124 protein-coding genes and 2 tRNA genes (1 of these 126 running past the window's edge) are annotated in these 114,412 nt (G+C 35.7%); 51 read left to right on the forward strand and 75 right to left on the reverse strand.

Annotated features, from left to right (window positions below; translation table 11 throughout):
- The 8 genes from trpS to thrS form a co-directional block, all read right to left on the reverse strand.
- On the reverse strand, positions 1 to 687 hold the 5' portion of the coding sequence (gene trpS, locus CCZ01_RS01270; protein WP_112051424.1) for a tryptophan--tRNA ligase. 300 nt of this gene lie to the left of the window's left edge; only the first 687 of its 987 coding nucleotides appear in the window; the start codon lies at positions 685 to 687; the stop codon falls past the left edge of the window.
- A gap of 11 nt (positions 688 to 698) precedes the next feature.
- Positions 699 to 1,679 (reverse strand): DUF475 domain-containing protein, encoded by a 981-nt coding sequence (locus CCZ01_RS01275; RefSeq protein WP_112051425.1) that lies wholly within the window; start codon positions 1,677 to 1,679, stop codon positions 699 to 701.
- Positions 1,680 to 1,734: 55 nt separating this feature from the next.
- Positions 1,735 to 3,318, reverse strand: coding sequence for a phosphoglycerate dehydrogenase (serA, locus tag CCZ01_RS01280; protein WP_112051426.1), 1,584 nt, complete (start codon positions 3,316 to 3,318; stop codon positions 1,735 to 1,737).
- Positions 3,319 to 3,327: 9 nt separating this feature from the next.
- Positions 3,328 to 3,831: a hypothetical protein gene (locus tag CCZ01_RS01285; RefSeq protein ID WP_112051427.1), complete on the reverse strand. Its 504-nt coding sequence runs from the start codon at positions 3,829 to 3,831 to the stop codon at positions 3,328 to 3,330.
- A gap of 20 nt (positions 3,832 to 3,851) precedes the next feature.
- The gene (locus tag CCZ01_RS01290; RefSeq protein ID WP_112051428.1) at positions 3,852 to 5,522 is read right to left on the reverse strand and encodes a 30S ribosomal protein S1; all 1,671 of its coding nucleotides are present in this window, start codon (positions 5,520 to 5,522) and stop codon (positions 3,852 to 3,854) included.
- Positions 5,523 to 5,595: 73 nt separating this feature from the next.
- A complete protein-coding gene (locus CCZ01_RS01295; protein WP_112051429.1) occupies positions 5,596 to 6,429 on the reverse strand; it encodes a 4-hydroxy-3-methylbut-2-enyl diphosphate reductase in 834 nt (277 codons plus the stop codon).
- Positions 6,430 to 6,972: 543 nt separating this feature from the next.
- Positions 6,973 to 7,500: a translation initiation factor IF-3 gene (gene infC / locus CCZ01_RS01300; protein ID WP_112051430.1), complete on the reverse strand. Its 528-nt coding sequence runs from the start codon at positions 7,498 to 7,500 to the stop codon at positions 6,973 to 6,975.
- Positions 7,497 to 9,305 (reverse strand): threonine--tRNA ligase, encoded by a 1,809-nt coding sequence (gene thrS, locus CCZ01_RS01305; RefSeq protein ID WP_458692852.1) that lies wholly within the window; start codon positions 9,303 to 9,305, stop codon positions 7,497 to 7,499. The genes infC and thrS overlap by 4 nt, the downstream gene beginning before the upstream one ends.
- A 192-nt stretch (positions 9,306 to 9,497) precedes the next feature.
- Between thrS and CCZ01_RS01310 the strand changes: the two genes are divergently transcribed.
- Genes CCZ01_RS01310 through CCZ01_RS01330 form a run of 5 tightly spaced genes read left to right on the forward strand, consistent with a single transcriptional unit; the run spans position 9,498 to position 13,632 of the window.
- Positions 9,498 to 10,397: a branched-chain amino acid ABC transporter permease gene (locus CCZ01_RS01310; RefSeq protein ID WP_112051432.1), complete on the forward strand. Its 900-nt coding sequence runs from the start codon at positions 9,498 to 9,500 to the stop codon at positions 10,395 to 10,397.
- Complete coding sequence (locus CCZ01_RS01315; protein WP_112051433.1) at positions 10,397 to 11,431, forward strand: branched-chain amino acid ABC transporter permease; 1,035 nt, start codon at positions 10,397 to 10,399, stop codon at positions 11,429 to 11,431. The genes CCZ01_RS01310 and CCZ01_RS01315 overlap by 1 nt, the downstream gene beginning before the upstream one ends.
- Entirely contained in the window at positions 11,428 to 12,216 is a 789-nt protein-coding gene (locus CCZ01_RS01320) for an ABC transporter ATP-binding protein (protein WP_112051434.1), read from the forward strand. Before CCZ01_RS01315 ends, CCZ01_RS01320 begins: the two co-directional genes overlap by 4 nt.
- The gene (locus tag CCZ01_RS01325) at positions 12,209 to 12,904 is read left to right on the forward strand and encodes an ABC transporter ATP-binding protein (RefSeq protein WP_112051435.1); all 696 of its coding nucleotides are present in this window, start codon (positions 12,209 to 12,211) and stop codon (positions 12,902 to 12,904) included. The genes CCZ01_RS01320 and CCZ01_RS01325 overlap by 8 nt, the downstream gene beginning before the upstream one ends.
- Before the next feature lie 2 nt (positions 12,905 to 12,906).
- The gene (locus tag CCZ01_RS01330; protein WP_112051436.1) at positions 12,907 to 13,632 is read left to right on the forward strand and encodes an NYN domain-containing protein; all 726 of its coding nucleotides are present in this window, start codon (positions 12,907 to 12,909) and stop codon (positions 13,630 to 13,632) included.
- A gap of 50 nt (positions 13,633 to 13,682) precedes the next feature.
- Here the strand turns inward: CCZ01_RS01330 and CCZ01_RS01335 are convergent, their stop codons facing one another.
- Together CCZ01_RS01335 and CCZ01_RS01340 are read right to left on the reverse strand one after the other, a co-directional pair.
- Complete coding sequence (locus tag CCZ01_RS01335; RefSeq protein WP_112051437.1) at positions 13,683 to 14,207, reverse strand: LPP20 family lipoprotein; 525 nt, start codon at positions 14,205 to 14,207, stop codon at positions 13,683 to 13,685.
- Between the two features lie 96 nt (positions 14,208 to 14,303).
- Complete coding sequence (locus CCZ01_RS01340; protein WP_112051438.1) at positions 14,304 to 14,819, reverse strand: hypothetical protein; 516 nt, start codon at positions 14,817 to 14,819, stop codon at positions 14,304 to 14,306.
- A gap of 101 nt (positions 14,820 to 14,920) precedes the next feature.
- Here CCZ01_RS01340 and CCZ01_RS01345 point away from each other — a divergent pair, with 101 nt between their 5' ends.
- The 14 genes from CCZ01_RS01345 (at position 14,921) to rplT (ending at position 25,607) form a co-directional block, all read left to right on the forward strand.
- Positions 14,921 to 16,738, forward strand: coding sequence for a menaquinone biosynthesis decarboxylase (locus tag CCZ01_RS01345; RefSeq protein ID WP_112051439.1), 1,818 nt, complete (start codon positions 14,921 to 14,923; stop codon positions 16,736 to 16,738).
- Positions 16,739 to 16,769: 31 nt separating this feature from the next.
- Positions 16,770 to 17,540 carry a TatD family hydrolase gene (locus tag CCZ01_RS01350; RefSeq protein WP_181566273.1) on the forward strand — a complete coding sequence of 257 codons (771 nt, stop codon included), beginning with the start codon at positions 16,770 to 16,772 and terminating at the stop codon, positions 17,538 to 17,540.
- 86 nt (positions 17,541 to 17,626) lie between these two features.
- The gene (locus tag CCZ01_RS01355) at positions 17,627 to 18,565 is read left to right on the forward strand and encodes a lytic transglycosylase domain-containing protein (protein WP_112051441.1); all 939 of its coding nucleotides are present in this window, start codon (positions 17,627 to 17,629) and stop codon (positions 18,563 to 18,565) included.
- 29 nt (positions 18,566 to 18,594) lie between these two features.
- Positions 18,595 to 19,410, forward strand: coding sequence for a septal ring lytic transglycosylase RlpA family protein (locus tag CCZ01_RS01360; RefSeq protein WP_112051442.1), 816 nt, complete (start codon positions 18,595 to 18,597; stop codon positions 19,408 to 19,410).
- Positions 19,411 to 19,414: 4 nt separating this feature from the next.
- On the forward strand, positions 19,415 to 19,984 hold the full coding sequence (gene hisB / locus CCZ01_RS01365) for an imidazoleglycerol-phosphate dehydratase HisB (protein ID WP_112051539.1): 570 nt from the start codon (positions 19,415 to 19,417) through the stop codon (positions 19,982 to 19,984).
- Positions 19,981 to 20,475, forward strand: a complete 495-nt coding sequence (locus CCZ01_RS01370; protein WP_112051443.1) for a KdsC family phosphatase — start codon at positions 19,981 to 19,983, stop codon at positions 20,473 to 20,475. The genes hisB and CCZ01_RS01370 overlap by 4 nt, the downstream gene beginning before the upstream one ends.
- Positions 20,450 to 21,001, forward strand: coding sequence for a hypothetical protein (locus CCZ01_RS01375; protein WP_112051444.1), 552 nt, complete (start codon positions 20,450 to 20,452; stop codon positions 20,999 to 21,001). Before CCZ01_RS01370 ends, CCZ01_RS01375 begins: the two co-directional genes overlap by 26 nt.
- On the forward strand, positions 20,998 to 21,480 hold the full coding sequence (gene lptA / locus CCZ01_RS01380; RefSeq protein WP_112051445.1) for a lipopolysaccharide transport periplasmic protein LptA: 483 nt from the start codon (positions 20,998 to 21,000) through the stop codon (positions 21,478 to 21,480). Before CCZ01_RS01375 ends, lptA begins: the two co-directional genes overlap by 4 nt.
- A gap of 2 nt (positions 21,481 to 21,482) precedes the next feature.
- Positions 21,483 to 22,130: a ribosome biogenesis GTP-binding protein YihA/YsxC gene (yihA, locus tag CCZ01_RS01385; RefSeq protein WP_112051446.1), complete on the forward strand. Its 648-nt coding sequence runs from the start codon at positions 21,483 to 21,485 to the stop codon at positions 22,128 to 22,130.
- Entirely contained in the window at positions 22,117 to 22,572 is a 456-nt protein-coding gene (locus CCZ01_RS01390; protein ID WP_112051447.1) for an N-acetyltransferase, read from the forward strand. Before yihA ends, CCZ01_RS01390 begins: the two co-directional genes overlap by 14 nt.
- Positions 22,521 to 22,994 (forward strand): hypothetical protein, encoded by a 474-nt coding sequence (locus tag CCZ01_RS01395; RefSeq protein WP_181566269.1) that lies wholly within the window; start codon positions 22,521 to 22,523, stop codon positions 22,992 to 22,994. The genes CCZ01_RS01390 and CCZ01_RS01395 overlap by 52 nt, the downstream gene beginning before the upstream one ends.
- Positions 22,991 to 24,802 carry a penicillin-binding protein 2 gene (gene mrdA, locus CCZ01_RS01400; protein WP_112051449.1) on the forward strand — a complete coding sequence of 604 codons (1,812 nt, stop codon included), beginning with the start codon at positions 22,991 to 22,993 and terminating at the stop codon, positions 24,800 to 24,802. The genes CCZ01_RS01395 and mrdA overlap by 4 nt, the downstream gene beginning before the upstream one ends.
- A gap of 172 nt (positions 24,803 to 24,974) precedes the next feature.
- Positions 24,975 to 25,169: a 50S ribosomal protein L35 gene (rpmI, locus tag CCZ01_RS01405; RefSeq protein ID WP_112051450.1), complete on the forward strand. Its 195-nt coding sequence runs from the start codon at positions 24,975 to 24,977 to the stop codon at positions 25,167 to 25,169.
- Between the two features lie 81 nt (positions 25,170 to 25,250).
- On the forward strand, positions 25,251 to 25,607 hold the full coding sequence (gene rplT, locus CCZ01_RS01410; protein WP_112051451.1) for a 50S ribosomal protein L20: 357 nt from the start codon (positions 25,251 to 25,253) through the stop codon (positions 25,605 to 25,607).
- A 286-nt stretch (positions 25,608 to 25,893) separates the two neighbouring features.
- Here the strand turns inward: rplT and CCZ01_RS01415 are convergent, their stop codons facing one another.
- From CCZ01_RS01415 to CCZ01_RS01450, 8 genes are all read right to left on the reverse strand, one after another.
- Positions 25,894 to 27,021: a glycosyltransferase gene (locus CCZ01_RS01415; RefSeq protein ID WP_112051452.1), complete on the reverse strand. Its 1,128-nt coding sequence runs from the start codon at positions 27,019 to 27,021 to the stop codon at positions 25,894 to 25,896.
- Positions 27,018 to 28,055, reverse strand: a complete 1,038-nt coding sequence (gene gmd / locus CCZ01_RS01420; protein WP_112051453.1) for a GDP-mannose 4,6-dehydratase — start codon at positions 28,053 to 28,055, stop codon at positions 27,018 to 27,020. Before gmd ends, CCZ01_RS01415 begins: the two co-directional genes overlap by 4 nt.
- A gap of 18 nt (positions 28,056 to 28,073) precedes the next feature.
- A complete protein-coding gene (locus CCZ01_RS01425) occupies positions 28,074 to 28,907 on the reverse strand; it encodes a shikimate dehydrogenase (protein WP_112051454.1) in 834 nt (277 codons plus the stop codon).
- A complete protein-coding gene (locus CCZ01_RS01430) occupies positions 28,907 to 29,722 on the reverse strand; it encodes an SH3 domain-containing protein (protein ID WP_112051455.1) in 816 nt (271 codons plus the stop codon). Before CCZ01_RS01430 ends, CCZ01_RS01425 begins: the two co-directional genes overlap by 1 nt.
- 28 nt (positions 29,723 to 29,750) lie before the next feature.
- Positions 29,751 to 30,743 carry a phosphoribosylformylglycinamidine cyclo-ligase gene (gene purM / locus CCZ01_RS01435; protein WP_112051456.1) on the reverse strand — a complete coding sequence of 331 codons (993 nt, stop codon included), beginning with the start codon at positions 30,741 to 30,743 and terminating at the stop codon, positions 29,751 to 29,753.
- Between the two features lie 25 nt (positions 30,744 to 30,768).
- Positions 30,769 to 31,464 (reverse strand): uracil-DNA glycosylase, encoded by a 696-nt coding sequence (ung, locus tag CCZ01_RS01440; RefSeq protein ID WP_112051457.1) that lies wholly within the window; start codon positions 31,462 to 31,464, stop codon positions 30,769 to 30,771.
- A gap of 2 nt (positions 31,465 to 31,466) precedes the next feature.
- Complete coding sequence (gatC, locus tag CCZ01_RS01445; protein WP_112051458.1) at positions 31,467 to 31,748, reverse strand: Asp-tRNA(Asn)/Glu-tRNA(Gln) amidotransferase subunit GatC; 282 nt, start codon at positions 31,746 to 31,748, stop codon at positions 31,467 to 31,469.
- A 144-nt stretch (positions 31,749 to 31,892) separates the two neighbouring features.
- Positions 31,893 to 31,967: transfer RNA gene (locus CCZ01_RS01450), tRNA-Asn, on the reverse strand.
- 310 nt (positions 31,968 to 32,277) lie between these two features.
- On the opposite strand from CCZ01_RS01450, the gene CCZ01_RS01455 reads away from it, so the two are divergent.
- The 6 genes from CCZ01_RS01455 (at position 32,278) to CCZ01_RS01480 (ending at position 38,117) form a co-directional block, all read left to right on the forward strand.
- Positions 32,278 to 32,640, forward strand: a complete 363-nt coding sequence (locus tag CCZ01_RS01455; RefSeq protein ID WP_112051459.1) for a DUF485 domain-containing protein — start codon at positions 32,278 to 32,280, stop codon at positions 32,638 to 32,640.
- Positions 32,637 to 34,283: a cation acetate symporter gene (locus CCZ01_RS01460; protein WP_112051460.1), complete on the forward strand. Its 1,647-nt coding sequence runs from the start codon at positions 32,637 to 32,639 to the stop codon at positions 34,281 to 34,283. The genes CCZ01_RS01455 and CCZ01_RS01460 overlap by 4 nt, the downstream gene beginning before the upstream one ends.
- Before the next feature lie 134 nt (positions 34,284 to 34,417).
- Positions 34,418 to 35,413, forward strand: coding sequence for a UDP-N-acetylglucosamine 4,6-dehydratase (inverting) (gene pseB / locus CCZ01_RS01465; protein WP_112051461.1), 996 nt, complete (start codon positions 34,418 to 34,420; stop codon positions 35,411 to 35,413).
- On the forward strand, positions 35,413 to 36,651 hold the full coding sequence (gene coaBC / locus CCZ01_RS01470) for a bifunctional phosphopantothenoylcysteine decarboxylase/phosphopantothenate--cysteine ligase CoaBC (RefSeq protein WP_112051462.1): 1,239 nt from the start codon (positions 35,413 to 35,415) through the stop codon (positions 36,649 to 36,651). Before pseB ends, coaBC begins: the two co-directional genes overlap by 1 nt.
- Complete coding sequence (locus CCZ01_RS01475; RefSeq protein WP_112051463.1) at positions 36,644 to 37,414, forward strand: hypothetical protein; 771 nt, start codon at positions 36,644 to 36,646, stop codon at positions 37,412 to 37,414. Before coaBC ends, CCZ01_RS01475 begins: the two co-directional genes overlap by 8 nt.
- 1 nt (position 37,415) lies before the next feature.
- Positions 37,416 to 38,117, forward strand: coding sequence for a di-trans,poly-cis-decaprenylcistransferase (locus CCZ01_RS01480; RefSeq protein ID WP_112051464.1), 702 nt, complete (start codon positions 37,416 to 37,418; stop codon positions 38,115 to 38,117).
- Positions 38,118 to 38,232: 115 nt separating this feature from the next.
- Here the strand turns inward: CCZ01_RS01480 and CCZ01_RS01485 are convergent, their stop codons facing one another.
- Together CCZ01_RS01485 and CCZ01_RS01490 are read right to left on the reverse strand one after the other, a co-directional pair.
- On the reverse strand, positions 38,233 to 39,498 hold the full coding sequence (locus CCZ01_RS01485) for a 3-isopropylmalate dehydratase large subunit (RefSeq protein WP_112051465.1): 1,266 nt from the start codon (positions 39,496 to 39,498) through the stop codon (positions 38,233 to 38,235).
- A gap of 280 nt (positions 39,499 to 39,778) precedes the next feature.
- Positions 39,779 to 40,207 carry a GNAT family N-acetyltransferase gene (locus CCZ01_RS01490; RefSeq protein WP_258436302.1) on the reverse strand — a complete coding sequence of 143 codons (429 nt, stop codon included), beginning with the start codon at positions 40,205 to 40,207 and terminating at the stop codon, positions 39,779 to 39,781.
- A gap of 303 nt (positions 40,208 to 40,510) precedes the next feature.
- Here CCZ01_RS01490 and CCZ01_RS01495 point away from each other — a divergent pair, with 303 nt between their 5' ends.
- The 4 genes from CCZ01_RS01495 to CCZ01_RS10980 all read left to right on the forward strand — a co-directional run bounded on the left by CCZ01_RS01495 (position 40,511) and on the right by CCZ01_RS10980 (position 44,780).
- A complete protein-coding gene (locus CCZ01_RS01495) occupies positions 40,511 to 41,932 on the forward strand; it encodes a DNA adenine methylase (RefSeq protein ID WP_258436304.1) in 1,422 nt (473 codons plus the stop codon).
- Positions 41,929 to 42,873, forward strand: coding sequence for a DNA adenine methylase (locus CCZ01_RS01500; protein ID WP_112051466.1), 945 nt, complete (start codon positions 41,929 to 41,931; stop codon positions 42,871 to 42,873). Before CCZ01_RS01495 ends, CCZ01_RS01500 begins: the two co-directional genes overlap by 4 nt.
- Positions 42,860 to 44,425, forward strand: a complete 1,566-nt coding sequence (locus CCZ01_RS01505) for an AlwI family type II restriction endonuclease (protein ID WP_112051467.1) — start codon at positions 42,860 to 42,862, stop codon at positions 44,423 to 44,425. The genes CCZ01_RS01500 and CCZ01_RS01505 overlap by 14 nt, the downstream gene beginning before the upstream one ends.
- A gap of 97 nt (positions 44,426 to 44,522) precedes the next feature.
- The gene (locus CCZ01_RS10980) at positions 44,523 to 44,780 is read left to right on the forward strand and encodes a PDDEXK family nuclease (RefSeq protein ID WP_181566274.1); all 258 of its coding nucleotides are present in this window, start codon (positions 44,523 to 44,525) and stop codon (positions 44,778 to 44,780) included.
- Positions 44,781 to 45,269: 489 nt separating this feature from the next.
- Here CCZ01_RS10980 and CCZ01_RS01515 read toward each other — a convergent pair whose 3' ends face one another.
- The 5 genes from CCZ01_RS01515 to hisS all read right to left on the reverse strand — a co-directional run bounded on the left by CCZ01_RS01515 (position 45,270) and on the right by hisS (position 48,372).
- Positions 45,270 to 45,590, reverse strand: a complete 321-nt coding sequence (locus tag CCZ01_RS01515; RefSeq protein ID WP_112051468.1) for a DMT family transporter — start codon at positions 45,588 to 45,590, stop codon at positions 45,270 to 45,272.
- Between the two features lie 14 nt (positions 45,591 to 45,604).
- A complete protein-coding gene (locus tag CCZ01_RS01520) occupies positions 45,605 to 45,973 on the reverse strand; it encodes a DMT family transporter (protein WP_112051469.1) in 369 nt (122 codons plus the stop codon).
- A 16-nt stretch (positions 45,974 to 45,989) separates the two neighbouring features.
- Positions 45,990 to 46,313: a DMT family transporter gene (locus CCZ01_RS01525; RefSeq protein WP_112051470.1), complete on the reverse strand. Its 324-nt coding sequence runs from the start codon at positions 46,311 to 46,313 to the stop codon at positions 45,990 to 45,992.
- Positions 46,310 to 46,948: a TetR/AcrR family transcriptional regulator gene (locus CCZ01_RS01530; protein WP_112051471.1), complete on the reverse strand. Its 639-nt coding sequence runs from the start codon at positions 46,946 to 46,948 to the stop codon at positions 46,310 to 46,312. The genes CCZ01_RS01525 and CCZ01_RS01530 overlap by 4 nt, the downstream gene beginning before the upstream one ends.
- 137 nt (positions 46,949 to 47,085) lie before the next feature.
- A complete protein-coding gene (gene hisS, locus CCZ01_RS01535) occupies positions 47,086 to 48,372 on the reverse strand; it encodes a histidine--tRNA ligase (RefSeq protein WP_112051472.1) in 1,287 nt (428 codons plus the stop codon).
- 93 nt (positions 48,373 to 48,465) lie between these two features.
- On the opposite strand from hisS, the gene waaF reads away from it, so the two are divergent.
- Positions 48,466 to 49,443, forward strand: coding sequence for a lipopolysaccharide heptosyltransferase II (waaF, locus tag CCZ01_RS01540; RefSeq protein ID WP_112051473.1), 978 nt, complete (start codon positions 48,466 to 48,468; stop codon positions 49,441 to 49,443).
- 5 nt (positions 49,444 to 49,448) lie between these two features.
- On the opposite strand, the gene CCZ01_RS01545 is transcribed toward waaF, so the two are convergent.
- The 5 genes from CCZ01_RS01545 to nth form a co-directional block, all read right to left on the reverse strand.
- Complete coding sequence (locus tag CCZ01_RS01545) at positions 49,449 to 50,087, reverse strand: energy transducer TonB (protein ID WP_181566270.1); 639 nt, start codon at positions 50,085 to 50,087, stop codon at positions 49,449 to 49,451.
- A 105-nt stretch (positions 50,088 to 50,192) separates the two neighbouring features.
- Positions 50,193 to 51,020 carry a flagellar biosynthetic protein FliO gene (locus CCZ01_RS01550; RefSeq protein ID WP_112051475.1) on the reverse strand — a complete coding sequence of 276 codons (828 nt, stop codon included), beginning with the start codon at positions 51,018 to 51,020 and terminating at the stop codon, positions 50,193 to 50,195.
- Entirely contained in the window at positions 51,020 to 51,382 is a 363-nt protein-coding gene (gene fliN, locus CCZ01_RS01555; RefSeq protein WP_112051476.1) for a flagellar motor switch protein FliN, read from the reverse strand. The genes CCZ01_RS01550 and fliN overlap by 1 nt, the downstream gene beginning before the upstream one ends.
- A 12-nt stretch (positions 51,383 to 51,394) precedes the next feature.
- Positions 51,395 to 51,796, reverse strand: coding sequence for a chemotaxis protein CheX (locus CCZ01_RS01560; RefSeq protein ID WP_112051477.1), 402 nt, complete (start codon positions 51,794 to 51,796; stop codon positions 51,395 to 51,397).
- A gap of 52 nt (positions 51,797 to 51,848) precedes the next feature.
- Positions 51,849 to 52,520, reverse strand: a complete 672-nt coding sequence (gene nth / locus CCZ01_RS01565) for an endonuclease III (RefSeq protein ID WP_112051478.1) — start codon at positions 52,518 to 52,520, stop codon at positions 51,849 to 51,851.
- A gap of 158 nt (positions 52,521 to 52,678) precedes the next feature.
- Between nth and CCZ01_RS01570 the strand changes: the two genes are divergently transcribed.
- Positions 52,679 to 53,794, forward strand: coding sequence for a Cj0069 family protein (locus CCZ01_RS01570; protein ID WP_112051479.1), 1,116 nt, complete (start codon positions 52,679 to 52,681; stop codon positions 53,792 to 53,794).
- Between the two features lie 243 nt (positions 53,795 to 54,037).
- Here CCZ01_RS01570 and CCZ01_RS01575 read toward each other — a convergent pair whose 3' ends face one another.
- From CCZ01_RS01575 to CCZ01_RS01590, 4 genes are read right to left on the reverse strand one after another with little or no spacing between them, the layout of a single operon-like run.
- Positions 54,038 to 54,529 (reverse strand): CiaD-like domain-containing protein, encoded by a 492-nt coding sequence (locus CCZ01_RS01575; protein WP_112051480.1) that lies wholly within the window; start codon positions 54,527 to 54,529, stop codon positions 54,038 to 54,040.
- The gene (locus CCZ01_RS01580) at positions 54,520 to 54,777 is read right to left on the reverse strand and encodes a hypothetical protein (RefSeq protein WP_112051481.1); all 258 of its coding nucleotides are present in this window, start codon (positions 54,775 to 54,777) and stop codon (positions 54,520 to 54,522) included. Before CCZ01_RS01580 ends, CCZ01_RS01575 begins: the two co-directional genes overlap by 10 nt.
- A 2-nt stretch (positions 54,778 to 54,779) precedes the next feature.
- Positions 54,780 to 55,850, reverse strand: coding sequence for a 3-isopropylmalate dehydrogenase (gene leuB / locus CCZ01_RS01585; RefSeq protein WP_112051482.1), 1,071 nt, complete (start codon positions 55,848 to 55,850; stop codon positions 54,780 to 54,782).
- The gene (locus CCZ01_RS01590; RefSeq protein WP_275542664.1) at positions 55,850 to 56,341 is read right to left on the reverse strand and encodes a 3-isopropylmalate dehydratase small subunit; all 492 of its coding nucleotides are present in this window, start codon (positions 56,339 to 56,341) and stop codon (positions 55,850 to 55,852) included. The genes leuB and CCZ01_RS01590 overlap by 1 nt, the downstream gene beginning before the upstream one ends.
- Positions 56,342 to 56,517: 176 nt before the next feature.
- Here CCZ01_RS01590 and CCZ01_RS01595 point away from each other — a divergent pair, with 176 nt between their 5' ends.
- Genes CCZ01_RS01595 through CCZ01_RS01605 form a run of 3 tightly spaced genes read left to right on the forward strand, consistent with a single transcriptional unit; the run spans position 56,518 to position 58,359 of the window.
- Positions 56,518 to 57,123, forward strand: coding sequence for a DUF4214 domain-containing protein (locus CCZ01_RS01595; protein ID WP_112051484.1), 606 nt, complete (start codon positions 56,518 to 56,520; stop codon positions 57,121 to 57,123).
- A 12-nt stretch (positions 57,124 to 57,135) separates the two neighbouring features.
- On the forward strand, positions 57,136 to 57,519 hold the full coding sequence (locus CCZ01_RS01600) for a DUF1090 family protein (RefSeq protein WP_112051485.1): 384 nt from the start codon (positions 57,136 to 57,138) through the stop codon (positions 57,517 to 57,519).
- A 3-nt stretch (positions 57,520 to 57,522) separates the two neighbouring features.
- The gene (locus CCZ01_RS01605) at positions 57,523 to 58,359 is read left to right on the forward strand and encodes a ferritin-like domain-containing protein (RefSeq protein WP_112051486.1); all 837 of its coding nucleotides are present in this window, start codon (positions 57,523 to 57,525) and stop codon (positions 58,357 to 58,359) included.
- Positions 58,360 to 58,362: 3 nt separating this feature from the next.
- Here the strand turns inward: CCZ01_RS01605 and CCZ01_RS01610 are convergent, their stop codons facing one another.
- Positions 58,363 to 59,244, reverse strand: a complete 882-nt coding sequence (locus tag CCZ01_RS01610) for an aspartate carbamoyltransferase catalytic subunit (RefSeq protein ID WP_112051487.1) — start codon at positions 59,242 to 59,244, stop codon at positions 58,363 to 58,365.
- Between the two features lie 66 nt (positions 59,245 to 59,310).
- Positions 59,311 to 60,138: a prephenate dehydrogenase gene (locus CCZ01_RS01615; protein WP_112051488.1), complete on the reverse strand. Its 828-nt coding sequence runs from the start codon at positions 60,136 to 60,138 to the stop codon at positions 59,311 to 59,313.
- 132 nt (positions 60,139 to 60,270) lie between these two features.
- Here CCZ01_RS01615 and bamA point away from each other — a divergent pair, with 132 nt between their 5' ends.
- Genes bamA through CCZ01_RS01630 form a run of 3 tightly spaced genes read left to right on the forward strand, consistent with a single transcriptional unit; the run spans position 60,271 to position 64,896 of the window.
- Positions 60,271 to 62,523, forward strand: coding sequence for an outer membrane protein assembly factor BamA (gene bamA, locus CCZ01_RS01620; protein WP_112051489.1), 2,253 nt, complete (start codon positions 60,271 to 60,273; stop codon positions 62,521 to 62,523).
- On the forward strand, positions 62,495 to 63,586 hold the full coding sequence (locus tag CCZ01_RS01625; protein ID WP_458692853.1) for a dehypoxanthine futalosine cyclase: 1,092 nt from the start codon (positions 62,495 to 62,497) through the stop codon (positions 63,584 to 63,586). The genes bamA and CCZ01_RS01625 overlap by 29 nt, the downstream gene beginning before the upstream one ends.
- A gap of 59 nt (positions 63,587 to 63,645) precedes the next feature.
- The gene (locus CCZ01_RS01630) at positions 63,646 to 64,896 is read left to right on the forward strand and encodes a M16 family metallopeptidase (RefSeq protein WP_112051542.1); all 1,251 of its coding nucleotides are present in this window, start codon (positions 63,646 to 63,648) and stop codon (positions 64,894 to 64,896) included.
- A gap of 44 nt (positions 64,897 to 64,940) precedes the next feature.
- Here the strand turns inward: CCZ01_RS01630 and CCZ01_RS01635 are convergent, their stop codons facing one another.
- Genes CCZ01_RS01635 through CCZ01_RS01645 form a run of 3 tightly spaced genes read right to left on the reverse strand, consistent with a single transcriptional unit; the run spans position 64,941 to position 68,238 of the window.
- Positions 64,941 to 65,948, reverse strand: coding sequence for a Cj0069 family protein (locus CCZ01_RS01635; RefSeq protein ID WP_112051491.1), 1,008 nt, complete (start codon positions 65,946 to 65,948; stop codon positions 64,941 to 64,943).
- Positions 65,948 to 66,628 (reverse strand): metallophosphoesterase, encoded by a 681-nt coding sequence (locus CCZ01_RS01640; protein WP_181566271.1) that lies wholly within the window; start codon positions 66,626 to 66,628, stop codon positions 65,948 to 65,950. Before CCZ01_RS01640 ends, CCZ01_RS01635 begins: the two co-directional genes overlap by 1 nt.
- Entirely contained in the window at positions 66,625 to 68,238 is a 1,614-nt protein-coding gene (locus CCZ01_RS01645; RefSeq protein WP_112051493.1) for a sensor histidine kinase, read from the reverse strand. Before CCZ01_RS01645 ends, CCZ01_RS01640 begins: the two co-directional genes overlap by 4 nt.
- A gap of 321 nt (positions 68,239 to 68,559) precedes the next feature.
- On the opposite strand from CCZ01_RS01645, the gene CCZ01_RS01650 reads away from it, so the two are divergent.
- The 10 genes from CCZ01_RS01650 (at position 68,560) to CCZ01_RS01695 (ending at position 79,250) form a co-directional block, all read left to right on the forward strand.
- Positions 68,560 to 70,224, forward strand: a complete 1,665-nt coding sequence (locus CCZ01_RS01650; protein ID WP_112051494.1) for an inorganic phosphate transporter — start codon at positions 68,560 to 68,562, stop codon at positions 70,222 to 70,224.
- A gap of 546 nt (positions 70,225 to 70,770) precedes the next feature.
- Complete coding sequence (locus tag CCZ01_RS01655; protein WP_112051495.1) at positions 70,771 to 71,460, forward strand: response regulator transcription factor; 690 nt, start codon at positions 70,771 to 70,773, stop codon at positions 71,458 to 71,460.
- Between the two features lie 16 nt (positions 71,461 to 71,476).
- Positions 71,477 to 72,733, forward strand: coding sequence for an ArsS family sensor histidine kinase (locus tag CCZ01_RS01660; RefSeq protein WP_181566272.1), 1,257 nt, complete (start codon positions 71,477 to 71,479; stop codon positions 72,731 to 72,733).
- 2 nt (positions 72,734 to 72,735) lie between these two features.
- Positions 72,736 to 73,710, forward strand: a complete 975-nt coding sequence (gene hemB, locus CCZ01_RS01665) for a porphobilinogen synthase (RefSeq protein ID WP_112051496.1) — start codon at positions 72,736 to 72,738, stop codon at positions 73,708 to 73,710.
- Between the two features lie 65 nt (positions 73,711 to 73,775).
- The gene (locus CCZ01_RS01670; protein ID WP_112051497.1) at positions 73,776 to 74,873 is read left to right on the forward strand and encodes an aminotransferase class V-fold PLP-dependent enzyme; all 1,098 of its coding nucleotides are present in this window, start codon (positions 73,776 to 73,778) and stop codon (positions 74,871 to 74,873) included.
- Positions 74,870 to 76,711 (forward strand): polysaccharide biosynthesis protein, encoded by a 1,842-nt coding sequence (locus CCZ01_RS01675; protein ID WP_112051498.1) that lies wholly within the window; start codon positions 74,870 to 74,872, stop codon positions 76,709 to 76,711. Before CCZ01_RS01670 ends, CCZ01_RS01675 begins: the two co-directional genes overlap by 4 nt.
- Positions 76,704 to 77,351 carry an FAD-dependent thymidylate synthase gene (gene thyX / locus CCZ01_RS01680; RefSeq protein ID WP_112051499.1) on the forward strand — a complete coding sequence of 216 codons (648 nt, stop codon included), beginning with the start codon at positions 76,704 to 76,706 and terminating at the stop codon, positions 77,349 to 77,351. The genes CCZ01_RS01675 and thyX overlap by 8 nt, the downstream gene beginning before the upstream one ends.
- A complete protein-coding gene (glmM, locus tag CCZ01_RS01685) occupies positions 77,348 to 78,688 on the forward strand; it encodes a phosphoglucosamine mutase (RefSeq protein ID WP_112051500.1) in 1,341 nt (446 codons plus the stop codon). The genes thyX and glmM overlap by 4 nt, the downstream gene beginning before the upstream one ends.
- Positions 78,688 to 79,137, forward strand: a complete 450-nt coding sequence (gene lspA / locus CCZ01_RS01690; RefSeq protein WP_458692854.1) for a signal peptidase II — start codon at positions 78,688 to 78,690, stop codon at positions 79,135 to 79,137. Before glmM ends, lspA begins: the two co-directional genes overlap by 1 nt.
- A 37-nt stretch (positions 79,138 to 79,174) precedes the next feature.
- Positions 79,175 to 79,250: transfer RNA gene (locus CCZ01_RS01695), tRNA-Val, on the forward strand.
- Positions 79,251 to 79,304: 54 nt separating this feature from the next.
- Here CCZ01_RS01695 and flhB read toward each other — a convergent pair.
- Together flhB and mobA are read right to left on the reverse strand one after the other, a co-directional pair.
- Positions 79,305 to 80,378 (reverse strand): flagellar biosynthesis protein FlhB, encoded by a 1,074-nt coding sequence (flhB, locus tag CCZ01_RS01700; protein WP_112051501.1) that lies wholly within the window; start codon positions 80,376 to 80,378, stop codon positions 79,305 to 79,307.
- 1 nt (position 80,379) lies between these two features.
- Complete coding sequence (gene mobA / locus CCZ01_RS01705; protein ID WP_112051502.1) at positions 80,380 to 80,958, reverse strand: molybdenum cofactor guanylyltransferase; 579 nt, start codon at positions 80,956 to 80,958, stop codon at positions 80,380 to 80,382.
- A 98-nt stretch (positions 80,959 to 81,056) separates the two neighbouring features.
- Here mobA and moaA point away from each other — a divergent pair, with 98 nt between their 5' ends.
- Positions 81,057 to 82,022 (forward strand): GTP 3',8-cyclase MoaA, encoded by a 966-nt coding sequence (gene moaA / locus CCZ01_RS01710; RefSeq protein WP_112051503.1) that lies wholly within the window; start codon positions 81,057 to 81,059, stop codon positions 82,020 to 82,022.
- An 8-nt stretch (positions 82,023 to 82,030) separates the two neighbouring features.
- Here moaA and CCZ01_RS01715 read toward each other — a convergent pair whose 3' ends face one another.
- From CCZ01_RS01715 to CCZ01_RS10735, 4 genes are all read right to left on the reverse strand, one after another.
- Entirely contained in the window at positions 82,031 to 82,639 is a 609-nt protein-coding gene (locus CCZ01_RS01715; protein ID WP_112051504.1) for a hypothetical protein, read from the reverse strand.
- Positions 82,640 to 82,648: 9 nt separating this feature from the next.
- A complete protein-coding gene (locus tag CCZ01_RS01720) occupies positions 82,649 to 83,869 on the reverse strand; it encodes an NAD(P)/FAD-dependent oxidoreductase (RefSeq protein WP_112051505.1) in 1,221 nt (406 codons plus the stop codon).
- A 541-nt stretch (positions 83,870 to 84,410) separates the two neighbouring features.
- Positions 84,411 to 84,590 carry a GNAT family N-acetyltransferase gene (locus tag CCZ01_RS10985; protein WP_220106529.1) on the reverse strand — a complete coding sequence of 60 codons (180 nt, stop codon included), beginning with the start codon at positions 84,588 to 84,590 and terminating at the stop codon, positions 84,411 to 84,413.
- The gene (locus tag CCZ01_RS10735; protein ID WP_220106525.1) at positions 84,548 to 84,748 is read right to left on the reverse strand and encodes a hypothetical protein; all 201 of its coding nucleotides are present in this window, start codon (positions 84,746 to 84,748) and stop codon (positions 84,548 to 84,550) included. The genes CCZ01_RS10985 and CCZ01_RS10735 overlap by 43 nt, the downstream gene beginning before the upstream one ends.
- A gap of 480 nt (positions 84,749 to 85,228) precedes the next feature.
- On the opposite strand from CCZ01_RS10735, the gene CCZ01_RS01730 reads away from it, so the two are divergent.
- Positions 85,229 to 85,594 carry a hypothetical protein gene (locus tag CCZ01_RS01730; protein WP_112051506.1) on the forward strand — a complete coding sequence of 122 codons (366 nt, stop codon included), beginning with the start codon at positions 85,229 to 85,231 and terminating at the stop codon, positions 85,592 to 85,594.
- 121 nt (positions 85,595 to 85,715) lie between these two features.
- Here CCZ01_RS01730 and CCZ01_RS01735 read toward each other — a convergent pair whose 3' ends face one another.
- From CCZ01_RS01735 to argB, 26 genes are all read right to left on the reverse strand, one after another.
- Positions 85,716 to 86,921 carry a site-specific integrase gene (locus CCZ01_RS01735; protein ID WP_112051507.1) on the reverse strand — a complete coding sequence of 402 codons (1,206 nt, stop codon included), beginning with the start codon at positions 86,919 to 86,921 and terminating at the stop codon, positions 85,716 to 85,718.
- A 29-nt stretch (positions 86,922 to 86,950) separates the two neighbouring features.
- Entirely contained in the window at positions 86,951 to 88,501 is a 1,551-nt protein-coding gene (locus CCZ01_RS01740) for an EAL domain-containing protein (RefSeq protein ID WP_112051508.1), read from the reverse strand.
- A complete protein-coding gene (locus CCZ01_RS01745) occupies positions 88,502 to 88,879 on the reverse strand; it encodes a hypothetical protein (RefSeq protein ID WP_112051509.1) in 378 nt (125 codons plus the stop codon).
- 9 nt (positions 88,880 to 88,888) lie between these two features.
- The gene (gene hisG, locus CCZ01_RS01750) at positions 88,889 to 89,497 is read right to left on the reverse strand and encodes an ATP phosphoribosyltransferase (protein WP_112051545.1); all 609 of its coding nucleotides are present in this window, start codon (positions 89,495 to 89,497) and stop codon (positions 88,889 to 88,891) included.
- An 11-nt stretch (positions 89,498 to 89,508) separates the two neighbouring features.
- Positions 89,509 to 90,174, reverse strand: a complete 666-nt coding sequence (locus CCZ01_RS01755) for a type III pantothenate kinase (RefSeq protein ID WP_112051510.1) — start codon at positions 90,172 to 90,174, stop codon at positions 89,509 to 89,511.
- Positions 90,175 to 90,184: 10 nt separating this feature from the next.
- The gene (locus CCZ01_RS01760) at positions 90,185 to 91,201 is read right to left on the reverse strand and encodes a hypothetical protein (protein ID WP_112051511.1); all 1,017 of its coding nucleotides are present in this window, start codon (positions 91,199 to 91,201) and stop codon (positions 90,185 to 90,187) included.
- Positions 91,191 to 91,901, reverse strand: a complete 711-nt coding sequence (locus CCZ01_RS01765; protein ID WP_112051512.1) for a YfgM family protein — start codon at positions 91,899 to 91,901, stop codon at positions 91,191 to 91,193. The genes CCZ01_RS01760 and CCZ01_RS01765 overlap by 11 nt, the downstream gene beginning before the upstream one ends.
- A 26-nt stretch (positions 91,902 to 91,927) precedes the next feature.
- On the reverse strand, positions 91,928 to 92,353 hold the full coding sequence (dut, locus tag CCZ01_RS01770) for a dUTP diphosphatase (protein WP_112051513.1): 426 nt from the start codon (positions 92,351 to 92,353) through the stop codon (positions 91,928 to 91,930).
- Between the two features lie 6 nt (positions 92,354 to 92,359).
- A complete protein-coding gene (gene greA / locus CCZ01_RS01775) occupies positions 92,360 to 92,848 on the reverse strand; it encodes a transcription elongation factor GreA (protein WP_112051514.1) in 489 nt (162 codons plus the stop codon).
- Between the two features lie 59 nt (positions 92,849 to 92,907).
- A complete protein-coding gene (gene lpxB, locus CCZ01_RS01780; RefSeq protein WP_112051515.1) occupies positions 92,908 to 93,963 on the reverse strand; it encodes a lipid-A-disaccharide synthase in 1,056 nt (351 codons plus the stop codon).
- Entirely contained in the window at positions 93,960 to 95,078 is a 1,119-nt protein-coding gene (locus CCZ01_RS01785) for a hypothetical protein (protein ID WP_112051516.1), read from the reverse strand. Before CCZ01_RS01785 ends, lpxB begins: the two co-directional genes overlap by 4 nt.
- A 9-nt stretch (positions 95,079 to 95,087) precedes the next feature.
- Positions 95,088 to 95,444, reverse strand: a complete 357-nt coding sequence (gene hypA, locus CCZ01_RS01790) for a hydrogenase/urease nickel incorporation protein HypA (RefSeq protein WP_112051517.1) — start codon at positions 95,442 to 95,444, stop codon at positions 95,088 to 95,090.
- A gap of 8 nt (positions 95,445 to 95,452) precedes the next feature.
- A complete protein-coding gene (gene hypE / locus CCZ01_RS01795) occupies positions 95,453 to 96,457 on the reverse strand; it encodes a hydrogenase expression/formation protein HypE (protein WP_112051518.1) in 1,005 nt (334 codons plus the stop codon).
- On the reverse strand, positions 96,439 to 98,148 hold the full coding sequence (locus tag CCZ01_RS01800) for an AAA domain-containing protein (RefSeq protein ID WP_112051519.1): 1,710 nt from the start codon (positions 98,146 to 98,148) through the stop codon (positions 96,439 to 96,441). The genes hypE and CCZ01_RS01800 overlap by 19 nt, the downstream gene beginning before the upstream one ends.
- The gene (gene hypD / locus CCZ01_RS01805) at positions 98,149 to 99,255 is read right to left on the reverse strand and encodes a hydrogenase formation protein HypD (RefSeq protein WP_112051546.1); all 1,107 of its coding nucleotides are present in this window, start codon (positions 99,253 to 99,255) and stop codon (positions 98,149 to 98,151) included. It abuts the gene before it with no gap.
- A 5-nt stretch (positions 99,256 to 99,260) separates the two neighbouring features.
- The gene (locus CCZ01_RS01810) at positions 99,261 to 99,506 is read right to left on the reverse strand and encodes a HypC/HybG/HupF family hydrogenase formation chaperone (protein ID WP_112051520.1); all 246 of its coding nucleotides are present in this window, start codon (positions 99,504 to 99,506) and stop codon (positions 99,261 to 99,263) included.
- Complete coding sequence (gene hypB, locus CCZ01_RS01815) at positions 99,484 to 100,155, reverse strand: hydrogenase nickel incorporation protein HypB (protein WP_112051521.1); 672 nt, start codon at positions 100,153 to 100,155, stop codon at positions 99,484 to 99,486. Before hypB ends, CCZ01_RS01810 begins: the two co-directional genes overlap by 23 nt.
- Positions 100,156 to 100,206: 51 nt before the next feature.
- Complete coding sequence (locus CCZ01_RS01820) at positions 100,207 to 101,013, reverse strand: HesA/MoeB/ThiF family protein (RefSeq protein WP_112051522.1); 807 nt, start codon at positions 101,011 to 101,013, stop codon at positions 100,207 to 100,209.
- Positions 101,010 to 101,930 carry an LPP20 family lipoprotein gene (locus CCZ01_RS01825; RefSeq protein WP_112051523.1) on the reverse strand — a complete coding sequence of 307 codons (921 nt, stop codon included), beginning with the start codon at positions 101,928 to 101,930 and terminating at the stop codon, positions 101,010 to 101,012. Before CCZ01_RS01825 ends, CCZ01_RS01820 begins: the two co-directional genes overlap by 4 nt.
- On the reverse strand, positions 101,930 to 102,532 hold the full coding sequence (gene lpoB / locus CCZ01_RS01830; protein WP_112051524.1) for a penicillin-binding protein activator LpoB: 603 nt from the start codon (positions 102,530 to 102,532) through the stop codon (positions 101,930 to 101,932). The genes CCZ01_RS01825 and lpoB overlap by 1 nt, the downstream gene beginning before the upstream one ends.
- Complete coding sequence (locus CCZ01_RS01835; protein ID WP_112051525.1) at positions 102,529 to 103,962, reverse strand: hypothetical protein; 1,434 nt, start codon at positions 103,960 to 103,962, stop codon at positions 102,529 to 102,531. Before CCZ01_RS01835 ends, lpoB begins: the two co-directional genes overlap by 4 nt.
- Before the next feature lies 1 nt (position 103,963).
- A complete protein-coding gene (radA, locus tag CCZ01_RS01840) occupies positions 103,964 to 105,307 on the reverse strand; it encodes a DNA repair protein RadA (RefSeq protein WP_112051526.1) in 1,344 nt (447 codons plus the stop codon).
- A complete protein-coding gene (ftsY, locus tag CCZ01_RS01845; RefSeq protein ID WP_112051527.1) occupies positions 105,307 to 106,194 on the reverse strand; it encodes a signal recognition particle-docking protein FtsY in 888 nt (295 codons plus the stop codon). The genes radA and ftsY overlap by 1 nt, the downstream gene beginning before the upstream one ends.
- A complete protein-coding gene (locus tag CCZ01_RS01850) occupies positions 106,194 to 106,835 on the reverse strand; it encodes a TlpA family protein disulfide reductase (protein ID WP_112051528.1) in 642 nt (213 codons plus the stop codon). The genes ftsY and CCZ01_RS01850 overlap by 1 nt, the downstream gene beginning before the upstream one ends.
- 9 nt (positions 106,836 to 106,844) lie before the next feature.
- Positions 106,845 to 107,246, reverse strand: a complete 402-nt coding sequence (locus CCZ01_RS01855) for a hypothetical protein (protein WP_258436344.1) — start codon at positions 107,244 to 107,246, stop codon at positions 106,845 to 106,847.
- A gap of 77 nt (positions 107,247 to 107,323) precedes the next feature.
- Entirely contained in the window at positions 107,324 to 108,184 is an 861-nt protein-coding gene (gene argB / locus CCZ01_RS01860) for an acetylglutamate kinase (protein WP_112051530.1), read from the reverse strand.
- Positions 108,185 to 108,326: 142 nt separating this feature from the next.
- Here argB and CCZ01_RS01865 point away from each other — a divergent pair, with 142 nt between their 5' ends.
- Positions 108,327 to 109,250: a D-2-hydroxyacid dehydrogenase gene (locus CCZ01_RS01865; RefSeq protein WP_112051531.1), complete on the forward strand. Its 924-nt coding sequence runs from the start codon at positions 108,327 to 108,329 to the stop codon at positions 109,248 to 109,250.
- Positions 109,251 to 109,464: 214 nt separating this feature from the next.
- Here CCZ01_RS01865 and tsaD read toward each other — a convergent pair whose 3' ends face one another.
- Positions 109,465 to 110,463 (reverse strand): tRNA (adenosine(37)-N6)-threonylcarbamoyltransferase complex transferase subunit TsaD, encoded by a 999-nt coding sequence (tsaD, locus tag CCZ01_RS01870; RefSeq protein WP_112051532.1) that lies wholly within the window; start codon positions 110,461 to 110,463, stop codon positions 109,465 to 109,467.
- A 15-nt stretch (positions 110,464 to 110,478) separates the two neighbouring features.
- Positions 110,479 to 111,135: a hydrogenase-4 component G gene (locus CCZ01_RS01875; RefSeq protein ID WP_112051533.1), complete on the reverse strand. Its 657-nt coding sequence runs from the start codon at positions 111,133 to 111,135 to the stop codon at positions 110,479 to 110,481.
- A gap of 110 nt (positions 111,136 to 111,245) precedes the next feature.
- Here CCZ01_RS01875 and CCZ01_RS01880 point away from each other — a divergent pair, with 110 nt between their 5' ends.
- Positions 111,246 to 112,262, forward strand: coding sequence for an agmatine deiminase family protein (locus CCZ01_RS01880; protein WP_112051534.1), 1,017 nt, complete (start codon positions 111,246 to 111,248; stop codon positions 112,260 to 112,262).
- Here CCZ01_RS01880 and CCZ01_RS01885 read toward each other — a convergent pair.
- Both CCZ01_RS01885 and wecB read right to left on the reverse strand, forming a co-directional pair.
- Positions 112,259 to 113,212, reverse strand: coding sequence for a Gfo/Idh/MocA family oxidoreductase (locus tag CCZ01_RS01885; protein WP_112051535.1), 954 nt, complete (start codon positions 113,210 to 113,212; stop codon positions 112,259 to 112,261). The two genes, CCZ01_RS01880 and CCZ01_RS01885, sit on opposite strands and share 4 nt — an antisense overlap.
- A complete protein-coding gene (wecB, locus tag CCZ01_RS01890) occupies positions 113,212 to 114,282 on the reverse strand; it encodes a non-hydrolyzing UDP-N-acetylglucosamine 2-epimerase (protein WP_112051536.1) in 1,071 nt (356 codons plus the stop codon). Before wecB ends, CCZ01_RS01885 begins: the two co-directional genes overlap by 1 nt.
- Between the last annotated feature and the right edge of the window lie 130 nt (positions 114,283 to 114,412).

Here is a 114,412-nt window from a genome sequence, read left to right on the forward strand (position 1 = left end):
TCCTAAAGAATCTGTTGTCGCCCTTTTAATTTTCGCTAAAATATCTTTCGGACTATCTAACAAAGCGATTGTACCTTGTGGCGAAGCATCACTTTTGCTCATTTTTTTTGTTGGCGTACTCAAACTCATAATTCTAGCACCAACATCAGGGATTATCGATTCTGGTATCTTGAAAGTTTCACCATACTCGTAATTAAAACGTTGGGCAACATCACGCGTTAATTCAATATGCTGACGCTGGTCATCTCCAACGGGAACAAAATCAACATCATAGAGTAAAATATCTGCTGCCATCAAAGCAGGATAATTAAACAAGCCAACATTAATATTTTTTGCATTCTGGCTACTCTTATCCTTAAATTGCGTCATACGACTCATATCTCCCATTGGAATATAACAATCAAGAATCCAAGCAAGTGCGGTGTGTTCATTCACTTGAGATTGTACAAATAGGATAGACTTCTCTGCATCAATCCCACATGCAAGAAGCATAGCCATTAATTCATAAGTTTTCTCTTTTAATATTTTAGAGTCTTGTTTGACAGTGATAGCGTGAGAATTGACAATACAAAAAATATTTTCAAATTGCTCTTGAGAATTAACCCAATTCTTCACCGCACCTAAATAATTCCCCAGATGGATATTTCCGGTTGGTTGAATACCTGAAAATATTCTTTTTTTACTCATAAATCCCTTTCCTACTTACGATTTGCTTTACTATGAATCACTGAATGCACAAAAGCAATAACGATAATAATCATACCAACGCTACCCACAATCACTTCCGGAATGTGGTGAAAAATCTGTACAAACATCAATGTTGCAAGGAATAAAATCGCATATCTTGCTCCATGTTCTAAAAAGATAAATTCTGAAAGCACTTTTTTTTCAACAAAATAAATTGTTAAAGAGCGAACGAAGAATGCACCAATTGCCAGACCAATCATAATAATAAAAACATTATTGCTTAAAGCAAATGCACCAATCACACCGTCAAGTGAAAAACTTGCATCAAGAACTTCCAAATACAAAAACCCAATTACCCCACTTTTTGCACCCGTTTTCGCAAGTGCATTATCAATACCCCTAATCAAAGCATATAATGCTAAACCAATAAAATAAGCAATACCAATAGAAATATCTTGACTAATACCCAAAAGAATAATACCAACCACAGAAGCAACAAATAATTCAATAAAGTTAATCTTACTAATTTTTACAACAAATGCATTCTGCTCTAAGCCCTTAATCCAAGAAATTTCCTTCCCTTCATCAAAGAAAAATTCCAGAAACACCATCAATAAAAATGCTCCACCGAAAGCATAAATCGTCCCCATCACTTCAGAAAGTAATGCAGCATAGGCTGCAGCGTCATTTAAAGCCAGTTGCGTAATTTCAACAAACCCTTTAGAGCTAGCAAGAGCAACGATAACAATGGGCAAAATAAAACGAACACCAAAAACGGCAATAGGAATCCCATAAGTAATAAATCGAAAACGCCATTTTTCATCCATTGTATTGAGAACTTTTGCATTAATCACAGCATTATCAAATGAAATAGAAACTTCCAATAACGCAAGTAAAAAGACAATATAGGCAGCATTCACACCACCCAAAAAAATAAACGCAACCACTAAACCCGCCAGGGCAAAAAAAGAGGAAAACGCAAAATATTTCATAAAGGTCCTTGCGATGGGCAATACACCCCATCATAAACATGATTACAAAAAGAAATTAAATTACTGCATATGCAATATTTAAACAAGCCTTAATATTGCGCAATTCTTGAAGTGTAGCCTGATTCACTTCATCATCAACAATAATAACCGCTAAAGCTTCATTGTGTGCGTTGCGCCCCAAGCGAAAATCAGCGATATTAATTTGGTGATTAGCAAGAATTGTCCCAATAGCACCAATGACACCCGGAACATCTGTATTTCTAAAAAAAATCATTCTTCCTTTAGGTTTAATGTCCAAATAAAAGCCATTTACCTCAACAATGCGTTGAATACTGCCATCAAAAACGCTTCCACTAAGAGTAATTGTCTCTGTTTCACTTGTTAACTTAATAGAAACAACATTTTGATAGGCACCATGTGCTTCCTTACAATCCACCTTGCACTTAATCCCTCTTTCTTCAGAAACAAATGGGGCGTTAACGTAGTTAATGGCATCACCCAAACTTGCTTTCAAGGCACCAACAAGTAAAGAAGTTTGTAAAGGAGCAGAATAACTCCTCAGTTCCCCTTCCAATGTAAGTTGAATGGAGTGAATCGGGTTTTTATTGATTTGTGTTGCTAAAAACCCCATCTTCTGAATCAACTCTAAAAAAGGCTTTAACGAAGAGGGTAGCTCATTTTCTTTAATAGGAAGATTTAAGGCATTTGGAAAGCTTGAGCCCCTTGCAGCTTCAATTGCTGCCTCTGCAGCCTCAATTGCAATCCTCTCTTGAGACTCAAGAGTATTCGCACCAATATGAGGAGTAACATAAAGATTAGGGACATCAAGTAGTGGATTTTGTATTGCTGGTTCTTTATTAAAAACATCAACTCCAGCCCAACGAATCTTTTTAGACTTCAAGCCTTCTAGTAAAGCTTCCTCATTATATAATCCACCCCTTGCACAATTAATTAGAATTACGCCATCTTTCATCTTTTCTATTTGTTCTTTATTTATCATATTAATTGTTTCACGATTTTTTGGAGTATGTATCGTAATAATATCACACTCTAAAATAGCATTAAAATCTGTCACATAACCTACACCCAAGTCTGTTGCTTTAGCAGGTTTAATATACGGATCATAGGTAATGACTTCCATCTCAAACGCTTTGGCACGCAAGCCCACACGACTACCGATATTACCAAAACCAATAATGCCTAATTTCTTACCTTTTAGTTCTGTACCATACCAATCTTCACGTTTCCAAATACGATCATTTTTTAATTGGTGATTCGCACCTGGAAAATTTCGCACTGCATTCAATAAATGTGCCATTGTTAATTCTACAGCCGCAATCGTATTTGCAGTTGGAACATTCATCACAACTACGCCACTGCGAGAACAAGCATCAATATCAACATTATCTACACCTACACCCGCTCTTACAATAGCTTTAATACCAGTTGCAGCAGCTAAAAACGCTGAATCAACATCAGTGGAACTACGTGTAATAGCAACATCAGCGCCAGACAACACTTCAGCCAAACGATCTTTTGGGTGATCTGCTACTTCAATTAGATCAACCTCACTACTTTTTTTTAAAATATCCAAACCATGTGCATGAATATGGTCACATACAACAATCTTATAAGGCATAAACTCTCCTTAAGTTCTTTGTAGCTGATACTGAATTTCGTATTGCTTAAGTTGCTCTAAAACAGACTTCAAATACTGCTCACTTCTTGCATTAATCATTAGCTGAATTCTGCCTCCATTTTTATAGTAGGCATAATTGATGCCATTACTATTTAAAACATAATTCAGACAAAAAAACCGATAAGCATCAAGTTGTTCCACCATCACTAAAAATCGTTGCTCACCTGCCTCAGGAGGCGTAACATCAAAGTTAATACTTAACTCCAAAGCAGGATAAACAAAAGAACCGCGTTTACCGCTTGAAAGCCCATCAGCCCAAGAGGTTACCTCCTCCGTTGCCTGTTCCATTAGGGTTTTTTGATTAGAAATTCCGGTTTTATCATCACTTAAAGACAGATTGCTTCGTTCAGCAAGCTCATCTTCAAATCCAGAAAGCTTGAGATAGCTAAAAGTAACCACGCCCGCTAAGGCAATGACAATTAAACCAAACAACGCAACCGCAAATTTCGACATTCAAATACCGCCCGCCTCTGCTATGAATTTAATTCTTTCAAAACATCGCCTAATGTCATTTTTTCATCACCATTAAAAGCTTTAATATGTTCTTTCTCTTTCTTGCGCTCCAAACGTTTAACTGAAACACGAATGCGATTATTATCTCTATCAATTAAAGAAATCACACCTTCAATTTCATCGCCAACTTGAAGATTCTCTTTTTTTAGTGGTGCTAAATCTTCTACACGAATGAGAGCATCAATGCCATCTTCAAGATTAATAAAAACACCAAAATCCTTAATGTCACGAATCTTACCAATTACTTTATCATCAACTTGATGCTTCTTGCTAAAACTATCTGCAGGAGATGATAAAAGATGTTTGCGACTTAAAGAAATCCTCTCCTTTTCCGAGTCAATTTTGATAATTTTTACTTCAACTTTATCGCCCTCCTTCATCTGCTCTTTACAACGCAAATTCTTCTCCCAAAAGGCGTCCTCATTATGCAACAAGCCATCAATGCCCCCAATCTTGATAAATGCACCAAAATCAGTCAAAGTTGCAATTTCACCTGTTAAAATATCACCCTCTTTGTGTGTTTTGCAAAAATTTTCAAAAGGACGCTCTAGCATTCTTTTGCAAGAAACACGTAATCTCCTTGACTGGACATTAATTTCAATAACCTCAACAGTAATTTCCTGCCCACTCTTAAGATGCTCACCCGGATGTTTAATATTTTTGTCCCAAGAAATCTCTGAGATATGCAAGAATCCTTCAATATCATTACCCAAATCAACAAATGCACCATAGGGCTCAACATTACTTACAACCACTTTAATTGCATCGCCAACCTCTAACTCATCTTCAATTTCTTTCCATGGATCTTCAGCAGTCGCCTTAATCGATAGGGAGAGTCGCTTTTTCTCCTCGTCATAACCAATTGCCTTGACACTAACTTTTTCACCTTCTTTAAATGTTTTGGAAGGATTTACCGGACCCTTGTAGCTAATCTCCGTATAGTGCACTAACCCCTCAATGCCTTCAACCTCAACAAACATTCCAAAAGCAGTAATCTTCTTAATGATGCCTACAAGAGGTTCTGTTGCACCCAAAAGCTTCTGCACACCCTCTTTTTTTATCTTATTGTTGATATCAAAAAACCGCTTACGAGAAACAACAATCGTATCTTCGTCAGGCTTGACATTAATAATGCACACCTTAATTCTTTTATTAAGATGTTTACCATCATCTTTAAGTGCTGACATCTTACGTGGCATAAAATATTCCACACCCTCATCATCCTCAAGCGTATAGCCACCATGATTTTTATGAACAATCTTTGCCTCAACGACAACATCTTTATGTTGATCGCCCAAAGCAATAATCTTTTCCTGCACCTTATGATATTTTAAAGCCTTAACGTGAGATACAGATGGCTTTTCGCTATGTTCATTTGTAACAATGACATCAATCTTATCGCCTTTTTTAAACTTCAGCTCCCCATTCTCTGTAATTTCCGCAACACTAATTCTACCCTCATTTTTACCACCTACATCAACTAAGACAATGCCCTCATTTTCGTTAATGCTAACAATTGTCCCTACAGTGATTTTACCACTTCTACTTTTCGCATCAAATTGGTCCAATATCGCACCAAAATCCTCACCCTCATCTTCCCCAAAAGAGGCACACTTACTACTTTCAGCCATTTACAACCTTTATAAAAAACTCAACCTTAGTGGTTACTTTTAGTTATTGTAACATATTTTTGTTTAAAAACTGCTATATTGGAGTAATTGCCTCAATTTTTGCAACAACATTTTGAATAATCCAATCTGGAGTTGATGCACCTGCAGTTACCCCACAAATTTTTTTATGCAAAAACCACTCTTCTTGTAATTCATTTTCATCTTCAATCAAATAGGAATCATCACAATGCTCCTGGCAAATAGACAATAATTGCTTGGTGTTTGAAGAATTTTTACCCCCCACAATAATCATCACCTCTACTTCACAGCTTAATTCTCTGGCTGCTTCTTGATTATCAAAAGTTGCATTACAAATCGTATTAAAAATACGCACTTCTGTACATTCTCGCACAAGATAATCCGCAATATTTAAAAATTCACTAATTTTTTTTGTTGTTTGAGATACTAAAGCAATCTTTTCAGACAGAGACTTTTTTTTTAGTTCTTCCAAATTACCAACAACAAGCACTGGCGTCATAGAATAGCTCATTACTCCCTTCACTTCTGGGTGAGATTCATCACCAAAAATAATTACTTGATAACCCTCTTTGCTCATTTGCTCACAGATTTGTTGAGGTTTAGTTACAAACGGACAAGTTGCATCGGTAATTTGGTTGCTTTTAAGACGTAATTTCTCTAAGTCTTTCTTAGGAATTCCATGCGTACGAATAATAACCTCTGAATGATTAGGAATCTCTGCAACACTTTCACATACACTTACGCCATAATCACTTTTTAAGCGATTAATTTCTTTTGGATTGTGAATTAATGACCCAAGTGTAATACCGCCCGGCTTAGATTCAGCTAGACGAATAGCCCTCTTCACACCAAAACAAAAACCTAGATTCTTCGCTTTTTTTACAATCATTTCTCGCCTTGTTTTAATAATATTAAATCAACCCAATCTTACAAATTTTTCTTTAATCCATCCTAAAATAACAAAAAATTTATACTATTTCTGTTACTGCAACAAATAATATATTCCCTTATTGCAATCAAATTATATTCTACTTTATCCCAAGCAATATTTGTCTTTTATTGATATTTCTACAGCAACGCCGAGTAATATCGATAAAATTCACACATTTTTAATTGTACTAACTCTGTAGTTACACAATCTGTGAAAATTCCCTAGTTACTTCCTCAAGCTACCCCACATGCTAGCTCATACGCTCACTATAAACACACTGATTCACAAAACATTCAAGATTATTTGCAAAAAATTATGGCAATGCCTTTTCTAAACCATTTTTTTAGCTACTGTATAATTCTTCCATAGAGAAAATACGACTTAAAGCCTTAACAACATAAAATCATGTTCATCTAAAAATTCTGTAATTACCTGCTCCACAACACCATCTCTATCATTGTACATCTTTTCAAAAAAACTCCAACTAAAAATGTGGCACCTCTATTTTGCCCCTTTTGGTTTTGGAATCACTGTCATATTCACATAACGTCCCTCTACTTTTGCCTCCTTATCAATCACCGCAATATCCTCAACCAATGCCCAAACACGTTCTAAAACTTCAATTCCAGCTTGAGGGGTACTCACCTCACGCCCTTTGAGAAAAACACGAAATCTAACATGCTTATTATCCTCTAAGAATTCTCTTGCATGCTTCACCTTATAGTTAATATCATTACTCGCAATCTTAACGGAAAGCTTAATTTCCTTAATCTCAATTTGTTTCTGCTTTTTTTTAGCCTCTTTTTGCTTTTTTTCTTGCTGATAGCGAAACTTATTATAATCCATTACTTTACAAACAGGGGGGGTTGCATTAGGTGCAATCAAAACTAAATCCAATCCTTCCCTTTGTGCAATTTTCAAGGCTTCACCAGAAGACATTACCCCATATTGCTCACCATCATCACCCAAACACCTAACTTCTTTTAATCGAATATCCTCATTTAAGAGTATCTCTTCATTCTTACTCAAAAGCTAACCTCACTCATTTTTTCCTTTATTAAATTGATAAATTCATCTTTATTTATCTCGTATTGAGACTTCAAACGGCGATCCCTAACCGCTACACTAAACTCCTGCACCTCTTTTTCGCCCAAAATTAAAATCAATGGCACACGTTCCTTTTCAGCATTACGAATCCTCTTATTCAGTGTCTCATTCTTATGATTAATCTCCGCATAAGCACCAACCTCTCTCAGCTCCTTTTGGATGTTTAACGCATAGTCATACTGCTTATCTGAAATAGGAATAATAATAACCTGTGTCGGTGCAATAAACAAAGGAAATTCACCGCCAAAATGCTCCGTCAAAATCGCAATAAATCGCTCAAAAGAACCTAAAATTGCCCGATGTAACATCACAGGACGCTTTTGATTGTTATCTTCATCAATATAACTCAAATCAAAACGTTCTGGCAAATTCATATCTACCTGAATCGTTCCACACTGCCACTTTCGCCCAATCGCATCTGTAATTTTAATATCAATCTTTGGTCCATAAAATGCACCACCACCTTCATCAATACTATACTTCAAGTTTCTTCTTTCCAAAGCATCTTTTAGGGCTTGAGTCGCTTTCTCCCAAATCTCATCTTCACCAATGGATTTCTCTGGACGTGTAGAAAGCTCCAATTCATACTCAAAACCAAAAGAAGACATGATCTTATCCACAAAAGCAATAATGTCAATTACTTCATCACGAATCTGGCTAGGTTGGCAAAAAATATGCGCATCATCTTGTGTAAATTCACGCACCCTCAAAAGCCCATGCAAAACACCACTCTTTTCATGCCGATGTACCACACCATACTCATAAAATCGCAGGGGTAAATCACGATAACTATGAATATTGTGCATATATACTTTAATATGCCCAACACAATTCATCGGCTTTATCCCATATTCTAATTCATCAATATGTGTAAAATACATATTTTCACCATAATTCTGATAATGCCCACTTGTTCTCCATAAGTCACTTCTAAGAATCTCTGGACCCCGTACAGGCTCATAAGCACGGCGAACATGGGCTTCCGTCATCAAGGATTCTAATCTTCTACGCAACCTCGCACCAGCGGGCAACCAAATGGGTAATCCAGCACCCACCGCCTCATCAAAGGTGAAGAGTTGCATTTCTGCACCTACCTTACGATGGTCACGTTTCTTAGCTTCCTCAAGTTGATGCAAATAGGTTGATAAACTTTCTTTATCTGCAAAAGCAATTCCATAAATGCGTGTAAGCATTTCACTATCTTCACTTCCACCCAAATATGCACCCGCAATTTTTGTAAGCTTAAATGCTCTTAAGAAAGAAATATTAGGCAAATGCGGTCCACGACAAAGATCCTCAAACTCACCCTGTTTGTAGATAGAAAGATTTTCATCAGGAATTCTTGAAATGACCGCTTGTTTTAAGTCATCATTCTTAAACTTCTGAATTACCTCTTGTTTAGGCATAAAATATTTTTGAATCTCTGCCCCTTTTTTAGCAATTTCCTTCATTCGTTTTTCTATCTTAACTAAATCTTCCTCGCCAATTTTTTCTTTTACACGAAAATCATAATAAAAACCTTCCTGCACAACAGGCCCAACAAAGAATTGTGCATCCTTGTAGATATCCTTAATTGCCTGTGCCATCAAATGGGCACAAGAATGGCGGATAATTGACAAAGATTCTGGAGAATTATCAAAAAAAATCTCCTCACCTTCAATGCCACGCTCTTTAGCAGTCTGCATATCATAAATTTCGTTATTATATTTTACTCCAATTACTTCCATTATGAGTGATTCTTCCCATCTTTATGCTTTAAGTTATAAGCAAAATTATAACACAAACAAACTTGATGATTTGCTTAAAAACTCTCAACACAGTCTGGATATAAGTTTTAAGCTTAAATTTGATAGAATTGTAGGCTTTTTACACTATCACTTTAAGGATGTGGTATTTTAAAATTAAGGTAACGAATTTTAATGGACTTTGCAACTCTTTTTCAACAAATTGTCAATGGCATTAGCTTAGGCGGTATGTACGCCTTGATTGCGATTGGCTACACAATGGTTTATGGCGTGTTACGACTAATTAATTTTGCCCACGCCGATATTATGATGGTAGGAGCATTCCTTTGTTTTTTTGCTATGCAATATTTTGGCTTACCTTTTTGGGCAGCTTGCATTGTATCTGTTATCTTTTCTGCTCTTTTAGGCACATTTGTGGATAGAGTTGCCTATAGACCCTTGCGTTTCGCACCCCGAATTTCTATGTTAATTACCGCTATTGGGGTTAGCTTTTTTTTAGAAAATAGCTTTAATGTTTTCTTTGGTAGTTCTGCCCAATCCTTTTCTTCGCCAGAATTTCTTTCACAAACAATCTTGATTAATGAGATTTCTATCACACTCATTACTCTCGTTGTCCCTGCCCTAACACTTATCTTACTCCTAATGCTCCTTTATTTACTCTATCGCACAAAGCAAGGAATGGCGATTCGTGCTGTTGCTTTTGATGTTAGCACTGTTTCGCTAATGGGCATTAACGCAAATAAAATCATTTCATTAGTCTTTATTATTGGTAGCTCACTTGCTTCTGTTGGTGGGATTTGCTATGCTGTTTCTTACCCTACTATTGACCCTTTTATGGGCGTAATGGTCGGTTTAAAAGCCTTTGCTGCAGCTGTTTTAGGTGGAATTGGGAGTGTCGGGGGTGCTGTTTTAGGTGGCTTTATTTTAGGATTCACGGAAGTAATGGCGGTTATGTTTCTTCCAGAATTAAGTGGCTACCAAGATGCCTTTGCATTCTTACTCTTGATTCTCGTGCTTTTATTTAGACCTGTTGGAATCATGGGCGATGAACGTCTAGAAAGGAGTAGATTCTAATGAAGATTTCTCCCCTTACCACTCCACAAACAAGCTTTCAAGTCATCATATTCCATATATGTTTATACCTTATTATGTTTGCTTTTTTATACTTTTCTAAATTATTTTTTGAAGATTATGGGGTGATGATTCTTAACCAAATTTTTATTTATACAATCCTTGCTGTCAGTTATAATCTCATTAATGGTGTAACAGGGCAACTCTCTTTAGGTCCAAATGGATTCATTGCTATTGGTGCTTACATTACAGCTATTATGCTTTTGAGTGAAGAAAACAAAATGGATATGTATCAGCTAGGAATCTCTGATATAACCCTTTTATTCAATGACTCTTCACTAATGGTTGCCTTACTTGTTAGTGGGTTTGTGTCAGCACTTGCAGCTATTATACTTGCAATCCCTGTTTTTCGTGTACGTGGGGACTATCTCGCAATCGTTACATTAGGCTTTGGGCTTATCATTAAAATCGTCATTGAACAAGAAAGAACCCTCACAAATGGTGCAACTGGGTTAAATGATATTCCAGAGTACGCAAATATCTATTGGTGTGGCTTTATTGCTTTAATGGCGACAATCCTTATCTTGCAAATTATTTATTCTAAATATGGGCGAGCAATGAAAGCTATTCGCGACGACGAAGATGCCGCCCTTGCTATGGGTATTGATACCTTTAAAATTAAGCTCTATGCCCTAAGCACTTCCGCATTCTTACAAGGTGTAGGTGGTGGACTTTTAGCCGCACTTTTAACAACAATTGTTGCAAAAGATTTTGGATTTGAACTCACATTCAAACTCCTTATCATTATCGTGCTAGGAGGGCTTGGAAGTACAACGGGTGCAATTATTGGCACAATTCTAGTTATTGGTGGCGGAGAATGGCTAAGATTCTTAGATGATGATTTAAGCTTTATTGGTATTGATGGTAGCTATCCTGGCTTAAGAATGGTTATATTTTCTTTAATTCTATTGTTTGTGATGATTTTTGCAAGAGAGGGCATTTTAGGCAAAAAAGAAATATGGGAGTTTAAAAAATGAAAGCTTTGGAAGTCTGTAATGTCACCAAACAATTTGGTGGACTCAAAGCGATTGATTCAGTCTCCTTTGAAATCATGCAGGGTGAAATTTTTGGCTTAATTGGACCAAATGGTGCAGGAAAAACAACAATGTTTAACCTCATTACTGCCAATATTCCCGCTACAAATGGGCATATTTTACTTGGAAATGAAGAAATTACACATTGCAAACCTAATCAAATCGTCACAAAAGGTATTGCAAGAACATTCCAAAATATCCGCCTTTTTGAATCTATGAATGTTCTTGAAAATGTCCTTATCGGTTTACACACTTCAACGCAGTATAGCTTTTTAGAGGCTGCATTTCGTTGCGGAAGATTCTTCTCGCAAGAAAAACAAGCTAAACAAAAAGCTTTGGAAATTTTAGAGTATATCGGTATTGTAGAATTTGCACAACACAATGCAAAAGCCCTTAGTTATGGTAACCAGCGCAAGGTAGAAATTGCTAGAGCATTAAGCACACAACCCAAACTTTTATTGCTTGATGAACCTGCTGCTGGTATGAACCCAAAAGAAACAGAGGATTTAGCCTCTCTCATATTTAAAATGCGTAAAGATTTTACACTGAGCGTTTTATTAATTGAACATGATATGCCTTTTGTTAATCATCTGTGCGACCGCGTTCTGGTGTTAGATTACGGAAAAATGCTTTTCAGCGGGACACCAAAAGAAGCTATTAATCACGAAAGTGTAATCGCTGCCTATCTAGGAGATTTAACAAAAATTCAAGGGGTGAATGATGCTTAATGTCAAGAATTTGAATGTCTATTATGGCTTAATTCATGCTTTGAAAAATATTAACTTTCACATTGAAGAGCACGAAATTGTTACACTTATTGGAAGTAATGGTGCTGGAAAAACCTCTACATTAAACGCTATTGTGAATAGCGTTAAATCTAAAGGACAAATTGAATTCTTTGGTGTAAATATTGCAAAAATCCCTACGCACAAAATTATTCACAGAGGAATCGCACTTGTCCCAGAGGGCAGAAGAGTTTTTACAAATCTAAGTATTGACGAAAACCTTAGAATGGGTGCGTACCATAATGATGAGAATTTTGAACGTTTGCGTTTAAAAATGTATGAGATTTTTCCGCGCCTCAAAGAACGAGCAAATCAGATGGCAGGAACAATGAGCGGGGGTGAACAGCAAATGCTTGCCATTGCAAGGGCATTAATGGGCGAACCCAAACTCCTTATGCTTGATGAACCGAGTTTAGGCCTTGCACCTAAAGTAATTGGAGAGCTGTTTGATGTCATTAAAAATCTTAAAAATGAAGGCATTACCGTTTTACTTGTTGAGCAAAATGCCTTCTTAGCATTAGGCATTGCAAATCGTGCTTATGTACTTGAAAATGGGCAGATTACTTTAGAAGATGAAGCAAATGCCCTATTAGGAAATGTAGAGATAAAAAAGCGATATTTGGGAGGATGATAATGAAAATGGAGGAATTATACGAAGATAAGTTAGCTGTTTTGATTGATATTGAAAATGCACAATATCACCTTATTAAGGAAGTTTTAGATGAAATAGCCAAATATGGAACAACAATCATTAAACGTGCTTACGGGGATTGGACATCAGAAACAGCAAAAAACTGGAAAGAAAAATTGATTGATTATGCAATTACCCCCATTCAGCAGTTTAGCTATACACAACGCAAAAATTCAAGCGATATTGCCCTTGTTATCGATGCTATGGATCTCTTACACACAGCAGAACTAGATGGTTTTTGCCTTATTTCTTCAGATAGCGATTTCACGCATTTAGCTAAACGTATTCGCGAAAGTGGCTTAAAAGTTTATGGCTTTGGAGAACAAAAAACACCCCTTGCACTACAGAAAGCATGCGATCGTTTTATTTTTGTTGAAATTCTACGCAATGACAACCAAAAACGATTAATGCAAAAAAATGACCAAGAACTAGAAGAAATTTTTACCTCCGCACTCAAGGGAACAATGCAAGACGACGGCTATAGCCATCTGGGTGCTGTTGGGATTTACATTCGCCACAACCGCCCGTCGTTTGACCCTCGAAATTATGGTTACGACAAAATGGGAGACCTTGTCCGCAATTTGACTTTTTTAAAGATTCAAAGACGCGAAGACGATAAAGGCGGAAGTAATATTTTTATTACACACAATCAAAATGGGAGTTACTAACTCCCCCACAAACCTAAACATAATAAACTAAAAATCTACTGCTTTGCAGATCATTCCCCATCAATGATCGCATCAACAGCCTTGGATAATTCCAACGCCGCAGCTTTATCTACTCCTGCAACTTGCATAAGGTTATTTTGGAGAAGTTTTGTATCTAGCTTATCAACCTTCACTAAAACCCACAATGTCGACCCATCTTTACTTACCCACTGATTCACAATTCTTGAACCTGCCAATGTTTTATTCACACTATTACGAATAGCTTGCACAGTTTCTTGATTTACACTTGTTGCATCACTTGTTGCTAATTCTTTATACTTACTCTCAACTTGCACAGAAAGCTGGTTAGCAATCTCAACTCTAGCAGCATTTGAAGCTTGTGTCTTTGCAAAGTTAATATTATTGCTTTTAATGGGTGCACTCCCAACAGCACTCAACATCTCACTTGATTCTAACACCCAAGCAGGTGCACCATCTAGTGCTGCATTCACTGCCTCATTTTCTAATTTGGAGCTACAACCTCCAATAAGAAGCAAACAACCCAAACCAAGACTTAAAAAAATTTTTTGATTCATTCTTTCTTTACCTCATTTTATTTGATATTTACAAAGCTTAGTATCTCTAAAAAATACTTTGATACTCATTAAAATCTTTTTTACCATAAGGAAAATTTAATGTACCGCCTTACTTACCAATAAATACAAAGGCGGATTTATAAAAATTTGTATTGATTGATAATAACAGCTTTCCAAATACTCCTCAGCTTGCTCAATACGCGTTCCATAACTAAAAACTGCTGGGGTTTTATGTGGATATGGACTCTGTTGTGTTGGAGAAAATTCAATAATCCCACAACTCCCATCTATATCAAGTAAGGGGATTAAAGAACGTACTAAATCATACGGATTGGGCGTGCGATGAAGAATTTGATTTAAACATAAAAAACCTATTGGTTCTGTAGGCTTGAATGTCTGTGCCACGACTTCAGCTAAACAGACTGCTTGATAAAGCATTTTTTTTGGGAGTTGTAAATGTGATTCAACATTTGACTTTTCGTCCTCTACATAGATTTCTACAAACAAACGCGAAGAGGTTTGAGAGATTGCTAAACTCTTTTCAATCTGTCTTGAAAGTTCTGTATAGCATTCCTGTAAATCCGGACGCAAAGAGGGTACATATAAAGGCATAAAACTCCTTGAATGATAAAATTCAGGTAGGATTCTAACATTATTTGGCTTTAAAAATATACAAGTTTGCATTCGCTATAATTCCACAAAAAAGAGGAAAAATGCGTCAATTTGTTGATTTACTAAAAGAAAAAAATCTCATTAAAATCATCGATGAACCCGTTGATATTGAATTAGAAATGGCACATATTGCCTATGTTGAAGTTAAAAAACAAGATTCAAAAGCCATCTTATTTACTCAACCTATCTGCAAAAGAACAAATCAACATTTCAATATGCCTGTGTTAATGAATTTATTTGGAAACCACTCTCTTGTGGAACTCATTTTGGGTGATGTCGAAAAAATTGCCACTAGCGTAGAAGAAATTATCAAATTCAAGCCCCCAAAATCGTTTCAAGAAGCCTTAGAATGGTTACCTAAACTTTGGCATTTAAACAAGGCATTTCCCAAACGCACAAAGCAAAGGGGTTTGTGCCAAGAGATGATCCATCAAGGAGATGCCATCAACCTCTATTCGCTACCCATTCTTAAAACTTGGGAAAAGGATGCAGCAGCATTTATAACAATGGGACAACTTTACACGCAAAGCTTAGATGGCGGTATTCAAAATCTAGGAATGTATCGTCTACAAGTTTTTAATAAAAAAGAATTAGGTTTGCATTGGCAGATCCATAAAGATTCTATGCACCTATTCGAGGAATATCGCAAAAATGGACAAAAAATGCCTGTTTCTGTGGCGATTGGTGGTGATCCACTCTACACTTGGTGTGCAACCGCTCCTCTACCCTATGGACTTTTTGAATTACTTCTTTATGGCTATATCCGCAAACAAAAAGCAAAGCTTGTCCCTTGCATCAGTAACCCCTTGTATGTGCCTTTTGATGCAGATATTGTGATTGAAGGTTTTGTTGATGTTAATCGCTTAGAAAATGAAGGTCCTTTTGGTGACCATACAGGATTCTATACGCCTATAGAACCTTATCCAGTGCTAGAAGTGAGTACCATTACACACAAGCAAAATCCTATTTATCTTGCCACTGTTGTCGGAAAACCGCCTCTAGAGGATAAATATTTGGGTTATCCTACAGAACGTATATTTTTACCTCTTTTACGCACGACAGCTCCACAATTAATTGATTATTATATGCCTGAAAATGGTGTTTTTCACAATTTGATTCTTGCAAAAATTGCACCGCACTATCCAAGTCATGCCCAACAAATTATGCACGCACTTTGGGGTGTTGGGCAGATGAGTTTTGTTAAGCACGCTTTATTTGTGGGTGAAAACGCACCAGATTTGCGCGATGCAAAGGCTATTACCACATACATTCTTAAACGACTTTCAACACAGAATCTACTAATTAGCGAGGGCATTTGTGACGCACTTGACCACGCTAGTGAACATTTTGCAAAAGGTGGTAAATTAGGCGTAGATTGCACAGGTGATGAAGTTCTTAATGATGTTGAAATTTTAAGTGATGGAGAATTGCTAAATAAGCTTACGATACTTATGCCAGAAGCAGTTAAATTACATCAAATCTTTACAGATACGCCCAACCCCATCACTCTTATAGGCGTACAAAAGAAAGATCAACCCATTACGGAATGTTTTAAAGCATTAGAGCCTCTTAAACAATATTTGCGCGTAGTCGTCTGTTTAGATTATTCTAAACTTGACGCAGAAAACTTTTATATGACACTTTGGAGAGTCGTTAACAGTATAGATGCAAAAAGAGATATACGCATTCTTGAAAAAATGATATGTATTGATTCTACAGACAAAGGAAAACTAGAAGGCTATACAAGACAATGGCCACTTGAAACAAATTGCAATGCTGAAGTGATTGCAGATTTAAGAGCAAGAAAGCTGATTGATATTGATGATGCATTTTTGGACTATTTTCAGATTCTTAAATAAGAATATAAATTTACTTTAAAAAAGGAATAAAATAATGTACGACACACATTGTCATCTAGATGCAGAATGCTTCTTTGCAGATTTACCTGAAGTAATTGAAAATTCTATTCGCGTAGGCGTGGATCGCTTTATTATTCCTGGTGCAGATTTACGTGATTTACAAAGAGCACAAGAAATAAGCCAAAAATATACTGAAGTATACTTTGCAGCAGGCATTCACCCTTATCATATCGATGATTATGATGAAGACACTTTAGAGTCTTTCATTCAAGATAAAAAATGTATCGCTATTGGTGAATGTGGCTTGGATTATTTCCGACTAGAAAAAGGGAAAGAGGAAGAAATAAAAGAGGCACAGAAACGGGTTTTTCTTGCTCAAATTTCCCTTGCTTTAAAATACAAAAAACCCATCATCTTGCATATACGTGATTCTTCAAATGATGCTTATGAGATTTTAAAGCCCTACATGCAAGAGCTAAAAGGTGTTTTACATTGCTATAACGCAGACTCTATTTTGCTGAATTTAGCACAAAATTTTTATTATGGAATTGGCGGTGTTTTAACTTTCAAGAATGCAAAAAGACTTGTAGAAATTCTTCCTAAAATCCCTATTCATCGTATTCTTTTAGAAACAGATGCTCCATACTTAACGCCAGAACCTCATCGTGGAAAAAGAAATAGTCCAGAATTTATCCCTATTATTGCACAAAAAATTGCTGACCTGTGTCAAAAAACTCAAGAGGAAATAGAAATAATCACCAATCAAAATGCAGATACACTTTTTTGGCAGACAAATCATTAATTTTCCGATAAAAGGGAAATTTTTAAGTTGCTTTTAGATATAATTCGCCTTTATTTTTGAAAATTCGTTATTGCAAGAGGTTTGCTGTGAAAATTTTTTATAGCCTTATATTGCTTTTTCTTATCTCCCCATTATCTGCTGCTTTTGATACCGCCTATCGCGGAAATGTTGGTGTGGTCTTTGAAAAATTTGATGTCAATCCCTCATTCGTCAATAGTGAAGATTTCATTACATTCCAAACTAACATGGACGAAAAATTACGAGCACGCAATTTTCTCAAAGGATTTGAGGGCGGTGAACGCTTTATTCCTTTACTAAAACAAAAAATAAAAGAAGCCGGCATCCCACAGGAATTCCTTTATCTTGCTTTAGTAGAATCTAATTTTTCACCTAAGTCAAAATCTCCAAAAAAGGCAACAGGTATTTGGCAGTTTATGCCTAAAACAGCAAAAATGGTAGGCTTAAGGGTAGATTCACAAATTGATGAGCGACTTGATCCTGTGCGGTCAACAGAAGGGGCTATTGCTTACCTTAAATATCTCCACGATACATTTGGCAAGTGGTATCTTGCAGCCATTGCTTATAATTGTGGTGATGGACGCTTAATGCGTGCGATTGAGCAAGCAGGAACAGACGAACTAGAGGTTTTACTTGATTCAGAGGAAGCATATATTCCACAGGAAAGTCGCAACTATATCCGTAAAATCCTCTATGTCTCCTTACTTCTAAGCGATGTTGACGCACTCAAGGAACAAGGATATGAATACCTCTTGAATCGTGGAATTGGAGGGCCTAGTATTTCTTCTATTCGTGTGAGTGCCTCTCCACTAGTAGATATTGCAAAACAAGCTGGAATGAGTGTAAGCGAGCTAAAAAAATATAACCACCACATCAAAAAAGGGAGACTCCCAAAGGGTGGAGTTTATAATCTTTACATCCCCTATGAAAGCTTAAGCACTTACCGCAGTAATGAGTTTAGTTCACGCCAAAAGCAACGTTTTGCCTTAGCAAATAAACATCGATAAAATCTTAACAGTCTTAAAAGGAGTGATTTATGGTAAGATTCAAACGCATTCTAGGAAGTATCGGAGTTTGCTTTTTGCTCATCTTAGCTGGTTGTGCCGACCCGGATACTCCCATTGATTATCCTACAGAAGTAGGAAATATTCCTGAAAATGCACAAAGCGGACCTGGGACTATGAAACCATACCAAATCAATGGTATTTGGTATTATCCAAGTCAAGTTGCGGTAGGTGCAGAGGAATCTGGGCTGGCAAGTTGGTATGGGCCAAACTTTCACGGAAGAAAAACCTCTAACGGTGAAACTTATAGCATGTATGCAAAAACAGCAGCACACAAAACTTACCCTATGAACACTATTGTGAAAGTAACTAATAAAAATAATAATCTTAGTACCGTTGTGCGAATTAACGATAGGGGACCTTTTGTTGCAGGAAGGATTATCGATCTTTCACAATCTGCGGCACAAGAAATTGATATGATAAAAACTGGAACTGCCCCTGTTAGCATTGAAGTTCTAGGTTTTAATGGTATCATCTCAAGCGATTCTGATGCTCTTCCCCAAGTCTCTGTCGACTCTCAAGAATTCCCTGTAGGTAAAATTGAAACCACCGTTTCATTAAGTCGCTTCTTAGTGCAAATTGGAGCATTTAGAAAAAAATCTGGTGCAGAATATTACAAAAAAGAACATAGCAATATGCGAGGTTATACTGCTGTCGTGCGTGAATTTCAGCTTGATGGTGCACCTATTTATCGCGTAATGCTTTCTGGCTTCAAAAGCGAGAATGAGGCAAGAGATTTCATCTCTAATGAGCCAAGCTTACGTGGTGCATTCATTATCACAGAGTAAAAAGATGCCAATAACACGCAGCACCAAAGAAACACACATCACAGCAAATTGTGATATCTATGGAACAGGACAAGCCAAAATTTCCACTGGCATAGGCTACTTTGACCATATGTTAGAGAGTTTTTCTAAGCATTCCTTGATTGATATAGAACTTGAATGTAAGGGCGATTTGCATGTTGATGACCACCATAGCGTTGAAGATTGTGGAATTGTTTTGGGTGAACTTTTTAAGGAAAAATTCTATCCACTAAAAGGTGTAGAACGGTTTGGTAACGCATCTATTGTGATGGATGAAGCATGCGTTGAATGTGATTTAGACCTCTGCAATCGCCCCTTTTTTGTTTGTGATTTACAGGTAAGTGGAAAAGTTGGAACTTTTGATTGTGAATTAGCAGAAGAATTCTTTAAGGCAGTTGCCTTCAATGCAGGAATTGCACTGCATATTATTCAAAAACGTGGTAAAAATCAACACCATATTATTGAGGCTGCTTTCAAAGCATTTGCTGTGGCACTCAGACGTGCACTAACGCATAATCAACGCATTCATATTCCAAGCACAAAGGGTATTTTATGATTAAACTTATTTTACTAGATGTTGATGGAACACTCAATGATGGTAAAATCACTTATGACTCTAATGGAAATGAAATTAAAAGTTTTAATGTTAAAGATGGTTTAGCTATTGTTTGTTGGTTAAAATTAGGCAGACATATCGCCATCATCACAGGCAGGAAATCGCATGTTGTTGAAATGCGAGCAAAGGAACTTGGCATTTCTTTACTATTTCAGGGTATTGAAGACAAAGGGCATATTGTTCGAAAAATTCGAGAAGAATACGGCTTTAAAAAGAAAGAAATTGCCGCCATCGGCGATGATTTAAATGATATAAAAATGTTCAAAGAATCATCTTTAAATTTTGCACCTCAGGATTGTTCTTGGCTTGTTATGCCTCACATTGACCACCATTTAAAAAATAATGGAGGTTGTGGTGCAGTTAGAGAAATGGTTGAAACAATTCTTTTAAGAGAGGGGCGTTTGGATGAATTTTTGGCGCTATGGAAATAGTTTATATTTATTCTTTTTTACTCTTATTGCTATTTCTTTAGTTTTTGTATTTTTAATGATACAAAATCGCTCCCAAAACTCTACAGTGGCTAACTCTTATCTACCCTTAGAATTGATTAAATTTACCTACTATCAAATCAATGGCGAAGAAGGTGTAAAACTCAAAGCAGAAGGAACACATGCCTACCAAACAACTGAAAATAATCAAACAACAGAATTCATTAGAGATTTATCTCTCATACAAGATATAGACCACCACAAAAGCTCCTTAATGACCTCATTCGCCATCAGAAAAGGTGATCAAATTTTTTTCGATGAAGGTGTTTATTTTTCACGCGATGACTCCTTATTTTTCTGGAGTCAGAAGGGCACTTATTTTATTGAATCAAGAGTTTTTAATGGTGAAGGTGATTTTTTTATGAACGATACAAGTGGTTCAACAATGCAGGGTAAAAACATCTTTTACGACTATTATTCCTCCATTTCCATTGCACAAGCTATTCGCATTCTAGCGGAGAGAAAATGAAACATTTAAGGCTTTTTCTGCTGTTGCTCATTTTTGCCTATGCCAAAAATGAGCCCATTGAAGTGGTTGCAGAAAATATTATCACCGACCAAAATAAAGGTACAAGCATTATCAGCGGTAATGTCACCGTAAAGCAAGGCAAAGACAAACTTAACACCAATGAACTTACCCTCTACTTTAACACAACAACAAGACGTCCTACTTCATACCACGCAAAAGGAAATGTGCATTTTGAAATCACTCTTGAAGATGGACGCGTTATTCAAGGTGGGGGCAACGAAGTATTTTTTATTGTTGATGAAGAAAAATATGAATTACTAGGAAATGCCTATGTACAAGAAGCTGGACAACCAAATCGTGTACGTGGAAATAAAATTGCAGTCAGTCGCAAAAATGGTTACCTTAATGTACAAGGTAGCAAAAATGCACCCGCAAAAGTCATATTCAAGCTTGACGAAAACCCTTCCAAAAAGGATTAAAAATGGAATCAATCTTTAAGGAAGGGGCAATTTCCATCCTACAAACACATTTTATCACCTCAACACCAACAATCCATAAAGCACCGCCAAATTCTATCAGTGAAATTGTTTTTCTTGGCAGGAGTAATGTTGGTAAAAGTACCCTTATTAACCTCTTGCTTGGGCAAAAAGGATTGGCAAAAAGTTCAAGTACACCCGGAAAAACACAATTAATAAATTATTTTAAAACAAAGTGGAATGTAAATAATGAAATTGTAGAGTTTTATTTTGTTGATTTACCTGGTTTTGGTTATGCAAAAGTCAGCAAAGCCATCAAAGAACAATGGATAAAAAACCTTAAAGAATTCCTACAAAAACGAGATAGCATTAAGCTTTTTTTACAACTTATAGATTCGCGACACCCCGCCTTAGATATTGATAAACAAGCCTCCACATTTTTACAAAAATTACTCAGAAATGATCAAAAAGTCATACAAATTTTCACAAAATGTGATAAACTTAACAAGAATGATTTTAGACAATTACAATGCAAATTTCCTGAATCACTTTTTACGCATTCTAAAATGACAAAAAATGAGGTGCAGGCCATTTTGCAGAATATTTATATTCACACACTAGGCATACAAGGAGGAATCTATGCAAGTTCTTAAACCCGTCTTAGCAGATATTCCACAAATGCAGCAGCTCGTTCTACCAGAAATTCAAGCGGGTTTAATTTTGGAAAGAAGTGATGACGAAGTTGCAACAGCTATTCGGTCATATCATATTATCAAGGAGAATCAAACCATCATTGGCTTTTGTGCTTTACATATCTATTCTTCCGTTTTAGCTGAAGTACGTTCTCTGGTTGTTAAAGAAGAATTTCGCGGGAGAGGGCTTTCAAAACAGCTTATAGAAGCCATTTCAAAAGAGGCAGCTGAACTTGGCATTAAAGAAATTCTTTCTTTAACCTATCGTAAAAGTCTTTTTGAGTCTCTAGGTTTTGTAGAGATTCAAAAAACAGAAATTCCTAATCATAAAATATGGGCGGATTGTATTAAATGCAAACATTTTCCAATATGCGACGAAATCGCTTTAGTAAAGAAGCTATAAAAACAACATTACTCCTCCTTGCAATTTTGGCATACGGAGCATTAAGTGATATTCTTTATTGGCTACCACCACTTTTAGGTGTTGCTTTTATTCTGTTCTGTGAATTTATGGATAAAGGCAAAGTGCATTATGCTGTTCCACTCCTCGTATATCTCCTTTTCTTTGAAGCAAGTAAAGGCTTCCCGTTTCTAAGCACGATTATATTCTTTTTTATTGTTTACTTTCTTATTATTCCACATATTCGTTATTTAGTCCATTCTGGAAAATATCTATTGCCATTCTATGCTTTATTTATTTACTATAGCTACTTTTTATTTTGTTATTTTTTAGGTAGCTTTATGGGTATTGATGTGCCGGAAATGTCTTGGATATTGATTCTTTTTAGTGTCATTGAAGCAATTATTTTGGTGTTAATCATATGAGTGGACGTTTTAAAATTTTTATCGGAATTTTACTGGTTGTTTGGGCAGTTCTTTCATGGCGTGTGTATTATATTGCTATTGAATCACGCACAAAATATAGCGATCTTGCAAATAGCAATATCAATAAAGAAAGCATTATTGCACCCATTCGGGGGTATATTTTTGACCGACACGGTAAACCCTTAGCGGTTAATGATACAGGCTTTGCTCTCTCTATTGCACCCCATCTTAATTCCAATGATAAAACCTTTGAAATGAAGCTTGAACAAATTGCCTCGCTATTACCCATAACAAAAGAGGAAATTATCAAGCAATATGAAGACAAGGATTCACCTTATAATCACGATTTTATCCCTACGGTGGATTTTATTACTTACGAGCTTGCACATCGACTCTTTCCTATCATAGAACAAAATCGTGATATTTTTGAACTTCTACCCACCAGCCGTAGACGCTATCCTAATGGTTCAACTGCTGCCCATATTATCGGCTATATCGGTAAAGCAAACACAAATGATATTGAAAAAAACCCTATTTCAAAATACACAGGTGTTATAGGAAAAGAGGGGCTAGAGAGACAATATAATGACTTTTTACAAGGAGAATTAGGAAGGCGCAAGACAAAAGTTACCGCCTTTAATGAGGAAGTTGAAGTGCTTGAAGAAGTACAACCCACATATAACAACCATATTCAAACGAGCCTAGATTTAAGCTTGCAAAAAACATTAGATGCTGCCTTTAAGGGACAAAATGGAGCAGCTATTGTTATTGATGTTGAAAATGGCGAAATTATTGCTGCTGGAAGCTATCCTGAATACGATATCAATGAATTTCCAAGTGGCATTTCTATTGAAAAATGGGAAGCTTTACAAGAAGATCCACATAAACCACTTTACAATAAAATGATATATGGAGCATACCCACCTGGCTCTGTCATAAAAATGGGTATCGGGCTTGCATTCTTGCAATTTGCTGGAATTGATGAACATACAGTTATTCCTACCCCTGAATCTATTGAGGTTGGTAGTCGTAAATTTCGTGATTGGAAAACCGGAGGTCATGGAAGTGCAGACTTTTTTAAATCAATTAAACGCAGTGTTGATGTATACTACTATAAACTATCCCTACAAGTAGGCATAGACAATATTGCAAACACCTTAAAGCTCTTTGGCATTGGGCAAAAAAGTGGCATTGATCTTCCCGCAGAAGGTGCAGGAATTCTCCCAACACCAGAATGGAAGAAAAAACGTTACAATCTAAAATGGCATATTGGTGATACCATTAACTCTTCCATTGGGCAAGGTTATATGCTTACAACCCCCTTACAGATTGCCCGATATACTGCAGCAATAGCAAGCGGAAAACTTGTAACCCCCCACCTAGTTACACAAAAAGGAGATGAACAGATTATGGTGGAGACGCAAGATGTCTTTACTCCCTTCCAAAAAAGCAAATTGAAAGCGGCAAGAATCGGAATGTATCAGGTCTGTAACGAAGAGGGCGGAACAGGCTATTTTAGAGCATTAAAATCTAAAGTACGTTTAGCTTGCAAAACAGGAACGGCACAAGTTACGGGTATTCCTCAAGCTGATAAAGCAAGAATCAGGGAAGAAGATATGGAATACTTCCACCGCTCTCATGCTTGGTTTACAGCTTTTGTTCCATACGAGCAACCAAAATATGCCATTACCGTCCTCATCGAACATGGAATGCACGGTTCTTGGGCAGGTGATACTGTTGTTGTCTTAGCAAATGCCCTTGTAGATTTAGGCTATATTGACGAAAAATTCAAAAAGAAGAGAAAATAATAAATAAAAATCTGTTGTATGCCTATTAACAATATAAGTATATAGTAAATTTATCGTGGTATAATCATAGAATTCCTGTTGCCATTCTTCCACAGAAAACTATCTTTCAGCAAATATACAACAATTTTTTGGTAGAATATCCGCTTTAAATTTTAGAAAAGGAGGAAGCACAATGCCCAAGATGAAAACGAGTCGTGGTGCGGCTAAAAGATTTAAGCTGAAAAAAAATCTGATTAAACGCAAGTCTGCTTTTAAGAGCCATATTCTCACAAAAAAATCTCCTAAGCAGAAACGTCGATTAAATGCACCTCAATATGTTCATTCAACAAATGTTGAGCAAGTTAAAAAGTTACTTTGTTTGGCGTAAGCCTCATCTTAATGCCCCTTAATTCAGGGAAAGTGAGCTAAAAAGCTTCACCTTAAAAATTTCAAAGGTAAAGGAAAATAGATGTCAAGAGTAAAAACCGGTGTTGTCAGACGCCAAAGACACAAAAAGATTCTAAAATTAGCACGTGGGTTCTATAGTGGTCGTCGTAAGCATTTCAGAAAGGCAAAAGAGCAACTCGAAAGAAGTCTTTGCTATGCATTCCGTGATAGAAAGCAGAAAAAACGCGATTTTAGACGATTATGGATTACAAGAATCAACGCCGCTTGTCGTATTCATCAAATGAGTTATTCAAGATTCATGTATGGGCTAAAACTTGCAAATATTGAATTAGACAGGAAGATTCTTGCTGACTTAGCAATGAATGAACCAGAAAATTTTGCAAAAATTGTCGCTTCTGCTAAACAAGCAATTAAATAAATTTTTCTATTTTAGCTGTGCTTAGCATGGCTAAAATTTTACCACTATATCATAAAAACAAGATATGTTTTACCCCCAAACTAATTTTACGCCAGTTATTGTACAAGTGATTAGTGGATATTTACATTCATAATAATTTTAGTATTTTGCATTAGCTTTATTTAAAACGTGGAGTATTTTCATATCAATCTCAAACAGATTTTTTGCAAAAAAACATAGAATCCATTGAATAAGCAAGAAGATAATGAATTTAAAAAGTTCAACAATCATCAAGGAGTTTAGTAGATTATAAGCTTTTATACAAATTAAGAAGATTTTGAATAATTTCTTGTTGATTAAAATTTTGACTTCTTGCGTAGGCTCCCATACTCAATCGGTGATAAAGCTTAGTATCTTCTTTCAGTTGCGTAAAAGCTTTTGCAAGGGCTAAAGAATCGCACACAGGTACAATCAAACCACTTTGCCCATGCACATTTACCTCACTTACGCCAGAATGTAAAATTTGTGTTGAGACAATCGGTTTTTTAAAACTCATTGCTTCAACCTGTACAACTCCAAACATTTCAGTACGAAGAATGGAAGGAAGTGCAAACACATCACACTCTTGATAATAACTAAACACTTCTTCCTCACTTAACCCACCCAACAAAAAAACCCGCTTTTGTAGATTTAAATCTTGAATTTGTTTTGACAACTCAAATTCAAGTTTCCCTTGACCACCAATATAAATTGCATAATCCACACCTAAATGTAGAGCCGATTCTATTAAATATTTAAAACCTTTATAATGGACCAATCGCCCTAGTGCAAAAATATTGAATTGGTGCGGATTCATCTTTGTTGAAACAGGATTTAAAGGAACTTTTAATGGTGGGATAATAAAAGGAAGAATAACAGCTTTATCCCCAAAAAAAGCAGTATAATCAGATTTTTGAATATGGTTTTTTGTCGCACCAAGAATCAAGTTTGCACGTCGAATAAGCCATAAAAGCAGAGGGTGGTATAGTTTTAAAAGGTATTTTTGGCGAACAATATCGCTATGCCAATGCAAAACCACCTTACATTTGGGCTGAACAAGAAATAAAGCTAAAGCAGCAAAAGGATCTGGGTGATGGATATGGATAATATCATACCGATGAGCAATCTGTTTGAGCTTCCAAATTAACATTGGTGCGATGGGTGCTGAAGCAAGTAAACCCAAATTTGCCATACGATAAACAGTATATAATGGACGCGAATCTACCTTAACTCCAGCATAGGAAAATGACTCAACACTAGAATAAGAAAAATCATTCACACACAAAACATCCGCTTGAACACCTATTGCATTCAAACCCTCCACATAGTTTTTGATAACTTGCTCTATACCTCCATAGTGGGGTGGATAAAATTTTCCAAAATGTAAAACTTTCATGGAAAAAAATTTTTAGTTTTACATCTATTCAAATCAGATTCAACCATCATTGTGCATAATTTTTCTAAACTACATTGTGGATCCCAACCCAAGAGTTTTGCTGCCTTTGAAGAATCCCCAACAAGATAGCTCACTTCAGAAGGGCGGTAAAATTTTGGATTTACGGATACAAGAATCCTACCATCCTTATCAACGCCCACTTCATTCACACCGCTCCCCTCCCAATGCAAATCAATTCCAACAACGCTAAAGGCCAGTTGGGCAAACTGACGCACACTAGCAGAACAGCCTGTTGAAAGAATAAAAGTTTCAGGAATATCTGCTTGAAGCATTCTCCACATTCCCTCAACATATTCCTTCGCATACCCCCAATCTCGTTGTGCATCAAGATTTCCTAATTCTAATCTATCTAATAGCCCCAAACTAATCAATGCAACATTGTGGCTAATTTTTCGTGTAACAAATTCCAACCCCCTTAAAGGCGATTCATGGTTAAATAAAATTCCACTGACTGCAAAAATATTATAGCTATCGCGATAGTTAATTGTCATCCAATGAGCATAAAGTTTAGCAATTCCATAAGGACTACGCGGACAAAATGGGGTATTTTCTGTTTGTGGGCAATAAGCAGGAATACCAAACATTTCTGAAGTTGAAGCTTGGTAAAAACGAATTTCTGTATTTGTCATACGAATAGCTTCTAAGAGATGAGTAACACCTAATCCTGTAATTTGCGTTGTTGTGATGGGTTGTTCAAAAGATACACCCACAAAACTCTGTGCTGCAAGATTATAGATTTCTTGAGGTTCTACTTCCTGCACAACCCGTAAGATATTACCAAAATCCGTTAAATCACATTCAAGTAGATGCAAATGTGGATTTCCTAAAATGCCTAATTCTCGAATACGCCATAGATTTAATGTTGAAGTACGGCGATAAGTTCCATAGACTTCATAACCTTTCTGTAATAATAAGGTTGCCAAATACGCACCATCTTGCCCTGTAATACCTGTCACTATCGCCTTTTTTAGCACCCACTCTCCTTACTTATACTATTCCAAAGCTGAAGATATAATTTCAAAACATTTATCTTTATCAGGAACACTTCCAATATCTTTATAGACATTCATTGCCTTAAGAAAATGTGTCGCACTCAATGCAGCCTGCATCATCAACATTTCAAATCCTTCCACAGAAGGAATCTGTAAATTTTTTGCTAAAGCTAAAAAAGGTGTCGTACGTCCATAAATAATCTCATAAACAAGAACATCTTGACTGCCCTGCATATTCTTAAAAATAGCTGCAATTTGTTCACTGCTCAAAGGAAGATTATCATCTTGCAAACCTGCTGAAGTTGCATTAATAACTAAGTCGTATTTCTCAACAGGATTAAAATCGTCACTCAAACAAACAGAAAATCCCTGCGTTTTGAACCGTTCCAACTTAGAAACACTGCGATTCACAATCGTTAAAGGAATATTATGTTGTGCAAGAATAAAAGCAATAGCTTTTGCACTGCCTCCAGCTCCAATCAAAAGCGCATTCTTAGGAGAGATTCTCTTGTTTAGTGTACGATAAAATCCTTCTGCATCACTATTGTAACCAATAATTTTATCTCCCTCCTTAACAATGGTGTTCACGCTACCAATCTCTTTTGCCACACCCCTTACTTCATCACATTCAGACAATACGGATTCTTTAAATGGCAATGTTACATTTGCCCCCGTCAACCCAAGACGCAAAAACACTTCAACAACAGAAGCATTTTCTTCTAAAAGATAAGAGGAATAACGACCACTTAAGCCCAATCTAGCAAATAAAGTATTGTAAATTAAAGGTGATTGAGAATGGGCTATAGGACGACCAAAGACAGCAAAATAATTCATCACGATTCTCCTTTTACTTTCAAAAGCGGTTTATACGCCCAACCTTCAGCAGTAAGAATCCAATAATCAACTTCTGCTAAAGCAACCAACTCTTCTCCCCTCTTTTTCTTAACTGTGATAGGAGAATGGATTGAGGGCTTCTCTCGAATATTCATCACCGCAATACCGACGACATAAACAACTCCTTCTATGTTAGCACTACTTGTATTAGTCTCGGCTAAATTAGCTAAGGATTCTTGCTTTTGAATAGGTTTAACATATTGTTGAGAAACCCACCCTTCTTCAATGCGTATCCAACCATCAACTTTTTCAAGAGCAGAAAGCACCGTGTCACGACTCTTACTTGCCACCACCATTGCAGATCTTGTTGGTTCCTGACGCACATTTAAAGAATTTACTTGCACAACATACATTATAGGTTCTACTTTAGAGTTAGAATCTATACTTTGTGTTTGACCATCATGTTCTGTAGCAACTTGTGCAACAGCAGGGCCACTTTCTATGATATCCAAGTTCGGTGCTTGTGGTGTTACTGCAAGTGGACTAGATTGCATACTTGGTAATTCCTCTGCACGTGGCGGATTTGTTGTCGCATTGTCTGAAACGATGCGAACAACACCATCTTCATACTTCTTAATTTCACTATTCGTTACTAATATTACTTCTTCTTTTTTTAAATAATGTGTTAACTCGAAAACCATATAGTAGATGCCAAATCCCAAAAAAAGCACCAACAGTGGAATAGAATACACCCGAAAAAGCAATACAAATTTGCGTATATTCCTTTGTATAGAATTTAATTCAACTTCTTGCATTTTTGCCTCCCTTGCTCCTTGTTGAACTCTAAGTCAAATGAACTCCTTTTAAGCCAGATTTGACTTCGCCTAAAATAACGCCTCCACTTAAAGAGGCAACTTTTTCTGCCTTTTGTTTGTCTATAGCTAAAATCATTCCAACACCCATATTAAAGGTTTTATAAGCCTCTTCTTCAGCAACATTTTCCCTTAGTAATTCAAAAATAGGCTGAGTCGGTATGGCTTTTTTCTCAATAATTGCACATTGTCCATCCAAAAGAATACGTGGAAGATTTTCAATAATTCCTCCTCCTGTTATATGAGCTAAGGCTGAAATATCATTTTTAATTTCCTTAAAAAGTTTTACATAAATGCGTGTCGGCTCTAAAAATGTTTCAAGCAAAGTTTTACCATTAAAATTTTGTTGTAAATCTAACTGCCTTGTTTGAATAATCTTTCTCACTAATGAATATCCATTGGAATGTAAACCACTGCTAGGTATCCCAACAAGAATATCCCCACATTTAATCTTCTCTTTATCTAAATCTTGTTTTTCGGCAATACCCACACTAAAACCAGCCAAATCAAAATCATTATTTTGATACATTCCGGGCATCTCTGCTGTTTCCCCGCCAATTAACGCACATTCAGCTTCAATACAACCCTTAGCAATACCCTCAATCACTCCTGTTGCTTCTTCCACATTTAAAGCACCAGTTGCATAATAATCCAAAAAAAATAGAGGTGTTGCAAAATTACAGATGAGATCATTCACGCACATTGCAACAAGGTCAATCCCAACACTTTTAAGAGATTGATGCTCAATGGCTAACTTAAGTTTTGTCCCGACGCCATCTGTTGCAGCAAACAAAACAGGCTGCCGATAACCTTGCGGTATCTCAAACGCACCAGCAAAACAACCAATCCCTCCTAATACTCCACTAATAGCGGTACTCTTTGCTAAGGGTTTAATCTTTTCAACAAGCCGATTCCCCTCCGCAATATTTACACCCGCTTGTGCATAACTGATTAATTCTTTCATAATTTAAATAATCCACCTTAAAATTTTATAAACGCCACTGAATTTCTTTCTCCCCTCTGCGTCGCAATATGTCGTTTACTTCAAAAAAATGATTATTTCCAACAAAACGATTTCCAGCCAGTGGTGATGGGTGAGGTGATTCTAGCACAATATGCTTTGTCGTATCAATCAGATTCTTTTTTTCTTTCGCGTAGTTACCCCACAACAAAAAAAAGAGATTTTCCCTTTTTTCAGAGAGTAAGGTAATAGCCGCATCACTAAAAAATTGCCACCCTAAATTCCTATGTGAACCCGCCTTTCCTTCCTCAACACTTAAAATAGAGTTTAGCAAAAAAACTCCCTCTTGACACCAACGGCTCAAATCGCCATTGCTTGGAGGTTTTATCCCTAAAGATCGCTCCAATTCTCTAAAGATATTTTTTAAAGAAGGAGGAATCCTAACATGAGGTGGAACAGAAAAACAGAGTCCCATTGCTTCACCTCTATTATGATAAGGATCTTGCCCTAAAATTACAACACGTACTCGACTAAAAGGCGTTGAATTAAATGCATTAAATAATAAAGAAGGAGGAGGGAATACTTCTTTTGCACGCATTTTCGCATCTCTACGTGCAATAATATACCTCTCCCTCAACTCTGAAAAATAAGGCTTTAAAAATTCATCTTTTAATGCTTCTTTCCATTCAGGTTCAATCTGGATACGTTCTAAATCAACCACAATATTTAACCAATAATTTTAGGTACAATAAAATAACAATCCTCACTTTTTGGTGCATGCTTTAAGACGCTTTGTGCAACAGATTCATCTAAAGAGGGAATATCTTGTCGTAACGGCGTTGATAACACAGAGCGTACGTCTATATCTTGAGTAGGAACACGATTAAGATTTGCAACAAAATTGACAATCTCGCCCAACTCTTGTTTAATGTCCTCTTTTTTATCGTCACTAATGCGAATCATCGCAAGTTTTTCTAATTTTTGTAATAAATCATCTGTGATTTGCATTTACTCTCCTACATTGGAAACTAAAGCGTATTATGGCTTATTTTAACCAAAAAATCTCTTAAAAAATCGACAACAAAATCAGCGACACTCCAGTAACTTTTGATATATTTTAAGAAGTAATAAAAAATATAAGTGAACTTAAGATGGCTCCGGATGCAGGATTCGGACCTGCGACCAAGTGGTTAACAGCCACCTACTCTACCGCTGAGCTAATCCGGAATAAGGATTCCAATCAAAAACATTCGTCCTTCTCTAGGAACCAAAGAAACTAAAAGAGTCAGAATCATATACTTTTTTTTTAAAAAAGTCAAGGGGTGATTTAAAGTTTTTGCAAAATTCTTATCGCCCTCACAACTTTAAATAATCAAATCTTATCGCATATTAAAGCACTCTAAAAAGATTAAAGTGTTACTATTTACTACACTTTAATAATTTTTTTCCTTTATTCGCGTTATTATTTGAGGATATTTTGAAAACTCTTTAAAATTATATGCTACATTATAGTCATAATTTACCTTAAGGAGGAAAAATGAGTCGTATCCAAGATGAACTTGGCTTCACAGAAGAACAAGCCAAAGCATATGACAAATACCAAAAGTTTATTCAATTTCGTAATAAATTTTCTGTTATTTTGTCCATTATTGTTCTTGCGTGCTATTATGCCTTTATTATCGGTGTAGGCTGGTTTCCAGAAGTTTTGGGCTACCCTATTGGGCCTAGCGTTGTAACACTCGGCATTCTAGCGGGACTAACCATTATTGTAACCTCAATTATTATCACGGGTATTTATACTTTTGTTGCGAATACCTACTTTGACCGCGACCAAGCACAAATTGTTGAGGAATTACAAAAAAGCGGAGTTGCTGATAAAATTACAAAGGGGACATCATGAAGATTCTTATTACCTTGCTTGCATTATCTATACTTTCTTTGGGTGCACCCATCGATGTCAGCGGAGCAGAAAAAAGTGAAGTGAATGTTGTTGCAATTGGAATGTTTCTAGCGTTTGTTGTAGGAACACTTCTTATTACCTACTATTCTAATCAAAAATCTAAATCAGCCTCTGGATTCTATACGGCTGGGGGAAGCATTACAGGACTTCAAAATGGAACAGCCATCGCTGGAGATTATATGAGTGCTGCAAGTTTTCTTGGTATTACCGCTCTTGTTTTCAGTAATGGCTTTGATGGTTTAATCTATTCTATCGGCTTTCTTGTTGGTTGGCCAATCATCTTATTTCTCATTGCAGAAAAATTCCGTAATTTAGGAAAATTTACCTTTGCAGATATTACCGCTTATCGCTTGAACGCCAAACCTTTGCGCACACTCTCTGCTATGAGTGCATTATCTGTAATTGTTTTTTATCTTATCGCACAAATGGTAGGTGCTGGGCAACTTATTCAGGTACTTTTTGGACTCGACTATATGATTGCCGTTATCTTAGTTGGCATTTTGATGATTTGTTATGTTGTGTTTGGCGGAATGCATGCTACAACCTGGGTTCAAATTATCAAAGCTATTTTACTCCTTGCTGGTGCAAGTTTTATGGCATTTATGATTCTATATCTTACAAAATTTGATTTAACTTATTTTTTTAATCAAGCTATCGAACACCATCAAGAAGGAAAAGGAATTATGTCGCCCGGCAGCTTTGTAAAAGACCCCATTTCTGCATTATCTTTAGGGCTTGCATTAATGTTTGGAACAGCCGGACTTCCCCATATTCTTATGCGTTTTTTTACAGTAAAAGATGCAAAAGAGGCAAGAAAATCTGTATTTTATGCAACAGGACTTATCGGCTATTTTTATATCCTAACTTTTATTATCGGCTTTGGTGCGATTGTCCTTTTACTTGGAAATCCAGAATTTACAAATGCAGATGGCACACTTAAGGGTGGAGCAAATATGGTCGCTATCATTCTTGCAGAAGCTATTGGCGGTAATGTATTCTTAGGGTTTATCTCTGCTGTCGCTTTTGCAACAATTCTTGCGGTTGTTTCTGGGTTGGCTATTTCAGGAGCGGGTGCAATTAGTCATGATTTGTTTGTAAATGTCATTAAAAATGGAAATTGCGACCATGATCTTGAAATGAAGGTAACAAGAGGTTCTACAATCGCATTAGGTATCCTTGCAATTATACTTGGAATTATCTTTGAAAAACAAAATGTCGCATTTACGGTTGGATTAGCGTTTGCCATTGCTGCAAGCGTGAATTTTCCTATTCTCTTGCTTTGTATTTATTGGAAAAACCTTACCACAAGGGGAGCATTCATTGGTGGATTGTGTGGACTTGTCGTTGTGCTTATGCTTGTGATTCTAAGCCCTAGTATTTGGGTGAAAAGCTTTGGATTTGAATCAGCTATTTTTCCGTATGACCATCCAGCATTATTTACAATTCCATTGACTTTTATCTTAATTTGGCTATTCTCCATTACAGACACAGGGAAACGTGCAGAAATAGATAAGAAAGGTTTTGTAGCACAAGATTTCAGGGCACAAAGCGGTATTGGTATTAGCGAAGCTGTCGATCATTAATTTAGTTTCCTCACTATGAGAAAAATGAAACAAAAGAAAAAAGTTTTAATCCCTCTTTGTTTCATTTTTCAACCTCAAATCACCTAGCATTTTCATAATTAAGATATAATTCATTATTTAAACAAGGAGATAGAATGTTACTTGATAATAAAGTTGTACTTGTCACTGGGGGGACGGGCAGTTTTGGTAAAAAATTCATTACTCAACTTTTTCAAATTGCAAACCCTAAAAAAGTAATTGTTTTTTCACGCGATGAATTAAAACAATACGAAATGTCTCAATATTTTACCGATTCAAGAATGCGTTTTTTTATTGGTGATGTGCGGGATAGAGAACGATTAATTCAAGCTCTTAATGGTGTGGATATTTGCATCCATGCTGCTGCTTTAAAACATGTCCCTATCGCAGAATACAACCCCACAGAATGCATTAAAACAAATATTCACGGTGCACAAAATGTTATTGATGCGTGTTTGCAAAATGGAGTACAAAAAGTCATCGCACTTTCAACAGACAAAGCAGCAAATCCCATCAATTTGTATGGTGCAACAAAACTAGCTAGCGATAAACTTTTTGTAGCAGCTAACAATATGAAAGGAAGTAAAACAACGCAATTCAGTGTTGTACGTTATGGAAATGTTGTAGGTTCTAGGGGAAGTGTTGTGCCTTTTTTTAAACAATTAATCAAAAATGGTGCAAAAGAGATTCCTATTACTGATGAAAGAATGACACGTTTTTGGATTACTCTAGAACAAGGCGTTGAATTTGTTTTCAAAAATTTGGAGCGGATGCAGGGCGGAGAAATTTTTATCCCTAAAATCCCTTCCATGAAGATTGTTGATCTTGCAAATGCCCTTGCACCAAATATTCCACGCAAAATTATTGGTATTCGCCCCGGCGAAAAACTCCATGAAGTAATGGTGCCAAAAGACGATTCACATTTAAGTCTTGAATTTAGTGAATTCTTTATCATCAAACCCACAATCAATTTTCAAACTCCCATTAATTACGCAGTTACAGCAAATGGAGAAAAAGGAAAAGCAGTAGAAATTGGTTTTGAATATGACTCTCTAACAAATACACAATGGCTAAGCAAAGAAGAAATTATTTGTATGAGTGAGCAATTCTAATGCAGCTATTGCAGGGAAGAAGAATTATTTTAGGCGTTAGTGCAAGTATCTCCATCTATAAAAGTTTGGAAATTTTACAGCTATTCAAAAAGCTTGGAGCAGAGATTAAAGTCGTGATGAGCAATGAAAGTAAAAAGTTTCTTACACCACTCCTTTTTGAAGCCCTAAGTCATTCTCAAGTACTAGAATGCGACTCTGAATCGTGGGAGGCAAATAAACTTAATCATATTTCTCTTGCTAAGTGGGGAGAAATTCTTCTTATTGCACCTGCAAGCGTTAACACAATCAACAAGCTAGCAGCAGGGATTGCGGATAATTTATTACTCCAAACTGCTATTGCATTCAAAGGGCAAAAAGTAGTTGCACCCGCCGCCAACACAACAATGTTTTTAGATACTTCCACTCAAGAATCATTGCAAAAACTCATACAAAGAAATACGCATATTATTTCACCTATTTGTAAAGAATTAGCTTGTCAAGATACTGGGATTGGAGCATTACAAGAGCCTTATGAAATTGTTTTACAAACCGCACGAATGCTACTCAAAGAAGAGTTCTGGGAAAATAGAGAAGTTGTCATCACTGGTGGGGGTAGTATTGAATGTATCGATTCTGTACGTTATATCAGTAATTTTTCTAGTGGAAAAATGGCACAGAATTTAGCCTTAAGTGCGTACTTAAGAGGTGCAAATGTAACCTTACTGGCATCAAAATTCTTCCCCTACCCTCTACTCTTCAACCTTCCGCTTAGCACACAAATTCAAATCCAACATCTCAATAGTGCAAAAGATTTCCAAAATGCTTTGCAAGAGTGGATTACCCAAAGAAAAACAACTACCAAAGTCCCATATCTATTTATGGCGGCAGCCATTAGTGATTATTCCCCGAAGGATATTCAAAAAGGAAAACTTAAAAAAGAAAATTTGGGACAAAATTGGCAACTCGAATTTACGCAAAATACCGATATTCTTGCGTCTATTGATAAAACACGATTGCATACTATCGGATTCAAACTAGAAGAAAGCCAAAATGCTCTTATCCGTGCAAAAAAAGCTTTACAAACAAAAAAAATTGATGCAATATGCTTAAATACGCTCGAATCTTCACCTTTTGGAAACGATTCCAGTCAAATTCATTTTATCACACATTATTTTGAAGAATCTTTGCAAGGTTCTAAATTAGAAATTAGCTTAAACATTCTTAAGTATAGTGCTTTATTGGAGAATAATCATGATTAATCAGGTTACACAAGGTGCAGAAGTTTCAAACAAAATGTCAACTACAAACAATACACCAAAACAATTTAACAATACCATTCCTATTTCTTTAGAAGTCATGGAAAAACTAAGTCCAACGCGTTATATGCTTAGATTAGGAAACACCACAATGCAAACAAAAAGTCTCACAGAATTGGTTATAGGGGCAAAATATTGGGCGCAAATGGGACGCGGTAGTGATGGCTTAATTGCACTTTCTCAACTAACTCCACAACCAAAAATTCTAGCCCACCTCGCCAATGCACCTATGCGTCTAAGTGGCGAAGAACTCAAGGAATTATTCAAAGATGCCAAAACAAACCCATGGGATAATTTAAAAAATCAGCTATTAGAGAGGGCTGTTTTAGCTGAAAATAAAGCGGATTTCAACTTTTATATGCAAATGCTACTTTCTATGCATAATCGCGTTTTAACACTTCCCCTAAACATAGAAGAACGTGAGGCAATGTTACAAATGCGCAAGAAAAAAGCGGGTCAGTACCATGAATTAGAATTTTATGCTGTTTTTCCTAATTTGGGTGCAGTAGGAGGAAAACTCACTAGTGATGGCAAAAATGTAAACCTTGCACTTAGAGTTACATTCCCTACTTCAGCAGCATTACTCGAAGCAAATAAAGAATTCTTAAAAGGAATTCAAAATTTTTCAATTACCATCGATAAACACATTGAACCTCTTTATGACTTCAAAGAAAGCCATAGTTCCTTGCTAGATATGAAGGGCTAAGATGAATCAAATACGACATGTTGCGATTATTATGGACGGAAATGGGCGATGGGCAAAACAAAGGAATCTTAAACGTAGCGATGGGCATCGTGTGGGAGCAGAGACATTACACGATATTACGCGTTTTTGTGCGGAAAGTGAGGTGGAATATCTCAGTATTTATGGATTCTCAACAGAAAACTGGAATCGCCCAAAACTAGAGGTTGATTTTTTAATGAAACTTCTCAAAGATTATTTGCGCAAAGAACGCGAAACCTATCTTACGCATCAAATTGCATTCAAAGTTATTGGGAATTTAGAACCTTTTCGCAAAACTTTAAAAAAAGAGATAGCAGAATTAGAAGCAATTAGTGCTGGGGGCAAGAATCTTATGCAGATTCTTGCCTTAAATTATGGTAGCCGTGATGAAATTTTACGTGCTTGCAAGAAGATTCTCCATAATCCACACAACATACAAAATCCACACTCTTTAACAATAGAGGATTTCGGTCAAGCGATGGACACAAATGGCATTCCTGATGTTGATATGCTCATACGCACTGGTGGAGAAAAACGTATATCAAACTTTCTGCTATGGCAAAGCCATTATGCAGAATTATTTTTTAGCGATACACTCTGGCCTGATTTTAAAGTGGAAGAACTCGCTTGTTTTTTTGAAGAATTTAAGCAAAGAGATAGACGCTTTGGGAAGATTCAAGAATAACACTAACCTCAAATACCCATATATGAAAATACACCAATAAAAATAACCAAAACTAAAAATGCAAATTATTGTTCAGCCTACCCCCTCGAACAAAAGGGGTAGAGCTACTTCAAATTTATTTTCTTGGGTCGGCAATTCTCCCTTCCAAAGCACTCATTGCAACAACTGCGGAATTTGCAAGATAGACTTCAGAACTTCTTGCACCCATTCTACCGATAAAATTACGATTTGTTGTAGAGACACAACGTTCATTATCACCCAAAATACCCATATACCCACCAAGACAAGCACCACAAGTTGGATTTGAAATTAATGCCCCTGCCTCGAGTAAAATATCAATATATCCTAAAGAATGTGCATCTTTGTAAATTTTCTGTGTTCCTGGAGTTACAATCAGACGCACATCTTTATGTACTTTTTTACCCTTAAGAATTTCACTAGCAATTTTTAAATCACTCAAGCGTCCATTCGTACAGCTCCCAATAAATGCTTGATCAATTTTCAAAGAATCTTTCACCGCTTGTTCAACACTCTTTCCATTGCTTGGCAAAAAAGGATATGCGACAACTGGACTTAAACGACTAACATCAATTTGGATTTTTTGAATATACTTTGCATTTTCGTCGCTTTGAAATTCTTTAGGCTTAGAACGCAGGCTTGGACGCTCACTCAAAAACTCCCGCGTGGTAGAATCTACTGCAATAATACCATTTTTTGCACCGGCTTCAACAGCCATATTACAAAGGCTAAATCTATCATCCATACTTAAATGTGCAATTGCCTCCCCGCTAAACTCTAATGCTTTATACAACGCCCCATCAACGCCAATCTGACGAATCACCTCTAAAATCAAATCCTTGCCATAAATGTGTTCTGCGGGTTTACCCATAAATTCTACCAAAATAGACTCTGGCACTTTAAACCAATTTTTACCCGTTATCATCGCATACGCAATATCCGTGCTACCCATACCTGTGCTAAAAGCACCTAAAGCACCATGTGTACAGGTATGAGAATCCGCACCAATAATGACATCACCACTTACAACAATACCTTTTTCAGGAAGTAAAGCATGTTCAATCCCCATATCCTTTTCATCAAAAAAATATTTTAAATGATGTTCTTTTGCAAAATCTCGACTAATCTTTGCTTGATTTGCAGATGCAATATCTTTTGCGGGAATAAAATGGTCAAGAACAATACAAAAACCATTCGGATTTGCAAGAGTTTTTGCACCACTTTCCCTAAAAGCTTTAATAGAAATAGGTGTTGTAATATCATTTCCAATCACCATATCAATGGAAGATTGCACCATTTCCCCCGCAAAAACTTCCTTGCCCACGTGATCTGAAAAAATTTTCTCCGTTAAAGTCTGTTGCATTTCTCACCTCCAATAAATAAGTGAGATTTTACCATAGAAGTACAATACTAAACAATAATATTCCCTCAATTTAAAATTATATTAGAAGTTTATCTACTAAAACCCTTAAAACTTTAAACAAAAGGCTTCTGCAATAAAATACCCCTACTAAAGAGATGAGGAGATTCCTAGCATTCTAGCCAATGCTAGATAACCTGGAAGGCTTTTTGCTTATAGGCTAATTTCTAACCTGCACAACTCTATTCCACATTTAATTTTACAGAATCGCCCTCTTCATAACTCACAATGTTTTTTTAAAAACAAAACCTGTTTTATCATAATTCATCTTACATTCATAAAAATGATGAGCCGCCGTTCGTGGAAAACTAGAGCTAAGTTCTAATTCCTTATATCCTGCTTCTTTCGCCCATTTTTCTATAAGACTAAGCGATATAGCCCCAAATCCCTTGCCCCTTAATGTATCGGTGATGACAAAGTCGCAAATATAAAGACATTGTGTGTGATATAGCACCTCAAAGGGCATAACGCCACACATTCCGATGTATTCATTATCAAGCAAAAAGCCAAAAAGGCGATAGCCCATTTTTTCTTTTTGTGTGAAAACTCGCTCTATAAACTCCTCTTGCGAGAGATGCGGACGAAGTTGTCGTGCGATTATGTGGAGTTTTGCTAATTCTTGTTTTGAATCTAGCTCTTGCATTGTAAGCATTGTTGTCCTTTTGAGGAAATATTGTGTGAGTATAGCATAAATCCGCCCACACATAAGATAGAGAGTAATCGTCATATTGCTTTATAGAATCTTACTCTCATCTTTAAGGATATGTGTGATGTATTTATAATGCGTGGCTTAAAGACTTAAAGCAAAGATTCTCGCTAAGAAATATTCCCCCTCAACCAAAGCCAAAATTTAACATAGAATAGGTTACAATTTCGCAATAATTTATTTCAAGAGATATGACAATGCGAAATTCTCCCAAAGTATGCACAACACGAGCGATATAAAAGAGTGTCTATGCCTAATCTTTTAGTTTTTTCGCACAAAGATTCTATGCGAGATAAATTGCACATTCCCAAAGGAGATTGCTTGCAAGCACCAGCTACACATAATCCGAGCTCATTCAAACTTTCTTCACGGCGTTATACAGGTGCAAAAACAAAGCTTTTAGAAAAAATAGATTCTGTGATTTCAAAGCATTGTTTAGAATCCCCTATGAGCAATCTCAAGGCAAGAGATACAAGCAACACGCAATCTTTACATAATACCACCACACAAGATTGCATTCATTCATCAAATAATCAACGAGTTTTCTTTGATGTCTTTGGTGGGACAGGTGTAGTGAGTGAATATTTTATGCGAAAAAGAAATAATATGAATGATATAAAGGGATTGAGAGAGACTAAGAATCTTTGCTTAGGGAAGCAAGATTTAGCGAATATTTCTCATAAAAAAAGTTTAGAAGAACCAAGTAAGCAAGATTCTATCATGCTTTCTCACGAAACAAGCTTGGGAAAACTAAACAAGCAAAATTCTTATAATGATTTTAATCACTTTATTATCAATGATTTCTTGTATTCAAACTATACGATTTATCAAGGATTTTTCTTACAAAGTCCTTTTGATAGGGCGAAGATAGAATCTCTAAGAGAAGAATATCAAAAGCTAGATTCTAAAAAAATTATAGAGAATTATTATTCTAAGCACTTTGGAGAGAGGTTTTTTAGTAAAAATGATTCTAAAATCATTGGACATATTCGAGATGATTTGGATACAAGGCTAAAGGCTCAAACTATCAATCATAAAGAATTTTATATTTTACTTTCAAGTCTTCTATATAGTGCTGATAGGATAGCAAACACGGTGGGGCATTATGATGCATATCGCAAAAATATTATTTTAGAAAATAGATTTATTTTTCAACTCATAGAGCCAATCATTACTGATAAAAAGATAGAGATTTTTAGAGAAGATTCTAATGCTTTAGTAGCAAAAATGCTAAAAATGAGACGCGATAATCAAGAAAAATTTATCACTTGTGCCTTTATAGACCCTCCTTATAATTCAAGGCAGTATAGTAGATTTTATCATTTACTAGAAACTTTAAGCAAAAATGATAAACCCAAACTCTATGGTATAGCACAAAAGCCAAATCCAGAGAATATAAGCAAATATTGCAAGGTAGAAGCAAAAGAAGCGTTCAAGGACTTGGTAACAAATCTCGCGCAAATTAGTAAAAATATCGTGGTTACTTATAATAATACATATACTTCTCATTCGGCTTCAAGTCAGAATAAAATGCAACTCGATGATATTAGATTAATCCTTGAATCTTGTGGTAAAATACATATTTATGAGTTTGACTATAAGGCTTTTAGTAGCGGAAAGACAGATTTTAAAGGACATAAAGAATTTATCTTTATAAGTGAGACGAGATGACGACACGAATCAAAAACCCCACACTTTTTAATGAGACAAAAATAATTCGCTCTCCATTTTTTTATGTAGGAGATAAGTATAAGCTTATGCCACAATTAAAAACATTGTTTCCACAAAATATCGATACTTATATAGAACCTTTTGTTGGTGGTGGAAGTTCATTTCTTAATACAAGTGCAAATTCTTATATTCTTAATGATGTAGATTCAAATATTATCTCCTTGCACAATTTCTTTAAAAATCAACAAAATTATTTTCACGAAATAATCAATAAAATATTTTCTTTAATACAAAAATACAATCTTTCATGCTCATTAAAAAATATTATCCCATCAAAAGAATTGCGAGAGGAATATAAAAAAACATATTTTGCAAGATTCAATCAAGAATCGTATATAAAATTACGCAATGATTTTAATGCAAATAAAAATGACATTTTACGATTATATCTCTTGCTGATTTATGGATTTAATCATATGATAAGATTTAATAGCAAAGGGGATTTTAATCTTCCTGTTGGAAATGTAGATTTTAATGAAAATGTTTTTAATGCATTACAAAACTATATAGAATTTATGCGTAACAATAATATAATATTTTTTAACCTTGATTATATTCATTTTTTAAATAGTATAGAAATTCAACAAGATGATTTTCTATATTTTGACCCACCATATTTGATTAGTGGAAGTGAATACAACAAACTTTGGGGTGAATTACTTGAAATACAACTTTATCAAACCTTGCAAGATTTAGATTCTAAAGGGGTGCGATGGGGTATCACGAACTTATTACATCATAAAGGAAAAATCAACCATTTCTTACAAGATTTTATGAAAAATTATTCTACACATTATATTAAAAGTAATTATATAAGCTTTAATGATAATACCATTAAAAAAGATTCTACGGAGGTTTATATAACAAATGTCAAAAATTAAAGATTCACAATTCAAAATATTATCTTTTAGCACAACTATGAGAAATCCATCAAGGATAGCGGATTTTCTTAAAATATTATTACCTTATGAAAATCATCTTTTAACGCACGAAATTATTATGCAAATTATTGCCGACTTAATTAAAAATAAATTATACATTCCAATTTATGCAACAAAATACTATAAAGAAATTATAGAATCTTATGGAACTTTTACAGAATCTCAAATCCAAGAAATTCTTGATAATTCACCACAAAATCATAAAGAAGCGGGATTTGATAAAGGATGGGATTCAAGATTTGATACATATTACAAGCTTCCTATGGAATTTGGATTTTGTTTTTACGAAATGAACAAACCCATTATTATCTCAAATACAGGACATTTGTTAATTGATGCAAACAACGAAGTTCCTACTAATGAGGTAAAAATTTCTAATGTATTTTTAAATTGTATGATGAAATATCAAACCAATAATCCATTTAGAAAGATTCTCAATGCAAACAAACCTCTACCACTCTTACTTAATGTAATGAATCATCTCAAAACTATACAAGGGGATTCAAAGATACATACAAGTGAAATTCCTTTCTTTCTCTGTTGGCTCGATTCAGATTCGCATAAATTAACAAGAAAAATCATAGCTTTTCGAGAAAAATATCCCAACTTTCAATATTCTAATGAAATAACTTATGAAGAGTGCTTAAAAATTTTAAACTCTACAAACACAATTCGATTCAAAATCTCACAAATCTGTGGTGAAGCAATCGATGAATATATCAGGAAAATGCGTATTACAGGTATTATCTCATTGCGAGGCAATGGACGATTTATTGATTTTAATACATTTGAAATGCCAAAAATTGAATACATACTTGAATATTATTTGCCAAATTCTAGGATATTTGATACTAAAGAATCATATTTCAACTTTATGGGACAAATAGATTCTCATATTTTAGAGATACAAGAAAATATAGCAAGTATTGATACCAATCATTTAAAATTACAGACTTTAGAATATTTTGCAAAAACTTATAGCAAAGATTCTATCTATAAAGAATTATCAATGCTCACTTCAAAAAAATCTCAAAGTAAAGATGAGATTTTTAAGTTTATCCCAGAGCCTACAAGGTTTGAATTTCTCACAAGCATTGCGTTAAAGCAAAATTTTAAGAATCTGAAAGTTTTGCCAAATTATAGTATTGATGATGAGGGCTTACCAAAGTGTCATGCAGGCGGTAATCAGCCAGATATTATTTGTATCACAAAAGATTCTCAAAGCATAGTTGAGGTAAGTCTTATTTGTGGTAAAGCACAGGTCAATAATGAACTACTGCCGATTACAAGGCATTTAAAAGAAATCATCAAACAATCAAATCAAACATATCATTTTGCACTTTTTATCGCTCCTAAAATCTTTGAAGATTCCAAAAGATATGTAAAATTTATAAAATTTGATGAAAATTTAGAGATAAAAAATTTTGAAATACTTGAATTTATTGAAAAATTACAAGATAAGGAAGATATTATCAATCTCCTTGAGGAATAATCCATACGCATTAAAGTTTTAGAGAACTTTCTGCAATTTGACATTGAGGGAATCTACTTCTAAGCTTAGATTCTAATAAGCAAGAAAGAGCTTTGTAATATTTATCGCTCCATATTTAGATAAAAATGTCTTAAATGATTTTAGGTCTAGAATCTCATGCTATTTTGAAAATGATACAAACCACATTAAAGGTATGAAAATTTTACCCATTAGCACACAGGATTTGATAAATATTTTGTATTCAAATATGCCTTATGCAGACCTCCTACCAAGATTCTATCAAGTCCTTAAAAGCAAAGAAATGTGGGGAAGTAAATGGTATCAAAATGAAATAAAAAAGATTATAGAAACTTAACGCAATTACGATTACATCATTATATCTTTAAGAACAAAATTTTAAAAAATCTTCAGAATCTAAACTTGCCATACAAACTTTAAAATGGAAATATTTACGATTTTAAAAAATAATAATTTTACAAAACACTCTCTTCTTATAACCCACTATCGTCCATAGATTGAAGATAAGAGCAAAGATGATGAAGGACAAGGAGACTTATGCCATATATCAAATATCATGTTTTCTTTGAGAAAAATAAGCCCGAGAGATTCTATAAACATTACAAAAGCTTAATATTAAAACAATACACCTAAGAAGGCATTAAAAGCATTGATTTGGTAATTGTAAGCATCATTACCATAAGTATGGGTATCATATAGATCTTATGAAGATTGGGGTTGAAATTAAATAGAAATGGTTTTGAAGAATTAAAACATAATAAATTAGATGAGCTAAGGAATGGCAAGACCACCCTTAGTTTTTTAAGCAAAGGAATTATTAAGCAAGCTAAGAACTCAAAAATTTTAACCCCATACTTGAAAGAATGATAAGTGTAACAAAAGTGAGTTTTAGGGTAGATTTTCTTTCTCCAAATAGCAAGATGCCTAATATAACACCTCCCCCTGCACCAATCCCTGTCCAAACTGCATAAGCCACACCCATTGAAATTCCCTGCATAGCATAACTTAGGAGACTAAAGCTCAAGCTAAATTGTGCGATTATCCCTAATAAAAAGATTTTTTTTCTGCTCATCGTAAATTTTTTAAGTGCAAAAACACCGACGATTTCCATACAACCAGCTAAAAACAAGACAATCCAATAACCCATTTTATTACCTTATTTTAAACTTTGGTAGACTCTTTAGAATCAACCCTCATACAATTTTCGTCTCTATCGCCCAACAATTTCAACCCGATAATACTCACAAGCATAATTCCAATTAAGACAATTTTGAGCATAGAAACTTCTTCTCCAAATACCAACATTTCTGCAATAACGACTCCAGCTGTTCCAATCCCTACAAATACCGCATAAGCAATACCTACTTCAATCACTTTACAGGCTAAAACCATACAAGTAAAGGAAAATACAATTCCCAAAGCCGTTAAACCATAAAGCAATATAGAATCCGCGTATTTGAGTCCGCTCACCCAAAAAATTTCACATATTCCGCCAAAAATCACACAAAGCCATGCTATATTTTTATTCATAAACTCCCCTAAGTCTTTATATTTTAGAATTAAGTTTCAAGCCAACAACACCAACCAAAATGAAGCCAATAAAAATGAGTTTAGGAAATGTAATTTCTTCTTTAAACACAATTATTCCTAAAAGACTAATGAATACTACTCCAGCTCCAGCCCAAATAGCATATGCAATACTCAAATCAATCCCTTTTAGTGCATTCCAAAAAAGCGTAAAAGAGCCAACAAATGCTAATGCAAAAATCAATGTAAATAGATGGTTACTCGTTGTTGCTGCTTGTTTAAGCGAAGTTGTTCCAATAGTTTCTAAGACAATTGCCACAACCAAAAAAACCCAGTATTTCATTTTTTCTCCTTAACTGTATCTGATATTCTTTTACGAACTTTGGATTCTACACTCGAACCAAGAAGTGTGCAAAGTGCGACAACAAAACTCATAATTTGTTCACTTCTCACTGCATAAGTGTCACTATCCGTATCTAACACTAAACCATAATATACAAAGAATCCATCAATTCCAATACTCAAAACTTCCACCATATCCAATGCGATTTTTCGCTTAGATGGGCTAAGGCGACTTGTCTCTATACTTTGCACGATAAGATAGCTCATATCTTTTTGTATTTTTCTCAAATGGGCATTAAAAACTTCATCATACAAACAAGCTTTTCCTAAATCCTCATATATTTTGCAAATATGCCTATTCTTTGGCGTATCAAAACAATAACAACCAAAAATAAGCATTAATTTTTCTTGCAATGTATGGAGAGAGTAAATTTTCTCCTCAACATTCGCACGAAAAATTCTTAATTCTTCTTCCAAAATTGCAAAAATAAGCTCGTTACGTGTTTTAAAATGATGGTAAAAGCTCCCTTTTGAAATATTATTTTGTGCCAAAAAGGTATTGAGAGAAAAATTAATTACTCCCTCTTTATCAAGCATTCCTTTACCCATTGCAATAATTTCATCTCTTTTAGCCATCTCGTATCACCATCATCCAAGCACCTCGTCTTTAAGAATTAGTAGAATGATAGTCTACTAAAGCTGAATTTATAATTAAACCGATAGTCTATTTTTGCTTAACCAAAAAATGTGTTCAATTTATTTTAAATTTCTTATTATTTAACTTGTAATTTAATTCTCTGTTGCTCCCCTGTTTGCATATTTTTAAGTGTAAATTCTTGTTCTTTTACCTCTTCTTCTCCAATAATAGCTGCTTGGTCATAGCCATGCAAATTCGCATAGCCCAAAGATTTTTTCAGCTTAACAATATCTGGATAGAGTTCCACAACATTACCCTGCATTCGTAACTGTGTAGCCACTTTCACACCATAAGGAAAATATTGTGAATCCATAACAATAACAAGCGTTCCACAGAATTTTTGCTGATGCAATTTTAATTCATCAAGTGCTGCAAGGAGTCGGTCCAAACCAATAGAGGCTCCAACTCCACTCAGTTTATCTTCTGAAAAGTTTTGTGTTAAATAATCATATCTCCCACCAGAACAAACACTACCAATAGAAGGTAACACATCAAGTAAAGTTTCATAAACTATTCCAGTGTAATAACCAAGCCCTCTTGCAATCGAAAACTGAATCTTAATTTTGTCTGCAATATTTGCAGCAGTTAAAATCTGAAAAAAGATTTTTAGTTCATTTAATCCCTCATTTAAACTTACACTAGAATAACGATTGATGACGGAATCTATAAATTCGATTGCATCTCCTGTTTGCTTTAAATTCACTAGCTCTAAAATTGTTTGAATACTCTTTGCAGAAAGCCCCAATTCTTTTTCTAATTCTGCACTCACACCTTCACTCCCTATCTTATCAAGCTTATCAATAATTCTTAATAAATCTTGTATTTTTTCGGATACTCCAGCAATTTCTGCAATCCCATTCAAAATTTTACGATGATTGACAAAGACTTTAAAGCCACCCACATTAAGGGATTCTAATGCAGCACAGATAAGTTGAACAATTTCTGCATCACAAACCAAAGAATCACTACCAATAAAATCGAAATCACATTGTGTAAATTCACGATAACGCCCTTTTTGTGCCCTTTCACCACGAAAAACATTCCCTATTGCATAACGTTTAAAAGGTATCCCAACTTCATGTCTGTGTTGTGAGATATAACGTGCCAAAGGAAGAGTTAAATCAAATCGCAGAGCTACATCTCTCCCCCCATGATCTTTAAAACGATACAACTCTTTTTGAATTTCATCACTCCCTTGTTTTAGTAATACTTCCGCATACTCTAAGTGAGGGGTTTCAATGGGCAAAAAACCAAAACTTCTAAAAATAGCTATCAACTGATGGAGTAAATTTTCTTTATGCACGGCTTCCTTAGGTAAGAAATCCTTAAATCCGCTTAATGTTCTTGGAGTAATTTTTGCCATTTTTATCCTTTATAATTTATTCACCAAAGAGTACATTCTATCATCATAAAGGTAAAAAAGAGTATAATCGGAGAAACACAAAGGTTCACACAAATGAAGATTCTTATACGTTTACCAACATGGCTTGGGGATACACTAATGGCGACACCTTTTCTACAATTCTTAAAAACAAAATATACCCATGCAGATTTTACACTCGTAGGTTCTTACATTTCTCTGGAAGTACTAAAAAGAGACTTTGAGGGTGCAAATTTTATACTTGATGAAAGTAAAAAATCTTCTTTCAGACTCTTTGCACTCTATAAACTTGCCAAACAAATTGGTAGCCACGATATAAGTTTTTCTTTACAAAATAATTTTCTTTCAGCATTATTTTTATTTTTTTCTAATTCAAATATACGCATCGGTTATGCAAATGAGGGACGCAGTTTTTTACTAACCCATGCATTAAAAAACCTCAAATCTGCTCACCAAGTACAAAGATACTTTCACCTCCTAAGCCCCATTAGTGATTCTTTACCGCCCATTCCACCCTTATTTTTATCACATGCAAATACCCCACCCATATTCCCAAATCTCAAGTGTGTGGGTATTAATACAGGTGGAGCTTTTGGGAGTGCAAAACGTTGGAGCGAAGAACACTTTAGCACGCTTGCAAAATTACTTTTACAGGAGGGGTATGGCGTAATTTTTTTTGGCGGGAAAGAAGATGTAGAAGCAAACCAAAAAATTATATTATCTTTAAAAAATAATTCTAACTTACTCGACTTAAGCGGTAAAACAAGCTTAGAATCACTGATTGATTCCATTGCAACGTTAGACTTATTTATTAGCAATGATAGCGGTCCTATGCATATTGCTGCTGCCTTGCAAATTCCCATCATTGCACTATTTGGTTCAACAGATTCTACAGAAACATCACCATGGTTAACAAAAAAAGCGATTTTACTTTCTTTGAATCTTCCTTGTTCTCCTTGCAAGAAACGCATTTGCCCCTTAAAACACCATGCCTGTATGGAAAATTTAAAACCAGAAGAAGTTTTTAAAGAAGTACAAAAAATTTTACAATAAGGAGTCTAAAGCTTATAATTAATTTGAAAAATCATCTTTAATGTCTTTTTAGGATACGGGTAGTCTTTATAGGCAATTTCAATTGTCTGCAAACTATTTTTATCTAATATCTCATATCCGGAAGATGAAATAATTTTCAATCCGCTAATATTACCGTTAGGATGCAAATAAAATTCTAAACGATTCGTGCCACTTATTCTTAGTCGCCCTGCTACTGGAGGATAAATCAGATAACGATTAGTAATATCATAAATTTTTCGATAATTTTGATTCAAAAAATCCTTATCTGCTTTAGAAAGACTATAGAATTCTGCACCATATAGTTTTTTTAATTCACTTTCATCAGACGAAAGCTGATTGAGGCTATAAAATGATGGTGGTTGCGTACTTGTGATAGGCAAATTTTTGCTTTGTTTTGTAGCCACTTGAGAAGATGCATCCTGTGCTTGTTTATTGTCTTTACTTTTTGGCTTTGGGGTTTGCTTTTGTGCAAGGCTTGGGAGTGCATTTTGCTTTTGTATAGGTTTTGCTGGATTTACCGACATTGTCGGTGTCTTAAGCGGTTCAGATTTTGTTTTTGGAATGACTAACTCTTCAAGTTCCTTCAGTTGAAGTCCAGCCAAAGAAATGCGTTGGTAACCCATCGTTTCTTCCTTTTTGTTGGCTAAAAAAACAAAGTATGCACCCACAAAAAGAAAGTGGATCAATAAAGAAAGGCAAAAAGCTTTGAATTCGCGTGACATTTCGCACTAGTTTCTTTCTTTAAAATGTTGTGTAAAATCTGTTGCAGATTCTTTATGGATAGGTATTTTATCAATTAAAGTAGAATGGTTAGTGCCTAATATCACTAAATAACGGTAACCTTGTGTTTCAAAGGTAACGAGACGATTTTTCATATCCACTGGACGTTGTGAAATAATGCGTAAATCATCTTGTTTCTTACCTGCTTCACCGCGCTTATTTAACAAAATAGGTTGCCCGCCAAAAACCTTACGTCTCCACAAAAGTAAGGCAATAATCACAATAACCATAACAATTAAAAAGATAATATATTCTATCTGCCCCATAGCAGAAGTACCAATATCTGTCTTAAAGTCTAAGGTGGAGTCTTTATCCTTCAAAGGAAGATTAAGAGTAGTTGGATTTTGTGTATCTGAAACACTTGGATTTAAATGCTTTGCATTTGCTTTCATTGCTTCAAGTGCATTACTGGGTGCCGGAGTAATACGAAACCGCAAGCCAAATCCATCGGCCACATTAGAGGCATACACTGCAACTTTATCAGGATTAAAAATTGCGATATATAAATTACCTTCATTATTAAAAAGCTTAATAGAACCAATGTCGAAAGTAGAAATTTTTTCTTCCCTTTCTTTGGCGATGGAAACTCCCTTAAGAATCAAAAGTCGATAATCATCTTTTAATTCCTCATTCACTTCACCTTTGTAGGCTGAATCAAATGTAATCATCATATCAACGCGTTCTGGGGGGCGGTCAAAAAACTCAACATTCTTAACATTCACCGCCCATAAAGGGGAGATTAACAACAAAAATAAAAAAATGAAATTTTTTTGCACTAACTCTTCTCCCTCACAAGGTAATAAATAATTGCATTAGAATCAAGAATTTCATTGATACGAATTGCTAGATTCTTCTCATAAACCATCACTTCTCCCTTGCCAACAATTCTTCCATCAACATATGTTTCAACGCTTTCTCCAGCGGGTTTTTGTAAATCAATAATGGATCCTTTTTCAAATTTCAAAATCTCAGCTAAAGTTACCCTTGTTGCCCCTAATTCAGCCGTAAAAACTACCTCCATATCTAATAAACCTGTGTATTTGTGCATAACCCCTTCGAGGTATCTTGAAAGCTCTAGTTGACGTAACGCTGCCTCATCAAGCTTGGCTTCTTTTCTTGCTAATTTTTGTTTTTCCATATTCTTTAATCCTTACCAGTAAAGTGTGCATCTTGCACCTAAGTATTCAAAACTACAATATTGCTTAAAAGGTTGACTAAAAAGCCCTATACAAATGAATGTGGGCGTTCCCATCTGAAATGAACGACTTGCATCAGATGCTTTAACTTTTGCCACTCCCGCAATCAAATTAGATAACTCCTGACTAATATCCTTTAAAACTTCCTTATCGGGAGTATCATCCATCAACAAAGAACAAGCAAAGTATTCTAATAACTGACTGGAAATCACCAAATAAAGACTAAATTCTTCACCTTCTTGCGTGATACGAATCGAGGAAATAAACCCCTCTTGTAATCTTTCTTTACACTCTTTAGGCGTATCCCCCAGACTTTGCTCCATCGCTACACAAAATGCCTCTTTAAAAAAGTCCATTGTCGGCTCCTGAATCAAAATTCCTGTTTTAATTATAGCAAGATTCTTTAGATTAAGCCTTGAAATTGCTTTTACTTTTACAATATTTCTGCAAAAAACATTCTCCGCATAAGGGTTTTTGGGCTTTACAAATATAACGACCAAACAATACAAAAGCTTGATGAAGTGTGGAAAGATGATCTTTAAATAACCTTGTAAGCTCTTCCTCTGTTTTTATGGGTGTGGTTGCAGCACTCAATCCTAAGCGATGTGTTGTGCGAAAAACATGGGTATCTACGGCAATATAATTAGCTTCACAAAATTCAATTAAAACCACATTAGCTGTTTTTTGTCCTACTCCACTAAGAGACATCAAAGAATCGCGTTCAAGTGGAATTTCACCATCAAATCGCGTCATCACTTCTTGTGCCATCGCAACCATATTTTTTGCTTTATTATTAAAAAAAGAGCAACTTGAAATTAATGCCTTAACATCATCAAGATTAGCATTTGCCAAAGATTCAAGCGTAGGAAAACATTCAAACAGCATCGGCGTTACAATATTTACACGTTTGTCAGTACATTGAGCAGAGAGCATAACCGCAATGAGCAATTCATATAAATTACGAAATTTCAATTCTGTTTTAGCATGTGCATAATGCTCTAACATTAATTTTTTTATCTCTTTAGCTTCTTTTGCAGTCGCTTTTTTAGGAATTTGGCAAAGGTTTATTTTATCTTGCATAATCAGCCTTCAGTTTTTGCATCATTATAACACAACTCATTCTACATTAAATTCCTAAGCAAGGATTTACATAGTGTAAAGCAATCATAAATAAGGCATTCTTAAGAGGTTTTTTTATAGAATGAGGCTTTCAAAATAAATTTTTCGGAGGTTTCGTAATGAAGAAGCATGTTGTGTTTTTTGAGGCAGTTGGTGGAAGTGATAAGGGTAAAGATGGTCACAGAAAGGATACTGTGCCAATGATGGATTATCTTAAGAAGTTGGGCTGGAATGCAGAAGTTGTGTTTTTTACCGATGAAATTCTTAAAGATGAAAAAAAGAAAAATGAGATTTATGAGTATGTCAAAAAAGTTGCGGATGCTTATGTTTCACGCGTAAATCCTGGCAACCTAAAAGAAGAAAAATTGTATTTTGATGTATTGCGTAAGCTTTGTAGTGATGGCGTGATTGGTATGCCACATCCTGATGCAATGGTTGGTTATGGGGCAAAGGACGCACTCACAAAGCTAAGAAATACAGAACTTGTTCCAACAGACACACTTGCTTATTATGATCCTGCAGAAGCAAAGAGAATCGGCGTGAATTGGGTTGCTGGTGGCGAGCATGATTTTAAGAAAAACTTTCCAAAAACCCTTGCGAAAGGCGAGAGAGTATTAAAGCAAAATCGTGGTTCTACGGGTGAAGGTATTTGGCGTGTGCAAATCAAAGACCCTAGCAAATATCAAGGTGTAAGCGAATTGCCTCTTGATGCAGAAATCCGTTGCACAGAGGCTGTTGATAATCATGTTGAGGAACGCAAACTCGGCGAATTTATGGATTTTTGTGAGAAATACTTACATGGCGATAATGGAATGCTCGTGGATATGACTTTCTTGCCACGCATTAAAGAAGGCGAGATTCGAATCCTTATGCTCTATAAAGATCCTATTTATGTCGTGCATAAAAAACCAGCTGAAGGTGCTGATGCATTCTCTGCAACACTCTTTAGTGGTGCAAAATATCGCTATGACAAACCAGAGCAATGGGGCAAATTGGTAGATTATTTCCTCTCTAATCTTCCAGAGATTAAAACAAAGCTTGGCAACTATGACTTACCACTTATTTGGACAGCAGACTTTATCCTTGATACTGATGAAAAAGGTAACGATAAGTATGTTTTGGGTGAGATTAACTGCTCTTGCGTGGGCTTTACCTCACCTGTAGAATTCCTTGATAAAACAGCTAGACGCGTGGCAAATACAATTATTAATATTGTGGAAGACGCACAGAAATAATAGCTTTTTCAATTTACGGGGGGAGTAATTTATTTATGAGAACCCCCGTGCAATATACTCTAGCCAGATTAAGGACTTAGCCAACTCTGACCTCCAGTCGGATTGGATTTCAAGCCATAATCATCAGATCAAGTGTTTGTTTTAGTAACCGATGGCCTCAATGCACACAACCCCAACATATATTAAACAAAACTAAGGTAAATACTTAAATATGAAATAGAAAATTCAAGATTACAAGAATATCTACTCTCCCTTACGTTCTAATCTTTCATCAATCATCGCTAACTGCCATTCAAAGAAATTTAAAATTAAATCAATCTTTGCTTCAGGAACACGATTATTAGGAGACTGCATACCCTCAAACATTACCAAAATGCGCTCTCTCAAACCTTCCAAAAACCGTTGCTCATCTTCTTGAATTTTTTGCAATGTAGGCTTTGATTCTTCTTCATTTATTATTTCTTCTGGCATATAAACCTCTTGTGCCATAGGCATAAGAGGTGGATCTTTTTTATTAATAGATTCTAGCACCTCATCAGGGTTAAATGTAGAAAGATTATGGAGATTAGGAGTTACTACCGACTCACGCTCAACTTCTCCAACCACTTCAGCATTTTCCATAGAAATATCAGATACTGTTCCACTATCAACTTCTTCTTTATTGTCATCATCTTTCATCTCTGCAAGAGTAGAAAGAATCATCTCTTTTAAGTCGTCTTTATCATTCATTTCCATAGTTTTGCTAACCACCTTTCAAATTCATTAAATTCAATTTCTGTATCCATTTTAATGAAAAAATCTCTCATTTCTGAATCAACACCTTGAAATTTTTTCCGCTCCCCCATAAGACGACGGATGGCAATCTTTGCTTCCTCGTTATGTGGCTCCCTCTTAAGAACACTCTTATAAATTTCCAAAGCTTCTTTTTTAAGATTCTGTGCTTCATAAATTGCCGCCATTGTGATGGTTTTATTTTCGTCCATTACTACTTTCCTTCTGTGGCATACTCTGCAATTATTGACCCTAAACCATCAGTTGTACATAGCTCTTTTGCACCAAAAGAAGCAATGTCACGTGTCCGATAACCTTCTTTCAAAACTTTGCGAATTGCCCTATCGATAGCATTTGCTGCACTCTCTTCCTTTAAGGAGTAACGCAACATCATTGAAGCACTCGCAATTGTAGCGATAGGATTTGCAATTCCCTGTCGTGCAATGTCTGGAGCGGAACCATGAATGGGCTCATATAATGAAACTTTACTCCCAATTGAAGCGGAAGGTAAAAGCCCAATAGAGCCACTAATCATACTTGCTTCATCACTTAAGATATCACCAAACAAATTCCCTGTTAAAATCACATCAAACTGCTTAGGATTGCGCACAAGTTGCATTGCAGCATTATCGACATACATATGCGTAAGTTCAACCTCTTGATATTCATTTGCCATTTGTGTTACAACCTCACGCCATAAGCGACTCACTTCAAGTACATTTGCCTTGTCAACACTACAAATCTTTTTTCTTCGCTTCATCGCAATTTCAAAAGCAACCCTAGCAACTCTTTGTATTTCTTCTACAGTGTAAACCATCGTATTATAGCCTTTATGGCTATCCTGACCACGTGGCTCACCAAAATAAATTCCACCTGTCAATTCCCGCACAACCAAAATATCCACACCTTCAATCACATTTGGTTTAAGTGTACTCGCTTCTAAAAGCTCATTGTAAACAAGTGTTGGTCGCAAATTTGCAAAAGCATCTAATGCTTTACGCAGTTTTAAAAGCCCTGCCTCTGGACGCTGCTCAAGCGGAAGAGTGTCCCACTTCTCCCCTCCAATTGCTCCAAATAAAATAGCGTCAGAAGATAATGCACCTTTTAATGTCTCTTCAGGTAATGGAGTTCCCACACGATCAATCGCTGCACCACCCATTAAATAATCTTGGTAATCCAAATTAAAGTTATACGCATAAGAAACCGCATCAAGAACCTTTTTTGCCTCATCAATCACCTCTGGACCAACGCCATCACCTTTGATAACTGCAATTCTATAAGACATTAAACCACTCCTTGGGATAACTTTAGTTTCGCGTAATCAATTAAACCACCGGCACTTAAAAGCTCTTGCATAAAAGGGGGAATAGGCTTAAAACGATATTGCTTTTGTTGTGTTTTATTAAACACAATACCATCAGCCATATTTACCTCAAGACTATCACCCTCTTGAATTTCACCACTCTGTGCAACCTCTAAAATAGGAAAACCTGTATTGAAAGCATTACGATAAAAAATACGTGCGAATCCTTCTGCAATAACGCACTTTACCCCTGCAGACTTAAGTGCGATAGGGGCATGTTCACGACTAGAGCCACAACCAAAATTCTTCCCACCCACAATAATATCGCCTTTTTGAAAAACATTTAAAAAATCAGGACGTACATCTTCCATAATGTGTTGGGCAAGCATTGCTGGATCACTGGTATTGAGGTATCTTGCAGCGATAATCACATCAGTATCAATATTATCACCAAATTTCCATGCTCGACTCACTAAAACTCCTATTTCAGAAATATAAAAAATAACGATATTGTACCCTACACAGCGTTAAGAAAAACTTTAATGGAACTTTGAAATAAGCTTAAATTTAAGATTATTTTAGCTATAATGGTGAAAATCCTGATAGGTAAATGGATTTAATTTTTATCTTTAATACATAAAGGTTTGGTATGGCTTTGAGTAAAAATGAAACCTCACAGCTTTATGTGAGTCTTTTTGGTCGTGCTTCTGAAAAAGTTGGTTCTGATTTTTGGAGTCATTATAATCAATCAACTTCCATTGCTGATACCGCAAAAGCGATGATGCAACACACACCGCTTGAGGGTAATAGCCCCTATGCATTTGTGATGACACTTTACAAAAATGCCTTAGGCAAGAGTTTAGCGGACGATGAAGCGGGAATTGATTTTTGGGCTCAACTTTTAATCAATGGAATGCGCAAAGAAGAATTAGTGGAACGATTCATTGATACGGTTGTACATTACAATGCACAAACACAACAAGATAAGGATGCACTAGAATTGTTTTTTGCACGCGTTGAGGTATCCAACTATACCGCTGTTAACTTCACAGGTGCACTAACAAATAATGATATTCGCGGTTTACGTTTTGGTGATGGATTAGCTGATGTAAGAACACAAAAAGATATAGCGGGTTGCATTCAGCAAGCTGATGCACTCAATGCACAACTTCCCCAAAACAACTGGAATCAAACTATCCCTCCGGGTATGGTCGCTGGAGTTACTGTATATCAACCTGATACTTTAATGGGTTAAAGGAGAAAGGAAATGAAAATGTTTCGCTTATTATTTATTTTTTTATTGGGTGGTGCATTCGTGTTTGCTGGTGCAATCTGCAACCACAAACGGACACTCTTGAATAAAAAATTGGAATTTGCTAAGGAGATACAAAATGCACAAATGGAACGAGAAATTAAAATCGCACTCAGTTCTGTAGAACATTTTTGTAGCGATGAAAAAGTTTTACAAGATTTGCAAGACAAAATCTCTAAAGTAGAATCTAAAATTGCAGAGAATCAAGAGGATATAGAAGAAGCAAAAGCAAAAGGGAAAATAGACAAGGTTAAGAAAGAATCATTTAAGGTGTCCAAATTACAAGCTGAGCTAGAAGAGTTAAAAGTAGAACTTGCAGAATATGAAAAACTCAAATAATCTATGCAAAATAAGTTTTTCATAAGGATAGAACAACTTTTTCTATGTCAGACAGCAACAGAGTTTTACGGGCATTTCGATGATTTATATGAGGATTTTTTTTCCTCTTCTTTAGTTTTTGAGCACTCAAAACCACTTGATTCTTCCTTTTTATATCATCGGATTTTAGGTATATTTGCAAATCGTGAGTGTGTTTTCTCTCACCCAACAAAAATCCGTCGCCCAAATCATGCAAAAACACCTTTGGCTCTTGCAAAAATACTGCATTCTGTAGCACACATCGAATGTAGTGCGATTTTCTTAGCCCTTGATGCTGTCTTTCGCTTTCGAGGGTTACAACAGGAATTTTATGCAGATTGGTTAGAGGTGGCTAAAGAAGAAATTTACCATTTTCGCTTGTTAAATGGCTTACTGGAAGAATTGGGCTTTGCTTATGGAGATTTTCCAGTTCATCTTAACCTATTTGAAGCTTTATATGCCACTCAACATTCTTTTAAGGTAAGAATGGGAATTGTCCATCGTGGCTTAGAAGCAAAGGGGCTTGATGCAAATCCATTCGTAATAAGGAAGATTCTTAATTCTCCATCAAAGTTAAACCCAAAAATCCAAGAGGTATTTAATATAATTTTAAGAGATGAAATTACACATGTCCAAAAAGGAGATAAATGGTGGAAATTAGATACAGGAGAACAAACACCCAACTTCTTAGAACTATGCAAACAATATCAACACTTTTACCTAACAGGTTCAATTTTAAATAAAAATGCAAGACTCCAAGCAGGTTTCAGCCAAGCAGAATTAAAAGAATTAGAACAAATGAATCAAAGCAAATATCAATAATAATCAAGCGTTCGCCTCAATCAAAAAACGCAACACTGCCATACGAATAGCTACACCACAAGTAACTTGCTCTAAAACCTTGCAACGAAAATCTTTCAAAACTGCGTCTTCAATATCTATGTTACGATGCACTGGTCCTGGATGTAATATAATTATATCTTTATCTTTAATTAATTTTTGTGTAATGCAAAAATCACTTGCATAATCTTTCAAACTACCATAAATCTGACAATCATGTCGTTCTGTTTGTGTGCGTAAACTCATAATTGCTTGAACATCATCAACTACATCTTCAATTTTATCATGTGTCTTTAAGCAAGTTTTGGGGATAAAATGGGGGGGTGCAACCAAAATCACTTCCATTCCAAAACGACTTAATAATTCAATATTGCTATTTGCAACACGCGAATTGCGTATATCCCCAACAATGGCAATTTTCTTCCCCGACAATTCCCCTAAATTGCGTCTTAGTGTAAGTAAGTCTAATAATGCCTGTGTGGGGTGTGCATGTGCCCCATCACCACCATTCACAATTGCACAACTCGTATGTTTAGAAAGCAAATTAGGAACACCTGAATTCTTATGTCTGACAACAATCGCACTAGGGGACATTGCATTCAAATTTGCCGCTGTGTCATAGAGAGTCTCCCCTTTTGAGGTAGAACTCCTACTTACATCAAGTCGTACAACTTCACCCCCCATTTGCTTTGCAGCAATCTCAAAACTACTTAAAGTACGTGTAGAATTTTCAAAAAAAATAGTAATAATGAGATGATTTTTGAGTCTTTCGCGATGATAATTTCCCAAGTAACCTGTCGCTTCCTCAAGAATATCTTCTATTTCCTGTGTACTAAAATCTTGTGTTTCAATCAAATGTCTAACCATAGTCATCCTTTAATCAAGTGTAAAACATTAGCAAAAAAAGGTAAATATAAAAAATTACTAAAATAATCAAAAAATATCATGTAGATGGTTGGCATTCTCCATCCATTCGTATAAACTGTGCCAATCTTCTTGTTTAATCCACTCTTTTGATTGTTGCATTTCTTTTTGAAACGCTTCAATGCTCTCTAGTAAATTTTCTTGATTCTGCTTTGCAACTTCGCTCCACATTACGGGTGAACTCTTAGCAATTCTCACCATGCCCTTAAATCCTCCTGCAGCTAAAGCAAGAATGCTTTTTGGATCTTCTTGTCTCAAAACAACATTAGCTAAAGCAAAACTGATAATGTGTGGCAAATGACTAATATAAGCTGCATGATGGTCATGGTCAAAAATATCCATTTTAAGAATCTTCATTCCTAAAGCAAGAAAAACTTCCTTTGCAAAAGCTTTTTGAAAATCACCACTTTCTTGACAATCAAATAAAATCATCAAACTGCCATTAAAAAGTTCTTTGAATGCGGCTTTAGGACCACTGTTTTCAATCCCACACATTGGGTGAGCGGGAACAAAATTTTTTTGAATTTCTTTAGGAACAGACTCAAGAATACGTTGTTTCGTGCTACCTAAGTCCACAAGAGTTGTATGAGCAGAAAGAGGAGAAATATGATTAAGCGTCTCTATGATGCCTTCAACAGGGGTGGCAAGAAAAATAATATCACATTCCTTAATCTCTTGTAATTCAAGAATCTCATCAACTAAACCCAAGCTTAAAGCTTGTTGTGCGTGTAACTCATTCGTATCCAATCCCGCAATACTCTTAAACATTTTTGTTTCCCTTAAAGCCAAACCAAGCGAACCACCAATCAAACCTAAACCTATAATCCCTGCTTGCATTTTTTTCCTTCTATCCTTGAAACTTCTATGAGAGAATTCAATTATACATCATATTGCTTTTAAGGACAATTAATCTCAAAAGAGATATAATCCGCTTTTTATAACCAATAAACTTTAGGGAGATTAAATTATTTGTTTCAACAAAAAATACTTTATTTTATTATTTATTTTCTTTTTTTGTTGCCTGCTTGTTTATTTGCAGCCCCGCTACCAATCATCAGAGAAGTAAACTATAATGGCTTGAATTATATCTCTCCTCTCCTCGCAAATGAAATTGCAACTATTAAAATAGGTGAAGAATTAAAACTAATTGATGTGGACCAATCAATTTTAGCATTCTATCAGCAAGGATATTTTGAAGACATATGGGTAACTGAAAGTAATGGAATACTTACTTTTAATTTTGTTGAAAAACCTACAATCGCAAAAATCGAAATTAATGGCTATGGGAGCGGAACAGATAAGGAGGCTTTATACAAAGAAATCGGTATTAAAAAAGGGGATTTTTACGATACCGGCAAACTTGAACGTGCAGAGCAAAGAATCAAATCCACTTTAGAACAAAAAGGTTTTTATGACACTGTTATTGAAACAGAAACAGAAAAACTAAATGAACGTGCTCTGAAATTGATTATCAATGTGAATCAAGGTGAAGAAATTATTATTCGTCAAGCACGTTACAATGGTAGCTATGCCCTTTCTGCAAGCCAGATTGAAAGCGTAGCTGCAAACAGAGAAGCAGAATGGTTAGGCTGGATGTGGGGCTTTAATGATGGGAAGCTACAAATGCGTGAATTGGGGACAGATGCCGGACGCATTAAAAACTATTATATGACAAAAGGTTTTTTAGATGCTTCTGTGAGTGCTCCAATCTTAGAAGCTGATTTTGATAGCTACAATGCTAAGTTAACCTATGAAATTAAAGAGGGTGAAGTATATAGTGTAGGTAGTGTGAGTATTGATGTTGATGAAGAAGTCATTCTAAGCACAGAGTTAATGGATACACTGTATCTTACAGAAGGTAAGAGATTTAATATCGAAACTGTGCGTAAAGATATTGAGAGAATGCGTGAAATTATTGGAGATTTAGGCTATGCGTTTGTGCGCATTGACCCACAGCTAGACAGCGATAGAGAGAATGCAAAAGTCCATATCACCTACAAAATTACTCTAAATGAAAAAGTAAAAATCCATCGTGTCATCGTTGCAGGCAACACACGCACTCTTGATAGAGTTATTCGACGCGAAGTAACGCTTTCACCCGGCGACCTTTATAAGTTATCAAAAGTTAAAACCTCTCGCAATAATTTACGACAACTTGGGTTTTTTGAAAAAGTAGAAATTGAGGAAAAACGCGTCAACGAAAATCAAGTCGACCTTTTGGTGCAGGTAACAGAGACAAGAACTGGTGAATTTATGTTTGGTGTCGGCTATGGTAGTTATGATGGGTTTTTAGGGAATATATCTGTACGCGAAAGGAATTTATTTGGTAGCGGTATGAATGCAGGAATTTATATCGATAAAAGCCAAAAAGAAGGCAATTATCGTGCCAACCTCTATAATCCACGCGTATTAGATTCACTCTATAGTCTCTCAACTGATGTTTATAAACGCGACTACATCACCTATGACTACACAGAAAGGGGAGCAGGATTCTCCCTAACAGGCGGAAGAAGATTCTTTGACCATTTTCACGCGACTGTGGGTTATAATTACACCCTTACAGAATTAACAAATTTTTATGGTGGCTTAGAGGAAATTTATCGCCCTTATTTTTATGATAGACCTTACGCAAAAAGCTCTATTGTTCCAGGATTAAGCTATGACAGCACGGATGATTATTATTTTCCGCGAAACGGCTTGAGCATCTCCACTTTTATTGAATTTGCAGGAGTTGGTGGTGATGAGAAGTTTATTAAATATTTTGGTCGTGGAGCAGGCTACACTAATTTGGATAACTTTGATGGCTTCGATGTAATTTTTCGACTCAAAGGGAGAGCAGGAATGATTCAAGAGCAAGGTTATCTCCCTATCAATGAAAAATTTTATCTAGGTGGCGTGAGTAGCCTTAGGGGTTACAAATCAAATTCTGTAACCCCTTTTGACGCAAATGGCGTAAGAATTGGTGGAAAATATATGGCGGCTGGGAGTGCTGAAATGAGCTTTGGTTTATTTGAAACTGTGCAGATGCGCTTAACTCTCTTTTTTGATTATGGTATGATTGGGCAAGCAAGTTTTAATGAAATCCAACGTTATTCAACGGGTGCAGCGATTGAATGGGTTTCACCATTAGGTCCCATTAGCTTTATGTTCCCGTATGCGTTGAACCCACAACCGGGTGATAAAACTTCGCGTTTTGAATTTGGTATGGGAACACGTTTTTAAGGAGATATCTATGCAAAGAATAAATGACAATGAAATAAAACAGATAATGAGTCAAGTACCTTTGAAAGAATTAGGTAAAGAGGCTTTTAAGATTAAACGCGAATTGCATCCACAAAAACTCACAACCTTTGTGGTTGACCGCAACATTAATTACACTAATATTTGCTGGGTGGATTGCAAATTTTGTGCATTTAAGCGAGAACTTGGAGATGAGAATGAAGGCTACATTCTTAGTTTTGAGGAGATTGACAAAAAAATTGATGAACTCATTGCAATTGGCGGAACTCAAATTCTATTTCAAGGTGGAGTACATCCTAAGCTAAAGATAGAATGGTATGAAGACTTAGTGCGACATATCGCAAAAAAATATCCACAAATCACAATTCATGGTTTTTCTGCTATCGAAATTGACTACATCGCAAGAATTTCTAAGATTTCTTTACAAGAAACTTTGGCACGACTCAAGGAAGCAGGGTTAAGTTCCATTCCTGGTGCAGGTGCAGAGATTCTAAGCGATCGTATTCGTGATTTGATTGCCCCTAAAAAATTAAGTGCTGATAGATGGATTGAAGTACACAAAACCGCCCATCAATTAGGCATTAAAAGCACTGCTACAATGATGTTTGGAACATTAGAAGATGATAACGACATTATTGAACATTGGCGTAGAATTCGGGAATTACAAGATGAAACCGGCGGTTTTCGTGCATTCATTATGTGGTCATTCCAACCTGATTACACACCATTAAAAAAAGAATTTCCACACATTCAGAAAGCTTCTTCAAATCGTTATCTACAACTACTCGCTTCAAGTCGTATCTACTTAGACAATTTTCCCAACATACAAAGCTCATGGGTTACTCAAGGTAGCCATATTGGACAATTATCACTTCTTTTTGGTGCAAATGATTTGGGTAGCACAATGCTTGAAGAAAATGTTGTCGCAGCAGCAGGTGCAAAAAACTCAATGAATCAGGCCGAAATGATTCGATTAATTAAAGATATCGGTGAAATTCCAGCAAAAAGAGATACGGCTTATCGTATTTTGGAGAAATTTGAATGAAATTTATCAAAAAATTAAAATTGGGCTTTTGTACCCTTATTTTTACTACAGGAGGACTTATGGCAGCAACACTGGAGAAAATTAATATTAATGGAGTGGAAGTTCCTGTAATTTATGAAGAATCTAAGCTTGTACCAGCTTTCAATTTGAAGTTAATTTTCACAAATGGCGGAGAATTAGGTACATTTATGTCAAGCAAAAAAGATTACGCATCGTCAATTACAGACTTGGGTTCAGCCATATTAGAAGAAGGCACAAAGCAGTTAGGAAGTGTGAAATTTGCACAAGAATTAGAAGAACGTTCCATTACCTTAAGTAGCGATAGTGGGAGAGAGAGTCTTTCTATTTCTCTTTCAGCGTTAAAAGAAGATATGGGAGACGCTTTAGGATATTTAGATGCTTTATTACGTTCTCCTAACCTCACCCCTAAAGCTTTAAATAAGGTAAAAGAAGATGCGATTGCAAATATCTTACAGAAAGAGGCGGATTTTGATGAAATTGCCAATGATGAATTGACAAAAATTCTTTTTAAAGGAACACCATGTGCCTATATTCCAACGCAAAAAAGCATACAGAAAGTGACGCTCAAAGATATTGAAGAATATTATAAGCGTCATATTGTCCTTAGTGGATTAGTGATTCTCGCTGGAGGTGATGTTAGCTTTAAGGAATTTGAAAAACGTATTCAACCAATTTTATCAAATTTCAAAAAGGGCAATACCTACCCTATTCAAAAATGTACTCTCGCCCAAACCAAAGAGAATATAATTACTAAAAAACCTACAGAGCAAGCCTATGTTTATTTTGGATCACCGCTCACTATTCAAGATTACGCAAAAGAGGCATATAAAATGCGTGTGGCAGCTTTCGTTCTTGGTGCAGGGGGCTTTGGTAGTCGCCTCTTAGAGGAAGTGCGCGTAAAAAGAGGGCTTGCTTATTCAGCTTATTGGCATGCCTACAATACGAAATCAGCTACTTACGGTTTAGGTTACCTACAAACGAAACTTGACAACAAAGATGAGGCGATTCAGGTTGTCAAAGAAGTGATTTCAGATTTTATTCAAAAAGGAATAACGCAAGAAGAGTTAGATGCGGCTAAAAAATTCTTGCTTGGTAGCGAACCTTTACGCAACGAAACCCTTTCACAACGCCTCTCAAAAGCCTATAATGCGTACTATTTTGGGCAACCCTTAGATTTTGGCATACAAGAACTTGCAAATATCGAACGATTGCAATTAGAAGACATCAATGCTTATATCAAGCAACATCGCGAAATATTAGATTTAAGTTTCTCTATCGTTGAAAAATAGCTGGAGGTGAATGCATAATATTTGCATTCACAAATAAATACTTCCTAAATTCCATTCGCTCGCTTGTTCTTAATAATTTTAATCATATTGTGGGCAATTTCTTGAACTAGATCAATTCTTGTTGCAAAACTCACACACCCTACTTTAAGACGATTTAAAATATAATGTTCACCGTGTGGGATAAAATCTGCAGACCAAATGGGCGGAATTTCTCCGTTTGCCAACTTTAAACAAATCTCTGGAATTTTAGCCTTCAAAGTCTTGATTAGCGTTCGATGAGAATCCAAAAATTCATAACGATACTGTGCTCCCATAAACAGACTCGTCCCAAACATTCCTTTTGCAGGAATTTTACATAAAATTTCACAAGGAGTATCATAATTAATCAGCACCGATAATTCACCTCTAGCAATATCTGCCAAAAAAGGCAAATCAAGAATCGCCTTTGTTTCGTCAATATAAGTTGAATAACCTTCTAAAAAATCTCCCAGTGCAAGAGTTCGTAACTGATGCTCCTTAGCAGAAAAAATCTCAATCATATCACTTAATTTAACCTTATCTTCTAATCCTTTATTTTCAAGAGTACGTACCCTCCAAATCCCCTCACTGCCAAAAGAGGGCTTTAAAACACGTTCAGAAGTAACAAGAGAATAAGGAAAAGAATCTTTAAAACGTTCTTTATTGCCATACCCATAAGAATCTTCCGCAACAAGACCGTTTGATATTAACTTTAGCAAAGAATCCCGACGCGAAAATTCTTCAATTACATTAGGAGCAATAACTCCAAAAACACCTACCCTTTCAAGACTTCTAAGCAACTCTAAATAGCTTTCTCGCTCTAGAGGATATAAATTCTCCAATTCAATGCGTGAAAAATATCCACTTGCACTCTTAGAAATAGATTCAAACAATTCTTCTTTTTGGGAAACCTCAAAAACCTTAACTTCACCTTCCCAACCTTTACTTCTTAATGCCTCAAGAAGGGCTTCACGCTCAATTCTATCTCTTCCTTCAACTTGTTTACATGCTTCAAAAATAATCATTTTTTGCATTAAAATCCTTCTTTACTCAATAAGTCTTTTAGTCGAATGGGCATAAAATCTGTTTTATCAATACAAGCATTCACGCAACGATTGTCAAAAGTATCATGGCTATGCGTATGCCCATGTATATTCATTGCACATTGGGAAATTTCAAAAAGTTTCTCTAATATTTCTTTAATTGCAATAAAACGATTATCATTAGGGTAACGATCAAACAAAGGATAATGACTAAACAAAATCCGTATTCCACAAATATCCGCAACAACTGCACTCAAAAGAGATTGTTGTTCTATTGGCAAATTATTCAAAAAAAATTGCATTTGTTCCAAAATTTCCTGTTTTTGTGGAACGAGGAGGCACAACCCATGAATTATACAAAAATCACTCTGCTGAATCACTGAAAAATTTTGTTCTTTAATATCATGATTTCCTAAAATAAGATATTTATGTCCTTTTAATTTTTTTATATACTTTTTTCCTTTATCCCCAATTAAATCTCCCAAGTGTAAAAGAGTATCATTATCTTGAATAAGGTTATTCCAACGTTTCCTTAAACGTTTAAATACCTCTTTTTTGGAAGAAAGGTCATCAAAGCGATGTGGTTCTTTTTCTAAAATCTTCTGATGGCCAAAATGTGTATCAGAAACAATAAAAGTATTTTCGTCAAAAGCCATATTTTGCACTTTCATTTTATCGCCTCTGAACATTCTTGGTTTGGTGGCTGACAAGGGACAGTAATCTGAAAATAAGCCCCCTGATTCTTATTGAAAGCTCGAATTTTTCCATGCATACTCCGCTCAATAATCATCTTTGCTGTGGGTAGCCCAACCCCGCTCCCTTTCGCACCCTTTGTTGAAAAATAAGGGTCAAAAATATAAGGCAAATCAGCAGGACAAACGCCTCCGGCATTATCCAAAATACCAATTTCAACCGCTGAATTGCCCTCAACCTGCTGAATTGTAATATAAATCTCACCTAAAAAATCCGGCTGTTGCTGGATTTTTTCTTGAATTGCATCTTTTGCATTCTGAATTAACACCAAAAGGGCTTGTTTGAACTCATTAGAAAACCCATAAATCATCGTCGTTTGGCAAGTCTCATCATTAATGTTTATACGAATGCAACTCCTCATTAAAAATTGAGGCTCTAGCATAGCAACAACACTCTCTAAAACTTTCTTTGGACTAAAATATTTTGCCTGTTTTGAAGGGGAGAAAAAATCTCTAAAATCATTGATTGTTTGGCTCATAAAATCAATTTGTTGATAAATACGATTAATATAAGTCGTGCAACTTTCTTGGTCTAAAGAACCTTCACAAAACAATTCATGCAAACTAGAAATCTCCAAAGAAAGAACATTTAAGGGTTGTCGCCATTGATGTGCAATCACGCCAATCATCTCCCCCATGCTTGCCATTTTGCTTTGTTGCAACAACAATGCACGATCCTTTTCTCTTTCCTTTTCTAACACCAGTCGTTCACTAATATCGCGAACAGCAAGATAGATATTACGTTGGTTGTCGCAAATAAAGAGTTGCCCACAAATTTCAACTGAAAAAGGTATTTGGCTTTGCTGATTAATAATAGTTGCATTAATAAAAAGATTATCATTTGGTTGAATATGATGTAATTTTTCTGAAACATCTCCTCTTTCTTTCTCTGGAATTAACTGCAAAAAATTAACACCTTGTATATCTTTCAATCCCACGATTTGCAATGCAATATGATTAGCTTCTAATATATTCCCACATTCTCTATTCTCATCATTTCTGGCAGTCAAAATAAAAATTCCATCATAGCCTATATGGAAAAGTTGCCGATAACGTCTTTCGCTTGTCAAACGTACGCGAATCTCATTTTGCATAACAGATTCCAACTCGTCAAATAAAGATTCTAAATTATGAATTTGCTCATTTTTATCCAAAAGTCGAAAAACCTCCATCTTCTCATTAAAAAACAAGGCGATAAAGAGATTATTATAAATTTTTTTTAACTGGACAACAACTTGTTCGGTCTGGTATTGCAAGGACATTGGAGAGCAGATAATATCATTCCCTTCCTTCTGCATTGCATTCTTTAAAGAAGCAAAATGAGTAAAAAGATTTTTTAAGAATGGTGATGACTGATGAATGGATTTAGCCTCTAAATAAAAAAATGACAAAAATTCACTATTATAAGCGACTACCTTAAAGTTATCGTCAGGCGAGTCACTAAAACAAAAAATTGGAATAGGAAAAGACTGAAGAACAGCAACTAATTCTTCTTGAGTATGTTGAGAAAACTGATAATTTTGATTCACCTCTCCTCCTTAAAATGAGGTTATCGTGAGATGCAAGATCAACGATAAACTAATAGGCATACCTCCAAATATTCTACTCTAAATTTTCTTTAAAAATCGTTAATATTCTCAAATTTCTTTATGTTCAAATTTATATTCAAAGAAAAAATTATATAATATTTTAAGGCTACCGTGTTATAATGACAACATTAAGCTGATACTTGAAGGCTTAATATTAAGGGCTATCCTGAATAGGGAAGCATATTTTCTATTGATTAAATAAAGAATATGTTGTTATATTTTGGCTAGTTTCTTAAAAACTTAAAAATTGGGGGTTTTCTTATGGATAGTATGCGAAAATTAGATAAGCTTGAAAAAGCGACGCATTTTAATCGTAGCGACTTCTTCAAGCTTAGTTTTGCTATTCTTTTCATTCTTTTAACCGCTATCATCGCCCTTTATTACTCTTCATCGATTGACCATGGAATTTATATTCTTATTGTCGCTACGATGGTGGGAGGATATATGGCTATCAATATCGGTGCAAACGATGTCGCAAATAATGTTGGACCAGCTGTTGGTTCTAAAGCATTAACTATGGGGGGTGCGATTTTAATTGCTGCCATCTGTGAAGCAGGAGGAGCGATTATCGCTGGTGGAGATGTTGTAGATACAATTCGTTCTGGAATTGTATCGCCTACTATTGCCACAGACCAAGAGACTTTCATTAACATTATGTTAGCCGCTCTCATTTCTGGGGCTATATGGTTACACCTTGCTACTGCTGTAGGTGCTCCTGTTTCAACAACGCATTCTATTGTAGGCGGCATTCTTGGTGCAGGGATCATGGCTGGTGGCTTTGATATTGTTAATTGGGGCGAAATGGGTAAAATCGTTTCTAGTTGGGTGATTTCACCTTTACTGGGTGGAGGAATTGCAGCAGCATTCTTATTTTTCATTAAACGGACAATCACCTATAAAGAAGATAAGCTCAAAGCAGCAAAGACGGTTGTACCACTTTTACTTTTTGTAATGAGTGCTGCTTTTTCTATGTATATGATTAGCAAGGGCTTAAAGAAAGTCATTACACTTTCACTACCAATGTCGATTGCCGTTTCTCTTGTTATAGGCATTGTTGTTTTCTTGATTTGTCGCCCTCTTATTGCTATGGCAGCCTCTAAAATGGATAACACAAAGGAAGAGGTTGGAAAATTCTTCACAATACCACTTATTTTTGCTGCCGCTCTTCTGAGTTTTGCACATGGCACAAATGATGTTGCAAATGCTATTGGGCCATTGGCAGCCATCAATGACACACTCAAAAGTATCGAAACTGGTATTGCAACAGATGCTAAGGCGACTGTACCACTTTGGATTATGATTGTAGGAGGTTTTGGGATTTCGCTAGGGCTTGCCCTTTATGGACCAAAATTAATTCGCACAGTAGGAAGTGAAATAACCGACCTCGACCAAGTGCGTGCATTTTGCGTTGCAATGAGTGCTGCTGTTACAGTTCTTGTCGCTTCTGCTTTAGGGCTTCCTGTTAGCTCTACCCATATTGCTGTGGGTGCAGTTTTTGGCGTTGGGTTTTTACGAGAAGGGATCAAGAAACATTATTATGAGATCGAACAGAATATCATTATTGCACATGATGGAGTTGAAACACAGAAAATCAACACATTCTTGGCTGAATTCCGCAAAGCACCTTTGGCAAGAAAACAGTTAATCCTAAAAGGCTTAAAGCAACGTAGAGAATCAGAAGAAGCGTTGGCTGCTGCTGGTGTTGTTGTCGGAACAGATGATGGACTCCAACTTACAAAAATGAGTGAATTACCGACTCTTTCTAAAAAAGATCAAAAACAACTCAAAAAAGCCTATAAAGAAGAGCTTGTTAAACGTTCTGCATTCAATAAAATTGTTGCAACTTGGCTAATCACCGTTCCTGCAGCTGCCATTCTTAGTGGACTTACATTCTTGTTGCTAAGATGGGCACAAACTTTAGGGTAAAAAAATCTCTCAACCGCTGATAGGCTTAATAAGGCGGTTGAGCCATTCCCTATGCATAAAAATCCCACCCTTACTTTCCAGCATTTACTCTTGATTTACTGTAGCTTTCTATAATTCCACCATCTCAATCGAATGGAGAGATTGAGAGAAGAGAGAAATCTCTTTTTTGGTTTTGTATTTAATTTGCTAAGGCTAGAGGATACCCCCAAAAATATCCCAACACCCCATCTAGCCTTAGTCTTGAGATGCAACCAAGCCTGTTCTTTAAGCATTGTTTATATGCCTAATTTAATGATTTAGATTAGGAGTTGTGTGATAGCAATTTTAGACGGGTGTCTCCAAAGGTGTCTTGACAGAGGGATCTATAGCATCAATCTGTTTGAGGAATACCTCATTAACTGTTCTTTTTAATTTTTGAATCGTAAAAGCAAGAAGGTCTTTGGAAGTGCGTTATAAATGGCTAAACCCCATAAACCAACCCAATTCCTTTAAGATAATGCAGAAATTGCCTTAAACCTCCTCCTTGTTGCACAGAAAGGACCTTTTATGCTGAAGATTCTTATGATAGAAGATGATTTAGAGCTGGCGGCTATTCTTAGTGAATACCTCGAAGGTCGCGGTATATCCGTGACCAGCTATGATGAACCCTACACTGGAATGAGTGCATTGAACACTCATCATTTTGACCTCCTTCTTTTAGATTTAACACTTCCCAATCTTGATGGGCTTGAGGTATGCAAAAGGGTAGCCAAAAGCAAAAACATCCCCATAATCATCTCGTCAGCACGAAGCGATATTAACGATAAAGTTCAGAGTTTGGAGTTTGGTGCTGACGATTATCTCCCTAAACCATATGACCCTGAGGAACTTGTTGCACGCATTCATAGTATTTTGAGACGTTACCAAAATAATTCAAGTGACAAAAAACAACAACAATCACAAAAAGTGTTTGAACTCAAAGAAAGTAATCGTGAAATTTTATACAAAGGAAAATCGCTAGATTTAACACGTGCAGAGTATGAAATTCTTGCCCATCTCATCAAACGCAATGGTGCAGCCATTTCACGCGAAGAAATTTCACTTAGCTCCCCCTCCATCAACCCAGAAAGCTCCAACAAAAGCATAGATGTCATCATTGGACGTCTGCGTACAAAGATTGAAGAAAATCCAAAAGAACCTAAGCATATTATTTCTGTCCGCGGAATTGGCTACCGCTTAGATAGTAACATTAAGTAGGAATCTAGGAATTGCGGTGAAAGGATACAATTCCATCTTTATTAAAGTAACGATTCTTTTTGCCTTTTCCCTAATAGGACTTGGTGCATTCTCTTTCTATTTTATTCGGATGCACGCCAACAATGAACATTTAGAAGCCCAACGCAAATATAATCAATTCATTGCAACAATAAACAAAATTATTTATTATGGTGGCAATCTCGCACTAATTGAAAAATATCTTAATGAACTTGACTTCCAAATGATTGATAATCAAAAAATTAAAGAAGAGTTATTTTCACAAGTTGCACCTAATTTTGGCGGAATTGTTGCTAAAATCCTTAACGATGAAGATAGCATTTACATTCTTGTTCAAACGCCAGAAAAAGCTACACTTTACAAAGATTCTTCCAAAGAATCTCGCAAAAACTCCTACATCCTTACTTTTATGGCTTTTTTTATCGTAATTGTTCTTTATATTCTTATCATCAAAAGCTTAATGCCGTTGAGAGGGTTACGCAAATCTATACGCAAATTTGCACAAGGCGAACAAAACATTTCTTGCGTTATTCCCCATAACGACGAAATTGGAGAATTGTCGCGTGAATTTGATAATGCGATTAAAAAAATTAGTGCTCTCAACCAATCTCGCCATTTATTTTTACGCACAATTATGCATGAACTAAAAACGCCTATTACAAAGGGAAGAATCGTTGCAGAAATGGTGGAAAACCAAACACAAAAGGAACGATTAATTTTTATCTTTATGCGTCTTAATTCTTTGATCGATGAATTTGCAAAAATTGAGGAAATGAGTTCAAAAAACTATAAAATTTCAAAGCAGGAGTACCCTTTTCAAGAAGTATTGGATTCTGTATTTAAGCAATTAATGAATGATTACAAACAAAATGAAAGTATTATTTATCCACAAGAAGATTTTATCGTTAAAGTTGATTTTGAAATGTTCTCGCTTGCACTCAAAAATCTTATTGATAATGCACTAAAATACAAAAGTGAGGGTAGTGTTATCATTGAAACTGATGCAAATTCTATCATTGTTAAAAATTATGGTCAACCCCTTTTGTATCCCATTAATGAATATTTTAAACCTTTTTTTAAGGATTCTAAGAATCCACATTCGCAAGGATTAGGGCTTGGTTTATATATCATTAAAAACACGCTTGAAGCACAAGGATTAAAATTCCAATATGCTTATCAAGACCAAATCCATCACTTTATCATTAAAGGTGCGATGGTTAAGCCTAAAAAACAAATCAACCACAAAAAAGGATAAATATGTTTAAACGATTCAGAACATTACGCCAAAACCCGCTCATAAGAGATTTAGTAACCGAAACAAGGCTATGTAAAAAAGATTTTATTTACCCCTTATTTGTTATTGAGGGGGAAAATATTAAAAATAGCATTGAATCAATGCCCGGAGTATTTGTGATGAGCATAGATTATCTCCTTAAAGAATGTGAAGAATTACTCAAACTCGGTGTTACAAATCTTTTACTCTTTGGTATTCCAAAAATTAAAGATAGTATCGGTTCTGCAGCATTATCAGAAGAATTTATTGTAGCAAAAAGTATTCTTGCGATAAAAAAATATTTTGGGGACGCATTTTTAATCTCCGCTGATTTATGCTTTTGTGAGTATACAGACCATGGGCATTGTGGCATTCTGGATGAAAAAGGGCATTTACACAATGATGCGACTTTAGAAATTCTTGCTAAACAAGCCCTGATTCTTGCAGAATCTGGGGTGGATATATTAGCTCCAAGCGGTATGCTTGATGGAATGATTCTTACATTAAAGCAGGTTTTAGAGAAAAGTAATTTTTCCCATATTCCCATCATGAGTTACTCAACCAAATTTGCAAGTGCCTATTATGGACCTTTTAGAGATGTTGCACAATCTACACCAAGTTTTGGCGACCGCAAAGGCTATCAACAAAATCCCGCCAATCGTAGAGAGGCAATTCTTGAGAGCCTCAATGACGAAAAAGAAGGTGCAGATATTTTAATGGTTAAACCAGCTTTAGCTTATTTAGATGTTGTGCGGGAAATACGCGAACACTCCTTACTACCTTTAGCAGTTTATAATGTGAGTGGCGAATATAGTCTCTTGAAGCTTGCACAAAAAGCCGGGATTCTTGACTATCAACGTACCTTATTAGAAACAATGGTAAGCTTTAAACGTGCGGGTGCTGATATTATCATTAGCTATCATACAAAGGAAATGTGTGAATTAGATTTGATCAATTAATGAGAATTAAATAAGTTAAAAGCTATTTTAGTTTAGAATTACAAGTCTTAATAAGGAGGGAAATTATGGATAAAATATTTTTATCTCCACCGGATATGGGTGGAAATGAGGAAAAATATGTTAAAGAAGTTTTTGAGAGCAATTATATTGCACCACTTGGAGCTTTCGTAGACCGCTTTGAAGAATCAATCAAAAATTATACGCATTCTTCTTGTGCACTTGCCTTAAGTAGTGGCACGGCGGCATTACACTTGGCTTTGCGTGTCAGTGGCATTCAACAAAATGACTTTGTTCTAGCTAGCAGCTTCACTTTTATTGGCTCTATTGCAGCAATTCTTTACGAAAAAGCTATTCCTGTTTTTGTCGATTGCGATGAATCTTGGAATCTCTCACCTACTCTCCTTAAAGAAGCCATCTCAAAGCTTAAAAAGCCTCCAAAAGCCTTAATTCTTACTCACCTATATGGGCAATGTGCAAAATTAGATGAAATTATCGAAATTTGCAAAAATGAAAATATTACTCTTATTGAGGATGCAGCTGAATCTTTGGGTGCTTTTTATCATCAGCAAAGCACAGGTACTTTTGGGGATTTTGGTGTGTTCTCTTTTAACGGTAATAAAATTATCACAACAAGTGGTGGTGGTATGCTTATTGCAAAAAATCAAGAAGCATTGCAAAAAGCAAGATTCTTAAGCACACAAGCAAAAGAACCTTTTCCTTATTACGAACATCAAGAATATGGCTACAATTATAGAATGAGCAATATTTGTGCTGCTATTGGTGTTGGACAAATGGAAGTTTTAGAACAAAGGGTATTAAAGAGACGACAAATTTTTGAGTGGTATCAAGAAGCCCTTAAGGAGTTTCAACTTCAATTTATGCCAGAATTGCCCAACACAAGAGGCAATCGTTGGTTAACAACACTCTGTTTACCTGAAAAGTGTAATCCCTTAGAGTTGGTAAAAATTTTTGAATCACAGAAAATTGAAGTACGTCCATTGTGGAAGCCTATGCACTTACAACCACTTTTCAAGGATGCATCCAGCTTTACTAATGGTAACTCAGAAAAATTGTTTAAGTCTGGAATCTGCCTTCCTAGTGGCACAAAGATGACTCAAAAGCAAGTATTCAAAGTCGTTGATATCTTAAAAGAAGTCATATGAAACGGGTTTTTTACTCTCGTTTTCTTGTCCGCTTATTGCGTCCTAGCAATTTTAAACGGACAACTTTTTTTGTCTTTGCAGATATTTTATTTTCTTATTTTACACTAACTTTTGCCTATAATTTGCGTTATAGCTTTGAAGTTCCTCTTGAGTTTACTGATGAAGTAAAAATTTCTTTTTTGCTATTAATTTTTTGTAAAATTATAGCTATTTTTTTATTTAAAATCTACCTTGTTCCATGGCGATTCTTTGGTTTAAGTGAAGCTTTAAAAATATTTTATGCCCACAGCGTTGCTTACAGCATCTGTGCATTGCTTTTTTATATTCTTGGCCTACTTGACCACATTCCTCTTAGTGTCATTATTATGGATTTTGTTATTTCCTCTATTACTCTTGGTTGTATGAGAATTTCTAAACGCATTTACATTGAAAATGTTCCGAGACAATCCCCCAGACCAACCCTTATATTTGGTGGTGGCACACAAGCAGCAAACATTATCAAGAGTGCTTTAAGTCGAGAAATTCCACACTACCCATTAGCTATCATTGATTATCGCAAAGCTTCTTGGGGAACATATATTGGGAATCTCAAAATACACCCCTTTAGCGAATGTCAAAATCTTATTGAAAAACATAAAATTACCAGTGCTATCCTTACAAAAGAATTTGCAAAACCACCACTAGAAGATATTTTTCAAAAACTTGACGCATTAGGTATTTTAGATATTAAAATTGCAACAACTTTAAGTGAAGAATCAAATGCAGATTCTCACTCTAAAGCACCATTGAAAGACATTTCCATTGAAGATTTACTTTCTCGCCCCATTAAGGACTTAGATAAAGATTTAATTTCACAATTTATCGCAGATAAAGTTGTATTAATTACCGGTGGTGGTGGTAGTATTGGGAGTGAAATTGCACGACAATGTAAAATTTTTGGTGCAAAAAAATTGATTTTGCTTGACCACAGTGAATATAATCTATACGCCATCATGGAAGAAATTGGAGAACAAGGCTTACCTGTGATGATGAGTATTCTTGAAAAAGAACGTCTGCAAGAAGTTCTTAATACTTATAAACCAGATATCCTACTCCACGCTGCCGCTTATAAGCATGTTCCTTTGTGTGAGGCAAATATCTTGAGTGCGATTGAAAATAATATTCTTGGTAGTAAAAATGTTATTGATTGTGCTATTCAAGCAGAAATTCCTAAAATCGTCATCATTTCAACAGATAAAGCCGTCCGTCCCACCAATGTAATGGGTGCAACAAAGCGTACAGTAGAACTCTACGCACAAAATATTGATTCTAAAAAAAGTGAGGTTGTCGCTGTACGCTTTGGGAATGTGCTAGGTAGCAGTGGAAGTGTTGTGCCAAAATTCAAAGCCCAAATTGAATCCGGAGGACCCATCACCGTAACGCACCCTGATATTACGCGTTATTTTATGTTGATTCCAGAAGCTTGTCGTTTAGTTTTGCAGGCAGCCTCCATCGCTGAAGGAGGAGAAATTTTTATTCTTGATATGGGTTCCCCTGTTAAGATTGTTGATTTAGCAAAAAATATGCTCAAACTTTATCGCAAAGAAAATGAGGTAGAAATTATTTTTAGCGGTTTAAGACCCGGTGAAAAGCTCTACGAAGAATTATTAATTGATGATTCAGAAGCAAAAACACAATATGATTCCATCCACGTTGCACGTCCAACGCCCTATTCTATTCAGCTATTGGAACAAAAAATACAAGAATTGCTGACTTGTAAAGATAAAATCGCGAAACTCAAGGAAATTGTTGTTGAGTTCAACCATCAGGAAAACAAAGAAGGAAAACCTAATGTCTGAAGAAGAATTACCACTTATTACACTTTTGCACCACACACCCTTGCATATTTGTTCCCATGCAACACGAACTTGCTGGCAAAGCTTTGCAAAAGGGGATAATGGCGGGGAGATTGATTGTGAGCTTATCGATAGAGTCGGTAATCAATATCGACACTCAAGCACGCTCGAACATCTTTACTATAATTTTTACATTCAAGGTATTAGCAGAACGTGTTTACAAGAATTAGCACGGCATCGAATTGCTTCTTTAAGTGTAAAATCTACGCGTTACACCTTAAAGGAACTTAAGCAAGAGTCAAGCTTTTTACCCATCAATTCCATAAATATTCAGAGGGCAAAACAATTCATCATTTTTACGGAAAATCAAAAAGTGAATGAAGCAAGCATCCATGCATTGGAACAACTAAGGGGCTTATTATCTGATGGCATCAGTAATGATTTAGCAAAATTTGCAATGCCTGAATGCTATCGCACTGAACTTACATGGAGCGTGAACGCAAGGAGCTTACAAAATTTTTTCACATTGCGTTCTAGCAAAAAGGCATTATGGGAAATACGACGATTAGCTTTCAGTATCTATAAAGCTTTACCAAAAGAACATTTATTTATCTTTAAGCGATGTATGGAGGTTACAGAATGAAATTATTTGGGACAGATGGAGTCAGAGGCAAAGCGGGTGAAAAGATTAGTGTTTTCACCTCCTTAAAAATGGGACTTGCAGCAGGGATTTATTTTCGCAAAAATTCTAAAACTAACAAGATTCTTGTAGGCAAAGATACACGTCGCAGCGGGTATATGATTGAAAATGCAATTGTAAGTGGCTTAACTGCTGTAGGTTATAATGTCATTCAAATTGGTCCTATGCCAACCCCCACCATTGCATACTTAACAGAAGATATGCGTTGCGATGCAGGAATTATGATTAGTGCAAGCCACAATCCTTATGATGATAATGGCATTAAATTCTTTGACCCTAACGGATTCAAACTTGATGAAAGTGCAGAATGTGAGATTGAAAAAATTTTCCATGATGACACCCTTTTAGAAAAATCCCAAAAAATGGGTAAGGAGATTGGTAGCTCTAAACGCATTGATGATGTCATTGGACGCTATATTGTACATATTAAAAATTCTTTCTCCAAAGAACTATCACTCATTGGTATTAGAATTGTACTTGATGTAGCCAATGGTGCAGCATATAAAGTAGCCCCAACGATTTTTAGTGAACTAGGTGCAGAAGTATTTGTAATCAACGATAAGCCAAATGGTTACAATATCAACGAAAATTGCGGTGCAACACAACCGCAAATGTTGGCAAAAGAAGTTAAGCGTGTACGTGCTGATATTGGTTTTGCGCTTGATGGAGATGCAGACAGGCTCGTTGTAGTAGACAATAAAGGTGAAATTATTGATGGAGACCAACTCATTGGTGCTTTAAGCACACACCTAAAACGGACTAATGCCCTCACAAAACCTGCCATTGTTGCCACACAAATGAGCAATCTTGGGCTAGAAGAATATCTTAAAAAAACACTTAAATTGAATCTTTTACGTTGCAATGTAGGCGATAAATATGTGCTTGAATTAATGCAAAAAGAGGGTGTTAATTTTGGCGGTGAGCAGAGTGGACACATCATTTTGAGTGATTTTGCAAAAACAGGAGATGGATTACTTTCAGCATTACAAGTTATCGCCTTTGTGCTTAAAAGCAATAAAAGTAGTGCAGAAGCCTTAAAACTATTTGAACTCTATCCGCAACGACTTATGAATTTGAACATTTCTAAAAAACGCAATCTTGATGAAATTGATGGCTTAAAAGATTTAACAAGTGAAATTGAAAAGCAACATATGCGACACCTTATTCGCTATTCTGGAACAGAAAACAAATTAAGAATTCTTCTGGAAGGGAACGATTTAAGTATTCTAGAAGAATATCTTAAAAAACTTGAAGATTTATTTAAAAAGGCATTAATCTAGTGGTAATCAATAAGAATTTTATCAAAGCGACAAGCATTGCCTTTGTGGTTTTTGTCATCGACCAAGCCATTAAATATTGGGCCGTTTATACAAATGTCAACATTGAAGCCACCCCCATTTCTTTAGTTCTTGCTTACAACAAAGGCGTTGCATTCTCAATGTTTGCTGGGCTTGAAGGTTGGCTAAAATATTTGCAAATTCTTCTTATGTTACTCATTGCAACTTATCTCTACAAGAATCCTAACCTATTCAATGCCCACTATTTGCCCATCGGCATTCTCTTTGGTGCAGCATTTGGAAATATTATTGATCGCTTTATTCATATCGGTGTCGTGGATTATATTTTTTGGCACTATCTCTTTGAATTTGCTATTTTCAATTTTGCGGATATAATGATTAACTTTGCTGTGCTACTGATTCTTTATCAAAGCTTTTTCAAGAAGGCTTAAAATTTTTTCTGGTATAATTGCAACTCCTTTCGTTATTGGTCGCGTAGCTCAGTTGGTAGAGCACTACCTTGACATGGTAGTGGTCGTTGGTTCAAGTCCAATCGTGGCCACCATTCTTTGTTTTACTTATTCAGCCTTTTATATTCCTTAGGTATATTAGTTAGGCTTTAGCCATTATTTAGCTTCCCTTTTTCTTGGTTCGCCTGATAAACATAGGCAAGAACTTCAGCAACAGCCGCAAACATAGCTTCTGGGATAACTTCCTCAATATCTACAGACTTATATAACTCGCGTGCCAAAGATGGATTCTCAACAATCGGCACATCATTTTCAAATGCAATGTCCTTGATTCTTGTTGCAAGATGGTCGACTCCCTTTGCAACCACACGTGGAGCAGATTCTTGAGCCTGGTCAAATCGCAAAGCGACTGCATAATGTGTTGGATTTGTAATAACAACGCTTGCACCTGGTACAGCTTGAGACATACGTTTGCGTGACGCTTGAAACATCAAAGAACGAATTTTACCCTTAATTTCCGGATTTCCTTCTTGTTGCTTGAATTCATCTTTTACCTCTTGCTTTGTCATCTTAAGGCTCTTATAATAACGTCTTCGCTTAATCACATAATCAATAGCACTCATCAAAAAGAAAAAAAGCAACAAAATAGCCACAAGAATAATCGCTTTATCTCGCAACCAACGCATTTGGTCATAAAGGGGAAGTAAAGCAACAGTTGTCAATTCACCAATAAACCAAGAAAAAACCCAAAAACCAATGCCAAAAGCAGCCAACACCTTGACTGTAAGCAAAAAACCATCAACCAATTTTTTAATAGAAAATAAATTCTTAAATCCACTGACAGGATTGATTTTTGCAAGATTAAATTTAATTGCTTTAGAAGTAAGCAAAAAACCAAACTGCCCAACATTACTCGCCACTGCAACAATCATCAACCCTGCAAAAAATGGTGCAATAATGAAAAATAATTCTTGAATAAAACGCAATGTAATCGAAACAACATTAGCTGCTGTCATCTCTACGCTAAACAAACTCATAGAAAAATGATAAATATCCATACAGCGGTCAACAACATATGTAAAGAGAACATAAAGTAAAATAAAACCAACCACCAAACCAAAAAAGCCCACAACTTCCGGACTTTTAGGAACATTTCCCTCTTCTCTTGCTTTCTCTATTTTTTTCGCTGAAGGTTCTTCTGTTTTCTCTTCTTCATCAGCCATACTATGCTCCAAAATCCCTTAAAATTGCTTGATACTCTTCTTTTGTGTTTGCGTTTTGAAAAAATTTAACCTCATCGCATTCAAGGTATTTTATCCAAATAAACCTTTCAGCTTCACTAATTTTTAAAATATTATTTTTAAGCATACGGTATAATCCAGAAAGTGATTTTTTTGTATAAATACCAAGCAAGGAATGAATATGACTAGAATCTTTAAAAACAAGTGCATCCACCCCCAGATTAGATTCAGCCCTAAAAGCTTCCTGTAGGGCTTGAATCTGTGCAAGACTTACAAGCGGGGTATCCACAGGAATAATAAAATTCTGTTCACAATTAGATTGCTCTAAAATACTACATAACCCGTTAATAGGACTTGAAATCTCTTGTAAATCCATAAAAATATTACTACCCCAAGAACCTTTGTAGTGCTTCTTTGATGACAAAAAAACTTCTGTAAAAAGCCTAGACTCTACAAGACGTTGATATTGATACTCTAACATGGTTTTTCCACCCAACTCTAAAAGTGCCTTATCCTGTCCCATACGCCTACTTTGCCCACCGCACAAAATCACCGCATTCATTATTCCTCCTTCAGCTAATCTCCTAAATAAAGAATCATTTTTAATAATATTTTTAGGGATATCACGCTATTTTACCAAAAATTTTACAAAGGATAAGAATGCTTCAAGATCGATTTGGTCGAGTCGTAAATTATTTACGCATTTCTATAACACAAAAATGTAATTTTCGTTGCCAATATTGTATGCCTAACACGCCTGATGATTTTTTTGATTCGCTTGAGGAAATTCCATTAAATGCTATGCTTAATTTTATTTATTTAATGATTGATGAGGGTATCCAAAAAATTCGCATCACGGGTGGCGAACCCTTATTGCGTAAGGATGTAGATGATTTTATTGCAAAAATTTATGCCTACTCCCCACAAGTCGATATTGCCCTTACGACAAATGGTTATTTTCTTCCTCACTACGCCCAAAGATTAAAAAATGCAGGACTCAAACGCATAAATATCTCCCTCGACACACTTAAGAAAGAAAAAGCAATCCTATTAAGCAAAAAAGATATATTAGAACAAACCCTAAGTGGGATTGAAGAGGCGTTGAAAGCTGGATTAAAAATTAAACTAAATATGGTGCCTCTAGTAGGGATAAATGATGACGAAATTTTAGAGATTTTAGAATTTGCAATACAAAAAGGAATTATGTTACGTTTTATTGAATTTATGGAGAACGAACATGCAAGTACAAAAATTAAGGGCTTAAGGGCAACTGATATTTTGAATATTATTCATTTGCGCTATGCCACACAAAAAAAAGAAAAAGAAAATTTTGGACCAGCATCCCTTTATGAAATTCCACAAAAAGCTACATTTGGCATTATCGCACCCCACGATCACCATTTTTGCGAAAGTTGCAACCGTATCCGCTTGAACTCTGAGGGCTTTATTATTCCTTGCCTTTATTTTGATGAAGCCATCAATCTAAAAGAAGCTATACTCAACAATGATCAACAAGAAATGAAAATGGGCGTACAAAAAGCTCTAAATAATAAGGCAGAGAAGAATCGATGGAGTGAGGTTTCAAGTGAAATTTCTAGTCGTGCATTCTATAAAACCGGCGGTTAAAATAAAACTTAAAACTTTACATTCACGCCAACCCCAGCCCCAACAGTAAAGGTTTTATTCATATCTAACGCAAGGGGGGCAATAGGGTGATTACTTTCCGCCTTACCAAGAATCATATGCCTTGCTTTAACTGCAAATTCTAACTCAATATGACGATTAGGAGTAAATAAAATACCGCCCTTAAGATTATACGCAATACCCTGAAAAGATAAATCGCTCTCTGCAGATTGATCATTGATTGTAAGATTTTCTTTATCTAAAGTCGTGAACGAATATCCCAGCCCACCTCCAAATAAAAGTTTCCAATAGGGCGTCAAAAAAGGTGTACGATTGTATTCAGCCATAAAACTATAATAATGCAGACCAGCCTTCTTATGGGCTGTTTCAATGGCTAAATAAAGCCGATTCTCTTTATCGGGCAAATACCCAAGCCGAATCTCTCCACCCATCAACATTTCTGAAAGATTATGCTTTTCGGTTGTAAGCCCAACAATCTCTAATTGACTTATTGAAAAAGCCTTCTGTATATCTATGCTTCCGCCAACCAACAACCAACCCTCAGCATACAAAGGTAAAATAAAACAACAGATTAAAAAAAGTTTTTTCAATACTATCATTAAATCACCTTAATTACTTGTGCGATAGCGGAATTGTCCTTTCTTAAAAACCATTCCAAAGCCACCAATCCCAAACAACCACCTATTTTCGATAGTATTTTTCATAAAAGCTGCCAATTCACCCTTCACACTTCTCCCATACACCACACCCACACCATCTGTATGTCCAATAGAACAAACCGTTCCACGATGCACAAACTTAAAAGGGGGGAGAGCCGATTGCTGATTCAATATCCTGCAAAGAGATTCACCAACATAGTCTCCCATTTGTGCGGAAAGTTGAGCAGTTGGTGCATGAATAACATCTTTTGAGGTAGCAAAGGCACAATCCCCAACAACGAAGATATTTTCAAATTCATTGCAACGTAATTCCGCTGTAACAGCAATTCTACCTCTTTTATTAGGAATGCTACTATGCTCAACAATATCACTCCCTTTTACTCCAGCACCCCATAAAACCGTATTGGCTTCAATGATCTTTTCCTCTCCGCTAATGTCAATTCTCACACCATTAGGTAAACATTCTTTCACATTACCACCACAAATAAACTCTACACCCAACGCTTCCATTTTTTCTTTTGCAATTTGACTTAATTTTGGAGAAAAAACAGGTAAAATTTGCTCAGATCGTCCGATACAAATCACCTTAGGCAGACTCGGGTCAATACCACAAATTAAACATAACTCTTTCAATTCTGTTGCCATTTCGGCTGCAAATTCAATACCCGTAAATCCCGTCCCACAGACAACAACACGCAAATCCAATTCATTTTTTGTATGCACAAACTCCTTAAATTTATGCTCAATATTTGCAGATAACTTTAATGCAGCATTTAGTGATGAAAGTTTATAGGCGTATTCATTGACACCGGGAATACCAAAATTATCAGGCTTAAACCCTAAAGCAATAACCAAATAATCATACTCATAAATCCCACCATTACCATAAACTTGACAACTTTCAGGAGAAATTTTCGTAATTTTATCTTTAATGAATCGAACTTTTTGAGGATCAAGAACCTTCCGGAAAAAAATTCTCGCCTTTCTAGCCCCAAGCGTCCCCACCGCAACTTTATGGAGAAGTGTTGTTTGATAATGATAGTCGTGTTTGCTAATTAAAGTAACTTCTGCTTGCTGATACTTAAGCATTTTTTGGAGAGTGATTGCGACTCTAAGCCCACCATAACCACCACCAATAATCAAAATGCGAGGGGGTTTTATCTCTGCCATCAAAAACTCCTTTTAAAAATGGGCATATTCTACCACACTTTGCTTTCAGCCAGACTGAATCTTTAATATTTACTTGAATGAGTGTTTAGAAATGAATCAAAAAGTGGTTTTATTACTCACACAGAGAAACAGAATATTACAAGAAATAAATTCAAGTTATTTTTTAACATTTTTATGTAAATATTATTTTAAAGTAGTATTTACATAATATTCTTCAAAAATACTTTGTGGGCGTGGTGGTGTGTTTGTTCTTTCAAAGATTTATTCACAAAATATATTATAGAACTATTCATTGATGAAATTTAAACAAGATATACCGCATAATACCTCTACAAGACTTAAAAGGATTTTTACCCCCCCCTTTTTTCCTAATCGATAAATACTCCTATATTTTTACTTAAATATCTACCAATTTTTTTGTTTCTTATCCAACTTCATAAATATACATTAAAATTTATATTATTATATTTTAATATAAAAATTTTTTTAAAATTCTTAATACAAAATATACAATGTGGTATATAAATATTATAATAATATTTTATAATTTATATAACTTTTTTATTCCATTTCTTTTGACAACATTTTGTGATGACATATTGTTATCTCTCATTATAGAATAAACCTTATTTACTTTTAACTCTTCAAAAGAATATTTCTTACATGCTATAGCAGATTCTATTGCATATCCATTATGCCAATATTTTTTGTTGAATGAAATCCTATTTCAAGTAATTCATTATTAACTATATCTTGAATTGTAAGCCCTGCTTGGACTATAAAAGTATTATCTTCTTTTAGTATAACAGCCCATAAACCAAAATTATGTTTTTTATCTATAACTTCATAGTCAGAAAAAGCATGCTCATAGGCATACATAGCCTCTTCATTTGAAGTATATTACATAAATCATCATAATCATCTGTTATTAATTCTCTTAAAATTAATCTATCAGTTTCAATTATATTCATACTAATAAATGCCTATTAATACTATTTATCAAGAGTTATTAATACCCCTCCAGGTTTACTACCATTTTCACTATCCTGCTATTCCCTGTCTTTCCATAATTTTAACTATGCTAGCCACTCTATTATACCCAATTTCTACCTATGTTGTAAAAATACTTGCCTTACACCAGCTCTAACTACAAGTTTCGCTACATCTCCCCATAAATCTTCAAAGCTTTAATCTTTAGTGTGTAATTTCGACAAGAACTATAGCCTCTTTCATTAAAATCATTGATTTATTTATTGTTAAATTTTTTTATTTATAGATATTTCTAAACAAATAAACTTGTTATTTGATATGACTTTGTGTATAATTTCGCTAATAATAATTTTAGATTAAGGATATGCAATGAAATTTCCTTTGTTGTCATTAGCTCTATGCAGTTTTGTTTTTGCGGATTATCGTTATTTTGAGCAACACACCCCAAAAGTTGGTTTTTTTCAGCAAAATGAGGCAATTCAACGTCATTATGAAGCGATTAAATTACCGCCACAGCAACCTGTTCAACCCATTATCCAACCTCAAAGCACACCCCAAAACCAACAAGTTTATGTTGCACCGAGCAATATGCAATACATTCAACCCCAAATGCAGATGCCACAACCCCCACAAGCAACCCAACCTTATCCAACAACAAGTGCACCTGTGCAGGTTTTTGTTCAAAATTGTTGTCAAAATCAACAACAGCAAAATCAGGAAACACAGCAACAATAATTTGCCTATTATTACTTCAAACTCTATCGCTTGATTATCTTGCAATCTAAAAGTCTACCTTGCAACAATAAATATTCTTTGGAGTGCAAGGTAGCCTAAAATGGAGTTTTTGTAATGCTATTTATATTTTATTTTGTGCACTTTTATTATTTTTTACTTTGGATGACACCATCCCATTTCCACCCATTAAAACACCTACTTGTGCACCAATAAAATCAACAGCTTTTAATAGTGTATCTTGGCTTAAGTGTGCATATCTCTGTGTTGTTTTTAATTGTGTGTGTCCTAAAATTTTTTGCACTTCATATAAACTTTTTCCACCATTCACCAAAAAACTAGCGAAAGAATGGCGTAAATCGTGAATTCTAACATCAGAAAGCCCTGCAACTTGCCTTGCACTATTCCAACTATAATAAATATTTCTAAATGGACGCTTTGTTTTGCTATTCAAAAATAAATAATTTCCCTCTCTAGGTAGAGAACGCAATAACTCCATTGCTTCAAATGACAAAGGAACATAACGAACTTTTTTTGTTTTATTGCGTTCTATCCTCCATTCGCGATTCTCAAAGTTAATATCTTCCCATTTTGCCCTTAATACTTCACCTCTCCGTGCACCTGTCAATAATAAAAAATATATAATAAAGAATAATTTTTTATTGTTTGATTTTCTAAGTGCAATATAAAGTTTCTTAGTTTCCTTAATTGTCAAAAACCTTTCTTTTGCATTATCAGGTTTCAATAGCGGTATTGTTGCTGTTGGATTCTTGCTCAAATGAGGAATATTCCATTTTAAGGCAAGATTAAAAATATATCGCAATAAAATCAAAAGCCTATCTGTTGAGGCAGGGGCATGATTTAGGCTATGAGAAGCAAGTAAGGCAACAATCTCGGAAGGCATAATAAGTTGCATAGGACGTTGATTAAAAAGGGGTAAAATATGATTTCTTAATAAAGATTCATCTGTCTTATAAGAACGTTTATGCTGTTTAATATAAGGATAATATATGGTATGTACAAACTCTCCAAAGAGAATTTCAGGCTGAGAATCTCTTTGGCAATAAGGATCTCGCCCCAATGCTAAATTTTTTCTTGCTTGAGAGGCAATTTGACGGACAGAACATAAAGAAATTTCTGAGAATCTTCCTAATCGTTTTTGACGTGTTTTGTGTGCAAAATCCTGGTAGCGAAAATAATATGTTTTACCTTTTTTACGAACTTCTAGCATTAATCCACGTATTTCTGTATCAAAAAAATCTATTTTTCTTTTGCTTTCTGGTGGCGTTAAACTTGCTAACAACTTCTCATCAAAGTGAATTTTTGGCATTCAAAACTTTCAAGACAAGCAATTATCTTTCAGAGAAGTGTTGGGCTGGGTTTCCCAAAATAAAAGCCTTGAGAGTAATCAATACCCATTTCACAAATAATCTGATATATCCTATCAGAATGCACAAACTCTGCAACACTCTTTACACCAATCCCTTTAGCAAACTTTGCAATAGAATCCACAATTTTATAACTACGTTCATCGGTATCAATATTCTTTACAAAAGAACCATCAATTTTAATATAATCTGCTTTCATATCAATTAAGCGTCCAAAGTTAGAGTTTGCGGCTCCAAAATCATCAATGGCAATCTTAAATCCCTTACCGTGAAGCTCATTAATATGTTCAAGTACCTTATCTTTAATTGAGTCAATATCTTCCAAAACTTCTAACAGAACGCGACTGGGGTGAATTCCATAACGTTCACAGCGATTTAAAAGATAATTAACAATCTGTCTATCTCGCAAACCCTCTTCAGAAATATTAATAGAAAATTCTAAATCTAAATCCTTAAAAAAAGAAAAACTTTTATTAATAACCGACATTGAAATATTATTCATTAAACCAGATTCCTTTGCCACACCTAAAAAAATATCGGGCCTAACCACAGAACCATCATGATTCAGCAAACGCACAAGTGTTTCATACTTCTCAACTTTCTGCGTAACATTATTAACGATAGGTTGATAAAAAGGAACGATTCGGTTATTTTTTAACGCCAGATGAATAGCCTTCATCCAATGAATATTCCTCTGTTGCATTGCAAAAAATTCCTCATCACTTTGCTCCAAAACACATATCTTTGTATTAGTCCTTTTTGCTTCCTCCACCGCACTATAAGCCTTTGGTAGCAACGCCTTCCCTTTACCACAAACAATACCACTAATAAATTCTACATCAATCTCATGCCCATCAACAATAAAATCATGCTCCAAACGTAATACATCAAGAGAAGAGACAAAATCATAAACTTCCTGCTGACTTGCCTCAAAAAATAAAATCACAAATGTGTCTGAATCAACCACAAAAACACGCGTCCCGCGCGGACGATAATCGCTTAAAAAATCTTGAATCTGTGCAATCAGAGAATCTATAGATTCTAATGCTGAAATCAAACGACAACGCATAATAGTTGGAACTTGCAAAAGAGCTAAAATATACTCCTGTTTACCATGTAGACACTCATTCAAAGAGCTTCTCTCTGCAAAAAAATCATTTTCTCCTAAAAATGAATTTGAGAATTTACTAATTTCCGTTAAAATGTTGGATGCGTGTGTTGGACATTTTTTAATCTGTGCATATCGCAAATCCTGTGGAAATTCAAATTCAAGCTGAGAAATAATCAAAAATTTTGCCTGCATATTAATGCTATGAATAATACGAATCGTATCAAATAAATCATCATCAATCGGTAATTCCCAAAATAAGACAATATCACAAAACTCTTTTTCTATAAATTCAAGTGCGGCTTTTAGGTGAGGTACATTGATTGTTTCACAAAAAGTAAAAAATTCCTCAAAAGATGGGATATTATTCTTAGCTGCGATATTAAGAATTTTAAGAATTTTATTTGAAGCCATCTACTGCCCCTGAAACAACATATTCCCGAGTTGTTTATTTGCCTCTTCTAAAATTTTATTTGCATTACGCGTGTGGTCGCTCGTGCTAGAATCTGGGGCATTCGGCGTAGAAACGCTAGGTGCAGTTGGTTTAGAGGAAGGGTTTGTGGGTGTATTCGCTGGTCTGTATACATTAATAGAGCCATCACTATTTGGTACTGCACCATTAGGCATACGCACAAATAAATCATTATAATTCTCACCCCCTCGCTTATGACGCACATAAACTTCACCCGTCTGATTATTATAAATATAGGTATCAGTCTGGTCGGCAAACATTACCCATTGTGCATTTGAAAAACTTGACAAACAGAATAAAATAAAAATTACCTTCCACATTTAAACTCCTTATAAAATTTTTTCTAGTTGTTCCTTAACTTGTAAAATTCCTTTTTGCTTTGCATAAAAACTATTGGAGTTCGCAACCAAATAAGCACTAGAATGCAAAATAACCTCATCAATTTTAAGATGATTCTGTGCCATTGTTTCACCCGTCTCAACAATATCCACAATAACATCACTCAAACCCACTAAGGGTGCTAACTCAATCGAGCCATAAAGTTTAATTGTTTCCACCGCAATGGCTTTGGATGCAAAATAACTTTTTGTAATATTAACCATTTTTGTAGCGACCTTAACGATAGGTTTTTGTGTATAAGGCTGTGCATTCTCCAAAGAACCAACAACAACGCGACATTTTCCTAAGCCCAAATCCAAAAGTCGCATAACATTTGAAGAACTTTCTTCCAAAACATCTAAACCCACAACGCCCAAATCTGCTGCCTGATGCTCCACATAAGCAGGAACATCTTGATTTCTCACCAATAAAAAGCGAATATTATCTTGATGAAGAATAAGTTTTCTATTCTCAAATTCTACTCTTTGTTGCAAAATTTTCTCAAAAAGCTCCAGTGTCTGTGTCGCAATCCGACCTTTTGGTAAGGCAATTGTTAAAATCTGTTGTACACTCAAGAAAATCCTTTATTGCGTGAATAATCAATACTAATACCACGTTCTGATACCTCTGTAATTGCACGCATCATACCTTTAAACACTAAGGAATCATCATGAATTGCATCAGGAAAAAAACGTGCCAAAAATTTACCATCTCCGCCAGTAAAATATAATTTTTTATTTTTTGCACTTCCCTCAATCATTAGTAAAATTGACTTCAAGGCTCCATAACTCACAGCATCACGCGTATTTTGCGGAATAGCATTCAACTCAATGGTAAGATTCAAGTTTGTTTCAAGTGCAGAAGAAATTGCACGATACATCTTGCTATAGGTCGCCAATCCGGGCAAAATAAATCCACCTAAATGAATATCGCATTGCATCACATCAACTGTGATAGCACTACCCGCATCGACAATTACTCCATCACCAATACCCAAACAGGCTGCAATTCTATCCGCACCAAGCCCCTTGTATGCAGTATTTAACATCATATAGGGAGAAAGATTAATTGCCTCTGGAAAAATTTCTAATAATTTCTTTGTGCTTTTTGGATTCACGCTAATATAGTACAAAGGCAAAAGCACCTCATCTCTCTCCAGTTTTTCAGGTTGTACTTTCCATACTTTTCCACTATAATAAAAATGAAAATAACTATTCCCAGCATCACACAAAACCACTTTTCTACCTCTAATTAATTTTGATATACGATTGCCCAAAATACAAAGCTTTTTTTGCTCCAAAAACGGGTAAATCAATTCCACCAGGAATCTTATATGTTCGGAATTCTACAAAATCAGGATTCAATGCAATCAAATAACCTCGTTTTTCTAAAATATAAATATCAGTGCCAAAATTAACTCCTAGAAAATGGGCAAATGGGAATTTAATACGTTTTTTAATATTCAAATCAAAATCGCTCAAAAGCACTTCACCTTCGGCAGTAAAGAGATAAATACGGTCACTCAATACAAGAATCTGACGCAAATTCACATCATAGGTATTAACAAACTCTGGACTAACCGTAATCATACGACTCTTTGTTGCAGCAATAAGACGATTATTATATAAATCTAAAAAAGAAACATTATTAAAATTCTCATCATTACCTACAGGAATTTTTCTTACAATCTTATAGTTGCGTTTATCCACAATCATTAAAGCACCATCAAGTAAGGGAAAAACAATCAAATCACGCGTAAATACTGGACTTGCGGTAATGCTTGTAAAGGTCATCACACTACTCTCTTTCTGTGAAAATAAAGTCTGCCGATTCTTAATATTTTGAATAATTAATGTATTATCCGCCAAAACAAGAGCTAATAAATCTTTGTCTAATGTTGCTGCAAGAGGTCTGTGTTCATAAGAAGCAGAAAAAAGCTCATTTTGTTGTGTATCAAAAATAACAAGATTAGCTTGAGTACTCTTTTTTCCTTCTTCGCACACAGCAATACTAAGATCATCTTTTTGATTTAAAAAAGAACATTGTTTAGGAAGAATGGGGAACTCTAAAATCCCATCAGCAGTCAAAATCTGTCCAGATTCCAGAGTAATACCGTTTCTATTCGCTGTTTTCAAAGCTGACGAGATTCTTAAAGGCTCAATTTCTCCCTCTGTTATTTCAGGAGTATAATACTGCCTAGAATTGCACGCGACAAAGAAAATTGCTGTAAAGCATAAAAAAATGATACGAAATTTATGATTCATCGCCTTGCCCCTGTGGTGCAATTTCAATTCCCTCCAGCCCTTCTTTTTGTTGATTTACTTCTGAACTCTGTAAATCCGTATTTTGAGTTACCTCCATCTGAATTACACCATAATGTTTTAATGCTTGAGCAATACTATATACACCAGAAGTCTGTGGAATTTGTAAAAGAATTTGGTGTGCTTCCTGAATACGATTTTCCTCTAGTAACAAATACGCTTTTTGCAACATTGCTGCATACTTAAACGAAGGCTCTAAATTTTCTCGCTTAAGCAATACATCAAAGCCACTAATGTCGCCCTTTAAACTACTTTCCTCATAGGCAGAAAAGGCAGCAATAAAACCATCCTTAGAATTTGAAAGTTGTTTAAGATCCTCTTGATTATGTGTTTTTAAGGCTGTCGAAAGCAATAAAAAATCATAAAGCGTTGAACCCGTTTCTTGAAGTGCCAACCATTTTTTTCCACCTTGTTGCTCCTTCAACGCCTCACTATAAAGCATAAATGAGTCAAACCTCTTCTCTTCTTGATACCAAGACATTAAACGATAACCCAAAAAAGAACAAACCGCTACAACAATAATCAAAATAAAAATATTTTTGTAACGTTTATACCAGCTTTCAGCTCGAATCAAGCCTTCTAAGAATTTTTCTTCTGTAGAAATCTCTTCTTTAATGTAGTTAATATTCTCTTTTAAGCTCATTTTTTTCCTTTCTTAGAATCAAATTTCTATCGCCCTGTACTTCCAAAACCACCCTCTCTCTGTGTTTGGCTTAATTCTTCCACCTCAATGCAATCAGCCTGATATACTGCACAAAGCACGGCTTGTGCGATTCTATCTCCTATTTTCACAACATAGGGTAAAACAGAATGATTCATTAAAATTACCTTTAATTCTCCACGATAATCGCTATCCACTGTGCCGGGTGAATTCAAAACACTAAGGCCATGTTGTAGCGCTAAACCACTTCTAGAACGTACCTGAATCTCATAGCCACTAGGAATCTCCACCGCTAAACCCGTACGAATCAGTTGCCATTTTAATGGAGAAATTTCTAATTCTTCAATCGAAACTAAATCAAAACCTGAAGAACCTTGTGTTTGGTAGCGAGGAATTACAGCAAGGGGATGAAGTTTCTTGAACGCAAGTTTCATCGCACTCTATCCAAATTGTATATCTTGATAAAAAACACGCAATACTTCATAATCTACCTCACCGTTAGGGAGCTTTACGCTCACCTCATCACCTTCTTTTTTTCCATTAAAAGCTTTTGCCAAGGGGGAATGAAACGAAATAAGCCCTGCATCTGGTTTTGCTTCCATACTACCCACAATTGTGTAAGTCAACTGCTTATCTGTATCAATATCCAACAATTCAAATGTAGAACCAAAGCCAATTTTTTCATGCTTTAATTCTGACGGATCAACAACCTGCACACGTGCAAGTAGCTCACTCAATTCTTTAATTCTTGCCTCAATAAAAGCCTGTTTCTCCTTTGCTGCGTGATATTCAGCATTCTCTTTCAAATCACCATGCCCACGTGCAATATCAATCTCTTTTACAATGTTTGGACGTTCATTTTCTTTGAGATTCTTTAATTCACTCACAATTTTTTCATAACCAAACGCCGTCATAGGCTCTTTTTGCATAACGCTCCCTTAAAACCAATATTTTTTGTTATCATAGCTTAAAGCATTTTAAAATGGCTTTAAATTTTTTGTATCCATTCCGCCACATTTTGAGCACTACCATGTTGTAAATATTTTCGCAAAAGATTCGCCCCTTCCAAAAACTCTTCTAAAGAAGATTCCCTAAAAGACTTCAATAAATTCTCCTCACTTAAATCATCCTGTAATAGCTCATGATGTAAATTTCCCCTACCCATTTTTTCAAAAAAGATATTCGCTAACCCTACATTAGGGAGTCGCATCAAACGACGTGCAATAAAATAATCTAAAGATTTTGCACGATAACCAAGCACAAAAGGTGTTCCAAGCAAAGCTGCCTCAAGCGTTGCTGTTCCACTGCAGATAAAGGCAAACGCACTATCTTGTAAAGTTTCTTGTGCAGAATTTGAAAGAATAAACCCGTCTGTATCTCCATAAATCTCAGCGATATCTTGCTGTGAAAACAAGGGCGGTATCACTAAATGTGTTTCATAACCTTCTATACGCAATTTTTGAGCAACACAAGAAAAAGTAGGAAAGATACGACAAATTTCACTCCGTCGACTACCCGGCATAAAAGTGATTTTATGGCTCTGCTTTTGTGCTTGGACGGGAGGGATAACATCAAGTAAGGGATGCCCAACAAACTCAGCCTTATGTTGATAATAGTTGACCTCGAAAGGGAGAATCGCTGCTAAACGATCACAATACTTTTCAATACTCTTTGCACGATATTTTTTCCATGCCCAAACCTGCGGTAAAATATAATAAATAATTTCACACTTATAACCCCTTTGCTTAATTTTTTTAGCTAAAGGAATATGGAAAGATGAAGAATCCATTATTAATACTTTATCAACTTCCTGTGCTAACGATACCATCTGATTTTGTGCATTCATAAAAAAGGGAAGCTGCTTTAAAACATCACTAAAACCCATTACAGAGAATTGCGATGGGCTAAAAATAGGAGTGCATTGATAGGTTTGTGCAATTTCTGCATCAAAAATGCCTAAAAGCTCTACATCTCTCAAGTAGCGTAAAAGCCACCTAAGATGAAAATTAGAACTCGGCTCTAAAGCACTCACTAAGAGTTTCAATTAAAAACCTCGCCCACTTTCTTGAATCCAGATGGCGTAATAATCCGCATTTCGTTATTCATGGAATGTGGGCTTAATACTTCTTTAGCATTCTCTATATTTTGCTGCTCCTCATCTTTTTGTTCTTGGAATAATTGTTCACTTTCTAAACTTTGAAAATCCCCACTTTTTTCCTTTTTAAAGCTACTCGCCTCGACAGGTTCCCCCAAAGATGAAATACTATCCTCTATATCTTGATTACTCTGCTCTTGTGGTGTTTGTTTATTTAATTCTTCCTCCACAGACTCTTTTTGCATTAATTCTTCCTTGCATTCCACATTTTGTTCACCACCAGCTTGCAAATGTCGCATTTCCTCTTGTGCAAACAAAGAGCTACGATAGTTATTAAAATGCCCCTCCCCCTTCAAAGCATAAAGTTCACTCTTAAGCTCACGTACTTCAATACTCAATTCTCCCTTTTCAATCTCTAATTCAATTGTTTTTGCTTGTAATTTTTCAATTTCCTCTAAAAGCTCTTTTTCATTGCGACTCTCACCACTCTTAATAGAAACAATCGTTTGCTCATAATAATTTTTTGCTGGTTGAGCTTTAATAATTTTTCCACCCCTTCCCATCACCTCAACTTGTCTAAGCGGAATTGCTTCATAAATACCTGATTCAGCCGCACTCTCCAACAAAGTATCACGGCGATCTTTAATCGCTTTTAACGCATTTTGACGCACAATATATTCAGCCTTCAAACGTTCCACATCTCGTTGCAAATCCTTGACTTCTTGCCTTAATTGAACAGCCTGTTCCTCAATGTGTGCATTTTCAATGTGTAATTCTCGCAAATATTGTTCACGCTCTTCAAAATTCTGCTTACTAGCTTTCTCTTGCCTATCGATAGCTTTAAAGCTTTCTTCTAAGGCTTCTACCTGCTCTGTCAAAGTATCTACAAGCTCCATTTTCATATTGTATTCTTGGTTAAGCTTTTCACACGCCTCAATCAACTGTGCATGTTCTTTTTCAAATCGCTTACGTTCTTCTTCAAAAATTTCAACAATTTGCCACTTCTCTTTAATGCTTGATTCCTGTTCCATAAACCGCATTAAAATCTTATCTCTACCTTGCATTCTCTATCCTTAAGACTCTTCTTTTTGCAACTCTACTGAAAGTAGCAACATATCCTGTCCTTCAATAATCTTAACCTCCCTCGACCCACAAAAACCACAAACTCCATATTCCAGTCCATGCGGATAAGATTCTTGCCGACAACATATACAACTTAATTTTACCCTAATATTCCTTATTTCTAGCCCACTTTTCTCACAGACACTTCCCACTTTATAATTCTCAAATGCGGATTCAAACAAATGCGGATTTACACCGCAACGTTCTCCTAACCCAACGACAACATTTGACACAAAATCAGCTTGATGAATAAAAACTTGTTCCTCACATAGCTCCATTAATGAAGCAACAATTGAATATTCGTGCATAAAAATCCTTAGCAAATTCGTGGTAAAATTTCACCACTCGGATATTCCAAAAAACGCTTTCCACCACCCTTTTCAACAATAATTACCTCGCCTAAATGTTGTGATTTTTGAACTTCACCAATAATTTGTGCATCCTTTGCTCCAGCTCCCCTAAGCATCTCTACAACTTGTTTTGCATCTTCTGCCGCAACACCTACAACAGCTGCACCTTCATTTGCAAATTCTAATAATTCCAAAGCACCCAAAAAAGATACAATTCCCAATGCTTCTTGTGCATAAGCAATTTTCTCCCGTTCAATTAGAATGCTCACTTTAGATGAAATTGCCCATTCATTCAAGACTGCTGCAATTCCACCCCTTGTCGCATCTCTTAAACAACGCAATTGTAGGGTTTCATTCATAAAAAGTGGGGCAAAAAAAGGATAGAGTTGCTGACAATCACTCTTTAATGAACTTTGCAATGCAATTTCTTCACGCAAAGCATAAATTAATGCTCCATGACTTCCCGCTTCACCCGTAAAAATAATTTTATCTGTCGGTTGAAGGTTTTTGGCTGAAAGGTTTTTGTATTGAATTTCTCCGAAAGCTGTTGTCGTAATAAAAATCCTATCAAGACTACCCTTATTAAGCACTTTTGTATCACCAGAAAGAATTTTAACACCAGCACTTCTAAGTTCCACCGCCATTGATTTTAAAATTCTCTCTAAATCTTTCTTCAAAAATCCCTCTTCAATCAAAAAACAACAAGTTAAATACTGCGGTTTTGCACCCATCATAACAACATCATTCAAACTTCCACAAACACTTAATTTTCCAATATCTCCGCCCGGAAAAAATAAAGGAGAAATAGTAAAACCATCGCTACTAACTGCTAGATTCTCTTTTGCCTGAATGATACCGCCATCTTCACCCATAAACAACAAAAATTCACCCAAATATTTCGAAAAAACTTCATTTAAAAGCTTTTGGCTTTCAACCCCTCCGCTTCCCTCTGCTAAAGAAATTCTTTGCATGATTCCTCCTTGAATGGCTTTGCATTATTGAGTAAAGCCGTGATAAATTGATTTTTCATTTTTCTCCATTCTTTTACATCACAAACAAGAATAATTCTCTTCTTAGCACGACTCACCGCAACATTCAGAGCTGATAAAGCCCTTAAATTGCGCGAATCAGTCAAGTGGTAATGACATAAAACAGGAGAGAAAATAATAGTATCAAACTCTAAGCCTTGAGATTTATGAATCGTAAAAATTCTTTCTAAACCCCTTAAATGTGTGCAGGTAGAATATAACAATTTTTGTTGTTGTCGGAAAGGTGTAATAATGCCAAAATCCTGCATCTTTAAAGATTGGGTTAATACAGCAATAGATTGTGCTTCATTTAAAGAAGAATATTCCCTATCCTTGATAACATTTGTTCCGCTATCAATATAGAAAATTTCTGTAGCCTCTTGCAAACCATGCAAGTTTGCATGGTAGATAAAGTGGTCTAAAATTTGTGTCAAATTCTCCCCATATCGGTAGCTACGCGTCAAAACACTTAAATTAATTTGCTCAAAAGTGGGTTCAAAAGCTGGATTCTTTAGCATAGCTTCACCATTCTTAAAAAAATCCTCACAATAAAGGCTAGAAAGGCTGAATAGTTGCAATAAATGCCCATTTTCTAGTTGTCGCATATCACTAGAATTGGCTTCACAAACTGGATTCAGCTGTTTATGGTCACCCAACAATGTCAAAGGAGCATCATAATAAGCAAGGCTTAAGGATTTAATTAAGGGGACAGACGCTGCTTCATCAAGAAAAATATGGTCGATTTTTCCTAAACTCTCATAACGACGTATAAAACCATCAAGTGTCAAGGCAATAACTTTAGCCTCTTGCAAACGCTGTTTAATAGTTTTAGAAAATTCGAATGTAAATAAATTTTGCTCAAATTTTTTTGTAAGCATACCTGGATCGCACACTTCCCCATATTGCAAGAAAAAATTTTGGGTAGGGGTACCTAAACGCAACACAAATTCTAAGGGTATTTTTTGTTCTGCCAACATTGGTAAAATAGCATATAAAATTTGTTCTAATGCAGTATTTGTCGGTGCTAAAATTAGAGTTCTTTTTTCTTTACTTAAAAGAAACTTTAAAGCTTCAAACAAAACACCCTTTGTTTTTCCACTACCCGGTAACCCCCAAATATAGGAGATTGGGGATTGCAACAAATTTTTTAAAGCAGTATTTTGCTCCTGACTTAGTCTAGAAACTTCTTGAAAATTATATTCGCTTTGTAAGCTAAAAATTGCCTCCAGACGTTCAGAATCAAACAACGAAGGTAAATTATCTGCATGTTTTTGAAAAAATTTCTCCACATTCATCACCAAGAACTTTAAGTCGGAATAAAGTACAATCGTATGATTAAGAATCTGCTCTTTTATTTCAGAATCAGTAAAAATTTCTAATTTCTTTTCTTTTTCATCGAAACTTTTTACTCCCAAAATCTCACCATCAATTGGGTAGAATTTATCGCCGATTTGTAACACCAAAGCTTCTGCAAAAAGATACTTTGTCTGCAAAAATAAATCCACACCATCAAGATTGGATTGTTTTTTTACCACGGGCAATGCCTCTAAACCGCGTTGATTCTCCTCTAAGAATACATAATACAAAGAAGCAGCATCAACTAATCGCTCATACAAAGCAACAGATTCTGACATTTAAGCCCTTTTCAGGGCATAGCGATAATAAGCACTACAAGCCCCTTCGCTACTTACCATACAACTCCCTATAGGATTAGAGGGAACACAAACATTTCCAAATAATTTACATTCAAAGGGTTTTTTCATTCCCCGTAAAATCTCACCACAAATACAAGATTTATGTTCTTTAGTAATAATATTTTGTAAAATAGGGGCAAAATACCTCTGTGCATCATAATGTGAAAATTCTTCGCGTAAAGTCCAAGAAGAATCTGCAATAATACCTAATCCACGCCACTCAAAGTCATCTTTTACGAAATATTGATGGATGAGTTGCTGCGCTTTGATGTTTCCACAAACACTCACACATCGATGATATTGATTCTCAACTTTTGCAATATTTTTTTGTTTTTGCTCCACTACCCTTAAAATAGATTCAAGCATATCGACAGGTTCAAAACCAGCAATAACAATGGGAATTTGAAATTTTTCTACTAATGGATAATAAATTTTTTCACCCGTTATTACACTCACATGAGAGGGTGCAAGGAGAGCGTTAATACGATGATTTGGAGCATCAAGAATCGCATTTAATGGTTCCACAACCGTAATGTGATTAATAAAAAATAAAAGATTTTGAATTTTGTATTCTTGCGTTCTTTTTAATAATGCCGCCGTCATTGGTGTTGTCGTCTCAAAACCAATTGCAAAAAATACTACCTTAGAATGCGGGTTCTCTTGTGCAATTTTTAAAGCCTCAAGGGGTGAGTATACAGCCTTAACATTTGCACCTGCTGAACGTATATCTGCAAGACTTCCCAAAGTTCCGGGTACTCGAATCATATCACCCAAAGTAACAAGAATCACATCTTTTTGTTGTGCAATAATTCCTGCAGCATCAATCCGACTTCTAGGCATAATGCAAACCGGACAACCGGGTCCATGAATGAATTCAATCTGTGGTGGCAACAAGTCCAACAAAGCATAACGCATAAGCGTGTGCGTGTGTCCGCCACAAACCTCCATAATGCGTAACGGTTCTGATAATGTCAATGCTTTTTGTGTAATTACTTTAGCAAGAGTAGCAATCGTTTTAGCATCACTGAATGGTTGTAATATCTCTATATTATTCACATCTCTTCCTCTTCTTTGAGAGATTCTAAAATTTGCTCATAAACTTCCAGCGAAAGCTTTGCACTCTCTTCATCAATTTTGCTCATCACAAAACCCACATGCAAGAGAACATAATCACCAACTTCAACTGACTCTTGCATTAAGTCCAAACTCGCCTCTCGTTGTACTCCCAATGTCTCTAAACAGGCTACATTCATTTCTGAGTCAATCGAAATTACCTTAGAAGGTATGGCTAGACACATATCCTTGCTCCTTTTTTGAAATAAGATATTGGTAAAATGTTTGTAAAGTTTCTTGCTGGTTTTTACTAATAAGAAATAGTGGAATATCAGCTTTCAGCTGTCGTAAATCATCTTGAACGCGTGAAACTTCAAAAGAAAAATGGGGCATCAAATCCGCCTTTGTAATTAAAACAACATCAGCACATAAAAACATTGTTGGGTATTTCAAAACCTTGTCATCACCCTCACAAACAGATAATGCAACAATATTCATATGTGCAGCTACATCATAGCTTGCCGGGCAAACCAAATTACCTACATTTTCAATAAACAAGAATTGTGTTTGCGGTGTAATACTTGATTGGAGCTTTAAGAAACTCTCTCTCACCATTGCTGCCTCTAAATGGCATGCATCACCAGTGCTGATTTGTATAGCTTGAATTCCTGCTGCCCAAAGCCTTTGAGTATCACGATTAGTTTGTAAATCACCTTCAATCACGCAAAAATTTGAATCAATCTTTGCTAAAGATTCCAAAAGTGTCGTTTTACCACTGCCTGGAGAACTCATTAGGTTCACAACAAATAGACCAAATTGTTTAAAATGCTCCCTTAGCTTCTGTGCTTCTTTATCATTCTTTGATAAAATTGAAGTTTTCATATTAACTTGCATTTATACCTCTTTATTATGGTAGTCTTTAACTAATATGACATATCCTATCTACTATAAAAAGCAATTGAGTTGCTCATAATCACTTAAAGTTGTAATCCCCTTCAACCCGCAAACACGACATCGAACATTGCGTTTAATTTTTATATTACGAAACTTCATCGTCTTAGCGTCGTAACTTAGAAAACGGCCATACAGAGGCTCTCCAATGCCTGTAATTATTTTCAAAACTTCAGCCGCTTGTATAGAGCCAAGCATCCCAGCAACAGCACCTAAAATACCGGCTGAAGCACAAGTCGGTATCGTATTTTGTGGTGGAGGGCGGTCAAAGATACAAGCATAACAAGCACTTTCCTTAGGTTTAATGCTCATCGTCTGCCCACCAAAGCGTAAAATTCCGCCATGAGAAAAGGGTTTATTTGCAAGAACACAAGCATCGTTAATCAAGAATTTTGTTGCAAAATTATCTGTTCCATCAACAATAACATCATACCCTGAAACAATCTCCAAGATATTTGTAGCATTCAAGAAAGTTTGATAAGTCTCTACTTCAACTTCAGGATTAACAGCCAAAATCTTATTGCGTGCAGATTCAACTTTTGGGATACCGATATCAATCATTGAATGTATAATTTGACGCTGCAAATTACTTAAATCAACAGAATCTCCATCGACTAAGCCCATTTTTCCAACACCTGCTGCAGCTAAATAAAGTGCAACTGGTGACCCAAGCCCACCCAGCCCAATCACTAATACTTTCGCGTTATAAATCTTCTCTTGTCCACTTAAGCCAATATCATCTAAAAGAACTTGACGCGAATAACGTTCCATTTGTTCTTCTGTCCATTCTAGCTCTCTCATAGTGCTTCCTCGCTCCATTCTAATAGTTTTTTATAAAGCTGTACGCCAACACGCGTCGCATTATATTTAGTATTTTCATAAGGTCCTCTTTTGCCATACACTGAACTCAAACGCAGTGCTAAAACCGGCTGCACCTTGCAATTTTGCAAAGAAAATTCAAGCCCCATTACAGAACCGCTACTTGAATGCTGAATATCCACAACGGCTCTTGCAGTATTCAAAGCAGACTCATCTAGGCGATAAAACTTTGAAAGCTCCTTGACAAGACTATTATAAACCACTAATCGGTATTGCTCATCGTTGATATCCATCACGAATTTCAAAGTTGGCTTAGGAGAATTCTTCTGTAAAATTTCCTCATAACTGGAGGGTTGCAATTGCTGATGGTCTAATACATCTAAAACTATATTAATTCGCTCTAATTCTTGCAAACCCATTTTGAGTTGCGTCATCTCTCTTACATTTAAATCTGAACAAGCGACTTGATTCAAATATTGCAACTTCTTAATTTGTGCATCATGTTGTTGTACATACTCTTTAACTAACATATCCTTAGAAATTTCTGCACGTACATAATATGCACCACGATGATACTCCGTCTTAGAATATTGCACCTCTTTTAGCTGAATTCGCGGAACAGAAATAGAAACCGAATTGTATGCGGTATCTTCTATTAAATCATTATGTTGTCTCGTTAAAAGCTGATAACGAGATTGCAAAGATAGCTGTAATTGGGAACTCAAATCATTTAAAGCAGCCACTTTCGCATCTTTATCATTCTTTGCACTGCCATACCCATACAATTTATCCGTATTTTGAATATGCTCAAAATACCACAGAGGTGGTGCATCACTACTTACACAAGCAGCAAAAAAACTCACCAAAATCCCACAAAGGATAAAACCGATAGACTTCATTACCAACTCACTGATGCATTAGAACCTACTTTGATAATATTAACCTCATCATCCCACAATACAATACCTTTATGAATATCTGTCAAAGTGAGTAAAAAATAATAATCAACGCGTTGCTTAGAACCTACTTTAGTGTTTCTTTGTACAATTTCTCCAGATAAAGAGAGACTCGGTGCCTGAAGTGTACCTTTTTCTGCAACACTGTAAGCATCAAATTCTTCATTATCTCTTAAGGAACGCGAACGACTAATCATACGATCTGTTGTCCCCCCACTTCCAGCAATTGCCATTGTCAGAATAAACTTCCCACTATTACGCATATCGCGAACAACTTTACGCGTAAGCTGTTCAGTATTGATTCTTTGCATTGTGTCATTCTTAACATCAGAAATAGCTAAAACCTTAGGTTTTCCCGAAAGATTCTGTACATAAGCACTATTCAACAAAGAATTAACGCTTTGAGAAGCCGCTACCTCTAAGTCATGGTAATCAAGCCCCATGCTGGAATATTCTTTGGAGTTCTGCAAATCCACATATTCAGGTTGCGTACTACAACCACCAATCAATAAGGCTACTGTTAGAAATATGATGAATACCTTCATTTCATTTCCCCTTTTAAAAGCTGAAAGTAAACTCCAGCATTTGTTACCCGTAAGTATAATATATTGTCTTGATTATTGCATAGTATGATTGCATCTTGATGGGCTTTTTTTACTTTTGTTGTTACAATTTTACTCATTTTATGTGAATCATCTCCACAGAATTGAAAATTAATTTTAAATAATGAATGTCCATCACCCAATATTGCAATATCTTTTTGCTGATTTTTTACACGTGTAGCAAGAATACGATAGGGAGTTGTAAGAGAAATTCTAACATCAGCCCCTGTCGCCATTATAGAATATAATCCTCCAAATAACACTCCGGCATCACCAAATTGTTTAGCAAGTTCCGCTTGCATATACATTTTTAGAATCGCCCCAGCTAATGCCCGTGCCAACACAAAAGGAAGTTGTTCTTGATATTCTCTAGCAATAACGCTATCCATATTTGCGATTTCTTCAAAACTCGCCCCATGCCCTAATCTGTATTGCGAAAAAACCGATGAACCTGCTGTCAAAACAGGTAAAGCGACAGAGACATTCAAGACTTTATCGCTTACCAAATATGCTGGAAATGAGAATATCTTTTCCTGTTTGTATGCTCCATGACCCTCTTCAATCAAAATCCAAGTATGAGAAGAATTTACCCTCATTTGACGTTTTTTTAAAATAGCCACATCTTCATTGATAAGCGATGCCTTATTAATAGCGTAAGATTCTTTAAATAAATCCAAAGCTTTAGAATAATCATTCTCTAACATAAAAAATAAACCAGAGATATAGCTAACAGATGGATTAATAAAACTATGATAAGCTTTGAACGCGGATAGATTAGAATATTCATTTTCCAAAAATTGGCTTGAAGAATTTGCTGTTAAATCAACCATACCTCTGGGTTGATTCGCATCTGTCGTTTTCTGATTAAAATCTTTTTCTTGCTGACTAATTGCCTTTGTAATATCTTTACTAAAATAATCCTTAGCGCGTCTCTGCCTATCATTTGCACGATTAAATTCCACTCTTGCTATAGCAAAATCCTTCCGACTCATAGCAGCTAAAGCCTTATAATAATTCAGTAAAACACCTTCATAAATATAACCACGGTATGGTAGAATATTATCATTTACCGCAGCTGAAGATAAAGTATCAAAAACTCCAGACAACAAGCCTTCAGATTCATACTTACTAAACTGCACTTCAGCTACATTCAACAAAGAATCGCTATCGTCTTTCCCTAATTGAAAAGCACTAATACCTGCTTGCATATTCCATAATAAATCACTTTTTTCACCCTGATTTGCAGCAAAGGAATAAGCTTGCTCTATTTTTCCACCATAGTAATTTTTTGCAAAAGATTGCATATCCGAACGATGAGAGCAACCAACAAGAAAAAACAACAGAAATAATAATGGTAAAAATATTTGACTCAAATTACATCCATTCAATCAATCTTGTAACTTCCGCCGCTTCAAAACAACGAATCGATAATGGTGCTTGCGGCTTTTTAGGTAAAATTGCTCGTTCAAATCCTTGAGAAATAGCTTCTTTTAGGCGAATATCTAAGTTATGCACCTCGCGAATATCTCCAATCAAACTTACCTCACCCAAAAAAATTGTTTTTGTATTCAAGGGACGATTCTTAAAGCTCGACAAAATTGCAGCAATAACCGCTAAATCCGCACTTGGCTCATTAATTTTAATCCCTCCTGCAATATTCACAAAAACATCATAGCGATTTAAAGGAATCTCTAGCTTCCTCTCTAAAAGAGCTAAAAGCATATTTAAACGATTTGCATCAAAACCTGTAGAACTGCGTTTAGGCATTCCAAATGCACATTCACTGACTAGAGACTGCACCTCCAAAATCAATGCTCGGCTACCCTCCAATATTGCCGTAATAGCACTTCCAGGAGATTCTATACGGCTTTCAAAAAAAACTCTTTGTGCATTTTTAGCACTCATTAACCCTGAATGCCCCATCTCAAAAATACCCACCTCACTCACATTTCCAAAACGATTTTTAAAGCTACGCAATATCCGTAATTCACGACTAGGATCACCCTCAAAATAAAGCACAACATCAACCATATGTTCTAAAATTCTAGGACCAGCAATAGAACCTTCCTTTGTAATATGCCCGATAATGAATGTCGCAATATTATGTTCTTTTGCTAAACGCATTAAAGCAAAAGTTACTTCACGCACTTGAGAAACACTGCCCGGTGCGGAACTAATATTCTCACTAAAGAGCGTTTGAATCGAATCAATAACGAGTAATTCAAAATCACCCTTTTTAATGTGTGTTAGAATCGCTTCAAGGTTAATTTCATCTAACAAATACAAATGGGAAGTGGACACACCCAAACGTTCCGCCCTTAATGCAATTTGTCCTAAACTCTCCTCCCCGCTCACATACAAGATTTTTTTACCTATCTTTGCCAAACCGCCTGCCATCTTCAAAAGCAAAGTGGACTTACCCACACCAGGGGATCCACCAACAAGATAAAGCCCACCACTAACAATTCCACCACCAAGCACAATATCAAGCTCACTTTCAAGGGAGCTATAATATTCAATTTGTTCTTCCTTTACATCAACAATACTGATTGGAAAACGATTAAGTTGGTGATGGCTTTGTTGTAATATCTTTTGATCCCTTGCATTCAATTCCACAACACTATCCCAGCTATTGCACTGCGGACATTTTCCGCTCCATTTATGGGAAGTCGCACCACAATGTTGACATTCAAAAAGTGTTTTTACTTTTTTTGTCATTATGAATCCGCAAACAAGCCATCAAGCAAGGAATTAATATATTCCTCTTGCACAAAAGGCACCAAGTCCTGCGCCTTCTCTCCTACCCCCACAAATAAAATAGGCACTCTCAATTCTTTCATAATACTAATCAATGCCCCCCCTTTACTTGTCCCATCAAGCTTTGTAACAATCACGCCATCAATACCCAAAGCCTCCTCAAAAACCTTTGCTTGTGCAATTGCGGAGCTTCCTTGAGTGCCATCAATAATAAGAATTTTTTGGTGTGGTGCACCCTTTAACGCCTTGTCACAAATTCTCGCAATTTTAACCAACTCATTTTTTAAATTTGTCTGATTATGCAAACGTCCAGCCGTATCAATTAAAATTTCATCAACATTCTTTGCTAAACCAGAAGTAATAGCATCAAAAGCTACAGCTGATGGGTCATGCCCTTGCTGACTGTAAACAATAGGAACTTCTAACTTCTTTGCCCACAAACTTAACTGCTCAATCGCTGCTGCTCTGAAAGTATCACCAGCCCCCAGTAGGACACTTTTACCTTCTTGCTTGAATCTCTGCGTAAGCTTTGCGATTGTAGTTGTTTTGCCCGCTCCATTCACACCCATAATTAACCGCACACATGGTTTAGCCTGAATCTCTTTTGCCACAACACGGTCATAAAAACTTTCTCCACGAAATAGGTTTAAAAGGGCAACTTCAAGCTCATTACGCGAAACCTCATCACTCAAATGTTCGAGGATTAACTCAACAAGTTCATACTCAATATCACTTGCAATAAGCAACTCTTCTAAAACTTCCTTATGGATTTTAACAGAACGTTTTGGTGCAATTTCATTGAGTTTTTCAAGAGTTTTAGCTAAACCTTTTTTAAATATTCCAAGCATTAAGATTCCTTTGCAGTATCTGACTCAAGATTTTCTTCCTCTAGCAATTCTTCATCAGATGTTTCCTTTATATTTTCAGGCTCTCCTAATTCCCCATTTTGTTGCAAAACTTTACGAATATCAAATTCAAGCATTTCTTGTGGGATTGCTCCAATATAATGTTGCACATATTCATTTTTCATATCAAATAAAACTAAAAAAGGTATATCTGCATCTTTATCAATATAATTTTTCAATATTAGATTTTGTGCCGAATTTGCAACTTCAAAATTGATATTATAAAGTTGCAAAAAATTCTCTAATTCTTCTTGCTTAACCCCATCATCAAGCATAACACCTATCACTTCAAGATGGTTTTTGTATTGCTCCTGTATATCAACGAGATGGGGTACAATTGCACGACAAGATTCACAATCTATACGAAAAAAAACAAGCAATTTTAATCCTTGTATTTTTCCAAAACTCCATTGTCTATCACCTAAATGTTCAATATCCAGCTGCCCACTATTAGCAAATTTTAGCTGAAAAGTTGGCTGTTTGTCCTCTTTTGCTGCTTCAGTATTTGTTTTTTGTTGCTCATCTTGCGAACAACCCACCCAAATAAGCAAACAACAAATTAGCATAAAAATGACTTTTTTCATTCTAATCCTTTATACTGCAGGTAAAATATAAAGTGGACTTGTATTGCTTTCTAGTTCTAAAGAATCTAAAGAATTTGGCAAATACATCTCCACTTTAGGTAACTCTTGTGTATATGTTTCTAAGGTGATACCATGATTTGACTTCACAAAATAGCTATTCCCATAAGCAAAAATAGGTGCATTATCATTCAAGGCAAAGCTATCAACACCAAATAGCTCTATATCGTGTGTGATACGCATTGTTTGTGCAAAAATATATGCAAGCTTAATAGCGGTAAAACTACCCGGACCTCGCACAAAAACCAGCCTTGTAGGGACAGCTAAAATAGGCTGTAGAGCCTTTAAAGCTTGTTGTGTAACTTGCACAAGCCCATCTCCGGCCTTACCATTATAACAAAAAGAATGTATCAACTGGTTATCCTTGTAAACTCCTAACAATAGCGGGGATTGAACACAGCAAAGCAATAAAGTTATTGATGTCTTCTTAGTCATTGGCTATCCCTTAAAATCTCGGTCCCTACGCCTCCACTTGTAAATAGTTCTAGCAATAAGGAATGTTCCACACGTCCATCAATGATATGTGCCTTTTCCACACCTGCATTCACAGCTTTTACACATGCATCAACTTTGGGAATCATACCACCCACAATCACATTTTTTTGCTTGTAAGATTCAACTTCTTGTATGCTTAGGCTTTTAAGTAATGTTCTATCCGCATTCAATACCCCTTGCGTGTCTGTCAAGAAAATCACTTTTTTTGCTTTCAAAGCACACGCAATCGCACAAGCAGCCGTATCTGCATTAATATTAAAGCCCGGATGATGGGCTTCATCAGCACTTGCAACAGGTGCAATTACAGGAACGAATCCACCCTCTAAAAGCTTTTGCACAACTTCAATATTCACTTCCTTAACATCACCCACATACCCCAATTTTCCGCCATCTTTAGGGGTTGCACAAAGCAACCTAGAATCTTTGCCACTAATTCCAACTGCCTTTAACCCATGAAAATTTAAAAATGCACTCAATTCCTTATTAATTTCGCCACTTAAAACCATTTCAACCACCTTCATCGCCTCTAAAGAAGTAACACGATGACCGTCAACAAATTCTGTAGGAATTTGTAATGTTTGTAGCATTTCACTGATTTTATTTCCACCACCATGCACAATAACAGGTTTAATACCAAGCATATAAAGCATAACAATATCAATCGCAAATTGTTCTTTTAATTGTGGATTAATTTGAGCAGCACCGCCATATTTAATCACCATTGTCGCACCATTAAAAAGTTTAATGTGGGGTAAAGAATCCAAAAGAATAGAAACAATTCTGGAGTATTTACTCATTTTCATTCCTTACACTTAAATTTAGTTGTAACTCTTCTACCCATTTTTATTGGAATTAGAGTTTTCACAATGTATCATTAGAAAAAAATGCTTTGTAATATGATACCATAAAACATTCAAATTTTATGATAGGAGAAAGTCAATGAATATTGTTTTTTTAGATACAATGACTTTGGGAGAGTGTGATTTAACGCCCATCAAGCAACTAGGAGAACTCATCTGCTATCCTTTTACAACCCCACAAGAATGCTTGCAACGAAGCAAAGATGCGGATATTATCATCACTAACAAAGTTGTCCTTAATAAAGAAATATTAAAACAACTACCTAAGCTTAAGCTAGTTTGCATTGCTGCGACAGGTATGAATAATGTTGATCTACAGGTGGCCAAAGAATGCGGAATTGCCGTCAAAAATGTCGCTGGCTATTCAACTAAAAGTGTTGTGCAACACACAATCACACTCGCACTAGGATTACTTTCCAAAATCAGCTACTATGACCAATATGTCAAGAGCGCTGAATACACAAAAAGCCCTATATTTGTAAACCTAAAGTATGATGCCGTTGATATTGACAATAAAAAATGGGGCATTATTGGTTTAGGTAGCATTGGTAAAGGAGTAGCAAAAATCGCTATGGCTTTGGGGGCAAGTGTAAGTTATTATTCTACAAGCGGCAAAAATGCACAGGGCTATCCTTCGCAAAGCTTGGAGTCTTTGCTTAAAGAGTCAGATATTATTTCTATCCACGCACCATTAAATGAACAAACAAAGGGCTTGATTGGCGAAAAGGAATTAAGTTTACTTAAAAATAAAGCTATTATTTTAAATCTTGGACGCGGTGGGATTATTGATGAAAACGCTCTTGCACAAGAATTAAAGAAACGCGAAATTTATGCAGGGCTTGATGTGTTCGAAGTTGAACCTATGCAGAAAAATCATTGTTTGCTTTCTAAAGATATTCCGCAAGAAAGATTACTGCTAACACCTCATATCGCTTGGGGCTATGTGAATAGCAGAAAACATTTGATTGAGGGCATTGCACAAAATATCCGCTCAATTCTCTAATCTAGTAAAGTTACTTAAGGGTTAGAATTTTTGCTTAAGGGGAATTACACTTCTTAAGCAAATTACATAATTAGGGGGTTGCTATTGAAATGGCAAAGCATATAACTTACCCCGCCTAACTTTTCGTAAACATAAGAATCCTGCTTTCAAAAAGCTAAAGTATTATCAAATATTGATACCACCAAATCTATTGAGCAAAAAACACTAATCACTACTATAAAATCTCTGAAGTACGAGGAATGACCTGTAAATCTAAATCTGAAAATACCCCATTCAAATAAGCTTCAACACCGACGCGTCCAATCATTGCTGCATTATCAGAACAAAACTCCAAAGGTGCAAAATAAAGATGTCTATTTTGTCCTAATAATTCTTGCAAGGCTTCCCGAAGGCATAAATTTGCACTTGCCCCACCAACAACCGCAAAATTTAAATTCTTAGAATATTGCAAAAACTTTCCGCATTGTTGCACCAAATGTGCAATAGCCGTTTTTTGAAAAGAGGCACAAATATCATATTTATCCTGCAAACTCAATTCATTTTTCTGTTGTTTTAATTCTTCTATTGCCAACCTCACACTATTTTTTAAACCAGAAAAACTAAATGCAACATCCTTATAATGAGAAAGTGGAATAGTGAATGCAAAACGCATAGGATTGCCTTTTTGTGCATAAGATTCTACAATAGGGCCACCAGGATAGGTAAGATTTAACATTTTTGCGACTTTATCAAAACTTTCACCAAAGCTATCATCTAAAGATTTTGCACAAATATCCATCTCTGCAAAATTTTTAGCTTTCAACAACAGTGTATGTCCGCCAGAAACAAGCAAAACATCTAAGGGAAAAATAGCCTCTTTCTCAATAAATAAAGAATAAATATGACCTTTTAAATGGTGAACCCCAATCAAAGGAATATTTAACATAAGACACAATGCTTTTGCCATCGTTACACCCTCAAGTAAAGTAACACTAAGTCCGGGTGTATAAGTTACTGCAACTGCTTTGACCTGCTTTAAAAATGGCTTTGTTTTTTCTAAGATTAAGGGTAATTGAGTAGCGTGAAGACGACTCGCAATCTCTGGAACAACTCCCCCATAAGGAGTATGCTCACTATCTTGCGAGATTTTTTGATGAAAAACAAGGTTTTTAGATGCTATATCTGTAATCGCAATAGAGCTATCATCGCAACTACTTTCAATACTCAATAACATTAAACCTCCAAATTCTTACGCCTTCATATCAAGAGGTAGAGCTACTGCCCCACCTGAGCTACTAGAAGAACTACCTTTTAGCTCTTCAATCTTTTTATCAATCTTTTCTAGGGCCTTGTCTAAAGTTTCTTTACTAATATCGGGTAATTTATCGCCCCATAGACGCTCTGCACTATCATACCCCTGTAAAATGCCTTTACGTCCTGCAAGAAGTTTATCAATATCATTACCTGCACCCATAATGACAAAATCGGCAAGCCTGTCTGAAGTCTTCTTCACACCAAAAAAACCATCTTCGCTAATTAAATCTGCCGCCTCTTGTGAAGTAAGAGAGCCTAAAGGTTTCCCATTATACCCAATTGTTTTTGTATCAATGCTATTTAAAAATTTTCTAAGTTCATCTGTTCCTGCTTTTGATAGCCCACCTTGAATGCCGAAACTATCCCTTGCATTCTCCATCATTCCTGTTTGGAACTGCAACGCGTATTCTGCCATTAGTGCCTTAGCGTCAACATTAGATGCATTCTTCATTACCTCTTTTTTGCCTTCTTCAGTCCTTAAATTGACACCTTTTAAAAGATTGTTGCTATTAGCAACATTATTTTCTTTTGATGAAACACTTGAACGATTAATGACATTTGAAGCCATTGAACTTGCTGTATTGATATCCATATCTGTAAGCCTCCCTGTAGAATTTGTGTCGTATAATAACGAACAATTTGTTATACAACCAAATATTATATCGACAACTTATTAAAAAACTTTAATTTCTGGAGAAAAATATGCAAAAGTTAATTGCAGAATGCGAAAAAATCGGTGTTGATGGTGTACTTCTGGTAATGCCACACAAAAAAAGTGATTGGGTAAATTACTTACAAGAAGCACAACAAGCAATGCGTGAATTAATCAAACACATCATTCAAGAATGTTCTGTAATTATTGTATTACCGCCTGATGAAGGTTTACAATCCTTATGCGACCTTGCACAAAATCCCCGCATTATCCCTATACATTTACCAAGCAATGACACTTGGGCAAGAGACTTTGCACCCCTTTGCGTAAGAACTCAAAAAGGAATGGCGCTACTTGATTTTAACTTCAATGGTTGGGGATTAAAATTTGCAGCCAATTTTGATAACAAAATTAGTAAAGAGCTAGTGAAGGCACAAATTTTCAATATTCCTTTAATCCAAAAAAATTTAGTTTTAGAAGGTGGAAGCATTGAATGTAACTCGCAAGGGATTTTAATTACAACCCAAAAATGCCTACTTGAACCTAACCGCAACCACGCATTCACACAAACAGAAATAGAAATTCAACTCCAAAAAGAATTAGGAGCAACAGAAATTTGCTGGCTAAAGCATGGTTTTTTAAGCGGTGATGACACAGATTCACACATTGATAATTTGGTAAGATTTATTAAAGATGATACAATCATATACTGCATTAGTGAGAATTCTGATGACGAACATTATGTAGAACTACAAGCAATGAAGCAAGAGTTAGAAGAATGGAGTAATGGACGTTTTAAACTTATCGGCTTACCACTCCCTAGCCCTTTGTTTTACGATGGAGAAAGGCTACCTGCAAGTTATTTAAATTTCTTAATCCTAAATCAAACAATTCTTATGCCTACCTATGGACTCGATACAGACGCTCAAGCATTGAGAATACTGCAAGATGCTACAGATTTCTATCAAGTTAAAAGTGTGGACTGCTCCGTTTTTGTCCGCCAACATGGCAGTTTGCATTGTATGAGTATGCAATTTCCAAAAGGTAGCCTAAAACAAAGAATCTAATTTACCTTTTTACAAAAAGGGTGACACTCGCCAAAATTGCCTAAAGGCTTTGCATTGCGTATAGAATGAACAAGCTGGATACTATTTCTTGCCTCACTTAAGCCAAACCCCCCACCATTTAAAATATCCCTATAGCTTTCAGTATGCAAATCTGTGAAGCCTTCACTGAATTCCACTTCCCTACCATCAACACTAATCAATCTAAAAGTGCGTTTATTTTCCGCCACCGCACATTCTGGTAAATGTTCCGCATTCACTGATAAAAACCAACGCACTCTAGCAAATTTCAGCTCTAAGAATCCACTTGCTACATCAGCATTCAAAATATGCACTTCACTTTCTTTTACTTCACCAAATATCCAAGTAAGCATATCAAAGAAATGTACACCAATATTTGTCGCAACTCCACCACTCTTTGCTACATCACCTTTCCAAGAAATAAAATACCATTTTCCGCGTGAAGTAATATAAGTTAAGTCTACATCAAAAATTTTATCTGGATTCTTCGCTAATTCATCTTGAATCTGTTTTTTTAGCTGAATGATGCTTTGATGAAGTCGTAATTGCAAAATATTATAAACCTTTTTACCACTTTCTTGTTGAATTGCCTCCAATGCGTCAATATTCCAAGTATTCAACACTAATGGTTTTTCACAAATTGCATTCGCCCCACTTCTCAACGCAAAACGAATATGGCTATCATGGAGATAATTTGGAGAACAAATCGACACATAATCTAATCCTTCACCTTTACGCCTCAATTTATCTACATGACGGTCAAAACGTTCAAATTCAATAAAAAAATTTGCCTGTGGAAAATAGCTATCCATAATCCCCACCCCATCATAAGGGTCCAATGCACATACAAGTTGATTGCCTGTTTCCTTAATTGCTCTTAAATGGCGGGGTGCAATATAACCTGATGCCCCAATCAATCCAAAATACTTCATCAAAATACCTCCAAAATATGCCCCACAATCTCTGTAGCCGCTCGCCCTTGCCCATAAAGATTACAAGTAAAGTCATTACCTCTTAAATCGTCTATTCTTGTGATAGCCTTTAGGATTTTTTGTCGATTTGCCCCAACCAAAAGATTATAGCCCAACGAAACAAGCTCTTCCCATTCTGTTTCATCACGCAAAACAAGGCATGGTTTTTCAAAAAAATACGCCTCTTTTTGTAAACCTCCGCTATCGCTCATTACATATTCACATTTTTCTAAAAGCCAAATCATCTCTAAATATCCTAAAGGTTCTACGAAAGTAATATATTGAGGGGTAATAGCATATTGCTCTAATCTCTTTTTTGTACGCGGATGCAAAGGAAGCACAACCTGCTTATTTTTAGCAATTTCCTCTAGTGCTAAAAAAATTGTACTCAATCTTTCTTGAGAATCCGTATTTTCAGCACGATGAAGTGTACAAAGTACAAAAGAATCTTGCAATTTAATGTTAGGCTGTCTCGCAAATTGACGATAATACAAAGCCCCATCTTGCATTACATCTCCGCTTTTAAAAATCTTGGCATCAAAATTATTGAAGCCCTCATTATACAAATTCTCAATCGCCTTTTGTGTTGGGCAAAAAAGGAGGGTTGAAACCCTATCTGTCAAAATACGATTAATCTCCTCTGGCATTTTCATATTAAAGCTCCTCAAACCTGCCTCAATATGAATAATCGGAATATGTAACTTTGAAGCCGCTAAAGCCCCCGCTAAAGTAGAATCTGTATCGCCATAAACCAAAACACATTGCGGAGATTCTGCAAGCAATACTTTTTCAATCGATTCAATCATACGCCCTAACATAGCACCATATCCTAATCCTCCAATTTGCAAAAAATGGTTTGGCTTTGGAATATGCAATTCTTCAAAAAATATGTCACTCATACAAACATCATAATGTTGCCCTGTATGGACAATAATTTCACACATATTAGGATATTTTTGGAATTCACGACTCACCGTTCCTGCTTTAATAAATTGCGGTCTAGCCCCAATAATTGTAACAATTTTTAACACTTTAAGCTCCGATATTTTCAATATTTTCTATCATCTCAAGCAACTTTTCTCCCTCTTGCTCTGCATTTAAAATTTGTGCTGTTTTATTAGCATTTTCTTTATAGTGTTTAATGTCATCTTTTGTGAGTTT

The organism is Helicobacter monodelphidis (assembly GCF_003288845.1).
Taxonomy (GTDB): Bacteria; Campylobacterota; Campylobacteria; order Campylobacterales; family Helicobacteraceae; genus NHYN01.

Excerpts from the sequence above, each read along its gene's own strand:
- CCZ01_RS01275 (WP_112051425.1), bottom strand. The coding sequence starts at position 1,679 with ATGAAATATTTTGCGTTTTCCTCTTTTTTTGCCCTGGCGGGTTTAGTG.
- serA (WP_112051426.1), bottom strand. The coding sequence starts at position 3,318 with ATGCCTTATAAGATTGTTGTATGTGACCATATTCATGCACATGGTTTG.
- CCZ01_RS01285 (WP_112051427.1), bottom strand. The coding sequence starts at position 3,831 with ATGTCGAAATTTGCGGTTGCGTTGTTTGGTTTAATTGTCATTGCCTTA.
- CCZ01_RS01290 (WP_112051428.1), bottom strand. The coding sequence starts at position 5,522 with ATGGCTGAAAGTAGTAAGTGTGCCTCTTTTGGGGAAGATGAGGGTGAG.
- CCZ01_RS01295 (WP_112051429.1), bottom strand. The coding sequence starts at position 6,429 with ATGATTGTAAAAAAAGCGAAGAATCTAGGTTTTTGTTTTGGTGTGAAG.
- thrS (WP_458692852.1), bottom strand. The coding sequence starts at position 9,305 with ATGGAAGTAATTGGAGTAAAATATAATAACGAAATTTATGATATGCAG.
- CCZ01_RS01310 (WP_112051432.1), top strand. The coding sequence starts at position 9,498 with ATGGACTTTGCAACTCTTTTTCAACAAATTGTCAATGGCATTAGCTTA.
- CCZ01_RS01315 (WP_112051433.1), top strand. The coding sequence starts at position 10,397 with ATGAAGATTTCTCCCCTTACCACTCCACAAACAAGCTTTCAAGTCATC.
- CCZ01_RS01320 (WP_112051434.1), top strand. The coding sequence starts at position 11,428 with ATGAAAGCTTTGGAAGTCTGTAATGTCACCAAACAATTTGGTGGACTC.
- CCZ01_RS01325 (WP_112051435.1), top strand. The coding sequence starts at position 12,209 with ATGCTTAATGTCAAGAATTTGAATGTCTATTATGGCTTAATTCATGCT.
- CCZ01_RS01330 (WP_112051436.1), top strand. The coding sequence starts at position 12,907 with ATGAAAATGGAGGAATTATACGAAGATAAGTTAGCTGTTTTGATTGAT.
- CCZ01_RS01335 (WP_112051437.1), bottom strand. The coding sequence starts at position 14,207 with ATGAATCAAAAAATTTTTTTAAGTCTTGGTTTGGGTTGTTTGCTTCTT.
- CCZ01_RS01340 (WP_112051438.1), bottom strand. The coding sequence starts at position 14,819 with ATGCCTTTATATGTACCCTCTTTGCGTCCGGATTTACAGGAATGCTAT.
- CCZ01_RS01345 (WP_112051439.1), top strand. The coding sequence starts at position 14,921 with ATGCGTCAATTTGTTGATTTACTAAAAGAAAAAAATCTCATTAAAATC.
- CCZ01_RS01360 (WP_112051442.1), top strand. The coding sequence starts at position 18,595 with ATGGTAAGATTCAAACGCATTCTAGGAAGTATCGGAGTTTGCTTTTTG.
- hisB (WP_112051539.1), top strand. The coding sequence starts at position 19,415 with ATGCCAATAACACGCAGCACCAAAGAAACACACATCACAGCAAATTGT.
- CCZ01_RS01370 (WP_112051443.1), top strand. The coding sequence starts at position 19,981 with ATGATTAAACTTATTTTACTAGATGTTGATGGAACACTCAATGATGGT.
- CCZ01_RS01375 (WP_112051444.1), top strand. The coding sequence starts at position 20,450 with ATGAATTTTTGGCGCTATGGAAATAGTTTATATTTATTCTTTTTTACT.
- lptA (WP_112051445.1), top strand. The coding sequence starts at position 20,998 with ATGAAACATTTAAGGCTTTTTCTGCTGTTGCTCATTTTTGCCTATGCC.
- yihA (WP_112051446.1), top strand. The coding sequence starts at position 21,483 with ATGGAATCAATCTTTAAGGAAGGGGCAATTTCCATCCTACAAACACAT.
- CCZ01_RS01390 (WP_112051447.1), top strand. The coding sequence starts at position 22,117 with ATGCAAGTTCTTAAACCCGTCTTAGCAGATATTCCACAAATGCAGCAG.
- CCZ01_RS01395 (WP_181566269.1), top strand. The coding sequence starts at position 22,521 with ATGCAAACATTTTCCAATATGCGACGAAATCGCTTTAGTAAAGAAGCT.
- mrdA (WP_112051449.1), top strand. The coding sequence starts at position 22,991 with ATGAGTGGACGTTTTAAAATTTTTATCGGAATTTTACTGGTTGTTTGG.
- rpmI (WP_112051450.1), top strand. The coding sequence starts at position 24,975 with ATGCCCAAGATGAAAACGAGTCGTGGTGCGGCTAAAAGATTTAAGCTG.
- rplT (WP_112051451.1), top strand. The coding sequence starts at position 25,251 with ATGTCAAGAGTAAAAACCGGTGTTGTCAGACGCCAAAGACACAAAAAG.
- CCZ01_RS01415 (WP_112051452.1), bottom strand. The coding sequence starts at position 27,021 with ATGAAAGTTTTACATTTTGGAAAATTTTATCCACCCCACTATGGAGGT.
- CCZ01_RS01425 (WP_112051454.1), bottom strand. The coding sequence starts at position 28,907 with ATGAATTATTTTGCTGTCTTTGGTCGTCCTATAGCCCATTCTCAATCA.
- CCZ01_RS01430 (WP_112051455.1), bottom strand. The coding sequence starts at position 29,722 with ATGCAAGAAGTTGAATTAAATTCTATACAAAGGAATATACGCAAATTT.
- purM (WP_112051456.1), bottom strand. The coding sequence starts at position 30,743 with ATGAAAGAATTAATCAGTTATGCACAAGCGGGTGTAAATATTGCGGAG.
- gatC (WP_112051458.1), bottom strand. The coding sequence starts at position 31,748 with ATGCAAATCACAGATGATTTATTACAAAAATTAGAAAAACTTGCGATG.
- CCZ01_RS01455 (WP_112051459.1), top strand. The coding sequence starts at position 32,278 with ATGAGTCGTATCCAAGATGAACTTGGCTTCACAGAAGAACAAGCCAAA.
- CCZ01_RS01460 (WP_112051460.1), top strand. The coding sequence starts at position 32,637 with ATGAAGATTCTTATTACCTTGCTTGCATTATCTATACTTTCTTTGGGT.
- pseB (WP_112051461.1), top strand. The coding sequence starts at position 34,418 with ATGTTACTTGATAATAAAGTTGTACTTGTCACTGGGGGGACGGGCAGT.
- coaBC (WP_112051462.1), top strand. The coding sequence starts at position 35,413 with ATGCAGCTATTGCAGGGAAGAAGAATTATTTTAGGCGTTAGTGCAAGT.
- CCZ01_RS01475 (WP_112051463.1), top strand. The coding sequence starts at position 36,644 with ATGATTAATCAGGTTACACAAGGTGCAGAAGTTTCAAACAAAATGTCA.
- CCZ01_RS01480 (WP_112051464.1), top strand. The coding sequence starts at position 37,416 with ATGAATCAAATACGACATGTTGCGATTATTATGGACGGAAATGGGCGA.
- CCZ01_RS01485 (WP_112051465.1), bottom strand. The coding sequence starts at position 39,498 with ATGCAACAGACTTTAACGGAGAAAATTTTTTCAGATCACGTGGGCAAG.
- CCZ01_RS01490 (WP_258436302.1), bottom strand. The coding sequence starts at position 40,207 with ATGCTTACAATGCAAGAGCTAGATTCAAAACAAGAATTAGCAAAACTC.
- CCZ01_RS01495 (WP_258436304.1), top strand. The coding sequence starts at position 40,511 with ATGCCTAATCTTTTAGTTTTTTCGCACAAAGATTCTATGCGAGATAAA.
- CCZ01_RS01500 (WP_112051466.1), top strand. The coding sequence starts at position 41,929 with ATGACGACACGAATCAAAAACCCCACACTTTTTAATGAGACAAAAATA.
- CCZ01_RS01505 (WP_112051467.1), top strand. The coding sequence starts at position 42,860 with ATGTCAAAAATTAAAGATTCACAATTCAAAATATTATCTTTTAGCACA.
- CCZ01_RS01515 (WP_112051468.1), bottom strand. The coding sequence starts at position 45,590 with ATGGGTTATTGGATTGTCTTGTTTTTAGCTGGTTGTATGGAAATCGTC.
- CCZ01_RS01520 (WP_112051469.1), bottom strand. The coding sequence starts at position 45,973 with ATGAATAAAAATATAGCATGGCTTTGTGTGATTTTTGGCGGAATATGT.
- CCZ01_RS01525 (WP_112051470.1), bottom strand. The coding sequence starts at position 46,313 with ATGAAATACTGGGTTTTTTTGGTTGTGGCAATTGTCTTAGAAACTATT.
- CCZ01_RS01530 (WP_112051471.1), bottom strand. The coding sequence starts at position 46,948 with ATGGCTAAAAGAGATGAAATTATTGCAATGGGTAAAGGAATGCTTGAT.
- hisS (WP_112051472.1), bottom strand. The coding sequence starts at position 48,372 with ATGGCAAAAATTACTCCAAGAACATTAAGCGGATTTAAGGATTTCTTA.
- waaF (WP_112051473.1), top strand. The coding sequence starts at position 48,466 with ATGAAGATTCTTATACGTTTACCAACATGGCTTGGGGATACACTAATG.
- CCZ01_RS01545 (WP_181566270.1), bottom strand. The coding sequence starts at position 50,087 with ATGGGTTACCAACGCATTTCTTTGGCTGGACTTCAACTGAAGGAACTT.
- fliN (WP_112051476.1), bottom strand. The coding sequence starts at position 51,382 with ATGGAAAAACAAAAATTAGCAAGAAAAGAAGCCAAGCTTGATGAGGCA.
- CCZ01_RS01560 (WP_112051477.1), bottom strand. The coding sequence starts at position 51,796 with ATGGACTTTTTTAAAGAGGCATTTTGTGTAGCGATGGAGCAAAGTCTG.
- nth (WP_112051478.1), bottom strand. The coding sequence starts at position 52,520 with ATGCAAGATAAAATAAACCTTTGCCAAATTCCTAAAAAAGCGACTGCA.
- CCZ01_RS01570 (WP_112051479.1), top strand. The coding sequence starts at position 52,679 with ATGAAGAAGCATGTTGTGTTTTTTGAGGCAGTTGGTGGAAGTGATAAG.
- CCZ01_RS01575 (WP_112051480.1), bottom strand. The coding sequence starts at position 54,529 with ATGGAAATGAATGATAAAGACGACTTAAAAGAGATGATTCTTTCTACT.
- CCZ01_RS01580 (WP_112051481.1), bottom strand. The coding sequence starts at position 54,777 with ATGGACGAAAATAAAACCATCACAATGGCGGCAATTTATGAAGCACAG.
- leuB (WP_112051482.1), bottom strand. The coding sequence starts at position 55,850 with ATGTCTTATAGAATTGCAGTTATCAAAGGTGATGGCGTTGGTCCAGAG.
- CCZ01_RS01595 (WP_112051484.1), top strand. The coding sequence starts at position 56,518 with ATGGCTTTGAGTAAAAATGAAACCTCACAGCTTTATGTGAGTCTTTTT.
- CCZ01_RS01600 (WP_112051485.1), top strand. The coding sequence starts at position 57,136 with ATGAAAATGTTTCGCTTATTATTTATTTTTTTATTGGGTGGTGCATTC.
- CCZ01_RS01605 (WP_112051486.1), top strand. The coding sequence starts at position 57,523 with ATGCAAAATAAGTTTTTCATAAGGATAGAACAACTTTTTCTATGTCAG.
- CCZ01_RS01610 (WP_112051487.1), bottom strand. The coding sequence starts at position 59,244 with ATGGTTAGACATTTGATTGAAACACAAGATTTTAGTACACAGGAAATA.
- CCZ01_RS01615 (WP_112051488.1), bottom strand. The coding sequence starts at position 60,138 with ATGCAAGCAGGGATTATAGGTTTAGGTTTGATTGGTGGTTCGCTTGGT.
- CCZ01_RS01630 (WP_112051542.1), top strand. The coding sequence starts at position 63,646 with ATGGCAGCAACACTGGAGAAAATTAATATTAATGGAGTGGAAGTTCCT.
- CCZ01_RS01635 (WP_112051491.1), bottom strand. The coding sequence starts at position 65,948 with ATGCAAAAAATGATTATTTTTGAAGCATGTAAACAAGTTGAAGGAAGA.
- CCZ01_RS01640 (WP_181566271.1), bottom strand. The coding sequence starts at position 66,628 with ATGAAAGTGCAAAATATGGCTTTTGACGAAAATACTTTTATTGTTTCT.
- CCZ01_RS01650 (WP_112051494.1), top strand. The coding sequence starts at position 68,560 with ATGGATAGTATGCGAAAATTAGATAAGCTTGAAAAAGCGACGCATTTT.
- CCZ01_RS01655 (WP_112051495.1), top strand. The coding sequence starts at position 70,771 with ATGCTGAAGATTCTTATGATAGAAGATGATTTAGAGCTGGCGGCTATT.
- hemB (WP_112051496.1), top strand. The coding sequence starts at position 72,736 with ATGTTTAAACGATTCAGAACATTACGCCAAAACCCGCTCATAAGAGAT.
- CCZ01_RS01670 (WP_112051497.1), top strand. The coding sequence starts at position 73,776 with ATGGATAAAATATTTTTATCTCCACCGGATATGGGTGGAAATGAGGAA.
- CCZ01_RS01675 (WP_112051498.1), top strand. The coding sequence starts at position 74,870 with ATGAAACGGGTTTTTTACTCTCGTTTTCTTGTCCGCTTATTGCGTCCT.
- thyX (WP_112051499.1), top strand. The coding sequence starts at position 76,704 with ATGTCTGAAGAAGAATTACCACTTATTACACTTTTGCACCACACACCC.
- glmM (WP_112051500.1), top strand. The coding sequence starts at position 77,348 with ATGAAATTATTTGGGACAGATGGAGTCAGAGGCAAAGCGGGTGAAAAG.
- flhB (WP_112051501.1), bottom strand. The coding sequence starts at position 80,378 with ATGGCTGATGAAGAAGAGAAAACAGAAGAACCTTCAGCGAAAAAAATA.
- mobA (WP_112051502.1), bottom strand. The coding sequence starts at position 80,958 with ATGAATGCGGTGATTTTGTGCGGTGGGCAAAGTAGGCGTATGGGACAG.
- moaA (WP_112051503.1), top strand. The coding sequence starts at position 81,057 with ATGCTTCAAGATCGATTTGGTCGAGTCGTAAATTATTTACGCATTTCT.
- CCZ01_RS01715 (WP_112051504.1), bottom strand. The coding sequence starts at position 82,639 with ATGATAGTATTGAAAAAACTTTTTTTAATCTGTTGTTTTATTTTACCT.
- CCZ01_RS01720 (WP_112051505.1), bottom strand. The coding sequence starts at position 83,869 with ATGGCAGAGATAAAACCCCCTCGCATTTTGATTATTGGTGGTGGTTAT.
- CCZ01_RS10735 (WP_220106525.1), bottom strand. The coding sequence starts at position 84,748 with ATGTATGCCTATGAGCATGCTTTTTCTGACTATGAAGTTATAGATAAA.
- CCZ01_RS01730 (WP_112051506.1), top strand. The coding sequence starts at position 85,229 with ATGAAATTTCCTTTGTTGTCATTAGCTCTATGCAGTTTTGTTTTTGCG.
- CCZ01_RS01735 (WP_112051507.1), bottom strand. The coding sequence starts at position 86,921 with ATGCCAAAAATTCACTTTGATGAGAAGTTGTTAGCAAGTTTAACGCCA.
- CCZ01_RS01740 (WP_112051508.1), bottom strand. The coding sequence starts at position 88,501 with ATGGCTTCAAATAAAATTCTTAAAATTCTTAATATCGCAGCTAAGAAT.
- CCZ01_RS01745 (WP_112051509.1), bottom strand. The coding sequence starts at position 88,879 with ATGTGGAAGGTAATTTTTATTTTATTCTGTTTGTCAAGTTTTTCAAAT.
- CCZ01_RS01760 (WP_112051511.1), bottom strand. The coding sequence starts at position 91,201 with ATGAATCATAAATTTCGTATCATTTTTTTATGCTTTACAGCAATTTTC.
- CCZ01_RS01765 (WP_112051512.1), bottom strand. The coding sequence starts at position 91,901 with ATGAGCTTAAAAGAGAATATTAACTACATTAAAGAAGAGATTTCTACA.
- dut (WP_112051513.1), bottom strand. The coding sequence starts at position 92,353 with ATGAAACTTGCGTTCAAGAAACTTCATCCCCTTGCTGTAATTCCTCGC.
- greA (WP_112051514.1), bottom strand. The coding sequence starts at position 92,848 with ATGCAAAAAGAGCCTATGACGGCGTTTGGTTATGAAAAAATTGTGAGT.
- CCZ01_RS01785 (WP_112051516.1), bottom strand. The coding sequence starts at position 95,078 with ATGCAAGGTAGAGATAAGATTTTAATGCGGTTTATGGAACAGGAATCA.
- hypA (WP_112051517.1), bottom strand. The coding sequence starts at position 95,444 with ATGCACGAATATTCAATTGTTGCTTCATTAATGGAGCTATGTGAGGAA.
- hypE (WP_112051518.1), bottom strand. The coding sequence starts at position 96,457 with ATGCAAAGAATTTCTTTAGCAGAGGGAAGCGGAGGGGTTGAAAGCCAA.
- CCZ01_RS01800 (WP_112051519.1), bottom strand. The coding sequence starts at position 98,148 with ATGTCAGAATCTGTTGCTTTGTATGAGCGATTAGTTGATGCTGCTTCT.
- CCZ01_RS01810 (WP_112051520.1), bottom strand. The coding sequence starts at position 99,506 with ATGTGTCTAGCCATACCTTCTAAGGTAATTTCGATTGACTCAGAAATG.
- hypB (WP_112051521.1), bottom strand. The coding sequence starts at position 100,155 with ATGCAAGTTAATATGAAAACTTCAATTTTATCAAAGAATGATAAAGAA.
- CCZ01_RS01820 (WP_112051522.1), bottom strand. The coding sequence starts at position 101,013 with ATGAGAGAGCTAGAATGGACAGAAGAACAAATGGAACGTTATTCGCGT.
- CCZ01_RS01825 (WP_112051523.1), bottom strand. The coding sequence starts at position 101,930 with ATGAAGTCTATCGGTTTTATCCTTTGTGGGATTTTGGTGAGTTTTTTT.
- lpoB (WP_112051524.1), bottom strand. The coding sequence starts at position 102,532 with ATGAAGGTATTCATCATATTTCTAACAGTAGCCTTATTGATTGGTGGT.
- radA (WP_112051526.1), bottom strand. The coding sequence starts at position 105,307 with ATGACAAAAAAAGTAAAAACACTTTTTGAATGTCAACATTGTGGTGCG.
- ftsY (WP_112051527.1), bottom strand. The coding sequence starts at position 106,194 with ATGCTTGGAATATTTAAAAAAGGTTTAGCTAAAACTCTTGAAAAACTC.
- CCZ01_RS01850 (WP_112051528.1), bottom strand. The coding sequence starts at position 106,835 with ATGAAAAAAGTCATTTTTATGCTAATTTGTTGTTTGCTTATTTGGGTG.
- argB (WP_112051530.1), bottom strand. The coding sequence starts at position 108,184 with ATGAGTAAATACTCCAGAATTGTTTCTATTCTTTTGGATTCTTTACCC.
- CCZ01_RS01865 (WP_112051531.1), top strand. The coding sequence starts at position 108,327 with ATGAATATTGTTTTTTTAGATACAATGACTTTGGGAGAGTGTGATTTA.
- tsaD (WP_112051532.1), bottom strand. The coding sequence starts at position 110,463 with ATGTTATTGAGTATTGAAAGTAGTTGCGATGATAGCTCTATTGCGATT.
- CCZ01_RS01875 (WP_112051533.1), bottom strand. The coding sequence starts at position 111,135 with ATGGATATCAATACAGCAAGTTCAATGGCTTCAAATGTCATTAATCGT.
- CCZ01_RS01880 (WP_112051534.1), top strand. The coding sequence starts at position 111,246 with ATGCAAAAGTTAATTGCAGAATGCGAAAAAATCGGTGTTGATGGTGTA.
- CCZ01_RS01885 (WP_112051535.1), bottom strand. The coding sequence starts at position 113,212 with ATGAAGTATTTTGGATTGATTGGGGCATCAGGTTATATTGCACCCCGC.